Source organism: Mastigocoleus sp. MO_188.B34 (assembly GCF_030065675.1).
Taxonomy (GTDB): Bacteria; Cyanobacteriota; Cyanobacteriia; order Cyanobacteriales; family Nostocaceae; genus Mastigocoleus.
Window position 1 is genome coordinate 1 of record NZ_JASJDK010000001.1, and the last position, 115,343, is coordinate 115,343.

The 115,343-nt window shown below is 37.3% G+C and carries 88 protein-coding genes and 2 pseudogenes (1 of these 90 running past the window's edge); 48 read left to right on the plus strand and 42 right to left on the minus strand.

Annotated features, from left to right (window positions below):
* The 3 genes from QNJ50_RS00005 to QNJ50_RS00015 form a co-directional block, all read left to right on the plus strand.
* Positions 1 to 621: universal stress protein (locus tag QNJ50_RS00005; RefSeq protein WP_300630692.1), on the plus strand; the 621-nt coding region annotated here is incomplete at its 5' end.
* A 790-nt stretch (positions 622 to 1,411) separates the two neighbouring features.
* Entirely contained in the window at positions 1,412 to 2,368 is a 957-nt protein-coding gene (locus QNJ50_RS00010) for a UDP-glucuronic acid decarboxylase family protein (protein WP_300630696.1), read from the plus strand.
* 610 nt (positions 2,369 to 2,978) lie between these two features.
* Positions 2,979 to 4,379, plus strand: a complete 1,401-nt coding sequence (locus QNJ50_RS00015) for a UDP-glucose/GDP-mannose dehydrogenase family protein (RefSeq protein WP_300630699.1) — start codon at positions 2,979 to 2,981, stop codon at positions 4,377 to 4,379.
* Positions 4,380 to 4,523: 144 nt separating this feature from the next.
* Here the strand turns inward: QNJ50_RS00015 and chrA are convergent, their stop codons facing one another.
* From chrA to glyA, 4 genes are all read right to left on the minus strand, one after another.
* Positions 4,524 to 5,699, minus strand: a complete 1,176-nt coding sequence (gene chrA / locus QNJ50_RS00020; RefSeq protein ID WP_300630702.1) for a chromate efflux transporter — start codon at positions 5,697 to 5,699, stop codon at positions 4,524 to 4,526.
* 355 nt (positions 5,700 to 6,054) lie between these two features.
* Positions 6,055 to 6,849 carry a DUF2993 domain-containing protein gene (locus QNJ50_RS00025; RefSeq protein WP_300630705.1) on the minus strand — a complete coding sequence of 265 codons (795 nt, stop codon included), beginning with the start codon at positions 6,847 to 6,849 and terminating at the stop codon, positions 6,055 to 6,057.
* Between the two features lie 416 nt (positions 6,850 to 7,265).
* A complete protein-coding gene (locus tag QNJ50_RS00030) occupies positions 7,266 to 8,516 on the minus strand; it encodes a competence/damage-inducible protein A (protein WP_300630708.1) in 1,251 nt (416 codons plus the stop codon).
* Between the two features lie 193 nt (positions 8,517 to 8,709).
* Positions 8,710 to 9,993, minus strand: coding sequence for a serine hydroxymethyltransferase (glyA, locus tag QNJ50_RS00035; RefSeq protein WP_300630711.1), 1,284 nt, complete (start codon positions 9,991 to 9,993; stop codon positions 8,710 to 8,712).
* 243 nt (positions 9,994 to 10,236) lie between these two features.
* Between glyA and QNJ50_RS00040 the strand changes: the two genes are divergently transcribed.
* Complete coding sequence (locus QNJ50_RS00040) at positions 10,237 to 10,434, plus strand: hypothetical protein (protein ID WP_300630715.1); 198 nt, start codon at positions 10,237 to 10,239, stop codon at positions 10,432 to 10,434.
* 72 nt (positions 10,435 to 10,506) lie between these two features.
* Positions 10,507 to 11,019 carry a Tic20 family protein gene (locus QNJ50_RS00045; protein WP_300630718.1) on the plus strand — a complete coding sequence of 171 codons (513 nt, stop codon included), beginning with the start codon at positions 10,507 to 10,509 and terminating at the stop codon, positions 11,017 to 11,019.
* Positions 11,020 to 11,467: 448 nt separating this feature from the next.
* On the opposite strand, the gene QNJ50_RS00050 is transcribed toward QNJ50_RS00045, so the two are convergent.
* Positions 11,468 to 12,241: a fumarylacetoacetate hydrolase family protein gene (locus QNJ50_RS00050; protein ID WP_300630721.1), complete on the minus strand. Its 774-nt coding sequence runs from the start codon at positions 12,239 to 12,241 to the stop codon at positions 11,468 to 11,470.
* 346 nt (positions 12,242 to 12,587) lie between these two features.
* Between QNJ50_RS00050 and rpsF the strand changes: the two genes are divergently transcribed.
* Both rpsF and QNJ50_RS00060 read left to right on the plus strand, forming a co-directional pair.
* A complete protein-coding gene (gene rpsF, locus QNJ50_RS00055) occupies positions 12,588 to 12,917 on the plus strand; it encodes a 30S ribosomal protein S6 (RefSeq protein ID WP_300630724.1) in 330 nt (109 codons plus the stop codon).
* Between the two features lie 222 nt (positions 12,918 to 13,139).
* Positions 13,140 to 13,700 carry an Npun_F5560 family protein gene (locus tag QNJ50_RS00060; RefSeq protein ID WP_300630727.1) on the plus strand — a complete coding sequence of 187 codons (561 nt, stop codon included), beginning with the start codon at positions 13,140 to 13,142 and terminating at the stop codon, positions 13,698 to 13,700.
* Between the two features lie 1,148 nt (positions 13,701 to 14,848).
* On the opposite strand, the gene QNJ50_RS00065 is transcribed toward QNJ50_RS00060, so the two are convergent.
* The gene (locus tag QNJ50_RS00065; RefSeq protein WP_300630730.1) at positions 14,849 to 15,196 is read right to left on the minus strand and encodes an STAS domain-containing protein; all 348 of its coding nucleotides are present in this window, start codon (positions 15,194 to 15,196) and stop codon (positions 14,849 to 14,851) included.
* A 608-nt stretch (positions 15,197 to 15,804) separates the two neighbouring features.
* On the opposite strand from QNJ50_RS00065, the gene QNJ50_RS00070 reads away from it, so the two are divergent.
* Positions 15,805 to 16,431, plus strand: coding sequence for a DedA family protein (locus QNJ50_RS00070; RefSeq protein ID WP_300630733.1), 627 nt, complete (start codon positions 15,805 to 15,807; stop codon positions 16,429 to 16,431).
* Between the two features lie 125 nt (positions 16,432 to 16,556).
* On the opposite strand, the gene QNJ50_RS00075 is transcribed toward QNJ50_RS00070, so the two are convergent.
* A complete protein-coding gene (locus tag QNJ50_RS00075; RefSeq protein ID WP_300630736.1) occupies positions 16,557 to 17,756 on the minus strand; it encodes an argininosuccinate synthase in 1,200 nt (399 codons plus the stop codon).
* Positions 17,757 to 18,169: 413 nt separating this feature from the next.
* On the opposite strand from QNJ50_RS00075, the gene QNJ50_RS00080 reads away from it, so the two are divergent.
* The 6 genes from QNJ50_RS00080 (at position 18,170) to QNJ50_RS28515 (ending at position 26,584) form a co-directional block, all read left to right on the plus strand.
* Positions 18,170 to 19,147 (plus strand): glycosyltransferase, encoded by a 978-nt coding sequence (locus QNJ50_RS00080; protein ID WP_300630962.1) that lies wholly within the window; start codon positions 18,170 to 18,172, stop codon positions 19,145 to 19,147.
* A 493-nt stretch (positions 19,148 to 19,640) separates the two neighbouring features.
* The gene (gene rpsB, locus QNJ50_RS00085; protein ID WP_027843844.1) at positions 19,641 to 20,426 is read left to right on the plus strand and encodes a 30S ribosomal protein S2; all 786 of its coding nucleotides are present in this window, start codon (positions 19,641 to 19,643) and stop codon (positions 20,424 to 20,426) included.
* A gap of 305 nt (positions 20,427 to 20,731) precedes the next feature.
* The gene (gene tsf, locus QNJ50_RS00090; protein WP_300630742.1) at positions 20,732 to 21,673 is read left to right on the plus strand and encodes a translation elongation factor Ts; all 942 of its coding nucleotides are present in this window, start codon (positions 20,732 to 20,734) and stop codon (positions 21,671 to 21,673) included.
* 496 nt (positions 21,674 to 22,169) lie between these two features.
* Positions 22,170 to 23,309 carry a hypothetical protein gene (locus tag QNJ50_RS00095; protein WP_300630745.1) on the plus strand — a complete coding sequence of 380 codons (1,140 nt, stop codon included), beginning with the start codon at positions 22,170 to 22,172 and terminating at the stop codon, positions 23,307 to 23,309.
* A 90-nt stretch (positions 23,310 to 23,399) separates the two neighbouring features.
* Positions 23,400 to 25,922 (plus strand): ATP-dependent DNA helicase RecG, encoded by a 2,523-nt coding sequence (gene recG / locus QNJ50_RS00100; protein ID WP_300630748.1) that lies wholly within the window; start codon positions 23,400 to 23,402, stop codon positions 25,920 to 25,922.
* 548 nt (positions 25,923 to 26,470) lie between these two features.
* Positions 26,471 to 26,584, plus strand: a complete 114-nt coding sequence (locus QNJ50_RS28515; RefSeq protein ID WP_366914198.1) for a hypothetical protein — start codon at positions 26,471 to 26,473, stop codon at positions 26,582 to 26,584.
* A 343-nt stretch (positions 26,585 to 26,927) separates the two neighbouring features.
* On the opposite strand, the gene QNJ50_RS00110 is transcribed toward QNJ50_RS28515, so the two are convergent.
* Both QNJ50_RS00110 and QNJ50_RS00115 read right to left on the minus strand, forming a co-directional pair.
* A complete protein-coding gene (locus tag QNJ50_RS00110) occupies positions 26,928 to 27,476 on the minus strand; it encodes a hypothetical protein (RefSeq protein WP_300630754.1) in 549 nt (182 codons plus the stop codon).
* 276 nt (positions 27,477 to 27,752) lie between these two features.
* Complete coding sequence (locus QNJ50_RS00115) at positions 27,753 to 28,730, minus strand: hypothetical protein (protein WP_300630757.1); 978 nt, start codon at positions 28,728 to 28,730, stop codon at positions 27,753 to 27,755.
* 715 nt (positions 28,731 to 29,445) lie between these two features.
* Here QNJ50_RS00115 and QNJ50_RS00120 point away from each other — a divergent pair.
* The 7 genes and pseudogenes from QNJ50_RS00120 to QNJ50_RS00150 all read left to right on the plus strand — a co-directional run bounded on the left by QNJ50_RS00120 (position 29,446) and on the right by QNJ50_RS00150 (position 38,488).
* On the plus strand, positions 29,446 to 31,041 hold the full coding sequence (locus tag QNJ50_RS00120; protein WP_366914196.1) for an AAA-like domain-containing protein: 1,596 nt from the start codon (positions 29,446 to 29,448) through the stop codon (positions 31,039 to 31,041).
* A 17-nt stretch (positions 31,042 to 31,058) separates the two neighbouring features.
* Positions 31,059 to 32,261, plus strand: coding sequence for a WD40 repeat domain-containing protein (locus tag QNJ50_RS00125; RefSeq protein WP_300630760.1), 1,203 nt, complete (start codon positions 31,059 to 31,061; stop codon positions 32,259 to 32,261).
* 21 nt (positions 32,262 to 32,282) lie between these two features.
* Positions 32,283 to 32,372: pseudogene (locus tag QNJ50_RS28520) on the plus strand (WD40 repeat domain-containing protein); the annotation flags it as partial.
* A gap of 36 nt (positions 32,373 to 32,408) precedes the next feature.
* Positions 32,409 to 33,713 carry a hypothetical protein gene (locus QNJ50_RS00135; protein ID WP_366914199.1) on the plus strand — a complete coding sequence of 435 codons (1,305 nt, stop codon included), beginning with the start codon at positions 32,409 to 32,411 and terminating at the stop codon, positions 33,711 to 33,713.
* 238 nt (positions 33,714 to 33,951) lie between these two features.
* On the plus strand, positions 33,952 to 35,070 hold the full coding sequence (gene recF, locus QNJ50_RS00140; RefSeq protein WP_300630763.1) for a DNA replication/repair protein RecF: 1,119 nt from the start codon (positions 33,952 to 33,954) through the stop codon (positions 35,068 to 35,070).
* A 247-nt stretch (positions 35,071 to 35,317) separates the two neighbouring features.
* Complete coding sequence (locus QNJ50_RS00145) at positions 35,318 to 35,734, plus strand: hypothetical protein (RefSeq protein WP_300630766.1); 417 nt, start codon at positions 35,318 to 35,320, stop codon at positions 35,732 to 35,734.
* A 306-nt stretch (positions 35,735 to 36,040) separates the two neighbouring features.
* Positions 36,041 to 38,488 (plus strand): putative PEP-binding protein, encoded by a 2,448-nt coding sequence (locus QNJ50_RS00150; protein ID WP_300630769.1) that lies wholly within the window; start codon positions 36,041 to 36,043, stop codon positions 38,486 to 38,488.
* A gap of 84 nt (positions 38,489 to 38,572) precedes the next feature.
* Here QNJ50_RS00150 and QNJ50_RS00155 read toward each other — a convergent pair whose 3' ends face one another.
* A complete protein-coding gene (locus QNJ50_RS00155) occupies positions 38,573 to 39,409 on the minus strand; it encodes a DUF1361 domain-containing protein (RefSeq protein ID WP_300630772.1) in 837 nt (278 codons plus the stop codon).
* A 298-nt stretch (positions 39,410 to 39,707) separates the two neighbouring features.
* Here QNJ50_RS00155 and QNJ50_RS00160 point away from each other — a divergent pair, with 298 nt between their 5' ends.
* Entirely contained in the window at positions 39,708 to 41,231 is a 1,524-nt protein-coding gene (locus QNJ50_RS00160) for a hypothetical protein (RefSeq protein ID WP_300630775.1), read from the plus strand.
* A 151-nt stretch (positions 41,232 to 41,382) separates the two neighbouring features.
* Entirely contained in the window at positions 41,383 to 41,865 is a 483-nt protein-coding gene (locus QNJ50_RS00165; protein WP_300630778.1) for a hypothetical protein, read from the plus strand.
* Between the two features lie 39 nt (positions 41,866 to 41,904).
* Here QNJ50_RS00165 and QNJ50_RS00170 read toward each other — a convergent pair whose 3' ends face one another.
* From QNJ50_RS00170 to QNJ50_RS00195, 6 genes are all read right to left on the minus strand, one after another.
* Positions 41,905 to 43,176: a hypothetical protein gene (locus QNJ50_RS00170; RefSeq protein ID WP_300630781.1), complete on the minus strand. Its 1,272-nt coding sequence runs from the start codon at positions 43,174 to 43,176 to the stop codon at positions 41,905 to 41,907.
* Between the two features lie 168 nt (positions 43,177 to 43,344).
* Positions 43,345 to 45,360 (minus strand): iron uptake porin, encoded by a 2,016-nt coding sequence (locus QNJ50_RS00175; RefSeq protein ID WP_300630784.1) that lies wholly within the window; start codon positions 45,358 to 45,360, stop codon positions 43,345 to 43,347.
* A 163-nt stretch (positions 45,361 to 45,523) separates the two neighbouring features.
* Positions 45,524 to 46,000, minus strand: a complete 477-nt coding sequence (locus QNJ50_RS00180; RefSeq protein ID WP_300630788.1) for a hypothetical protein — start codon at positions 45,998 to 46,000, stop codon at positions 45,524 to 45,526.
* Between the two features lie 304 nt (positions 46,001 to 46,304).
* On the minus strand, positions 46,305 to 47,057 hold the full coding sequence (locus tag QNJ50_RS00185; protein ID WP_300630790.1) for an ABC transporter ATP-binding protein: 753 nt from the start codon (positions 47,055 to 47,057) through the stop codon (positions 46,305 to 46,307).
* 359 nt (positions 47,058 to 47,416) lie between these two features.
* Positions 47,417 to 48,076, minus strand: coding sequence for an energy-coupling factor transporter transmembrane protein EcfT (locus QNJ50_RS00190; RefSeq protein WP_300630792.1), 660 nt, complete (start codon positions 48,074 to 48,076; stop codon positions 47,417 to 47,419).
* The gene (locus QNJ50_RS00195; protein ID WP_300630795.1) at positions 48,069 to 48,992 is read right to left on the minus strand and encodes an energy-coupling factor ABC transporter permease; all 924 of its coding nucleotides are present in this window, start codon (positions 48,990 to 48,992) and stop codon (positions 48,069 to 48,071) included. Before QNJ50_RS00195 ends, QNJ50_RS00190 begins: the two co-directional genes overlap by 8 nt.
* Before the next feature lie 350 nt (positions 48,993 to 49,342).
* Between QNJ50_RS00195 and QNJ50_RS00200 the strand changes: the two genes are divergently transcribed.
* Positions 49,343 to 49,840 (plus strand): thioesterase family protein, encoded by a 498-nt coding sequence (locus QNJ50_RS00200; protein WP_300630798.1) that lies wholly within the window; start codon positions 49,343 to 49,345, stop codon positions 49,838 to 49,840.
* A 496-nt stretch (positions 49,841 to 50,336) separates the two neighbouring features.
* On the opposite strand, the gene QNJ50_RS00205 is transcribed toward QNJ50_RS00200, so the two are convergent.
* Both QNJ50_RS00205 and QNJ50_RS00210 read right to left on the minus strand, forming a co-directional pair.
* Positions 50,337 to 50,570: a hypothetical protein gene (locus tag QNJ50_RS00205; protein ID WP_366914197.1), complete on the minus strand. Its 234-nt coding sequence runs from the start codon at positions 50,568 to 50,570 to the stop codon at positions 50,337 to 50,339.
* Between the two features lie 899 nt (positions 50,571 to 51,469).
* On the minus strand, positions 51,470 to 52,666 hold the full coding sequence (locus tag QNJ50_RS00210) for a 1-deoxy-D-xylulose-5-phosphate reductoisomerase (RefSeq protein WP_300630801.1): 1,197 nt from the start codon (positions 52,664 to 52,666) through the stop codon (positions 51,470 to 51,472).
* Between the two features lie 1,233 nt (positions 52,667 to 53,899).
* Between QNJ50_RS00210 and QNJ50_RS00215 the strand changes: the two genes are divergently transcribed.
* Complete coding sequence (locus QNJ50_RS00215; protein ID WP_300630804.1) at positions 53,900 to 54,814, plus strand: polysaccharide deacetylase family protein; 915 nt, start codon at positions 53,900 to 53,902, stop codon at positions 54,812 to 54,814.
* 385 nt (positions 54,815 to 55,199) lie between these two features.
* Here the strand turns inward: QNJ50_RS00215 and gltB are convergent, their stop codons facing one another.
* On the minus strand, positions 55,200 to 59,900 hold the full coding sequence (gene gltB / locus QNJ50_RS00220; protein ID WP_300630807.1) for a glutamate synthase large subunit: 4,701 nt from the start codon (positions 59,898 to 59,900) through the stop codon (positions 55,200 to 55,202).
* A gap of 980 nt (positions 59,901 to 60,880) precedes the next feature.
* Between gltB and QNJ50_RS00225 the strand changes: the two genes are divergently transcribed.
* Complete coding sequence (locus tag QNJ50_RS00225; protein ID WP_300630810.1) at positions 60,881 to 63,022, plus strand: phosphodiester glycosidase family protein; 2,142 nt, start codon at positions 60,881 to 60,883, stop codon at positions 63,020 to 63,022.
* A 125-nt stretch (positions 63,023 to 63,147) separates the two neighbouring features.
* Here the strand turns inward: QNJ50_RS00225 and QNJ50_RS00230 are convergent, their stop codons facing one another.
* Positions 63,148 to 63,321 (minus strand): hypothetical protein, encoded by a 174-nt coding sequence (locus QNJ50_RS00230; RefSeq protein WP_300630813.1) that lies wholly within the window; start codon positions 63,319 to 63,321, stop codon positions 63,148 to 63,150.
* Between the two features lie 39 nt (positions 63,322 to 63,360).
* On the opposite strand from QNJ50_RS00230, the gene QNJ50_RS00235 reads away from it, so the two are divergent.
* The 8 genes from QNJ50_RS00235 (at position 63,361) to QNJ50_RS00270 (ending at position 71,734) form a co-directional block, all read left to right on the plus strand.
* A complete protein-coding gene (locus QNJ50_RS00235; protein ID WP_300630815.1) occupies positions 63,361 to 63,780 on the plus strand; it encodes a phosphomannose isomerase type II C-terminal cupin domain in 420 nt (139 codons plus the stop codon).
* 267 nt (positions 63,781 to 64,047) lie between these two features.
* Positions 64,048 to 64,374: an iron-sulfur cluster assembly accessory protein gene (locus QNJ50_RS00240; protein WP_300630817.1), complete on the plus strand. Its 327-nt coding sequence runs from the start codon at positions 64,048 to 64,050 to the stop codon at positions 64,372 to 64,374.
* 274 nt (positions 64,375 to 64,648) lie between these two features.
* Positions 64,649 to 65,023, plus strand: coding sequence for a 30S ribosomal protein S12 (rpsL, locus tag QNJ50_RS00245; protein WP_027840925.1), 375 nt, complete (start codon positions 64,649 to 64,651; stop codon positions 65,021 to 65,023).
* A 531-nt stretch (positions 65,024 to 65,554) separates the two neighbouring features.
* Positions 65,555 to 66,025 carry a 30S ribosomal protein S7 gene (rpsG, locus tag QNJ50_RS00250; protein ID WP_027840926.1) on the plus strand — a complete coding sequence of 157 codons (471 nt, stop codon included), beginning with the start codon at positions 65,555 to 65,557 and terminating at the stop codon, positions 66,023 to 66,025.
* Between the two features lie 161 nt (positions 66,026 to 66,186).
* Positions 66,187 to 68,265: an elongation factor G gene (gene fusA / locus QNJ50_RS00255; RefSeq protein ID WP_300630827.1), complete on the plus strand. Its 2,079-nt coding sequence runs from the start codon at positions 66,187 to 66,189 to the stop codon at positions 68,263 to 68,265.
* Positions 68,266 to 68,292: 27 nt separating this feature from the next.
* A complete protein-coding gene (gene tuf / locus QNJ50_RS00260; RefSeq protein WP_300630829.1) occupies positions 68,293 to 69,522 on the plus strand; it encodes an elongation factor Tu in 1,230 nt (409 codons plus the stop codon).
* Positions 69,523 to 69,813: 291 nt separating this feature from the next.
* On the plus strand, positions 69,814 to 70,134 hold the full coding sequence (gene rpsJ, locus QNJ50_RS00265) for a 30S ribosomal protein S10 (RefSeq protein ID WP_027840929.1): 321 nt from the start codon (positions 69,814 to 69,816) through the stop codon (positions 70,132 to 70,134).
* Between the two features lie 943 nt (positions 70,135 to 71,077).
* Positions 71,078 to 71,734, plus strand: coding sequence for an LON peptidase substrate-binding domain-containing protein (locus QNJ50_RS00270; RefSeq protein ID WP_300630831.1), 657 nt, complete (start codon positions 71,078 to 71,080; stop codon positions 71,732 to 71,734).
* A gap of 37 nt (positions 71,735 to 71,771) precedes the next feature.
* Here the strand turns inward: QNJ50_RS00270 and pheA are convergent, their stop codons facing one another.
* Both pheA and QNJ50_RS00280 read right to left on the minus strand, forming a co-directional pair.
* Complete coding sequence (gene pheA, locus QNJ50_RS00275; RefSeq protein WP_300630834.1) at positions 71,772 to 72,671, minus strand: prephenate dehydratase; 900 nt, start codon at positions 72,669 to 72,671, stop codon at positions 71,772 to 71,774.
* Positions 72,672 to 72,936: 265 nt separating this feature from the next.
* Positions 72,937 to 74,658, minus strand: a complete 1,722-nt coding sequence (locus QNJ50_RS00280) for a glycosyltransferase family 39 protein (protein WP_300630836.1) — start codon at positions 74,656 to 74,658, stop codon at positions 72,937 to 72,939.
* A gap of 633 nt (positions 74,659 to 75,291) precedes the next feature.
* Here QNJ50_RS00280 and QNJ50_RS00285 point away from each other — a divergent pair.
* Positions 75,292 to 75,879, plus strand: coding sequence for a DUF1997 domain-containing protein (locus tag QNJ50_RS00285; protein ID WP_300630838.1), 588 nt, complete (start codon positions 75,292 to 75,294; stop codon positions 75,877 to 75,879).
* Positions 75,880 to 75,916: 37 nt separating this feature from the next.
* On the opposite strand, the gene QNJ50_RS00290 is transcribed toward QNJ50_RS00285, so the two are convergent.
* The 4 genes from QNJ50_RS00290 to QNJ50_RS00305 all read right to left on the minus strand — a co-directional run bounded on the left by QNJ50_RS00290 (position 75,917) and on the right by QNJ50_RS00305 (position 82,369).
* The gene (locus tag QNJ50_RS00290; protein ID WP_300630840.1) at positions 75,917 to 76,606 is read right to left on the minus strand and encodes a ribonuclease HII; all 690 of its coding nucleotides are present in this window, start codon (positions 76,604 to 76,606) and stop codon (positions 75,917 to 75,919) included.
* A gap of 28 nt (positions 76,607 to 76,634) precedes the next feature.
* On the minus strand, positions 76,635 to 78,695 hold the full coding sequence (locus tag QNJ50_RS00295) for an Rne/Rng family ribonuclease (RefSeq protein ID WP_300630842.1): 2,061 nt from the start codon (positions 78,693 to 78,695) through the stop codon (positions 76,635 to 76,637).
* A 572-nt stretch (positions 78,696 to 79,267) separates the two neighbouring features.
* A complete protein-coding gene (locus QNJ50_RS00300) occupies positions 79,268 to 81,871 on the minus strand; it encodes a TIGR03960 family B12-binding radical SAM protein (RefSeq protein WP_300630845.1) in 2,604 nt (867 codons plus the stop codon).
* Between the two features lie 168 nt (positions 81,872 to 82,039).
* A complete protein-coding gene (locus QNJ50_RS00305; RefSeq protein ID WP_300630848.1) occupies positions 82,040 to 82,369 on the minus strand; it encodes an STAS domain-containing protein in 330 nt (109 codons plus the stop codon).
* A 427-nt stretch (positions 82,370 to 82,796) separates the two neighbouring features.
* On the opposite strand from QNJ50_RS00305, the gene QNJ50_RS00310 reads away from it, so the two are divergent.
* Positions 82,797 to 82,991, plus strand: a complete 195-nt coding sequence (locus QNJ50_RS00310; RefSeq protein ID WP_027840938.1) for a hypothetical protein — start codon at positions 82,797 to 82,799, stop codon at positions 82,989 to 82,991.
* A 393-nt stretch (positions 82,992 to 83,384) separates the two neighbouring features.
* Here the strand turns inward: QNJ50_RS00310 and QNJ50_RS00315 are convergent, their stop codons facing one another.
* Positions 83,385 to 83,759 carry a hypothetical protein gene (locus tag QNJ50_RS00315; protein WP_300630853.1) on the minus strand — a complete coding sequence of 125 codons (375 nt, stop codon included), beginning with the start codon at positions 83,757 to 83,759 and terminating at the stop codon, positions 83,385 to 83,387.
* A gap of 476 nt (positions 83,760 to 84,235) precedes the next feature.
* On the opposite strand from QNJ50_RS00315, the gene clpS reads away from it, so the two are divergent.
* Together clpS and QNJ50_RS00325 are read left to right on the plus strand one after the other, a co-directional pair.
* Positions 84,236 to 84,517, plus strand: a complete 282-nt coding sequence (clpS, locus tag QNJ50_RS00320) for an ATP-dependent Clp protease adapter ClpS (RefSeq protein WP_300630856.1) — start codon at positions 84,236 to 84,238, stop codon at positions 84,515 to 84,517.
* A gap of 141 nt (positions 84,518 to 84,658) precedes the next feature.
* Complete coding sequence (locus QNJ50_RS00325; protein ID WP_300630858.1) at positions 84,659 to 85,495, plus strand: type II CAAX endopeptidase family protein; 837 nt, start codon at positions 84,659 to 84,661, stop codon at positions 85,493 to 85,495.
* Positions 85,496 to 85,595: 100 nt separating this feature from the next.
* On the opposite strand, the gene QNJ50_RS00330 is transcribed toward QNJ50_RS00325, so the two are convergent.
* The 4 genes from QNJ50_RS00330 to QNJ50_RS00345 all read right to left on the minus strand — a co-directional run bounded on the left by QNJ50_RS00330 (position 85,596) and on the right by QNJ50_RS00345 (position 91,579).
* Positions 85,596 to 86,768 (minus strand): WG repeat-containing protein, encoded by a 1,173-nt coding sequence (locus QNJ50_RS00330; RefSeq protein ID WP_300630860.1) that lies wholly within the window; start codon positions 86,766 to 86,768, stop codon positions 85,596 to 85,598.
* Positions 86,769 to 87,126: 358 nt separating this feature from the next.
* On the minus strand, positions 87,127 to 87,768 hold the full coding sequence (locus tag QNJ50_RS00335) for a pentapeptide repeat-containing protein (protein WP_300630862.1): 642 nt from the start codon (positions 87,766 to 87,768) through the stop codon (positions 87,127 to 87,129).
* Between the two features lie 454 nt (positions 87,769 to 88,222).
* Positions 88,223 to 89,623 (minus strand): DICT sensory domain-containing protein, encoded by a 1,401-nt coding sequence (locus QNJ50_RS00340; RefSeq protein WP_300630864.1) that lies wholly within the window; start codon positions 89,621 to 89,623, stop codon positions 88,223 to 88,225.
* A gap of 357 nt (positions 89,624 to 89,980) precedes the next feature.
* Positions 89,981 to 91,579 (minus strand): photosystem II high light acclimation radical SAM protein, encoded by a 1,599-nt coding sequence (locus tag QNJ50_RS00345; RefSeq protein ID WP_300630866.1) that lies wholly within the window; start codon positions 91,577 to 91,579, stop codon positions 89,981 to 89,983.
* A 649-nt stretch (positions 91,580 to 92,228) separates the two neighbouring features.
* On the opposite strand from QNJ50_RS00345, the pseudogene QNJ50_RS00350 reads away from it, so the two are divergent.
* The 4 genes and pseudogenes from QNJ50_RS00350 to QNJ50_RS00365 all read left to right on the plus strand — a co-directional run bounded on the left by QNJ50_RS00350 (position 92,229) and on the right by QNJ50_RS00365 (position 95,264).
* A pseudogene (locus QNJ50_RS00350) lies at positions 92,229 to 92,620 on the plus strand (DUF1830 domain-containing protein).
* A 148-nt stretch (positions 92,621 to 92,768) separates the two neighbouring features.
* Positions 92,769 to 93,221, plus strand: a complete 453-nt coding sequence (locus QNJ50_RS00355) for a DUF4079 domain-containing protein (RefSeq protein ID WP_300630868.1) — start codon at positions 92,769 to 92,771, stop codon at positions 93,219 to 93,221.
* A 523-nt stretch (positions 93,222 to 93,744) separates the two neighbouring features.
* Positions 93,745 to 94,293 (plus strand): hypothetical protein, encoded by a 549-nt coding sequence (locus QNJ50_RS00360; RefSeq protein ID WP_300630966.1) that lies wholly within the window; start codon positions 93,745 to 93,747, stop codon positions 94,291 to 94,293.
* A gap of 197 nt (positions 94,294 to 94,490) precedes the next feature.
* A complete protein-coding gene (locus QNJ50_RS00365) occupies positions 94,491 to 95,264 on the plus strand; it encodes an ATP-binding cassette domain-containing protein (protein ID WP_300630967.1) in 774 nt (257 codons plus the stop codon).
* A gap of 65 nt (positions 95,265 to 95,329) precedes the next feature.
* Here the strand turns inward: QNJ50_RS00365 and QNJ50_RS00370 are convergent, their stop codons facing one another.
* A complete protein-coding gene (locus QNJ50_RS00370) occupies positions 95,330 to 96,109 on the minus strand; it encodes a response regulator transcription factor (protein WP_300630969.1) in 780 nt (259 codons plus the stop codon).
* Positions 96,110 to 96,681: 572 nt separating this feature from the next.
* Between QNJ50_RS00370 and QNJ50_RS00375 the strand changes: the two genes are divergently transcribed.
* The gene (locus QNJ50_RS00375) at positions 96,682 to 96,924 is read left to right on the plus strand and encodes a DUF6761 family protein (RefSeq protein WP_027846374.1); all 243 of its coding nucleotides are present in this window, start codon (positions 96,682 to 96,684) and stop codon (positions 96,922 to 96,924) included.
* 258 nt (positions 96,925 to 97,182) lie between these two features.
* On the opposite strand, the gene grxD is transcribed toward QNJ50_RS00375, so the two are convergent.
* The 3 genes from grxD to QNJ50_RS00390 all read right to left on the minus strand — a co-directional run bounded on the left by grxD (position 97,183) and on the right by QNJ50_RS00390 (position 98,964).
* Positions 97,183 to 97,506: a Grx4 family monothiol glutaredoxin gene (gene grxD, locus QNJ50_RS00380; protein WP_027846373.1), complete on the minus strand. Its 324-nt coding sequence runs from the start codon at positions 97,504 to 97,506 to the stop codon at positions 97,183 to 97,185.
* A 230-nt stretch (positions 97,507 to 97,736) separates the two neighbouring features.
* A complete protein-coding gene (locus QNJ50_RS00385; RefSeq protein WP_027846372.1) occupies positions 97,737 to 97,970 on the minus strand; it encodes a BolA family protein in 234 nt (77 codons plus the stop codon).
* Positions 97,971 to 98,361: 391 nt separating this feature from the next.
* Positions 98,362 to 98,964: a hypothetical protein gene (locus QNJ50_RS00390; RefSeq protein ID WP_300630871.1), complete on the minus strand. Its 603-nt coding sequence runs from the start codon at positions 98,962 to 98,964 to the stop codon at positions 98,362 to 98,364.
* Positions 98,965 to 99,136: 172 nt separating this feature from the next.
* Here QNJ50_RS00390 and QNJ50_RS00395 point away from each other — a divergent pair, with 172 nt between their 5' ends.
* The gene (locus QNJ50_RS00395; protein ID WP_300630872.1) at positions 99,137 to 101,239 is read left to right on the plus strand and encodes a S8 family serine peptidase; all 2,103 of its coding nucleotides are present in this window, start codon (positions 99,137 to 99,139) and stop codon (positions 101,237 to 101,239) included.
* Positions 101,240 to 101,370: 131 nt separating this feature from the next.
* Here the strand turns inward: QNJ50_RS00395 and QNJ50_RS00400 are convergent, their stop codons facing one another.
* From QNJ50_RS00400 to grxC, 3 genes are all read right to left on the minus strand, one after another.
* Positions 101,371 to 102,129 (minus strand): 1-acyl-sn-glycerol-3-phosphate acyltransferase, encoded by a 759-nt coding sequence (locus tag QNJ50_RS00400; protein ID WP_300630875.1) that lies wholly within the window; start codon positions 102,127 to 102,129, stop codon positions 101,371 to 101,373.
* 110 nt (positions 102,130 to 102,239) lie between these two features.
* On the minus strand, positions 102,240 to 102,728 hold the full coding sequence (gene tadA, locus QNJ50_RS00405) for a tRNA adenosine(34) deaminase TadA (protein WP_300630878.1): 489 nt from the start codon (positions 102,726 to 102,728) through the stop codon (positions 102,240 to 102,242).
* Between the two features lie 163 nt (positions 102,729 to 102,891).
* Positions 102,892 to 103,206 carry a glutaredoxin 3 gene (gene grxC / locus QNJ50_RS00410; protein ID WP_300630881.1) on the minus strand — a complete coding sequence of 105 codons (315 nt, stop codon included), beginning with the start codon at positions 103,204 to 103,206 and terminating at the stop codon, positions 102,892 to 102,894.
* A 398-nt stretch (positions 103,207 to 103,604) separates the two neighbouring features.
* Between grxC and glpX the strand changes: the two genes are divergently transcribed.
* Positions 103,605 to 104,642, plus strand: coding sequence for a class II fructose-bisphosphatase (gene glpX, locus QNJ50_RS00415; RefSeq protein ID WP_300630884.1), 1,038 nt, complete (start codon positions 103,605 to 103,607; stop codon positions 104,640 to 104,642).
* A 144-nt stretch (positions 104,643 to 104,786) separates the two neighbouring features.
* Positions 104,787 to 106,073 (plus strand): glutamyl-tRNA reductase, encoded by a 1,287-nt coding sequence (locus QNJ50_RS00420; protein WP_300630886.1) that lies wholly within the window; start codon positions 104,787 to 104,789, stop codon positions 106,071 to 106,073.
* Between the two features lie 248 nt (positions 106,074 to 106,321).
* Here QNJ50_RS00420 and QNJ50_RS00425 read toward each other — a convergent pair whose 3' ends face one another.
* The 3 genes from QNJ50_RS00425 to QNJ50_RS00435 all read right to left on the minus strand — a co-directional run bounded on the left by QNJ50_RS00425 (position 106,322) and on the right by QNJ50_RS00435 (position 108,692).
* A complete protein-coding gene (locus QNJ50_RS00425; protein WP_300630889.1) occupies positions 106,322 to 106,993 on the minus strand; it encodes a Fe2+-dependent dioxygenase in 672 nt (223 codons plus the stop codon).
* 328 nt (positions 106,994 to 107,321) lie between these two features.
* On the minus strand, positions 107,322 to 107,543 hold the full coding sequence (locus QNJ50_RS00430) for a hypothetical protein (RefSeq protein ID WP_300630892.1): 222 nt from the start codon (positions 107,541 to 107,543) through the stop codon (positions 107,322 to 107,324).
* An 876-nt stretch (positions 107,544 to 108,419) separates the two neighbouring features.
* Positions 108,420 to 108,692, minus strand: a complete 273-nt coding sequence (locus QNJ50_RS00435; protein WP_300630896.1) for a hypothetical protein — start codon at positions 108,690 to 108,692, stop codon at positions 108,420 to 108,422.
* A 610-nt stretch (positions 108,693 to 109,302) separates the two neighbouring features.
* Here QNJ50_RS00435 and QNJ50_RS00440 point away from each other — a divergent pair.
* Both QNJ50_RS00440 and QNJ50_RS00445 read left to right on the plus strand, forming a co-directional pair.
* Positions 109,303 to 112,296 (plus strand): UPF0182 family protein, encoded by a 2,994-nt coding sequence (locus QNJ50_RS00440; protein ID WP_300630899.1) that lies wholly within the window; start codon positions 109,303 to 109,305, stop codon positions 112,294 to 112,296.
* Positions 112,297 to 113,138: 842 nt separating this feature from the next.
* On the plus strand, positions 113,139 to 113,735 hold the full coding sequence (locus tag QNJ50_RS00445; protein WP_300630902.1) for a metalloregulator ArsR/SmtB family transcription factor: 597 nt from the start codon (positions 113,139 to 113,141) through the stop codon (positions 113,733 to 113,735).
* Positions 113,736 to 114,165: 430 nt separating this feature from the next.
* On the opposite strand, the gene QNJ50_RS00450 is transcribed toward QNJ50_RS00445, so the two are convergent.
* A protein-coding gene (locus tag QNJ50_RS00450; RefSeq protein ID WP_300630905.1) for an alanine/glycine:cation symporter family protein crosses the window boundary here: on the minus strand, positions 114,166 to 115,343 show its 3' portion. It continues 337 nt past the right edge of the window; 1,178 of the gene's 1,515 nt are visible here — the last part of the coding sequence; the start codon falls outside the window, past its right edge; the stop codon is at positions 114,166 to 114,168.

Consider the following 115,343-nt stretch of genomic DNA (forward strand, 5'->3'; position numbering starts at 1 on the left):
GCCCGAGGAATTAGTAGAGCTGCACGGGAAAAGAAAGCTAGTTTGATTGTTATGGGGTGGGGTAAGCGTACTGGTATTAGAGCACGTTTATTTGGCAACGTAATTGATAGTGTTGTTGGTTCATCCCATTGTCCAGTAGCAATTTCTCGTTTGATGGAATCTCCATCAAAAATTCAGCGTATTTTAGTACCTGTCGAAAACTTGATGGCAGCAACCCCATTACCTGTACAAATTGCCCAGATTTTTGCAGAAGCAAATAAAGCTCAAGTTACGGTATTGAATGTCTGCGAACGTCGCACTAGTTCTAGTAAAATCGCTTCTAGACGTTCCCAACTTAATTCTTTTGTATCCAAGGTTGGTCTAACAAATCCACCCGAAGTTCAAATTATTGCCCACGAAAACACTACCCAAGCGATTTTACAAGCTGCAAGGTTATACGATTTGGTAATTCTACCTTTTATCCGCAACCGTAATGTTCCTGGTGGTTTAGCAATTAGTGATGTTACCAACCAATTAGCCAGACAGTTAACTTGTTCGATCATTATGTTAGGGGAACCTCAACGTGCTTTTGCACCCGTCTTTTCACCTGAAGTTTCCAGTGAGAGAGTTATTGTTAGATAATTTTGATTTATACTGCGATTGGCCAACATATTTTTAATCTTTCCCATATGTTACGTACCTGGGATTTGAATGTGCGTGCCATAACTAAAATACAAAATCAATTTGTTGTGTTGTACTACCCAGTCGAGCTACGACATTAACAAAACCTCAAATCTAATAATCAGCAACGTAAAATTTCGATTGCCAGATTTTTAGTCACAGGCACAATATGTTTTAATTCGCGCCTATTGGCATAAGTAACTAGCACTTTTTTTTAGATCAGGACTTACGCAGTCATTACGAGAAATGAGGTATTTGGGATTGCTATTTCCTAACGGAAATTCTAGAGCCTGCGGCGACTACCTTACGGATCCGCTAACCTTGCGTCGCAATGACTATAATTACGTTGTTCGTGCGTAAGTCCTATAAATAATTGAAGAAACTTAGAAAATCTGTATTTTATAGATGGATTATTAAGTACAAATATTTTTGATTTTCGATTGTCGATTTTATGTAATTTAAGATATTTTTGCTGAAAAAGTATATGATTTTAGATCTATTGAATTAGAAAATCTCAAATACAATAATTGTATCATCCGAAACTATAAATCAAGTATAAACACTTGTATAGTATAAGATGAAAAAAAGTTACGAAAGACAATCCATTTCATTTATTTTCTAAAAATTTTAATGGTATTAGATATCCATTGTTTAGAGTTTCCTGTATTGGATTTTCCCTGTTTGGGTGGGTAACCTAAAATTAAGTGTGATTCTAATTAGTGTAAATATTGTGTAAGTAATTGGTAAATTTATGAGAATATTAGTAACTGGCGGAGCAGGATTTATTGGTTCCCACCTTGTCGATAGATTGATGGATGAAGGACACGAGGTCATCTGTCTAGATAATTTTTATACTGGGCACAAAAGAAATCTCCTCAAATGGCTGGGCAACCCTTATTTTGAACTCATTCGCCACGATATTACAGAACCAATACGTTTAGAAGTAGATCAAATCTATCATTTGGCTTGTCCTGCTTCTCCAGTTCATTATCAGTACAACCCAGTAAAGACAGTTAAAACAAATGTCATGGGAACACTGAATATGTTGGGATTGGCAAAGCGGGTGAAAGCTAGACTGTTGTTAGCTTCTACTAGTGAAGTTTACGGAGATCCAGAGGTACATCCTCAGAATGAGGAATATTGGGGAAATGTTAACCCAATTGGAATACGTTCTTGCTACGACGAAGGTAAGCGTATTGCTGAAACTTTAACTTTCGACTACTACAGACAAAATAACGTTGATGTTCGAGTTGCTCGTATTTTTAATACTTATGGTCCCCGAATGTTAGAAAATGATGGCAGAGTTGTAAGTAACTTTATTGTTCAGGCTTTGAAGGGAACGCCATTAACAGTTTATGGAAATGGTTCTCAAACTCGAAGCTTTTGTTACGTTTCTAACTTGGTCGAAGGGTTAATCCGACTGATGAATAACGAATACATTGGTCCAATAAATCTGGGTAATCCTGATGAATATACTATTTTGGAATTGGCGCAAACCATACAAAATATGATAAACCCAGAAGTAGAAATTAAGTTTGAGCCATTACCTTCCGACGATCCTCGTCGTCGTCGTCCTGACATTACCAAAGCAAAAACTTTGTTGAATTGGGAACCTACTGTTCCACTACAAGAGGGCTTAAAACTTACAATAGAGGATTTCCGACAACGAGTAAAAACTGAAAAAAAACTAGCTATTAGTGCTCAATAGTAAAAAAATGTAGACTCTTAACTAGTGACTTTTGGCTACGAACCATTCATGAGATTCTAAAAACCTCTGCTTTGTAAGCAGAAAAATATCTGATTTTTTGCGATATCTAAATTTTTCGGGACAAAAGCTTAACTAAAACTCCTGAATATCGATGCTTTCGGGTACTAGTAATTCTATTTCTTAATTCAGGTTGTCTAGCTTGGCGTTAAGCATAGAATTCGTTGGTTGCTAGAACCAGCTAAAAAGTTTGGATGATCAATTGTTCCAATTATATAGCTAACGCCATGGGACCCTCATAAAACTAATAAAATAGATTGCTGGCTACCAATTACTGTTTAGTTATTAATCAAAAATTGCATTTGTATTTTTGTTTAGCTATATATCTAAAAACCAAAGTAATTAAGGTTGCATGAACGAGTTAAAAACTGTAAGGCTAGAACAGTTGATACGGTTTTGCTTTTAGTAATACCTTGCAGTTACAACCCAATTAGCAGCATCTTTTGGGAACCTGTTGATCAAAATCAGGGGAATCGATGGATGCTAATACTTGACATACTTCAGCGAAAGTTTCTACAAAAAAACCTCAAATCTATAGAGAGGAGTAAATTAAATGCGTGTTTGCGTCATTGGTACAGGATACGTTGGTTTAGTTACAGGCGCTTGCTTATCTCATATTGGGCACGATGTAATATGTGTAGATAACAATGAAGAGAAAGTAAAGCTAATGAAAGCTGGACGTTCGCCGATTTTCGAGCCGGGACTCTCGGAAATTATGCAGTCCGCCATTGAAGCAGGAAGAATTCAGTTTACTACAGATATTGCTGCAGGAGTGGCCCACGGGGAAATTTTATTTATTGCGGTGGGAACACCTCCCCTACCGACAGGTGAGAGCGATACTCGTTATGTAGAAGCGGTTGCTCGCAGTATTGGAACTCATCTTAACGGTGGTTACAAAGTAATTGTTAATAAGTCTACAGTACCCATTGGTTCTGGTGATTGGGTAAGAATGATTGTCCTTGATGGAATTGCCGAACGTCAAAAAACTTTAGTTGCTCCTGGTGCTGCAGTTAGCGAGCAGAAATTATCTGTAAGTGATGCTGACTTTGATGTTGTGAGCAATCCAGAATTCCTACGGGAAGGTTCTGCTGTATACGATACATTCAATCCAGATAGAATTGTCCTTGGTGGTAATAGTACAAGGGCTACTGACCTCATGAAAAAATTGTACGCTCCTATTGTGGAACGTCAATTTGCTGAAGATAAGTCATTATCTCAAGTACCGGTTTTAGTTACCGACCTAAGTTCGGCGGAAATGATTAAATATGCTGCTAATGCTTTCCTAGCAACCAAAATTAGCTTTATTAATGAAGTTGCTAATATTTGTGATCGCGTTGGTGCTGATGTCACCCAGGTAGCAAAAGGTATTGGTTTAGATTCCCGTATTGGTAATAAGTTTTTGCAAGCTGGTATTGGTTGGGGTGGTTCTTGTTTCCCCAAAGATGTATCAGCATTGGTTCATACTGCTGATGATTATGGTTATGAAGCCCAATTACTCAAATCAGCTGTTAGTGTTAACCAACGTCAGCGTTTAATTGCTTTGGAAAAACTCCAGCAAGCATTAAAAATTCTCAAAGGTAAAACTGTTGGTTTGTTGGGTCTAACCTTCAAACCCGACACCGATGATATGCGTGATGCACCAGCATTAAATTTAATCGAACAACTAAATCGTTTGGGGGCTAAGGTTAAAGCTTACGACCCAATTGTTTCTCAGTCGGGAATGCGCGATGGTTTATCTGGTGTGTTAGTAGAAACTGACCCCGAGAGATTAGCTGATGGCTGTGATGCTTTGGTATTGGTTACAGACTGGAATCAGTTTTCCAGCTTAGATTACGGCAAAATGGCAAAATTAATGGTCAATCCAGTAATGATTGATGGTCGTAATTTCCTCGATCCTGAAACAATGGTTCGAGCTGGTTTTAAATACATTGGTGTAGGTCGTTCTTCTCGATAGTTAGCGCAAGCTTTATACACCCAATAGCTAATTATTAGTTTGTTGTATAAGTTTCATTCACAAGTCTTATTCACAAACTTTAAAAGTCTGTAGAGTTGCACAGTGGTCAGTCTCTACAGATTTTTATTTTCACTCAAATAAATATCAAAAATTCAAAATACCTTTCAGTACAAAACCAGCTATAGCCCCACCAAGAACAATCCAAATAGCATTTAATCGCGTGCGGACAACTAAGATCCCTGCGACTAAACTTATGAGTGCTGCAAACCAATCAATGCTAAGACCATCGATAAAAATTCCCCCAGCTAGTTTTATGGTTACAAATAGCATCAATGCTACAGAACTAATATTTACTGCGTCTAGAAACGCTCCCATCCAGCGCGAAGCCCGCAAATGGTGAATAATAGGGTTAAGGATGGCAACAAACACAAATGAAGGTAGAAATATTCCTAAAGTCGCTGCTAGTGCTCCAGGAATACCCGCTATTACATAGCCAATGAACGTTGCTGTAGATAAAACTGGACCGGGAGTAAACTGACCAATTGCGATCGCATCTAGTAACTGTTGTTGGGTTAACCAACCTAGACTATCAACTAGTTCCCCTTTCAAAAAAGCTACTAGAACGTATCCACTACCGTACAAAACACTACCAACTTTGAGGAAAAATAAAGCTATTTGCCACGGAGATATATTACTATTGACAGTTAAATTTGTAGTTGTTAAAACTGCAGAACTGGTCAGAGGAAAAAGTAAAATTGTAGCTCCCAGATTGCTAGTACATCTGAAGCGTAACCACAGCATTCCCAAAATTCCACCCAATAGCAGGGAAATTAGTTCATTTAGACCTAAAAATAATCCTAATAATACAATCGAACCAATAACTACTAATTGACGACTTTTTGCAGCTCTTTTTCCCAAACGCCACATTGCCCCAAAGATAATAGCTAAAATAGCTGGCTTGATTCCATATAAGAAGGGAGAAACTTCAGGTAATTGCCCAAATTGTACGTATATCCAAGCAAAACCAGCAGTGACCAATACTGCTGGAAAAATAAAACAAACTCCTGCAACAATTAGCCCTAACAATCCAGAATGAATGTAACCGATGTGTATTGCTATTTCCGTAGAGTTAGGTCCAGGAATTAAATTTGTTGCCCCAATTAAATCTAAGTAGTTTTCCCGAGTTAACCATCTCTTGCGGTTAACAACTTCATCCTCCATCATGGCAATGTGAGCCGCTGGACCTCCAAAACCTATCAATCCGAGCTTGAAGAATGATGTAGCCAGTTCTCGTAAGCGGGAAGTTGTGGGTTCGCTCATGACGAAGGATTGATTAAAATATAGATTTTAAAAATTTATGTTGTTGTCATCTTATCAAGTGATTGCTTCAAGCCTCAAAGACTTGATAATACATTTATTTGAACCTTGCCGTAGAATCTACGGAAAACAGTTGAATATACTTAAAAAGACAAAGTTTATAGATTTCGTGATGATTAAAATTCCAAATTAAACGATCCAGATGAAAATGTTTAGATAAAAACTTCTGGGTTACAAGTTTTAGCTGACAAAATTTGATTTACAGAGTTTTACTCGCAAAGTTTTACTCACAAAGTTTTATTTGCAAAGTTTTATTTGCAAAGTTTGACTCGCAAAACTTCAATTCAAAAAATCTAGCCTAACCGGTTTTAGGAATCCTTTCAATCTCAGCATATCCACTGAAAATAAGCTTTTTCCCTTCTGTCTGCAAACGATTAAGCCGCATCTTGACCCCATCAAGGTCAAACCGATCCAGGTCAACCATATTATCCAAAATTTTCGCTAGCGCCATACTCAAAGTTTGAGAAATTTCTTTTTGCTCTGCAGGTACTGCGTCCAGTTCAACTTGAGGATTTTGAAATGAAACTCGTCGCCGTTTTTCAATTCCTATAGTTACTACCATACTCAACGGGATTAGTTCGCCACTACTCAAATCCGCTTGAGCTAAAATCCTGAGTTGATTTTCTGATAACAGTTCTACCTTTACTTCAGGAAAAGAGACTGGTTTACCACCAGATAATTCAGTTAATTCTGGTACAGAAAGATTAATCAAGCGTTTTTTAACCAGTTCCGCTGTGAAAGCATGATTAATACCCTCTTGTGAGAGAATGACCTGAGCAATTGCTTGGGTAGGTTGCTTCAAGCGCAATTTTCCACTCAAAACCGAGGCAAAATCAATTGAAACAGCATCGGTTTCAAAGGACATTTCTTCAACAGCAAAATCTTTGCGAATGACCAAGCCACGACCATTCATTTTGAAGCTATCGATGCTACCCTGCAGTAACTTGCTGGAAGGATAACAACGGACGACCACTTCAACTAACTCGCTTTTGCTAAACAAGTGGCGAATAGTTTGACTCGCAACTGTGTTGAGCATTTGCTCGCCCCAGTCGGTACCTTTTTCATTGGTGAAACCAGTAAGTCCGCCAAACATGTAGTGTTAAGTATTTAGAACTTCTTTGTATTTTTGTAACAAATTGCGGCGGATGCAGCAAGCTTCTAGAGATTGATTGTACTAATATGTGAGCAAAAAGATTATGAACTATGGGTAAATAAAGTTTTATTTCTTATTCTAATTATTTTGTGGCACCTATGACTTGCGGAATATCAAAAAAGTATGATTTTGACTGTCAATTCTGGTTTGAGAAGATTGGACTCACTGCAATTACAGCAATACACGAGCAGGGCTTAAACTACTCGTTTTGTTGTTGATAGATAGAATTTTATTATTTCTTGACAATTTTATTACTGAGAAAAACTTTAAGATTTAATTAAATTGCTTTGTCAGGAAATAACTACCAAATTTATTTTTTATTTGCACTTTTTATTCTCAAGTTCTAACTTACGGAATTATTGATGTATTAATTTTTGCCGTAAGTTATTTAGGGCATTGCAAGTACTCAGATGACGAATTAAAGATCTGCCCCTTGTTGTACCAAATTGATACTCAAAGCTCTCCACCAGGCGGTCGGGTCCAGCTAAACCGATATACACCAAACCAACGGGTTTTGCTTCAGTACCACCATTTGGTCCCGCAACACCGGTAATACTAATTCCCCAGGTTGTCCCCAAGCGTTCTTTGACACCGATTGCCATTTGCTCGGCGACTGTTGCACTTACTGCCCCAAATTCTTTCAAGTCATTAGGATTGATCCCTAATGCTTTTTCTTTGACAGAGTTATCGTAAGCAACAATTCCACCCCAAAAGTAATCGGAACTACCAGATATTTCTGTTAACATTTGCCCTAAACCACCTCCAGTACAAGACTCAGCGACAGAGAGGGTTTGTTTGGCGTTACGTAATAAGTTTCCAACAACAGAGGCTAAACTGTCACTATCGCTACCGTAGTAACTCACGCCAGCGATCTCTTGTAATTGCTTTTCTACCGGTTGAATTAGTTTCTCGGCTTCTGCTTCTGATGTTGCTTTTGCAGAAACCCTTAGTTTAACTTCGCCTTTACTACTATATGGAGCAACTGTGGGATTGGACAGGTTGAGATAAGAAGCTACTTTTTCCGCAAGAGCAGATTCAGCAATTCCCCAAAACCTTAAAGTTCGGCTATGAATAATGTCTTTACCCCATCCTTGACTTTTGAGGTAGGGTACAGCAGTTTCTCTCCACATCCCGTGCATTTCGCTTGGGACTCCAGGAAAAGTAAAAATTGAGATTCCCTGACGAGGTTCCCAAATAATTCCCGGTGCTGTACCCATGGGATTGGGGAGAATTTCTGCACCTTGGGGAATTAAAGCCTGTTTGCGGTTGCTAGGAGTCATAGTGCGTCCGCTTTTGGCATATTTCCTGGTAATATCCTCAATAATTTCTGGACGTTCGATTAAAGGTGCGCCAAAAAAATTGGCGATTGTTTCACAAGTTAAATCATCTGGGGTGGGACCTAACCCACCAGTAAAAATTAGTATATTTGCTCGGTTAATTGCAGTTTCTATTACTTGGTGTAACCTTTGATGATTGTCACCAACTACTGTTTGGTAATAGTGAGGTATGCCTAGTTTTGCCAATTCAATTGCCAAAAATTGAGCATTACGATTAAGAATATCTCCTAGCAGTAATTCGGTACCAACACAAATTATTTCTGCACTCATGAAGTATTAAATAAATATTTTTTTTAGATCGCTTTGCTATATTACCGGACTTGCAGTAGAAAACCCACGGCTTTTAGTCGTGGGATTCGTTAAAAGTGAAAATATTTAGATACCTTATTGGAATGATCTGAAATTATGATGATTGCCACATTAGTATCTTCACATGCAATATCACTTTCCTATTATGAAAACCTTACGCCATTGCTGGAACAGGAATTGTGATGTGGGGGTACAAAGGAAAGCGATCACACAATGATGCAACTCGTTTTCTGCAATCAGCAGCAACTTCTTCAGAATCTGGAGATAACAAACGGTCAGCAATAATATTTGCAATTTCCATAAATTCCTCTGTACCAAGACCTCTAGTGGTCATTGCAGGAGAACCTAAACGCAATCCACTGGTAACAAAGGGTGACTCTGGGTCGAAAGGTACGGTATTTTTGTTTGCAGTGATATTGACCCCACTGACCAAAGCATCAGCTTGTTTGCCAGTCATGTTAATGCACCGCAGATCGAGTAATGCTAAATGATTATCAGTACCGTTTGAGACTAATTTGAATTTGCGATTTTGTAACTGGGTAGCAAGAGCGCCTGCATTATCAATCACCTGTTGTGAATAGGTCTTAAATTCTGGCTTCAGAGCTTCGCCAAAAGCTACCGCTTTACCTGCAATTACATGCTCTAACGGACCACCTTGAGTACCGGGGAACACAGCTTTGTTGAATTTTTTACCTAACTCAGGATCGTTAGTAAGAATTAAACCACCGCGAGGACCGCGTAAGGTTTTGTGAGTTGTGGTTGTGACAACATGACAATGGGGAATTGGGTCTGGATGCAAACCGCTAGCAACTAAGCCAGCAATATGAGCAATATCCGCTAACAAATAAGCACCAACTTCATCAGCAATGCTGCGGAATTTTTCAAAGTCAATTAGACGTGGATAAGCTGAATAACCGCAAATAATGAGCTTGGGACGCTCCCTAAGCGCCAGCTCTCGGACTTGTTCGTAATCGAGTTGTTCAGTTTCTTGGCTGACACCGTAATGAACGACCTCAAACCATTTACCCGATACATTTACAGGAGAACCATGGGTCAAGTGTCCTCCGTGGGACAAATCCATACCCATAATTTTGTCACCTGGCTGTAGCAGACTGAGAAAAACAGCAAAATTTGCCTGCGCGCCGGAATGAGGCTGAACATTAGCACTAGCAGCACCAAATAACTCCTTGGCGCGATCTATAGCTAACTGCTCAATTTTGTCAATAAATTCACAACCACCATAATAGCGTTTACCAGGTAAACCTTCGGCATACTTGTTTGTGAGTACTGAACCTTGAGCAGCTAAAACAGCAGCAGAGGTAAAATTTTCACTCGCAATTAACTCCAAGTGTTCGCGTTGACGCTGGAGTTCTTGATCAATAAAACCGGCAACTACCGGGTCGGAAGAAGCAAGAAAATCTGAGTTATTTAAAGTCACGCATTCAATCCTTTCACAAAATGAACTGTATTTTCCAAATTACAATTAATTTGACTACATCAAAATAACTTTTTTGTTTGTTTAGAAATTTTTAACTGTGATTTTTGTTTTGTGATTTTTGTTTTAATATTATCCGTTGTTAATGAAATGCAATGCAACGAAATAAAATGTAGAGTTTCCTGTCCTTGAGGGGTTTTACCAGTTAAATTATAGGTAAATATGAGGATTCACAGGAGTAATGGAATGCTCAGAGTTTTAATAAACGATCAGGTATTGAAACCACAAAAAGTTTGTCAAACCTGTTTGCTCGCAGATGCTAGTGGTCAACCTCGAACAAACAAAGGAAAATTATGCTGTGGTCAAGCAATTAGCAGGCTTTCCGAGCAACAGCCAGAACAGTATGAATGCATGATGGGCTTCAAAATAGTTAACATAGAATAAATCCAGCTTAAATACGCTGATTGTTATAAGTCAGAATAAGACAATATTTTTAATTGACAGGAGAATAAAAGCATGAATTGGCGCGGAAGCACTGACTGGCAGCAACGTATTTTATCAGTTCTACCTTATATTCTGCCACTGATACAAGTGCGCGGATTTGGTAGTTTTTTGTTTCAACGATTTTCATTTTTAAGATACCTTTACATTCCTTTGAAACCATTCATATCCTTGTTGAATGAGCTAGACCGTGCCATACCTTTCATAGGTTTTACTTTTATTCTTTTCTTAGCTTTATATTTAGGAGTTGTCAGAAATGAAAAGCTTGCACATTTCCTAAGATTTCATACAATGCAAGCACTTTTGTTATCAATTTTCACGTTTTTGTGTTTGTATGTATTCCAACTAGTGAATATACCAGTCAGCGCAGTATCTGTAACACCAGATTTATTCTTGTTTGGTGTCTTATTTAGCCTGCTGTTTATTGTAGTGACTGGTGCTTGCTTGTTTTCGATGGTACAAGCTGCAAGAGGCCTTTATGCTGAATACCCATTCATCTCAGAAGCAGCTTATGCACAAACTCGATGAGCGATAATGTTTATGTTTTAATTTTGTGTTTTGGGTTAAATTCTGCCTAGATTATATAGCTAATTTATGGGTAAGCAACTCATTTTTAGCTATATAAACCGATAGTAAAATTTTAATATTTTGGACTTAGAATAGGAAATAAATATCCAATAGTTTGACTTATTAAAGGTATATTTTTAAAAGTACAAAATACAAAATAAAAACATTTATCTTTGCCAAAAATGTAGTATTTTTTAATACTCCTGGACGCTTTATTTAACTTTTCCATAAATAACTAGTTCATAGAGAAAAAATAGATAAATCTCGGAATTTTAAGTAGATAAACCTTTAACTCTGACTTTTCTGTGGGTTTGAGATTCAAGTTTAAGATTCAAGTTTGAGATTTGAGTTTGAGATTTAAGTTTGAAATTAAAATTTTTATTGAGAACTCACAAAATCTCACGAAAAATTACCGAGATGTAACTGTATTTTCTAAGCGACCAATACCTTCAATCTCTACTCGTACCCGATCGCCGAGTTTTAAGGGACCAACTCCAACCGGCGTACCAGTGAGAATAACGTCTCCTGGTAGTAATGTCATAACTTGGCTGATGTAAGAAACAATGAAGTCTGGGGTAAAAACCATCTCATCAATACAAGCTGACTGAACTGGCTTAATATCGTCATTGAGAAATGTCTGTAATCTTGCTCCTGGATTTAATTCACGAACTATCCAAGGACCTAGAGGACAAAAAGTATCAAAACCTTTCGCACGAGTAAATTGAATATCTTTTTTCTGTAAATCCCGCGCAGTCACATCATTGGCTATAGTATATCCCCAAATTTTTTCTTGAGCAGACTCAGGGGTACAATCAACCGCGCGTTCGCCGATAATCAATGCTAATTCTCCTTCATAATCTACTTGTTGTGAATGAGGAGGATATTGAATTTCGGCGTCGCAAGCAATAATTGATGTGGGTGGCTTGAAAAAAATCAGAGGTTCTTTAGGAACCTGATTACCCATTTCTGCCGCATGGTCTGCATAATTTCTACCCACTGCCACAATTTTAGAAGGAGAGCAAGGAGCTAGTATCTGATAACTGTCCGGTTCTAAACTGAGATCTATTGGTTGTCCTTGTAACCAAGGTGGGGCATCTAAAATTTGAACATCAAGCGATAGTTGTAGCAAACCATAATAAACTTGTCCTTCCCGACTTTGAACTCGCACATAGCGTTGTGCCATAAGCTGAAAAATATCCTTTTGTCTGTAATTAATTAAAAAGTTAGTAGATACAACCAGAACAGTTTTGAGAAAATTATTTGAGAGAAATTGTTTGAGAAAAAATAAGTTTATCGTTTGCCTAGAACTCGTGGCATAGATTTGTACAATATCTTAGTAACACAATAAAACCCCATTCGATACAAAAAAGCTGAAGTTTAATAACTGTGTTAACAATTAAAATTAAAAGCTGGTAAGATTATAATTCCTTGTTGCTCAAGATGTTGAAAAAAGCAGATGTTCTATTTAACGAAACTGCGATTTGATTTATGTCAGCAGCAACCCTAATTGGTCCACGAGGTAATGAAATATGGCAACAGCTTACGAAACGATGTACATCCTGCGACCTGAACTTACAGAAGAGCAGGTAGAGCAAGCGGTTAGTAAATACGAAAATTTGATACGCGAACAAGGTGCAGAAGAAATCGAAATCCAAAATCGCGGAAAACGCCGTTTAGCTTACGAGATTAATAAGCACAGAGATGGTATTTACATACAAATGAATTATGCTTCCAGTGTCGGCAGCATCATCGCGAGTATGGAACGTGCGATGCGTTTAAGCGAAGAAGTAATTCGTTACCTCACAATTAAGCAAGAGTTACAGGAAACTGCAACTGAAGAAGCTTCGCCTACAGAATAGAATCGGTGAATCTGAGCACAAAAACTGTTACATAACAACATAAATTTTCCAGAAAAGGTAAAGTTATATAACCTTACCTTTTCTTTCATATCATTTTTATCAAATTTCGATAGAATTTCCGTATAAATGCTAAATTGGTATCTGTTTATCTTGCCAACTACACTACTAATACGGTTATACCTAAATAGTGGAAAAGATTCTTAATTGGAGCCCGAAGCCACTGTGACTCAAACCGACAACTCCACTATTCAATCTCTATCTACGGAAGTATCAAAACTGCGCCAAGAATTGCATTTGCGTGAGCAGTTAGTGCAACAACTTTCCCAAGAATTATTTCGCCTTGTAAAGGGTAATACAAACTTTAAATCCCAACCAGATTTTTCTCAGAGACATTTGAGTGAATTGACAGATTTGCGCGACCAACTACAAGCGGTAGAAGAACAGGTTACTTTTTATCAAGAACAAATAAATAGTCGCGATGACGAAATTTATCAGCTCCGTCAGTCTGTACAGGAACTAACAGATCGCAGCCGGATGTTAGAACAAGTGGTACAAGAGTTACCCCAAATTTATCGTCGTAAATTTGAGGAACGCATGGCTCCAGTACGGGAAAAAGTAGCCATGTTGCAAAAAGAGAATAGACAACTGCAGGCAGAATTACAGAGTGTTAGTTACCGTTTAGCTTTAAAAAATCGTAACAATACCCGTGGTGGGATCGATTTACCAAATTTCCCTCATGAAGATTTCTCCCAAGACAATATGTCCAGCATACCCAACACTTAAAACTTTAATGCTGAACATTTTTATGCTAAAGGGTCTTTGATTCTTTAGTCTTGTAATTAAAAAAGCCTAGACTTACAAAAAATAGGTTTTTTATAATGTGGAAACATTACGTACTAATAATTTAATTATGAAAAATTAGTGGTATAAAAATACTAGTAAATTATTAAGTATCAAATAAAGGTATCTATCAAAACATAAATAACCCCGTCATATTAAAACCTATGCATTAGTCACATCTTTCTTAACAATCTTAAAAAGATTATTTGACAGGGCTCTCAAACCACGAGGGGTGAGAGACACTTTACAAATTTAACTTTATTCTTATCGCTAAAAATATAGTTTTATTGAGAATTAATGACGAAGTAATAAGGGTTGGGAAAAATGTGAGCAATTACTCTCGCAAATGTTGAGAAAGATCTGCCTAATGGATAGCATATTAAAACGCGGGGTAAATTATTTATGTTCTTACTAGCTGTTGAAAATGTGTGTATTGAGGAAAGATCTAATATATCTTGTGACAGCAGTCGAAGATAATCTATCCAAAATTTTAATTTTTAGTAGTAAATAAATTTAATTATAATTGTGTAACACACATCATATTATCTAGCGAGAAATCAATAGATAAAAATTAATGACACAATCCAAAATGATTGCCATAATGTTTTAGTAGTAATGGCAATACTTGAAGAAATGTGTCATAATTTCATCCATTTTCCCAAGGGAAGGAAGAAAATAGAGGAAATAAGAAGATAGAGGCTTCTAAGAATATTAAGTCTAGATTCTAATTTTTCTATTCATAGACTATTTCCCCTAATACAAGTAAATGACGACTTACGATTACAGAAAACCAATGTAAGCTACAAAGTGATAATATAAGCTCCACAAATCATAAATCTGTAGAACGAAGATTTATACAAACAAGATAATATTGTTGAATTCAACAAATAATCTAACTTCCCAAACCACAGATTGATTTAATAACTACCAAATTACTCAATTACACCAGACTCAAATATCTTTGGTAAATTCTAACTAGAGATACACAAAATATGTTTTTATCTATGAATTAAACCACCGATTTTATTTAGTCTACATAATATTTTGATAAATTTGAGTGGAGCTTTGATTCACTAAAAAGAGTTAACAAACTAACCAGTGACAGTTTGATGGTTGAGCGTACTTAAGATATCTTCATAGGAATTAAAAATTTCAAAGACAGAATCGAGATCTGTCAATTCTAAAATTAACTTGACTGGGGCATGAACATTACACAAAACCAAACGACAACCACTTTGACGAGCAGCTTTAAGTCCCTTAACCAAAGCCACTAAACCAGAACTGTCCATAAAATCGACTTTCACTAAATCGATTACCCAAAGTTGGTGAGTCTGGGGAGCTATTTTAGCCATTTGCTCGCTCAGGACTCGACCGCCTTCCAAATCAACCCGTCCTTCCGGCTTAAACAAGACTAACTGAAATTCTGGTGTGAGAGTCATGAATTTTACTGGGTAGTTGAAACGGTTAACAAAAAAAGTAAAAAAGACACAAATACTATTCCTATCTCAACTGCATAAATGAGCATTACTACTCAGTTATCTGAGTAGCATTCGCAAGACAGTTGGGATAAACAAGATCAGTATTCATGCCGTACAGTTTGTACTATCTGTTACCAATATATGCATAAGAGGTTAAATATTTCGGTAGCATCTGTATCTTTTACTAAATTTTTATAATTTATGAGTCATTTTGTAAAACTGTTATGAACAATATTGCGCCCGGTTCGGTATTGGTACTCATAAAGGGACTTACGTATATTATCAAGCAGACATTAATTGTTACACATTGATGAATGATTTGGAATAGGGTACGAAAATTATCACTTACAACTTAGTTAAAAAACTTGAAATATCAAGACTTGAAATCTCAAGGTTAAAGGATTAACTAAGTATTTATTTGTAAATATTAAGTCTCTTAATTTCTTATATTATCCATAGATTCATAACTAAAGACTCATAGCTAAATATTGACAGGTTGCTAGAAAAAGATTCAATATATAAGAAAAATAACAAATTGTAAATTAAGTTGTAAGTTATGGTGTAATTGAATGTCTCTCGATTTTATTTCACTGGAAAACATCCAGGAATTATCTCATAACTACGGTTATTGGGCTGTTTTTGTGGGAATCTTATTAGAAAATTTGGGAATTCCCATTCCTGGAGAAACAGTGACCTTAGTCGGTGGGTTTTTAGCCGGTAGTGATGAATTAAATTACTGGTTAGTTTTAGGTGATGCAGCAGCCGGCGCAGCTATTGGTGGTACTATAGGCTACTGGATTGGTAAAGTTGGTGGTTGGGTATTGTTGGTGCGAGTTAGCCGTATATTTAGAATTACGGAAGATAAAATTTTAAGTATTAAAGATAAATTTAGTGAAAATGCTGGTAAAGCAGTTTTTTTTGGAAGATTCTTTGCTTTATTGCGAATATTTGCGGCTCCACTAGCTGGGATCGCAGAAATGCCATTTTGGAAATTTTTTATTTACAATCTCGCTGGGGCTGCTACTTGGTCTTTGACTATGGTAACTTTGGCTTTTTTCGCGGGTAAACTTATTCCTTTAGAACAATTAGTTCAATGGGTTAGTGAATTCGCATTTTTAGCTTTGTTTGTATTAGCTGCAGTTGTATTTATCCCAATGTGGTTAGAGTCTCGCCACACCCAAAAAATTAATAATTAATTAGAATTGGTAATTGGTAATTGGTAGTTGGTAATTGGTAATTGGTAATTAGTAATTGGTAATTGGGTTTGGATAATGGGTATTTTTATCCCATATCCTCACCCTGTTTAGGTTTTCCTTTCCTTTTATCTATCTTGCTGTGACCAAATACGTGTAGGTAATCCCCAAACGTAGATGAAACCTTCAGCAGCTTTATGATCGAATTTATCTTCGGAACCGTAAGTTGCTAAATCTGGACTATAAAGAGAAACGTCAGATTTTCTTCCAACAATAATCGCATTACCTTTAAATAGTTTTAACTTGATAGTGCCGCTAACATTTTCTTGAGTTTTGTCAATAAATGCATCTAATGCAGCTTTTAAAGGGCTGTACCACAAACCGTTATAAATAATTTGGCTGTAGGTTTCTTCAATACCGCGTTTATATTGAGTAACATCTTTGGTCAGAGTTAAACTTTCTAAATCCCGGTGTGCTTGAATTAAAACTACCATCGCCGGAGATTCATAAATTTCCCGCGACTTAATTCCAACCAAGCGGTTCTCAATCATATCGATTCTGCCGACACCATGTTTACCAACCACTTGGTTTAGTGTTTCTATTAATTGGATTGGGTGTTTAACTTCTCCATTCACAGAATGAGGAATACCCCGTCTAAACGTAATTTCCAAATACTCAGGTTCGTCAGGAGTATCTGCGATCGCTTTGGTCATATCATAGACTTCTTCCGGTGGTTCGACAGCTGGATCTTCCAAAATTCCAGCTTCTATACTCCGACCAAGTAGATTTTTGTCAATACTGTAGGGAGAAGATTTCTTCACAGGTGAAGGAATCCCAAATTTTTCTCCATAAGCAATAGTTTCTTCGCGACTCATTCCCCATTCCCTTGCAGGCGCAAGAATTTTCAGGTTAGGATTTAAAGCTGCGATCGCAACATCAAAACGTACTTGATCGTTACCTTTACCAGTACAGCCATGTGCTATTGCATCTGCACCATGTTTTTCAGCTGCTTCTACTAATGCTTGAGCAATCAACGGACGTGCTAAAGCTGTTGCTAGAGGATAGCTATTTTCATAAAGCGCATTTGCTTTAATTGCTCCAAAAGCATAATCCTTAACAAAGCTTTCCTTAACATCTGCGATTAAAGACTCACTCGCTCCAGATTTAAGAGCTTTTTCTCGAATTGGCTCTAATTCATCTCCTTGACCTAAATCTGCGGCTAGGGTGATTACTTCTTCTACACCCCACTCATTTTTGAGGTAGGGAATGCAAACGGATGTATCTACTCCCCCAGAATATGCCAAGACAACCTTTTTGGCGCGACCCATTAGTAATTTCTCGATGCTGCAATACTACGAGCTACTATTATCTAATTAATCTAAGTATTTTCTCTTCAGTACTTCTACTTATTCCTTGACAACAATAGTTAACCTGTATACTTTTTGATAGGGATTGGGGATTGGGGATTGGGGATTAGGGACTGGGGACTGGGGATTAGCCATTATTTTTATCGACTAGAGTCTAGTGCCGTATAACTTACTCACAGCGTAAATAATGTATAAAAAAGTAATTCTGTATACATATATTTTGGTGACTCAAGAAATTCAAAATTTATCTTCCCATATTAATGCTGTGCACTATATGCCGCTTGCGGCGGCACGCTGTACTTATGGCTAACGCCAATCCCTTCATTTGTATTCCAAAGGAACAGTCCAAAAACCACTACTGTCCTATTCTGAATATTGGCAAAACTGTTGTGGGTGAGATAGTGTTTTTTAGTATTGTTATTCCAACTTATAATCGTCAGCCAATATTGGCAAAATGTCTGAAGGCTTTAGAGGCACAGAATTTAATAAGTGAAGAAGTCTCCAATCCAAATTGCATAGAAGGTTACGAAATTGTCTTGGTAGATGATGGTTCTACTGATGGAACATTAGAGTGGCTAGAAACTCAAAAAGTAGAATTTCCACACGTACGAGTTTTCCAACAAGACCATCAAGGTCCAGCAATAGCAAGGAATTTGGGTGTCAAAGAGGCAAAGGGTGACATAATTATTTTTATTGATAGCGATTTAGTTGTTACAGAAAAATTTTTAACAGCCCATACTAAGGCTCTGTTGAAAGGTAAAGAAAAGCTCGGAAGTGACTGCTTTTTTACCTATGGTGCTGTAGTTAATACTTGTAATTTTGACAATCCCACATCAGAGCCATACAAGCTCACAGATTACTCTGCAGCTTTTTTTGCGACGGGAAATGTTGCGATTCCCAAACATTGGTTAGAAAAAGCAGGACTGTTTGATACTGAATTTCAGTTATATGGGTGGGAAGATTTAGAACTCGGTGTAAGACTGAAAAACTTAGGTTTAAAACTAATTAAATGTCCGGAAGCGGTTGGTTATCATTGGCATCCACCATTTAATTTAGAACAAATTCCAAGCTTAATTGATAAAGAAATTCAAAGGGGACGGATGGGTGTTTTATTTTATCAGAAACATCCTACTTGGAATGTGCGAATGATGATCCAGATGACCTGGTTGCACCGCATTCTCTGGGGTCTTCTCTCCCTCAACGGTACTCTTAATGAAAAAACTATGGCTCCATTGCTCAAGTGGCTGATAAAGTCCGGAAAACCTCAACTAGCTTTGGAAGTAGCTCGTGTTTTTCTCAATTGGTATAACGTCCAAGGGGTTTATGAAGCTTATGCGGAAGCTCAGAAATGATGGGGAGATTGGGGACTGGGGATTGGGGATTGTGGATTGGCGACTGGGAAGATAATTTTTAATCTTCTTTTTCAATCTATTGATAACTTAAGTTGCTAGTTAAAAGTCTGTCATATTCAGAACCGCTTAAACCCCTTAACAACGAGTAAATAATTCAAATCAAATCCCTATTTTATCCAGAACTTACGCAAGTTGTCACAATTGGTGGTCGGTGCGTGACGCTATAAGTCTGATTCTTACGTTCAGATATTTTCACAGCGTCACACACCCTACAGGAAAAATATGCCAGTTGCGTAAGTCCTATTATCTAACAAGATGGCTAATCCCTAATCCCTAATACCCAATCCCCAGTCCCCAGTCCCCAACTTCAACAAAATGTGCTAATTTAGTATCGTTTTCATATCTCGCACATCCAGAATTTCGGGTGTTTCTCGAAAGGAACTGAGAAATGCTTCTGGGTGGAGGTTAAACCCGAAAAGGAGTAAAAAGGAATATGCCAGTAGTATCTTTGGCTCAAATGATGGAGTCGGGCGTTCACTTTGGGCATCAAACCCGTAGATGGAACCCGAAAATGTCTCGTTACATTTACACTGCTCGTAATGGTGTACATATCATCGATTTAGTGCAAACAGCACAATTGATGGAAGAGGCTTACAGCTTTATGCGATCGCAATCAGAATCAGGAAAGAAAGTTCTGTTTGTTGGTACTAAGCGTCAAGCAGCAGGAATTATTGCTCAGGAAGCTACTCGCTGTGGTTCTTACTACATCAACCAACGTTGGTTGGGGGGAATGCTAACCAATTGGTCAACAATTAAGACTAGAGTAGAACGCCTGAAAGATTTAGAACGCCGCGAAGAAAGTGGTGCTTTGGATCTACTACCCAAGAAAGAAGCTTCTATGTTGCGGCGAGAAATGGCAAAGCTGCAAAAATATTTGGGTGGTATTAAAACAATGCGCAAAATTCCGGATTTGGTTGTACTCGTAGACCAAAGACGCGAATATAATGCCGTTCAGGAATGTCAAAAACTAAATATTCCAATTGTTTCCATGTTGGATACAAATTGCGATCCTGATGTGGTCGACATTCCCATTCCAGCAAATGATGATGCTATCCGCTCAATTAAGTTAATTGTTGGTAAGTTAGCGGATGCGATTTATGAAGGTCGTCACGGACAGTTGGAAGTGGATGACTATGAAGGCGCAATGGATGATTATTACGAAGATGAAGAAGGCGATTTTTCTGAAAATGGAGAAGCCTCTGAAGAAGGAGGAGAATAAATTCACCTTTTGAATAGGGTCTTTTAAGTAATCATTGTCAAGCCTGTTCAGCTTCCTGCGTCCAATTTTGGATTTCTGCTAAATCCCCCGTTTAAAAAACGGGGGTATGATTAATTTGTTTATTAATTTCATTCGATCTATTAATTTCCATCTGACTTCATAAAATAAAATCTCAAATCGATCCAGGACATATATCGAAAATCCCAGATCCGAGAAAGATAAATTGTCCCGCTCCTGAGTAATATATAGATACTCAGGATTCGTAAGCCATTACAACTATTAATAACACGAGGAATCGAGGCAACATGGCGGAAATATCTGCAAAACAAGTTCAAGAACTGCGCCGAAAAACAGGTGCAGGTATGATGGACTGCAAAAAAGCACTAAAGCAAAATGATGGTGACATCGAAAAATCTATAGAATGGCTGCGACAAAAAGGTATTGCATCAGCAGGTAAGAAAAGCGATCGTGTTGCAGCAGAAGGTTTAGTAGATACTTATATTGAACCATCAGGTCGAGTTGGCAATTTGTTAGAAGTTAATTGTCAAACTGATTTTGTGGCGCGTAACGAAGCTTTCAAATCTTTAGTGCAAAGTTTAGCAAAACAAGCTTCTAAGAGTGACAGCGTTGATTCTTTGCTATCCAGTGCTTACGTTGAAGATGAAAGTATCAAAGTTGAAGAATATATTCAGCAAATGATTGCCCAGTTGGGTGAAAATATGCGCGTTCGTCGCTTTGTTAGCTTTGCTCTTGAAGAAGGTAAGCAAGGTATTGTTGATAGCTATATTCATACCGGTGGTCGTGTAGGTGTACTGGTTGAGTTAGCTTGTGATAGCGATTCAGCAGCTACTAATGAAGATTTTAAAACCCTAGCACGCAACATCGCGATGCAGATTGCTGCTTGTCCAAATGTTGAGTACGTAAGTACAGATCAAATTCCCACCGAGATTGTCCAAAAAGAGAAGGAAATTGAAATGGGAAGAGATGATTTGGCTAAGAAGCCAGACAACATTAAAGAAAAAATCGTTCAGGGACGTATTGATAAGCGTCTCAAAGAAATGACTTTGGTCGATCAGCCTTTCATTCGTGATCAAAGTATTGCAGTTGAAGACTTAATTAAACAAACCAGCAAAGCATTAGGAACCAAGATTCAAGTTAATCGCTTTGTTCGTTACATCTTGGGTGAAGGGATTGAAAAGCAAGAAGATAATTTTGCAGATGAAGTTGCCGCTCTTGGTGGTAAATAATACTTTTATGGGGTAATAAAATAGCTCTCCATAACGGTTTTATTTATTGGCAGGGTATTTAGCGGTAAATTCAAAATTGTAAATTTTTGATGCTATTTCCCAAATTAATTTAAAGACAGGTCAAGCTAAATTTGCTGGCCTGTATTTTATCTTTAAGGGTTTCAGGCAATATGGGAATAAGCAAAACAAGAATTTCTGACTTTGATTAAAATTTGTTCGATGTGCTATTTATAAATATTTTCGATTTTAAAATATACTGACAAACCTAATACTGACAAACCTATCGAATTACTTATCCCTAAAGGTTCTAATTTCACAGCTTTAACAATCTCGAATTTCGCTTACGCATATTATAAAAATTAATCAGCAGTCGTTTAAAAGTATCTCAAATTAACATCCTCTGAAGATGTAAGTACAAAATTATAGATAGAATTGCAATTTTGCTATAAATTACCTACCAATTTTTCAGTGTCCTGTCGTTAACAGCATAAAAAGTATGGCAAGAGGAATTGAGCGAATTGAACAAGATATTACAAGTTTAGAAGAAGTTATTGAAGGAATTGGGGAAGAGCTTCAAGAAGTATATGGTGGCTATGTAGAAAATTTGGGAAAATCTGTTAGTAAACAATTGATTCTGGCAATTTATCACTTGTGTACCCAAGGTTATCCAGATAATTTCTTGAAACTATCTTTGAACCAAAAACAAAAACTACAACAAAATATCCGTAAGCTAGGTCAACGTAGCGATTCAGAATTAAAGGAACTTCTCAAAGTTGATGACGAAGAAGATGAAGAAGATGGAGAATATGAAAAAGAAAATGCAGATGAAGAAAAAATTCAAATAGAAGAAATTAGTGACGAACAAATTCTAGAAATTACAACAGATGGGAACATCAAAATAACTGCTGACTTACCATTGACGGAAGCAGAATTAGCCGCAGCGATGGATTTGATCGCTAAAGCTGCACGAGATAAAACAGACGAAGAAAAAAATAAAGCAGAAAACAACGACAAAGAACAAGATAAGTCTGAGTCGGTCAAAGAATCGGGCGAATTATCAGAAGTTCGTTTGGATGAAGTTGTGCTGGTGAATGCATCAATTGCAGATAAAGCAATGGATTTATTTGCAGCGGCGAGAAATGCGGCTTCTAAGTATCCTTCTAAACCAAAAACATTAGATACATCCAACCCTGTAGAACTAGCAAAATGGCAGCAATATTTGGAATTATCCCTCCAACAGCTTCTTAGGGTAGTTTCCCGCGATGCTAATCGCATACTTCAAAAATCTAGGATACTGCCTAAAAAATTACCACCATCTCTACTTGAAGCTGCTGCTGCGTCTTCAGAAGCATCGGCAGAAATAATGCCAGGGCCACCAAATTTGTTAAACTTAGCAATTGAAATTGAACCAGAACAAAAGTCAGATTCTGTTCGCGGTTTGATGAAAATTATGGCAGTCAACCTGCGTTTGGGAGAAATAGAATTTGCCGATACTGAGCTATCAGCAAAGAGAAAAAAAATTCGTAATATTTCTAGTAGACTGGCTAAGGTTGGTCGAGAATACCAGAAAATCCAGCGAGAACTATCAGTAGCTAAAGCTGAGGCTGCATGGAGATCTAGCTGGTATGAGGATTAGGATTTGTAACTAAGATGTGTGACAACAAGCAGTCAGGATTACTTTAAGTTAATAAATAAAAAAGTAACCAGTGAAAGTGACCAGTGAAAAATGACTAGCGAGCGACCAGATTGGGTAAGATTGCATAAAGCTTTGGCTATTGAAGCTGAAAAAGGTTTTGTAGACTTGATGGGAAGACAATACCGTTTCAGTGAGTTTCTCAGTTTAACCTTTGGAAAATTTCCAATTGGTTTACCAAGTTCAGAGCGGATTCAATGGCAGAATAAAGCTACTCTATTTGCAAATTATCCAAATTTGGCGCAGGGGGATAGACAGCACTTAGTTGCTCAAACCCGCAGATATTTACAGCAATTGCAACAAACTGTTGAGAAAAAACAAAATCAACGGCTGCAAGTTAAAACTCACAAAGCTGCTGAGAACGGGAATTCTTACTCTTCTCCTTCTAATCCTGGAGTTTCCATTCCCAAAACTAAATCAACTATTCCCTCTGAAGTTTCTCGACATTTAGCGCCTAAGTTAGAACAACAACTTAAAGATTTGGCAGAAATTGGTTATCGACGGGCGAAGAAACTTGAGAGTTTGGGTTTGTATACTGTCCGCGATCTACTGTATTACTATCCTCGCGATCACATTGATTATGCGCGACAGGTAAATATTATTGAATTACAGGCTGGGGAAACAGTTACCTTGGTTGCAACGGTTAAACGTTGTAACTGTTTTACTAGTCCCCGTAATCAAAATTTGAGTATCCTGGAACTGCAATTAAAAGATAAAACTGGCATACTCAAAATTAACCGCTTTTTTGCTGGTAGACGTTTCAGTAGTAGAGCTTGGCAAGAAAGTGTGAAGCGTCGCTATCCAGTTGGTTCAACTTTAGCAGCTTGTGGGTTAGTCAAAGAAGGGAAGTATGGATTAACTTTGGATGACCCAGAGTTAGAAGTATTGGCTAGTCCTGGAGATGCTATTGAATCTTTGACTATTGGCAGGGTAGTTCCAATTTATACTTTAACTGAGGGCATTGTAGCAAATATGGTGCGTCAGGCTGTGATTGCTGCTTTACCCGCTACAGCTTTTCTTAAAGACCCCCTACCCAGTGGTTTGCGCAAAAAGTATCAGTTACTCGAACTTAAAGATGCGATCGCAAATATTCACTTCCCCAGCGATAGCATGACTTTGCAAGCAGCGCGAAGAAGGTTGGTATTTGATGAATTTTTCTACTTACAACTAGGTTTACTGCAACGTCAGCAACAGGCGAAGAAAATTCAGACTAGCGCCCAATTTAGTCCTAGGGGTAAATTAATCGAAAAATTCTACGAAATTTTACCTTTTCAACTCACCGGCGCTCAACACAGAGTTGTTAATGATATTCTTAGTGATTTGCAAAAATCTGCGCCAATGAATCGTTTAGTGCAGGGCGATGTTGGTTCGGGAAAAACTGTAGTGGCGACGATCGCCATCATAGCTGCAATTCAATCTGGGTATCAAGCTGCATTAATGGCTCCTACGGAGGTTTTAGCAGAACAGCATTATCGTAAGCTAGTTGGTTGGTTTAATTTATTGCATTTACCAGTTGAGTTGCTGACTGGTTCGACGAAAACAGCAAAACGGCGAGAAATTCATGCTCAATTGGAAACTGGGGAATTACCTTTATTAGTAGGTACCCATGCTTTGATTCAAGATCCAGTTAATTTTCAAAGGTTGGGTTTAATTGCGATCGATGAACAGCATCGTTTCGGCGTGAAACAACGGGCTTTATTACAACAAAAGGGCGAGCAACCCCATGTCTTAACAATGACAGCGACACCAATTCCCCGTACTTTAGCCCTGACCTTACATGGGGATTTAGATGTTAGTCAAATTGATGAGTTACCACCAGGAAGACAAAAAATTCAAACCACTGCTCTTGCAGGTAATCAACGTTCCCATGCTTACGATTTGATTCGTCGCGAAATCGTCCAAGGGAGACAGGTTTATATAGTATTACCCTTGGTAGAAGAATCGGAAAAACTTGACTTGCGTTCAGCAGTGGAAGAATATAAAAAGCTGCAAGAAACTATATTTCCCGAATTTCAGGTAGGTTTACTCCACGGACGGATGACCTCCGCAGATAAGGATGGAGCTATAACCCAATTTCGCGATCGCCAAACCCAAATTTTAGTATCTACAACAGTAGTAGAGGTAGGTGTTGATGTCCCTAATGCGACTGTGATGCTAATTGAAAATGCTGAAAGATTTGGTTTGTCACAGTTGCATCAGTTACGGGGACGGGTTGGTCGGGGTGCGGCAAAATCCTATTGTTTGTTAATGAGTAGTTCCCGCAGCGCGGATGCTCAACAAAGATTGAAAGTCTTGGAACAGTCCCAGGATGGTTTTTTTATCTCAGAAATGGATATGCGGTTTCGCGGACCTGGAGAAGTTTTAGGAACCCGTCAGTCGGGATTACCAGATTTTACCTTGGCTAGTTTAGTAGAAGATGAAGAGGTATTAATTTTAGCTCGACAAGCTGCAGAAAAGGTAATAGAAATAGACGTTACCTTAGAACGTTGGTATTTGATGCGGGAAGAACTCAAGTATCGATATAACCGTTTAATGGGTGGAGCGATATTGACCTAAAAATATTCTTTTAGTTGAATATCATGTTTGTTTTAAAACTTATATTATCTCTAAATTTTTTGAATCTGTTCCCTGTTTCCTGTTCCCTTTCATAAACCAAATTTAGCAACCTAAAGGGAAATTGGAATTAATTAAATAATAGCTACTGGTAAAGTATCCTTGTACCAATTCTTGGGTAAACCTGCATCTCTACCAGCTTTTTTGATAATCGTCATAATTCGCTTCATGTCTCCTACGCTATGACGATGACAACCATTAGAACCATTTCCAGCCATTAAATTTCCCTTCCGTCCATGAAACCCAAGTTTCACAGGATAACCATTTTTATCTGTTTGGTTTGGTGGAGAGTAAAAATTTGCATAAGCAGGTTTAAAACTAGGGCTACTATCCGGCACAATATAATCGATTGTGTACATTCCTTCCGGAGCGTACCATTGACTGTAACGAGCTCCCACTGCTCGAAATTTTTCCCGATTAATTTTACCGTTCTGACTTTTGTAAATGATGGTGGTTGTGAGTTGTGGTGAAGTTTTACCAATCTTAGTTCTATTAATCTCAGTTCCACCAATCTCGGTTCCGCCAATCTCAGTTCCACCAATTTCAAAAATAATCATTACAGGGGATGTGATATTTGTATCAGGGTTGTAACCAAAGGTATTTAGACATGCTTGGGTACTTTCAATATCTCCTTTTTGAGGTAATTGATTAATTAATCCGTTCAGACATTTATTATTTTCTTCAGTAATACTTGGATTGGAGTAAATATTTGCATCGCCATTAAAATTATTTATGTCATAAGTATATATTTGCGCTGCATGTGATTTCTGATTTTCCCCAAAAACACTATTTAATATGAGAATAATTAAGGTCAATCCAATATTCAAGGAAAATTTTGGTACTTTATTCCAATTAGAAAACATTTTTATAATAGCCAAATAAATATAATGTTTGAGAGAAAATACATGTGAAAAAATAATTAAAAACTACTTATTAGTAAGAGAAACCTTAGCGGGAGAAGTGTCTTTCCCAACCTTCACTAAAAGACAAAGAAAAATCACTTTTTTGTGGTTCTGATATTGGTTTAATTAACCTTAGATTACTGCGATAAACCTTATAAATAGCCGCATTACATGAGGTTTGTGAATCTATCAGTTTTTCTTCACTTTCTTCATTTTTAAGCAAAGTTGAAGGATGTTTTCCGATTTTGAGAATCATAATTTTATATTCTCCTCCCTCATAATCAGTTAGTTTAGATTGCCAAGGTTGTTTATATTCATTTCGCCACAGGGAAAGACTATTTCCTACAACAGTTATTCCTGCAGGAGTTTGTAGGGTTGTTCCATCATCTAAAAATGTTGTCAATATAGGGTTTCGAACAATACAGCCATTTTGACGAGTCAAGTTAAAAGTTCCAGGAATAACTTCTCGTTTAATTACTTTTGCAGAGGAATCATCTCTATTGAGCAATACTGAGACACTCTGAGATGAAGTTAATGATGTTTCTGCAAAGGCTTGAGGAGCCAGGACATTTACAAAGCCAAGGGCTAAAAGCATAGTGATCGCGACCCTATTGCACATGGTGCAAAACCTAAAATCTAAAATAAATTTCATTGCTAATGTTTGGGAAAGATTAAATTTACAGGAGTAATCAAGAACAAAGCATGAAGGATGAAGTGTAATATCGGAAATTAATATCGGAAATTAATATTGAGAATTTTTCATCCTTCATGAGGAGAATCGAGAAGTACGACTCTCTTCATCGGAACTATAGACGAGCATAATTTTATCTTTTGTTCGATCCAATCCACTCGTATTAGTTCTTTGTTGAAGTTAGTTACAACCCCTTGCTGTACAAACGCGAGAACGGCGAGGTTGTTTAATAACGTAACGTCTAATTTGTACTTTTGAAGGAGTGCTTGTTTTGCGAACAATAGGATAATGGGGAGCGCAATTTGCGATCGCATAAGCTTGAGCCTCTTGATAAGATACTACACCCCTGTTCAGACGTTGTTGGAAGATTTCTTGATTATCAACAACTTTCATCGCTGTGATAAATGCAGTATCCATCTTCTTTTGAACACCTTCGCGACTTTCGATAGTGTCCATACTAGTGCTGGAAACATCTAAAGCAAAACCTAAACCTCCAGCAGCAATACGTCTTGGTTTGAGAGCAAAACCTTGACGATAATTAACACTAGCTCCACAAGCTGAACGATATTGGAAGGAAAAAGCTTCAGAACCCGTTCCTGGGGCTTGGTCGCCGAAATGTACACTATTGTACTTGTCTCCATCTACTTTCACTCTTGTAGAAGGTGAAACAGAGGTTGAACCAGTTGTTACAGATTGTTGGCTTTGTTGACCTCCAACTGTAGCACTACCACCTTGGCTAATGTTGGAATTGGTGTTGGTGTTGCTACTATTTCCACTGTTATTAACTCTTGCACTGGAGTTACTTGAACTGCGGGAATTAGAACTGCTACGAGATTTAGAAATACTGTTGGAGTTAGAACTGCTATGAGAGTTAGAACTAGATTTCACAGGAGTAACAACAGTCGTTTTATTGATATTCTGGTGAGGTTGATGGGGCTTGTGATGAGGTTTTGGATGATGAGGCTTCTTATGATGAGGTTTCTTATGATGAGGTTTAGGATGTTTCCAATTTTTATTTGCATATAGAACACCCTCTGAAGCAATTTCCTGAGCATTGATTTCTTGGTTTAGAGTTCTTGCAAAAGCGGGAAATACAGGAAGGATGATACCGGTAGAAATGGTAATTAAACTTATCAATGCAACTTTCTTACAAAGCATAATATTCTCCTAATTATTAAGAAATTAAAAATAGTTAAACGTTCAAAAAATTCATTTTTATTGACGCAAGTAAAAATAACATCAACTTTTATTGATACGAATGCTTGCAGGAATTTTAATACAACAGCATTTGATGTCTTATAGGATTAAACCTAATGATTTAAGCAATAAAGCTAAAGGATAAAACTAAAGCTTGTTTGCTGATTTTTACTGATGAGATTTCTGGAGAGAAGTAATATTCTTTCTTCAAAGCTCTCTAACTATATATCCAAGTGAAATTTTACCTATTCCGGAAATGAATAATCACATACATTTTTATTTGTCAACCGTAAACATGTATATTTACATTTAATATATGGTAGAAAATTTTTAACCTATGCATTTGGTTTTGTGGTTGTGGGTCCGGCAGACAACATGTCTTTATAGAACAATACAGTTCAGTTAAGACTTTTTTAAACAATTAACCCTGTAGAGACGCGACAGAGCCTGCGGCGTCGGCGTTAGCCTCTGTCGCATCTCTACGAATAAATTTAGGCTTATCTGAACCGTATTGCTTTATAGAAAAGTAAAGGAGTTATTGGAATAAATCTAATACAGCTTCCTATAGGTTTGTGTAGTGAGAAATTAATATGTGTAGATAAATACCAGTTTTTGCAAAGAACGACTTTACAATACCTATAAGAGAATTAGTTACACTTTTTCTTTCTTTGAACGCATGGTTAAAAAAATCCTGCTTTTATCAGCAAATCCTACAGATACATCCAAGCTACGCTTGGATCTAGAAGTGCGCGAAATCCAAGCAGGTTTAGAGCGTTCTAAGCGTCGAGAGGAATTTGAAATTATCTCCAAATGGGCGGTACGAGTCGATGATTTGCGTCGTGCGTTGTTGGATCACGATCCAGAAATTGTACATTTCTCAGGACATGGTGACGGTAGTCAGGGTTTAGTTCTAGAGAATAATTCTGGACAAATGCAATCGGTAAGTGCAGAAGCTTTGGCGAGATTGTTTAAATTGTTTCCTAAGGTTGAGTGTGTAGTACTCAATGCATGTTATTCAGAGATGCAAGCCGAAGCAATTTACCAACACATTAATTATGTGATTGGGATGAATACAGCAATTGGCGATAATGCTGCAATTAAGTTTGCCGTGGGATTTTATGATGCTTTAGGAGCAGGTAGAAGTATTGAAGATGGATTTGAGTTTGGTTGTGCGTCACTTGATTTAGAAAAGATTCCCGAATCTTCTACTCCAGTCTTAAAAAGTAAAAATATAAAAAATAAAAACGTAACTTTTAAAGAGAGTACAGGTAAACGTATTTTCATTAGCTACAAACGGGATGTAAACCCAGATGAGCCTGTTGCGCTACAAATATTACAAGCACTGTCATCACAACATCAAGTTTTCATTGACCAGAATATCTCTGTAGGTACACCCTGGGCTGAAATGATTGAAGCAGAAATTCGCCAAGCTGATTTCCTGATTGTCTTGCTTAGCGAACATTCAGTCCACAGTGAGATGGTGGAAACGGAAATCCGCATGGCGCAGCGATTTGCTCAAGAGCAGTCAAGGAAACCTGCTATCCTCCCAGTGCGGTTAGCATACCGTCAGCCATTTCAATATCCTCTAAGTGCTTATTTGAATCGTATTAACTGGGCGTATTGGAATGATGAGCAGGATACAGCAGATTTAATAGCACAGTTAAAGCAAGCTATTTATAGTAATGATTTAAGTCTTCCCAGAAAAAATCAAGTCGATTTATTGACATTAGATAAATCATCTGATTTACCACGTCCTTTTCCTTCTGCACAGCCAGGAGCATTGGAGATTCCAGAAGGAACAATGAAACTCAAGTCTGCTTTTTATATAGAACGACGGGCTGACAATATTGCCCTGAGTACTATTGCTCAGGAGGGTGTAACAATCTCGATAAAGGGACCACGTCAAGTAGGTAAAAGTTCTTTATTAAATCGGATCTTAAAAGCAGCAAGAGAAAATAGTAAACGGGTACTATTTTTGGATTTTCAACTTTTAGGTAAAGCCGACCTCGCTTCAGATGAAATTTTTCTACGTCGGTTTTGTTCTTGGATAAGTGAAGAACTAGATATAGAAGACCGAGTAGATGAATATTGGCGCAAAAAGATTAGTCATATCCAGCGTTGTACCCGCTACATCAGTCGTTACATATTAAAGGAATTGAATAGCCCATTGGTGTTAGCAATGGATGAAGTGGATAAGGTATTTGATACACCTTTTCGAAATGACTTTTTTGGTATGCTGCGCAATTGGCACAATTTGACACTTACCAAATAGACGGATTGATCTCAGCAATGGAGGCTGGGCAAGGTTTACAACAGCTTGTCGGCAAAGGTCGTTCTGTAGAAAATTATCCAGTTTCCAGTCCTTTTAAAGCTTTAAAGGAAATTTTATACGATATCAAGGAGCGCAATCGACTCAAAGGCCATACATCTGCTGTCGTAAGCGCCAGATTTAGCTCAGATGGGAAACGCATTCTCACTGCTTCAAGAGACAATACAGCCCAGATTTGGGATAGTGAGGGCAACCAATTAGCTGTTCTCAAAGGCCACACAGAACGTGTCAATAGCGCTAGATTTAGCTCAGATGGTAAACTAATTATCACTGCTTCACAAGACAATACAGCCCGTATTTGGGATAGTTCGGGCAATCAATTAGCTGTTCTCAAAGGCCATACAGACAGTGCCAATAGCGCTATATTTAGCTCAGGTGGTAAACTAATTATCACTGCTTCACAGGACAAAACAGCACGGATTTGGGATAGTTCGGGTAATCAATTAGCTGTTCTTAAAGGCCATACAGACAGTGTCAATAGGGCTAGATTTAGCTCAGATGGCAAACTAATTCTCACCGCTTCACAGGACAAAACAGCACGGATTTGGGATAGTTCGGGCAATCAATTAGCTGTTCTCAAAGGCCATACAGAACGTGTGGTAAGCGCCAGATTTAGCACTGATGGTAAACGAATTCTTACTGCTTCATATGATGGTACTGCCAGGGTTTGGGATATCTCTGGTCGGGAATTAGCTGTTTTCAAAGGACACACATCCGGTGTTATTAGTGCCATATTTAGTGCTAATGGTAAACGTATTATAACTGCTTCTGACGACGGGAGTAGTAGAATTTGGAACATCTCTGGTGAAGAATTAGCTATTCTCAAAGGTCATACAGAGCGTATTATCAGTGCTACATTTAGCCCCGACGGCAAACGTATTCTCACTGCTTCCTGGAACAAAACTGCCCGAATTTGGGATAACTCTGGCAAGGAATTAGCTGTTCTCAAAGGTCATACAGAACGTTTGGTAAGCGCCATATTTAGCACTGATGGCAAACGTATTCTCACTGCATCCTGGGACAATACCGCCAGTGTTTGGGATAACTCTGGCAAGGAATTAGCTGTTCTCAAAGGCCATACAGAACGTGTGGTAAGCGCCAGATTTAGCTCAGATGGCAAACGCATTCTCACTGCATCCTGGGACAATACCGCCCGTGTTTGAGATAAATCTGGCAAGGAATTAGCTGTTCTCAAAGGTCATGCAGACCATGTGGTAAGCGCCAGATTTAGCTCAGATGGCAAAAGCATTCTCACTGCATCAGAGGATAATACAGCCCGAATTTGGCGTATCTCTGGTCAGGAATTAGCTATTCTCAAAGGTCATACAGAACGTGTCAAAAGTGCCAGATTTAGCACCGATGGGAAACGCATTCTAACCGCATCCTCGGACAATACCGCCCGGTTATGGAATAGCTCTGGTACAGAATTAGCTGTTTTTAAAGGACATAAAAAGAGTGTCATTAGTGCCAGTTTTAGCCCTGACGGTAAACGTATTCTCAGCGCTTCCTGGGATAATACAGTCCGGTTATGGGATATTTCTGGCAAGGAATTAGCTGTTCTTAAAGGACATACAAAGGGTGTCTACAATGCCAGATTTAGCCCTAACAGCAAATATATTCTTACTAATTCTGAAGATGGAACTTCTATGATTTGGGATAGTTCTGGCAAGAAATTAGCTGTTCTCGAAGGGCATACATCCCGTGTCTACAGTGCCAGATTTAGCCCCGACAGCAAACGTATTCTTACTGCTTCCTGGGATAATACTGTCCGGGTTTGGGATATCTCTGGCAAGGAGTTAGTTGTTCTTAAAGGGCATCCATCCCGTGTCTACAGTGCCAGATTTAGCTCAGATGGAAAACGCATTCTCACCGCTTCACATGACAATACCGCCCGGATTTGGCGGATGGAAGAGTTAGATGATTTACTGGCGAGGGGTTGTGAGTGGTTGAATGATTATTTGGTAATTAATCCTAAGGATCTGCAAAAACTAGAGGTATGTCAAAATAAATATAATCGCAAAGCAGCAGCACCATTTTTGGTAAAAGCCGGAGAAAAGGAAGCCAAAGCTGGTAATTTTAAAGAAGCAATTGTTACTTTTAAGACGGCTTTAAAATGGAATCAAGACTTAAAGTTTGACCCCCAGAAGAAAGCACAATTGTTTGAGAATAAAGGTAAAGCAGAACAGTTGGTTAGTGAAGGCGGTAGTCTTGTTAGAGAAAAGAAGATAAAAGAAGCGAACGGCACGCGCATCAAAGATGCGATCACAGCTTACAAGCAAGCGCAAAAGCTCGATACCAAAGTAGAAATTGATGCTGATACTTGGAATCAACTTTGTAGACAAGGTAGTTTAAATGGATCTGCCAAAGAGGTGATGTTTGCCTGTGAAAATGCCGTTAAACTTGCCCAAAATCATGGTTATATTCGCGATAGTAGGGGTTTAGCTCGAGCGTTAACGGGGGATTATAAAGGAGCTATCCCCGATTTTAAGATATTAATCGCTCAGACTAATAACAAAGAAAATAAAGCACAACGTCAGGGGTGGGTAAAAGCCTTGCGAGAAGGTAAGAATCCATTTACTAGGGAAGTATTGGAGAAGTTGCGGAATGAAGGATGAAAATTTACAGCATTTGTACTTGTATTGACAATTATATGAACAATAATTCTGATTTGAGCGCTCCACAATGGGAAGTCAAAAATAAATCGGGGATTTATGAGATAACTTTCAATTACGCCATAACGCACCGTCGCCATTAAGAGTAATATACGAACGAGCATTAAGATATAAGATTTAAGGAATTAATTAATCTTTTAACCAAAATACGTAGTGCTATCGTTTCCCGGTCGATCGCTTTATGTTTCTCAAAACTCTTCACCTCAAACAGTTTCGTAATTATCAAGAGCAACGAGTAGATTTTGTTGCTCCCAAAACCATACTCTTGGGTAATAACGCTCAGGGAAAATCCAATTTACTCGAAGCTGTAGAGCTATTAGCAACTTTGAGAACTCACAGGATCGCCCGCGATCGCGATTTAGTTCGTGATGGGGAAAATATTTCTTTGATTTTGGCTACACTACAAAGAGAAGCGGGTATCAGCGACTTAAAATTAACTTTGCGGCGTAACGGACGGCGAACCGTTAATCTCAACAGTGAAAACCTTCGCCGTCAGATGGATTTCCTTGGGGTTCTCAATGCAGTTGAATTTTCCAGTTTAGACTTAGAATTAGTTAGGGGAGGACCCGACGGACGACGTAACTGGTTAAATACCCTTCTAATTCAGCTAGAACCAGTTTATGCCCACATTTTGCAGCAATACAATAAAGTTTTGCGACAGCGCAATGCACTTTTAAAGAGTTATCAGCAATCCGAATTAAAGGTTCCCCCCAAAGAACTAGCTGTATGGGATGCGCAACTTGTTAGTGCTGGAACAAAAGTAATCCGAAGGCGCGATCGCGCCCTGCAACGACTAACTCCCATTGCTAGTAATTGGCACGCTAGCATCAGTAATTCTACAGAAGTATTACAAATTAAATATTTGCCGAGTATTCCCTTAGAAGAAAACGAACCAGAACAGGTACAGCAAGCATTTTTCGCCAAAATTGAACAACGGAGTGTAGCTGAGTTACATCAGGGTACAACCTTAGTTGGACCCCATAGAGACGAAGTAGAATTGACAATCAATCAAACAGCAGCCCGTCAGTATGGTTCTCAGGGTCAGCAACGAACTTTGGTATTAGCCCTAAAATTAGCTGAATTACAGTTAATTGAAGAAGTTGTTGGAGAACCACCATTATTACTGTTAGATGATGTTTTAGCAGAGTTGGATCCTTCTCGGCAAAATCAATTATTAGATGCAATTCAAGATCGGTTTCAAACTTTAATCACTACTACCCATTTGGGTTCATTTGATTCTCAATGGCTCAAGTCATCCCAAATTTTACATGTCAAAGCTGGCGAAATCTTTCCTGGATAGGGTTAGCTTTGTCAAAAATTCTACTTGTAGCTAAGATTGGCTAAGTAGAAGTTTGGAGAGGAATAATTTAAAAAATTAGTAACTATCAAAGTAAATTGCTAGTTAAAAAGCCGTTGAATTTTGTTCGCGGACTATACCTGTCTGACCTGGTTATTGTTTAACCTGTGATTATTTCACTTGTAATACCAATTTAAAGATTACACATTTTTCGTTCGGTCAACAAATAAGAATTTATATAAATTGTGCAATGTCTCACAATAATGATTTAGTAGAAAAAGAAGAGATCTCATATCTGGGTGCATCTTTGCAAGAAATTGAGCCAGGAATTCTCAAAAAAGGCTATAAAAAAGGAGCCACAAGGGTTTGGTATCAAGGAGAAGAGCCATACTTTGATGTTTTTTGCGAACTCATTAATGATGAAATTGTCTGGTTTCAATTTACGTTGCGTGGTAAATCTGTATCTTGGGATAAAGATAGATCTGGATGGCAAACTGGTAATACTGACGAATTAAAAATCAACGATGTCAGTTTTTATGCAGCTAGTAAGACGATTGATAATGACAGTGCAATTGATTGGGAATTGATCAATTTAGTAAAATTAATTCTGACAACTAGAACTGACCAAGCTGTTTTTGTTAAAGTACTAGCACTTTTTAATTCTTGAAAAGTAGAAAATAGGGGAGATTAAAGGTTAAAATTCATAGGCGATCACTTAAAATTTTATAGCTATGGTCAGGTTATAGTTATTCAATTGAAACTTTAAACTACAGCACGATACAACCATAGTTTTATTAGATATTTATCGGTCTAAAGCAAAGTTGTAAATATGCTCATAAATATTATTTTTATGGGTATTTTTGCTGGTAATTAGGTTTCACTAATTGTCAAGATACTCCCTCCTGGGCGCTAACAAAACTAAAATAATTGATAACTTACAAGTAATAAATCAAGTAATAAATCAACGACCCAAGTGGACAAACTCTACTGGCTTGACCGAATTCAACTGCAAGATCGCACCAAGGTTGGTGAAAAAGCATTTAAGTTAAGCACTATCAAACAGCTTGGCTATCCCGTAGTTCCGGGTTTTGTGCTTGGGGCTGAAGTAATGCAAGAATTTCTCGAATCTCTCAACGCTTCAGGAGCTTTGATTGCTGATTTACCCCATTCTTCTTTACACTTGGATGCTGACAATTGGCGTCAGCTACAACAGGTTGCAAAGAACTTGCGCCAAGAAATTATCAATGCCACAGTTTCACCAGAATGGGTTAAAAATATTATCAGTGCTACTCAAGAATGGGAAAGCAAATATTTAGTATTTCGTCCTTCTATTGCGTTACCCTACGCAAGCAACCTGGGACTTGAAAATATATCAAGCGTGTTAGAAACTCAGTTTTGCTGCAATGAGTTTGAAGGAATTTCCTCAGCACTAAAACGGGTTTGGAGTCAGTTATTTCGTGCTAAAAGCTTATTTTACTGGCAACGAATTGGAATTGATCTACAACAAGTAAATTTTGCAGTATTAGTACAACCGATCAAAAGTGCGATCGCCAGTGGTATACTTAATTCCTACCATTGGGGATGGGAAATTGAAGCAACTTATGGGTTAGGAATTGGTATTACTCTTGGTGACATCCTGCCAGACTTTTATTCCATCGAAGGAGAAACGCTCAACATTCAAAGGCAACAGCTTGGGAATAAAATTTTAGCTTACCGCATTGGGGACAACCAATCTACAGAAAACTCTCCAGCAATAGCAACTTCTTCGACCGTATTAAATAATAACTGTCTTCTCCCCTACATTTTAGAAGAAATCAAACAACAACAATATGCTTTATCACCACAATATTTACATCAATTGAATCAAATTGCTGGTCAACTAATTGATGAATTTGGCAGTAATTTTAGTTTTAACTGGACTATATTCCCAGAAACTCCCATCGGTAGAATTTACCTTACAAAAGTAAATAACCCCTTATCTAGCATTAATAGATTGAATAAGATTAGGGGATTAGCAGCATCCACAGGTAAGGTTAAAGCCACTACATTTATCATAAATAATTCAGATCCGCGACCAGAATTATTACCCCAAGGGGTAATTTTAATTGCTCCCAATATTACTCCCGACTGGTTACCTATTTTACGGAATGTTGCTGGTATCGTTGCAGAAAGGGGAGGTTTAACTAGCCATGCAGCGATTTTAGCTAGAGAGTTAGGGATTCCAGCAGTTGTTAATGTTCCAGAAGTTACAAGTATTTTTGAACAAGGCGAAACAATATTAATTGATGGGGATAATGGAGAAATTTATCGTTTGAGTGCAGATACGGAACAAACACTGGATAATGGCAAAAACCATCAATTCTCGCTGAATACAAAATTAGCAAGCAACCAAAATCAGCCAGGAAATTTATCGACTGCGGTAGCTGTATCTATGCAGCATAATTCTGTAACAAATGACCGAAACCTATTACTCCCACAAGATTTACCCAGATCTAGTTCTCCTAATTTAGAAGAATCTATTGTTGCGACTCAACTATTAGTTAATCTCAGTCAATCCCATCTCATCGAAGAGGTAAAAAATCTTGCTATTGACGGTGTTGGATTGATCCGTTCAGAATTAATGGTGTTAAAAATATTAGAAGGACAACACCCCCGTAATTGGTTGCGTTCTGGTCGTAGAGAGCAGTTATTGGAGTCTTGGTGTCAGGAAATTCTACAATTTGTGGGTAATTTTAATCCCAGACCAGTTTTTTATCGTTCTTTAGATTGGCGATCGCACGAATTACCATCTCTTCATCATCACTCTCAATCTTCTTCACAATCAATTTTGGGAGAAAGAGGAACCTTAAGTTACTTACAAAATCCAGAATTATTTGAATTAGAACTAGAAGCTTTAGCTAATATTCAAAAATCCGGTTATAGCAATGTCAATCTAATATTACCTTTTGTTCGTACAGTTGAGGAGTTTTCTTTTTGTCTTCACAAAGTAGAAGAAGCAGGTTTAACTCAAACGCAAAAGTTTCAATTATGGATTATGGCAGAAGTTCCTAGTGTATTATTCCTATTACCCGAGTACATTAAAGCAGGAGTCCAGGGAATTTCAATTGGTACAAATGACCTGACACAATTACTCTTAGGGGTAGACAGAGAACAAGGACAGCTAGCAGCAATATTTGACGAACGACATCCTGTGGTGATGACTGCTATTTCTCAATTAATTCAAATGGCGAAAGAAGGGGGAATTCCTTGTTCTATTTGCGGTCAAGCACCAGCACTTTATCCCGAAGTAATTGACAAATTAGTAGAATGGGGAATTACTTCAATTTCTGTAGAGCCAGAAGCATTAAAGCGTACTCATAGCGCAATCGCTCGCGCTGAAAAGCGCCTAATTTTAGAAGCTGCTCGAACCAGAAAAAATTGAAAATATTTGATGAACAACAAACGAGCAATTACCAATTACCAATTACCCATTACCAATTACCAATTACCAATTACCAATTACCAATTACCCATTAGAATTCATACGTTGTGACGGAACAGATACTTGATTTTTCCCTTGGTTTGTAATCCCTAAAGTAACTCGCTTCATTATCCAGTACAAACCCCAAAGAACTATAAAGGTAATACCCATAATTACTATTGGTTGTTTACCTAGAGTATCTGCGATTGTTTGAGTTAATAATTCATCTGGTTTGGTAATTAAATCCCAAGTATTAAAACGTAAAAATCTTCCGAGATAAATACCAACTGCACATAGGAGATGAGTAGTGATTTCCATTGCGAAAATCCATTTACTCTTACCAATTTGATGTAAGTAGTAACCAAGATTTATTAGGGATAAAACATAAGCTTCAAATCCACCTAGAATTACGACAATATAAGTGGGAATCAGAACTAAAGTTATCATCCAAACAGATTGGATTGTCCGGATGTCATCAATTAAGTGAATAATATCAGTTAATAAATAAGGTGCGTTAGGTAAAAAAGCATAGAAAACTAAAAATCCTGACCACCACTTCAAGCGGGAACCCAATCGACCGGGAAACAATGCTAACCCAATAGCAATTAACATTGCACTTGAAAGCCATACCAGTTGAATTAGCTCTACATTACTTTGAAAACCAAGTACCTTTTGGAAAATTTTTGGGATACTCGGTAAAAAACCCAAAACCATTAAACCACTCAACCACCACAACCAAGTGTATACTTGGCGCTTGCGAAACAATATCACACTTAAAGCCAATGGAATAAAAGCCAAAAATAAATTCCAAGTCATCCAACTCATATTGATTCGCAAAACTTGGACAACTCTGTCTGTGAGGTCAACTAGTTCTGGTTTCATAGGTGCTTCAACTGAAGACGTGTAAACTAATACGATTTGCTTTCTTCTAAACTAGCTAATTAATCAAAAAAATGCACACTCTTGTTTTGCTTTATACAAATAGCTTGTTTGTATCGGTTAAGAACAAAAAATTGCCTATTAAATTATCTTATCTTTTCCCTACCTTTTTAAAATATGATGAACGCAAGCATTTTTTATACAGCAATAAACAACATAGTTAGGTAATAATTAATCTACTCACTTGTAGATGTGATAGATGCGTTGTTTTGTGGAGAAATAAATATCGGTTAAAAATTATATGAGTCAATATATGAATTTTAAATTTAATGCCCATAATATTTATTTGTTTGCTTATTATCTGAGTAATAGAAATGATGCTTTGGGTGAATATGAACCAGATTGGTTATGGAATAAATGTGATGAGATAACTGCTAAAATAGTAAAAACTGAATTTCATTTCAATATTAAGCAATATCTTGACTTAGAAAACCAAGCAGAAGAACAATGGGCTAATTTAAATAAACATTTCCCTGAAACTGATGATTATCACCCAATGTACGTACAGCCAAATAAATTTCTGATCGATAAAACTGGCGAAAAAATTGATTGTAATAATAAAACTTCTATTATTTATCCAGTAAGACTTTACGATAGTTATGGGTTAGGAATAAAACTAATTATACCTAAAAAAGAGAATAGTAATTATCTGAGTGGCAAAGATATTGGATTACTCAACCCAGATAACTGTCTGATGCTAGACGTAAATAAAGAGAACAAATATTTTCTCGGTCAAACTTTATTGATTACAATTAATTTAGAAAGTATATATAAATTAAAGTATAAATATAATCCAGAAAAGCTTCGAAGAATTGCTGATAGATATATTGATTCATTATTACCTGAAGATTTTAGAAGACCTCCATTTAATCGTTCTGGATTTCTATTTGGTTCTCCCATATTTCAGTACGGTATTATTAGGGCACCAAAAAGTTATAATCACATCATAGTTTGGTTTATTTTTAATGATGTAGCTGAAATTAAAATAGAAAAAAATTACCAACAGTTATTAGACTTATTTTTCTTTCGTTCTAAAGTGGTTAACGCTTATAAACAAATCAAAAGATTTGAGCAGGAATCAAAAAATATCTCCAAGACTATACACTCTCAAATTAAAATCACCCAAAATTATGATAATAAGCCTGAAGTTTTAGAGAAGGAAGAAAATATCGAATTGGATTTAGATAAATTACAAGATTTATTGATTTTACTACCACGTTTCTCTGTTGAGTATGCAAAAAATTTACGCTTGGTAAAAGAATTTCAAAATGTAATTGTTGAAAATACTAGAAACTATGAGGATAAAATTTATGAGATGAGAAGTAATTTCCTAAACGAAGATTTTTCATTCTTAGACCTGTTTATCTATAGAACTTGTTATCCTTGTCAGGAAAGAATTAAAGGTACTGTTAATTTTTTTCAGCTTGATATTAATCTAATAAATAATGCGATAGACTCAATCAGAGGTCAAGTTGAAGTTGAACAAGCACATAGAGAACGCCAGTTACAAAATACAGTCACAAGTGTAGGTCTTGGTATTGCTGTTGCAGGAAATTTTGCATCTAGTTATGAAGCTGGTTCTATTGCAGAAAATAAAGATGGCAAGAATCCTGAATTTCTTAATTTATCTTTTAACATACATCACTTCTTACTTTCATTTTGCATAAGTATTCTTTTTGGTTTAATTATTTGGCAAGGATTTTCAAGATTTTTTAGTTGGCGTTACAAGAAAAAACAGCTGATCAGAAACAAAGATTTAAATTAAATTTGTCGAAGTCAATAGAGAACTGGAAAAAGTAAATTCTATGGCTTCTCCACAAGCACGAGGTTTAAACAGGTTTAATAATCCCTCAAGTAATAGTCTTGAAGAAATTAAAACTCAAGTTAATAACCTTAAAGCAAATGTTAATAATTAATTGCTTGCTATTAATAAGCAAGAACAAGATAATGAATTAATCAATAATTCGGAAGTAGATAATACAGCGACAGATATAAAAGAAAGTAGCTTGACAAGATTTACTAACTGGTTCTTTAAATCTCCTGTTTTCTTTATATCCTTTGCTGTTTCAATGGGTGCTTTAGGGAGTCCTGTCAGTGTAATTGTACGTGCTAATAAATTTATCGATCAGTCAAAGGAAAAGCATACAGACTTATTTCTAACGGGATTTTTCCGTCCTATTGTCGGTATGTCATTTGCTATTTTCACAGTAGCATTGATTGAATCTGGGATATTTTCTGGTATTTTTAGGGCTAGTAAAACTGAAAACCGTGCTGTTTATCTTTATATGGCTATAGCTTTTGTCACCGGATTTAGTGAAAGATTAGTGGAAGATGTAGTTTTACGTACAGAAGATACTTTAACAGGTTTTTCTTCACGTTCAAATAAATCAGATCGGTAATTATTAATCAAACAAAATTCAATTACTAAAATTCAATTACTAACGTAATAAAACACGACTACGTGGACCAATAAGTTTTTTTCTTATAGTTACTTCTCTTTCCTTTGACAAACTTTCAACTTTCGGATTGAGTTTCCCAGGATTACCACTGCTAAATTCAATGTCGGGTATGGTCGAAGGTAATAAGCTATCAAAAGAATTAATATTATTGTTAGCAGTATTAATAGGAGAAGGTGGAATTATTTGATTTTCAATTCCAGTAGGATTTGAATTGTTGTTTGTCAAATTTCCATTAGTTAACGAATTTCCGCTAGCACCAGGACTAGCACTAGTATTTGAACTTCCATTAGTTGTAGAACTTCCACTAGTATTGGAATTGGAACTGGAACCACCACTAGTTGTAGAACCTCCACCAGTATTGGAATTAGAACTGGAACCACTACTAGTCGTAGAACTTCCACCATTTGTAGAATTCCCACTAGTTGTAGAACTTCCACCAGTATTGGAGTTGGAACTGGAACCACCACCAGTCGTAGAACTTCCACTAGTATTGGAACTGGAACTGGAACTGGAACTGGAACCACCACTAGTCGTAGAACTTCCACCACTTGTAGAATTCCCACCAGTTGTTGTTATGGGAATAGCATCAGCAGGTACCTCCACATACAACTTCACCAGAGGAGAGTTATTCATTTCCAATGAAGTTACGGTTGGTTTTCCAGGAATATCGGATTTGAAATCAAATACTGTTGGACTCTCACCACCATTGGGGTCGCTGTATCTTGGTCCTTGTCCTGTGACTTTAAAAGTTCCTTCGTACTGCTTTCCAGTTTTTGGGTCGGTGACAATACCTTTATAAAAACCTGCTTTTATTCCAAACTCATCTTGAACAACTGCTTGAAATTTAGTTCCATCTATTTTTCCTTGATATTTATAATCTTGTAATTCACCACCGGAAAGTACAGGTGAAGCGATCACACCATTTTTAGAAATAACCGGAATACCTTTAAAGTCAACATAATATTGAAGACTTCCATCGTTACCAGTTCTCATTTTCACGTAATCAGAACTGTAAACTGCTTTCCCATGACGGAAGTAAGTACCGTTAGAATCGGTATCTATCTCAGTAATAGCTCTGTTAAAGTTTGGATTAAATGCAGGAAGCTCGAGAGTTCCAGATAATGTACCAGTGCTTTGGATAGTAAATGGGGTTACTTGCGCTGACACAATTGATGAATTTAGCCCTAAAAATAAGCTAGTTAGACCAGTACCGAATAAAATGGTGCGAGTAAGCGCTGATGTTTTTTGCATTTTTGGTAATGGGTAATGGGTAATAAATACAGTTAGATAAGCCTAAATTTCTTTGTAGAGACGCGACATGTCGCGTCTTTACAGTGTTATTTGTTTAAAAAAATTCTTAACTGAAATGTAATGAGTAATAAGTGATAAGTAATGAGTGGTTTTTAACTGATAACTGTTCTAGAACTGATATGTCGCTCTGAGTGCACCAACCACTAGAGGGTCGTTACTTTTGTTATGGTCGGGATTAAAAACTACAAAAAATCCGGGAGTTAAAGAAAGATTTTGGTTAACTTGGGCGCGATAAAAAAGCTCTACGTGAAGTGATGTATCTTTGCGTCCACCAACCGTACCACCATCAGAAAAATTCGGAAAATTAAAACCATCGGGTAAAGAACTGGAAGTGATTTTTGGTGGTTGTCCAACGATCGCACCACCTAAATTACCAGTTTTCCCCAAGTTAGGTAAAGCTGCAAAAATAGCCCAATTGCTTGTTTGTACATTACCAGAAATATTTTGCGGATCTGAATAAGTCCAACCACCCCAACCTCCCACCTCCAAGTTTGGATTTATTCGCCATGCTACCGTCGCACCTACTGCTTGAGTATCAAACTCTGTTACAGGTGCAAAAGGGGAAACTAACTGAGCGTCTCCAATTCCCGTACCTAACAGAGAATCGGGGGAATGGGAGTAAAGATAATGTATTCCAACATTTAAATGGTCCGTAGGAGCCAAACTTAATTGAGCTCCAGCACTATGTCTACCATTAAATAAACCACCACCATTAGCGCTGGGGAAAGATGCAACTTCAGTATTGTAAATACCTTGCAAACTCACGCGATCGCTAATTTGTAAATCAAAACCAACTCCACTTCTACCATTACCAATGGTCAAAATTGGGTTGCGTTGACCAAATAAAGAAATAGCTCCTTCTCCAGAACCTTCCAAAGGATTAATTCCCCTAAATGTAGAAATAGAATTAACTCCTGCAGTTCCAATAACAAACCCTAGATTTTCTGATACCGCAAAGCGATAAGATAATTCGTTTAAGACTACATCATTATCAGTATCAGATTCATAACCCAAACGTCCCATATTATTAAATACGATAGGCGCTGAGGAACCTAAATTACCTGTAGATAAACCAGTCAGCAGTAAATCCTTACCAGTAAATGAAGTGGCTAAAGTTAGTTGTACGCTATTGTTAAAACTCAGACTGCTTTTTGCTTGACGCTCTGTTTCTCCATCCCGAGGAAATAAATCTACTTCTGGATTATTGTTACCCTGTAAACTAAGAATTGCCTGTCCAAATAGCTTTGTGGTGGGAGAAAAATTCTTTTCTTCTGAGCGTGTAACTTTTTCTTCAAGATATTCTATTCGTTTTTTTAGGTTTTGTAATTCTTGTTGAAAATCTGTTTTTAGTCTTTGTAGCGAACGTAAATCTTCTTCTGTAACAGCTTCACTGGTATTGTCAGCTATTAACTCATTAATTTTTTCCGTACAACTTGCTAAGTCAGCAGCAAATTCATAGCGATTTATCGCACGATTTCCAGCATACGTCCCATCTTTATACCCTGAGATACAACCATAACGCTCTATTAAAGACTTCAAAGCACCAAAAGCCCAATCATGAGGTTGTACATCATCTAGCTGTGATACTGATGTAAGTTTGGAAATTAGGAATTTTGGGTTTTCTGTTTTAAGTGCTGAATGTTCGTTTTTAGTTCTTATGTTTTGACTTTTGACTTCTGATATCCGTTCAAAATCTGATATTTCTGGAATTTTCTTTTGAATTTCAACTTTTCTTGAAGAGAAAGAGTTAGAAACAGAGAACTCATCACTATTAGTTCTTAATTTCGACTCTTGAACCCCACTTACTGGAGGTGTGCTATGTAGTAAATTTTGTTCTGGAGTAATGATTTGAGGAAAATTTAGAAAATTTACCTCCTCTTCAATTTTCAAGGTGACATTGGAACCACTCATATCTGGCTCGAGTGTTTCCGGAGGAGCTATTTGAGAAGATTGAATCTCTGGTTTTTCTTGCTCTTGTTTTACTTCTTTATGTTCTAATTGTTGATTTTGCTGTTCTGATACTTCCTCAAAAGAAGCTTCTACTTGTGGTGAATATGATAATTCCTTAGCTGATGAGATCCCTGTTGTTAACACGCTCGCCATCAACAAACCAATATTACTCATTAATTGTATTTCAATTTACTAACATCCACTATTTCCTGTGACAGATAAAATTAGTATTCATCAGGAAAATATTCGACAAAAATGTTGCAAATGATACTATTGATTCTATTAACCTATGACGAGAGTATTAATACTGAAAAAACTTAAAGAATTATCCAAGAAACTATTTTTCTTGCTTACAATAGTTTCCAATCTCTATTTCCAGCTTATCTGATTGCTTACCATATTTTAATGCAGTATTTAATGCTAGTTTAATATCTGTACGTGCCTTACGTATTTTCCCCCTACCAGATTTTGAAGCCTCTGCTACTTTTGAAGCACCTAATGCTTTACCAGCTTTATCCACTTCTTGACTCATATTTTTAAAAATCTGAGCAAAACTATTTTTATATTCTTGGAGCTTGGGGTCTTCTAGATTAAGCTTTTCCAACTTTTCAGCGGCTTTATCTAAATCCTGAGCTAATTGTAAGCTAGTAACAACTTGGTATCCTTTATTGCTTTGCACTAAGGATGTTCCTTCTGCGATCGTTTTAATTAAGCGCTGACATTGTGCTTTTTTTGTCTCTTCACATCCGCCAACCAATAAAGCCAGACTTAAACTCAGGGGAGTGATAATTTTAAATAAAATCCGAATGGACATTAATTTTCTATATTAAATAATACTGAAATTATCATAACCAAGAGTCGAGTAATTTTACATACTCATGTTTATATCTTTCATCTCAATCCAGTGCCAAATACTGAATTCATAAAATGTATATTTTAGAATAAATTCTTTATTATTATGGGCAGACAAAAGGAAGCTTGGGAGCAGGAAGAGGCTTGAGAGACAAATTAGGGAATAAGTATTTATTCCCCATATTATCCCCTACTCATTGCCACCTTATTAAATCAGTATTTTTACTGTCTATTATAAAAAAAAGTAATTTTACATGCTGGTAATTCTACCAGTCTAAAGGTAAACCTACAGCCTCCAAGCTTTCACCATCTTGTAAAAGCAATTTTATGTCTTTGTCCATAACAACTTTTCCTCTTGATAGGACTAAAGCTCGCTGTGTAATTTTGCCAAGCCAATGCAGATCGTGGGATGCAATTAACATTACTTCTACTGGTAAATTTATCAGCACCTCAGCCAAATTTCGTCGCCATTTAGGATCTAAACCGTTAGTTGGTTCGTCTAATATGAGAATTTTTGGTTCTAAAGCTAAAATAGTTGCTAGAGCAGCTAATCTCTTTTGTCCCCCAGAAAGTTCATGTACTGAACGATTAGCATAGGCTTCTAGATTAAAATCTGCTAATAACTTTCTGGCTTTATCCACAGCAATAGGCGCTGGTACCCCATAATTCCGGGGTCCAAATGCCACATCCTCTAAAATTGTTGGCATAAATAATTGGTCATTAGCATCTTGAAAAGAAAAGCCAATATAACTACGTATTTCTGGTAAAGTTTTTGTTTCTACAGGAGTACCACGAATCCAGATTTTTCCAGAAGTTGGTTCTTTTAACCCAATAAGGTTTTCTAACAAAGTACTTTTACCAGAGCCAGTAGCACCCATTAACGCCACTTTTTCCCCTGCATGTAAGTTGAAAGAAATTTCCCTTAAGATAGGCTCTTGTTTGGAATAAGCATAAACTAATTTTTCTACTATCAGTTCTGGTTTTGAGGTGATTGATTTTGAGGTGGTTAATTGTGACATTTTGAGTTTTCTTTAGATCTAATGAGGTGAAGTTAATCAGGACAAAACGCCCTCGAAAGGGCGCTCCTGTAATGCGAAGAAAAATAACAATGAAGATTAATAACTCGAGAGCAACAGTCTGAAGACCAGTTAATCCTGAAATTCGAAAATAGAAAAACAAGAAATTAGAAAATAAACCACTAATTGAGAAAAAATAACAGTTTTTGTGGTTGGAATATCTGTAAAAGTGATGTGTGATCGCCAAAACTGACAGACAATTTCTAATAAATTCTAAATTCTTGGGAAGAGCAAAGTAAGTCCTCAGAAGTAGTGACCCTAAATCCCAAGCTTTAATTGCTGTTCGAGTCTAGAGTTCGTAATCAATTGAGGAGATAGGAACCTACAGTTAAACTAATGGCAATTGTACTACTGACAAACAGAGTAAAACGTTCTTTTGTTCTTAGTCCAGAATTTACTGGAAGTTGACCGTTGTAACCACGAGCTACCATCGCAGCATGAACTCTTTCAGCACGGTCTAAGCTGCGAAGAAAAAAGGCTCCAACCATCGCCGCACTCGTGTAACGAACCCAGCCAGCAGTACCTCCCAAACCACGTAATTTAGCACTACGCTGCATTCGGGTTACTTCCAACAACAATATTTCTAAGTACTGTCCAGCTAAAAGTAAACTTTCTTTGAAAGCTTTGGGAAATGGCAAATCTTTAAGGGCGATACCAAAGCTATGGGGAGGTAAAGTTAGCAAAAAACTATTCATAGTCACCAGACAAACTAAAGAACGAACCAGTAAAAAACTTGCTCGTTCCCACCCTAAAGGTAAAGCCATTACAGATAGAAAGACTAATTCTAAACTTAACAATCCTGTCAATTTACGGATATTAGCCTGTAAGAAAATAGCCCATAAAATTGCTATTACTCCATAACACAAGAGCCAGTACCAAGTTCCTAATTTTAGTAAAGCCGTTCCAATAACAATAATCAGTGACAAATTTAATTTTAATGATAGAGAAACTCGATCAAGCATTCTTTGGTTTAACAATTTTGGCAATTCCAAAAGCAACAGCAAAACAAACAACCGACCCTAAAACTCCAGCAACACTTGTACCTACTCCCTCATTACCATTAAATGCATAGTCTGCAAGTGGTGTGGGTAAAGATACTCGAACGTTATCCGCCAAACCTATAAATCCATTGTCCTCAGCCACCTTTTCTAAACCATCTGGCCAAGCCGAAGCAAATAAGGATAAAACTCCTGCAATCAATAGAATACTGACAATTGGAACTACCCAACCGCGAATTTGTTTCTCTTCTCCTGGTAATAGATCTGGTCTAGCTTGAGAAAGATAGGCTAATACTCCACCGGTGATTAATCCTTCTCCAACACCAATCAAAATATGAACGCCAGTCATTGCTGGTAAAACAATATTTAGCTTTCCAGTACCAGATATGCTAAGTTCAATTGCTGCAAAAATTGCCGCCGCGACTACGCTTAATCCTGCCGCAATTCCACCTGCAAGGGGTAAACGACCTTTAGACCCACCTAACAATCGTTGCAAAGTTTGAGTCAATATCCAACCTACCCAAACTCCAATTACAGCCATATTAAAAATATTGGCTCCTAAAGCTGTAATGCCGCCATCAGCAAATAATACCGCCTGAATAATTAAAACAGTAGCAATACACAATGCACCAGCCCAAGGACTACCCAAAACAATTGCTGCTAATGCCCCACCTAGCAAATGACCGCTAGTGCCGCCAGCTACAGGAAAATTTATCATCTGCGCTGCAAAGATAAAGGCTGTAGTTAAACCTAATACAGGGGCACGACGAATACCAAAAGCCTCTTTGGAGCGTCCTAATGCCAAACCTAATGCTGCTACACTTGCCAAACTTGTAGCTGCTGCTACAGATGGAGAAACAAAACCATCTGGTATATGCATAATTTTTAGACTAATTAATGATAGAAACTAACAAAAACTACCGTAGTTAATACGCAATCTTCTATGTATTAAATATTGTTTGAGTTATTTTTTCAATGCCCCTATAGGGCATTTTATAAGTTTTTTCATCAATACTAATGCTTTATTGTATGTTACTAAATATACTTGTATTGCGTAATGTAAACTTTGTGTAACTTACTTTAATTTGTTGTCTAAAAATCCTTGTTAGGTGTAGTGAATTTCTGTAAATATCAAGTTCACTTTAGATATGAAATTTGTTAGTCTTAACTCTCTTGTTGTTTAATATTTTAGTTGTCAAATACATATAGCACTTATCAATCAACTTAACTATGTTGGAAGAAAAAACAGAGCAACCAAAATTACCTACTAGCGCCATAGATCGTATTTCACATCAAGCATTTGATGACTGGTTTGAATATCCCATTAGAGTACAACCTCACCACACAGATTACCTTGGTGTTGTTTGGCATGGTACTTACGTTGCTTGGCTAGAGGAAGCAAGGGTAGAGTGCTTGCGCTCGATAGGCGTTAATTATGAAGATTTAGTTGCTTTAGGCTGCGATCTACCGGTTGTTGAACTTTCTATCCGCTATCACCAGTCTCTAAAGCTAGGGACTGCAGCTGTGGTTAAAACTCGTATGGCTGAAGTAACTGGTGTAAGAATTAATTGGGATTATGCTATTACTTCTGCCGATATACAAGAACTATATTTAACTGCTCGGGTAACCTTGGTAGCTTTAGATCGCGAAAAGGGTAAAATTATGCGTCAGTTACCTGCAAGTGTGAAAGATGCCCTTGCAAGAATTTCAGGAACTACCAAAAAATAATTTATTTACGAAATTTCATGTGCTAAATATTTCATGTGTTAAATGTTTAACCTTTAACCTTTAACCTTTAACCTTTAACCTTTAACTCCTGAAAAATTTACTTTAAGGGATTTCCCTAAAACTATGTGATGTGGGCTGTGCCCACTTTACGAAAAATATTAGTTTGGATGTGTTTTTTGGTATTCAAACACAATCTTGTATTCTTTCATAATTATCTAAGCACAAAATGCAAGTTATGGAAAATTGATTATTTATTAACTACAATCTCAAATAAATGTATTTAACTATATCTTGGAATTTTATTAGTCTCATTTTTTAATTTAATTTTGATATTGTTATTTCGCTACCTAAGTTAAATTAATTAACAATTTTAAATTCAAAACATTGAATTAAGGGCACTGAATTAAGAATAATAAATATTAAATAGGGAACTTTAATCTCATTTTATACTAAGTATATAGATAATTTTGCGTTACTACTTGTACGGTGGAGTAATTCAATTTTTAGCATCTATTAAGTCTTTAATTACGTCGTTACCTTCAACCACTGCGGATAACTTTTGCAAGGATTCAAATACGTAACCCACGACATCAAAAGGACTAATATCAAATCCAAACTTTAATAAAACAATAATTGCAGCAACAGTAAATGCTAGTTTTACTGTAGTCTTAACTACTTTAACTAATATTGTAAAGACAATCCAAGCGACTACAAAAGTCAGAATAATCATAGAGTTATATTCCTGTATAATAGCCCCGATAATCGCCCTGCTTACTAAGCTATACATTGTCGCTCTTAGGCTAGGAGATATTAATCTAAGATAATGTGGCTGGAATACAGCTCGCCATCACTAGAATTAGGAGTTTAAATTCAAGTACTAATATATACGATAAAATAGCAATTTTTGGGATATTTTATGTGCAATGAATAATATTTCAGAGAAATAAGAAATATGATGTAAAAAACACCTATATTATGTCAAATGATTTTCAACGCATAGATATACTTTGCAATAAACGATTAGTGCCTAAGTAAGTAGGCGATAAAATAAGCTATGTAAAAAATATTAAACACCCTTACCCTTATTTTGCTTGTAGTACCGTTATGTCCCAAGAAATATGCTAGAGCTGCGGTACCTACTAATCCGCTAATAGCACTAAAACATTATTAAAAACAATTTATGATTATTTCTTACTAGCCTACTTATTATTATTTTGGGTTATTTGGTGTGTAATTTATTTTATGCTTTCGGCTTAGCCTAGTTGCCCCATAAATTAGGAATAGCAACTGAAATGTTTAACAGAAAACAAGTAATTTCCTCACTTTAAAGCGTAAAGCCATATTACTTCTAAAGTACCTTGTCTGTCTTGTGTGTTCTGATACCAACTTTATAATTTTTGTAAAGACGTAAAACTATGACCTTGCGATCAACCTCAACGCCTTACGTCTCTACATAAAAAATTGATGTTTTGATATTATGTATGTTTGGTTGACATAACCGGCAGTAAACTGCCACGCACTACATTACTCCCTTATAAGGAGTCGTATGTAGTGCTACACCATAAACCAAATAACAAGTTGGATATTAAATTTCCTCAAAATTCTCAACAATTATCAGCAATCGAGAATTCACCGTAAAGAAATTACATCAGTGGAAGATTGTAACTCTTGGGTAGCCTGTAAAACTTCTTCCCTTGCCCATCGATCTGCAGCCAAAATATCATCTAAGGTTGGATTTAAATGATTGTGATCGCGGTGACGATCACAAACTAATTCAATACTGCGGGGAATGTCTAGAAACTTAATTTTTTCGTCGAGGAATAGGGCTACTGCTTGTTCATTGGCAGCATTTAATACTGCGGGCATTGAACCACCTGCTTGACCTGCAGCATAAGCTAAATTCATGCAGGGATACTTTTGATGGTCGGGCTCACGGAAAGTTAAATTTCCAGCTTTTACTAAATCTAACCTTTCCCATTCAGTATAAATACGTTCGGGGAAAGATAAAGCATATAGTAGAGGTAAGCGCATGTCTGGCCAACCTAATTGGGCCAAAACAGAGGTATCTTGTAATTCAATGAGGGAATGGATAATACTTTGAGGATGAATAACAATTTGAATGTCAGAATAATCCAACCCAAATAAAAAGTGTGCCTCAATTACTTCTAAACCCTTATTCATCAAAGTGGCAGAGTCCACAGTAATTTTTCGCCCCATCGACCAATTGGGATGCTTAAGGGCATCTGCAACTGTAACCTGTGCTAATTTTTCAGTTGCCCAGTCGCGAAAAGCACCACCAGAAGCAGTTAACAAAATTTTCCGCAAACCACCTTTCGGTACACCTTGCAAACATTGAAAAATTGCTGAATGTTCTGAGTCAGCAGGTAATAATTTAACACCATGTTTCGCAACTAAAGGTAGAACAACTGGACCTCCAGCGATTAAAGTTTCTTTGTTCGCCAAAGCTATATTTTTACCAGCTTCAATTGCAGCAATTGTCGGTAGTAAACCTGCGCAACCAACAATTCCCGTAACTACAGTTTCCGCATCACCATGACGGGCAACTTCTATTACTCCTTCATTTCCCGCAAGTAAAATAGGTTTCGGATCGACATCTTTAATAGCTTCCTTTAGCTCGGGTAACTTTTCTTCAGCAAAAATTGCTGCAATACTAGGCTTAAACTGTCTAATTTGAGCAGCCAATATTTCCACATTTCGTCCGGCTGCTATTCCCACAATCCGGAACTTTTCTGGATTTTGAGCTACAATTTCTAATGTCTGGGTACCAATAGAACCTGTTGAACCAAGAAGAGTAATAGCTTTCACAATTGCTTATCAGATGAAAAGACAACTCCACTATAGATTGCTTGGGACACTCAAGGAAGAATCAGGTGATTGAGGACTAAAATTTGGGGATCGGGGACTTAGAATATTACTGGCAATGTTCGCTATATATAAAAATTAAAGAACAGTTACCTTCCAAACCAATTACAAACTGCATCATATTAGCTATTTCAATACTTTACAGTTCTTCTGCTCGAATGTTAGCACTGTTACCAAATTTATTAGCTTTCCTAGAATTTACAAATACCTAGGGTGAAAGATGGATCCCATTAAACCCGAATAAAAAATCTTTAAGATTAATGTTTTTTAGCGAAATATTGTCTAGGAAAAACTGCTTTAATTTATTATTTATTTTTTATTACTTATTTTTACTATTGCCAGTCTCTATTATATTGATCACACATAGTAATTAGTTAAAAATAACATACAAAATTTATACTAACTTGATGTTAGATGAATACTTAATTAAATGTTAGATTAAATACATTATATTATGGATTCGATTATATAAGAATGACATTATTTGTTATAATGATTATGTGAGAAGCCAGGGTTGTCAGCCAAGATAAACTTCAGTATTTATACTGTCAACATAAATGTATAGAGTGTAATATCAATGATGTAGGGTTATAAAGAACTAACCTTGGAAATATAAACGAATATTTAATATTTTCTTAAAAATTGTTCTTGTCACGTTCAAATATTGAATTTTTTGAACTATTCATCAATCATAAAACGAGTACTAATAGTGCATTATTTAGTAATAATTAATTTTGTATTTATGAAGTAAAAATAACAGTATTTCGAGAGTATTAATACTAAGAAGAATAAAGCTAATAGTTAACTTTTGCTTAGTTTAAATTAAGAAAAATCAAATTATTTTTAGGTATAAATTTAACTTTATCCTTCACGGTAATATTCTGAGGTAATACTAAAATATACATTGTCAATGATGAAAGTAATATTTCCATTCAAGAATATTTAATATCCTATTAAAAAATATTAGTTATCTGTTGCTTTAATTTCACTTCTTGTGATGTTTAGACATAAACAAAGCCCGTAAAACCAACTAACCTCCTTTTGTGCTCTCTGTTGATGAAGTCTGTTAATTTCAGGATTATCAGAAAATCAATGGGTATTTATCTATATGGATCTGTAATTATCACTAACCACCAGTCAAACTTCTGACGTTTACACCCTTGAAGGAGTTATGAAGTGGAGAAGAATAAGTTCTTTGCTTGGCCCCAAAGTATACTAATTGGGCTGGCAGCATTAGGTGGTACTCTTAGTTTAAGTTGGATTATGCCAATTAAACCAAATCTGTTTGAACTGGGGAGTACTAATGCCGTAGACGCAAGCCCAGAAATACTATTAGCTAAGCCACAAACTCAGAAACAAATTGAATATTTCAAGTTAGCAATGCTAGCAACTTGGCAAAAAGAAGCACGAGGAAAAGGTTTATATCACACCGTACCAAAAAGTTTTTTTGGCAAAACTATTAATTCAGTAAAACTTTCTAACGAAAATAAAGTAATTGCTCTAACTTTTGATGATGGACCTTGGCCGGGATATACTGCACAAATATTGGATATTCTCAAAAAAAATCAGGTTAAGGGTACATTTTTTGTCGTTGGGCAAATGTTGCAAAACTACCCTGATTTGGGTAAGAGAATTGTAGACGAAGGTCATACAATCGCAAACCACACATGGAACCACTGGTATCACTATTTCAATAAACAAGCTGCTGCATTTGAAATAGATCGCACTAGTAATTTGATTTATGAAACCACTGGTGTAAAAACAACCTTATTTCGACCACCAGGAGGTAAATTACATAATGGTTTAGCTGCCTATGCTCGAAGTAAAAACTATACCGTAGTTATGTGGTCGGCTGATTCAATAGATTATACACGTCCATCACCATCAACTCTAGTAAATCGAGTGATGGGACAATCTGCGCCTGGTGGGATAGTGTTAATGCACGATGGAGGTGGAAATCGCTCTAATACTGTAGCGGCTTTACCAATGATGATACAAAAATATCAGGAGCAAGGCTACCGTTTTGTGACTATTCCAGAATTGTTGGAACTCAAGGAAAAACATCAAAAAGTAGTATCCGTAAAAAAATAAAGATTACTTTGATTGATTAATATTTTGTGATTTTGTTTTGTGATTTTTAATTACAAGAAAGCGAAATTTAATATAAACAATTTATTCCCTATTGGTACATCAAACCACTGATTTTGATTGATTCTTCCCAATCCAAAATACTTAGGAATGAGAATTTAATAACCTGTAATTCTAAAATTTGGAATGGTGCGTTACGCGATGCTAACAGCACCCTAATTTCGTACTTTATTTAATCCACATTCTTTACAACATTTTTGGAAAAATGGAACAAGCAATAATACTTTGATTGAATCATCATTGTAACTTTTTCTTCAAGGATAGATCCCCAAATTAAAACTTCCTAGAGACGTAGTAATTCTACGTCTCTCTTAGTTTTTTAGTGATTTTAAACAGAACTTAGCTGTTTAACTTCTTGAGGATTTACTTCTGGTCTTTCAGCTTCAGAAGGCGGAACCAAAAGCCAGAACTTGGGTAAGTACTCTTGCCAATTTTGCAAAATTTTCTTGGCTTTGGCGGAGTTTGTCCGATCGCAATGGGCTTGGATTAAATCTTTGAGTTGCTTTTCACCTGCGGCGGTAATTACCTTTTGAACTTTGACATTATCTTGATTCACTAATTCAGGGAAATTACCATCCTCATCTAGGAAATATGCTAAACCACCGGTCATTCCCGCAGCAACGTTACGTCCAACTTTACCGAGAACTACAACTACACCACCAGTCATATATTCACAGCAATGATCCCCGGCTCCTTCAATTACCGCTGTTCCTTTAGAATTTCGTACTGCGAACCTTTCTCCTGCTAGACCTTGGGCAAACAACATACCACCGGTCGCCCCGTAAATACAGGTATTGCCGATAATTACATTCTGTGAGGGATCGTAAGTGATATCCGCTGGAGGATTAATAATGATTTCACCACCATTCATACCTTTACCAACATAATCGTTGGCTTCACCCTCAAGAGTAAGAATCATTCCCGGAAGATTAAAAGCACCAAAGCTCTGACCCGCACTACCTTTGAAGTTCAAATTAACTTCTCCTTCAAAGCCATCGTTACCATACTTTGCTGCGATCGCTCCTGCTAAACGAGTACCGACAGTTCGATCGGTATTAACTACAACAAATGATTTGGTAACACTAGATTGATTTTGAATGGCAGCTTGAATATCTGCGTCTTTCAGTAGTTCATCATCTAGCACATCACCGTTACCATGTACTTCTTCGTGTTTTAACCAGCTACGATCGGCTTTAGTGTTAGGTAACTGTAATAAACAGTTAAGGTTAAGGGATTGAGTCTTAGTTAACTCAACTTCTGAGCGAGGTATGAGTAAATCTGCACGTCCGACAATTTCTGTCAAAGAACGGTAACCAAATTTTGCAAGTAAAGAACGAACTTCTTCAGCAATGAAATAGAAGAAGTTAACTACTTGTTCAGGAAGTCCAGGGAAACGCTTGCGTAATTCTTCTTTTTGGGAAGCTACACCTACAGGACAATTATTGGTATGGCAAATCCGCGCCATAATACATCCTTCAGCAATCATGGCGATGGAACCAAAGCCGAATTCTTCTGCACCCATTAAAGCACCCATCAACACGTCCCAACCGCTCTTAAGACCGCCATCAACCCGCAAAATTACTTGATCGCGCAAGTTGTTTTCCATGAGAACGCGATGTACTTCTGTTAGTCCCAATTCCCAAGGAGAACCAGCGTGTTTAATTGAACTTAAGGGCGAAGCACCTGTTCCACCATCGTGACCGGAAATTTGGATAATATCGGCATTTCCTTTCGCAACCCCAGCAGCAATTGTCCCAATACCAATTTCTGCTACCAACTTGACAGAGACTTTGGCTTGGGGATTAATTTGATGCAAATCGAAAATTAACTGTGCTAAATCCTCAATAGAATAAATATCATGGTGCGGGGGTGGCGAAATCAGCGTTACACCTGGCTTAGAACGTCGCAACATGGCAATATAAGGGCTGACTTTTCTACCTGGTAACTGTCCTCCCTCTCCTGGTTTAGCACCTTGAGCAATTTTGATTTCAATTTGCTGAGCGCTCATTAAGTACTCTGGGGTAACACCAAAACGTCCCGAAGCAACTTGTTTAATTGCACTGCAAGCCCGATCTCCATTGCGCAGACCATTTAAATGGGGTAATGTGGGCGAATTTCCAGAATCATCCACATCATCTAAAACTTTAAAACGTACCGGGTCTTCACCACCTTCCCCAGAATTAGACTTACCACCAATTCGATTCATCGCGATCGCCAAAGTCTCATGGGCTTCCCTTGAAAGGGCTCCTAAAGACATCCCACCCGTACAGAAGCGGCGTAGAATTTCACTAACTGGTTCAACTTCTTCCAAAGGAATTGAATCTCGATCGCTTTGGAAATCCAGTAAATCCCGCAAAGCGGTAATTTTTCTATTCTGTAAAGATTGTTTATAAACGCTGTAGTGGTCGTAATCTTTTGTGGCGACAGCTTTATGTAGTATTTTTGCCATTTCTGGATTGTTCATGTGGTATTCACCACCACGACGATATTGAACAAAACCCAGATTTTCTAATTTTTTCAGACTCAATTCGGGGAAAGCTTTACGATGAAAACTTAATACTTCTTGGGCTAAGTCACTAATACTTAAACCTCCGATCCGTGAAGTCGTACCCCGGAAGCCCATCGCTAGTAAATCTTCTCCAATACCAATAGCTTCAAATATTTGTGCACCTTGATAGCTGGAAAGTAGTGATATCCCCATTTTTGAGAGAATTTTGAGTAATCCAGCCTCAACAGCATGACGATAATTACTCAAAGATTCTTCTAGGCTTAAAGCTGGTAATTTACCGCGTTCCATAAATTGCTGGGTTTTTGGATCTTCCCACCAATTTCGAACAGTATCTAATACCATGTAGGGACAAATTGCTGCAGCACCATAGCCAATCAAGCAAGCGAAATGATGGGTACTCCAACATTGGGCTGTATCAACAAGTAAAGATACCTGCATTCGCAGTCTTTCCTTAATGAGGTGATGGTGTACAGCACCAACTGCTAATAGGGGTGGAATATAAGTGCGATCTGCATCAATAGCACATTTTTGCTCGACACGCTCTGTAAGGATCAGTATTTTACTTCCGGAGCGTACTGCTGCAGCTGCTTTTGCTTGCAAAGATTCAACTGCTGCTTGTAAGCCTTGGGGACCGTCAGCAATATCAAATAATGTTGAAAGTTCTACTGTTGTAAAGTCTGAATTCTTAATTGCTTCTAATTCAACTTCAGAAATGACTGGTGATTCTAATTTAATTCTGCGGGCGTATTCTGGTTGTGGATTCAGTAAATTACCCCTTTCGCCAATTTCTACTTTTAATGACATCACCAGCTTTTCCCGTAACGGGTCGATAGCAGGATTCGTTACCTGAGCAAATCTTTGCTTGAAATAGTTATACAGTAAGTGAGGTTTTTCTGATAAAACCGCTAGAGGAATATCATCACCCATGCAGAAAGTAGGCTCCTTACCGTTTGTAGCCATGTCTTGGATCGTCATTTCCACATCTTCTGTGGTATATCCAAAGGCAAATTGATTTCTCAGTAAGGTTTTTCGGTCGATATTAGGACGTAATGCTCCTACACTACCGTTACCATTACTATTGCCATTATTGCTGTGCTTACTTTCAACCAAGGAATTAAGATTTTGGCGGTACTGACTCAACCATTCCCCATAGGGGTATTGCTGAGCTATGCGCTGCTTGATTTGCCAATTTTTTAAAATTTCCTGGGTTTCTAAATCCACCGCGATTGTGCGTCCCGGACCTAGTCTTCCTTTCTCAACGATTTCGGACTCTGGGAAATTTGCAACGCCGGCTTCTGAGGCGACAACAACATAATCATCTTTGGTGATGCAGTAGCGTGCTGGTCTCAAACCATTACGATCTAGGGCTGCTCCAACTTTACGTCCATCACTAAAGACCAATAAAGCTGGTCCGTCCCAGGCTTCTTGCATACCACTATAGTATTCGTAAAAATCAACAATTTCTGGATAATCCTTTAACTCTGGCTGATTTTGGTAAGCTTCTGGCACCATAATCATCAAAGCTTCCAAAGGACTACGTCCGGAACGTACTAAAACTTCAAATACATTATCTAAAGTTGCGGAATCACTGTTTTCCATCCGCACAAAAGGTCTCAATTCATTTAAACGCCCTTCCCAAACAGGATGATTGAGTGTTGTATCTCTTGCCATCATCCAGTTTACGTTACCCACCAAAGTATTTATTTCACCATTATGTCCCAATAAACGCATTGGTTGGGCAAGGGGCCATTTCGGTAAAGTATTAGTACTAAAACGACGGTGGTAAACTGCAAAAGCAGTAATATATTGTGGATCTTTTAGATCGGTATAGAATTCTGCTAGTACAGCAGAACGAACCATACCTTTGTAAATAATTGTTCGACTTGACAGCGAACAAACATAAAAGTCTGTTAAAGGTTCTTGATTTAAACTGCGAATTTCTTTGACAACACGACGACGAGTAATGTATAGGTGCCTTTCTAAGTCATCACCACTTTTGTCATTACTTAATAAAAAAACTTGCTCTATTTGGGGTTGATTTTCTTTAGCTTGTACTCCCAAAACTTCAGGATTAACAGGTACAGAACGCCATCCCAAAACAGTTAATTTTTCTTTCGATGCAACTGCTTCAAAAGTTGTTTTTGCTATTTTTGCTGCTTCCTTGTCAGTTGGAAGAAATATCATTCCTACCCCAACTTTGCTCAGATCTTCTGGAAGCTTTATGTTATCTGCGGTTAAATTTGTTTGGAACAAGTCCCAAGGGATGGCAGTCAATATGCCTGCACCATCACCAGAATCCCGATCTGCACTACAACCTCCACGGTGTTCCAAGCAGGTTAATCCAGCCAAAGCTTTTACCAATACTCCATGGCTGGCTTGGTTTCGGCGATGGGCAATAAAACCCACACCACAGGCATCCCTTTCCTCCACTAACCACCTTTGTCCCTGGCTGGTACTTTCTTCGGAGGAATTATTGATAAATGCCATATTTTGTTCTTGATTGTTTTGTTGGTTTTTCATAAACTATACCCTGAGATTTTGAGTCGTTATTTTTAACACTCCGCAGTAAATTTGTTAATTATGATTTAGGAGATACATTGCAATGACTGCATGAGCGCAATTAAAAAAGAAAAAAAATTACCTCGGGTATCATCATTTTGTTCTACCCGCGTTAATATCTATAATTGAAAAAATTATACTGAGTTAAATGAATTACAGTTTATCCTGATGAGCTTATACAAACAGATTTATATTTTGAAGGTTTCTATTATCTCAATTCATCGCTTTAGATAAATTTAGACAAAAAAGTTAGCTCGGCTCCAACCTTTAATTCTATCTCCATTAAGATTCTCAATCTCAGTGAGAGCAATTAGAATTAAAGACTTTACCGACCTTCAATTTGTATACATTTTGTTTAAGTGTTTCAGCGCTAAAATCAGCGCATTATAAATCAGCGTATTACACTATATACCCATTTGACAATTCCAAAAATTCACTTGTTTGCACATAAGCCATTTCAATTAATGCTGCTACCATTTTCACCTCACTCAAGTAGCGAATAATCCTAAGACTCAGCTATCAATTATTGATTTCTATTTTTTCTGCAATTATTTGCAGCAAGTTGACTGTTAGTTAGTAAGAAGTTTCACATAAATTTTCAGTATTTATGTCAAAAAAAAACTTGTTTAAATGTTTGCAAAAGGATGTTTAACTATATATACCTTATCATGCCGGACTTTAAAACCTATCTTACATTTTATCCCACCAACAAAAAAATTTAATTTTATACCTTCATGATGCCAAAGGAAGTTGTAAGTAAAACCTTCATAATTTCATGACTTTTAAGTTTTGACTAGCAAAAAAGAATCTGAGTTGCACGTTTCCTGGGGAAGAGGGATAAAAAATAAGTCTCGACGATCGATCGTTTTGCTGAAAATGACACTGTTAAACCAGAACTTTGCAGACACCTAAGAAATAGTTTTTAAGAGTGAGTAGAAATCATGGGAAAAAAAGTCAATAGCTGCTTGAGTTTATCAATCTGCAACATCATGAATAGTTGTAACTATAGGTGTTTTAAGGATTCTTTGTCTTTACTGCTTTTGTTCGGACTATTCTTCTTCAGTAAGCAGTCTGTTGTATCGGCAAATTCAACCCCTGAACTCAAATTATCTTCTGAAAGCAATTCTCATTCCGTATTAAATCGCGGCGGTGTAGTTGCTTCAGGTTATCAAATTATTCTTAATGGAAAGAAATTTTCTGGAGCTTGGTTACAACGTCAGGGAAATAAAAAATCAACACTTACCTATCTTAGTGATGGAGCGCTCAGGCAAATTTTCGGCATAGATTTACTAAGCAGTCGAAAGCCAGCAATACAACCAGTTCAGTGGTTTTCTTCATTTAAACAGCCTCTTATTCTATCTGGTTGGTTAACAACAGGATATAGATATTTAGATATTACAAATTTAGCTACAAGTAAAGGGTGGAAAATTCAAAACAAAGGTAATAATTTAAGCATATATACTCAATCAGCTAACATTGAAAATATTATTCAAGGGAAGCAAGGAAACATTGAACAGGTAATAGTAGATTTGGATCACCCCACACCTTGGCAAATTAGACAAGAAGCACCGAGAAAAAGAAAGCCACTTCCTCAGCTTCCTAAACTTAAGAATCCTGAACTTAAAAATCCTAAACTTAAAAACCCTGAACTCAAAAATCCCAAACTTACAACTCCTAAAATCACAAATCCTACGCCTAAAACTCAAAAAGATAAACCGAAACTCCCCCCATTAAATCGAGATTGGACAATTACTCTACACGGAAATCCTAATCCTAGCTTGCTAAAACGCTACGCGCCTCGTCCAGTATTACCATCATTTTTACAGTTAAATTCTTCTCAAGAAAATCTCAACCCTATTTCTCCAAGTTCTGATGACATCAACATCAATGTTCCCGAACCATTAATTAAACAAATAGAAGTTGTTGAGAACCAAACTTTAATTCGTTTGAGCGTACCGTTTGGTTATGAACCCCGGGTTAGTAGTGTGGGTAATCCTAATCGTTTAATTATTGATATCAGACCGGATGCAATGGTCGCGCGAGATATAACTTGGGCTCCAGGATTACGTTGGCGACAACAATTTGTTAACTTAGCGACAGAAAGCTTTGCTGTTAAATGGTTAGAAGTAAATCCACGCTCTTTTAACATTCAGCTTAGACCAATTTGGTCAAATCCTAGTACCCTTGTAGGAACAGCACCATTAATTAAAACCGCACAGAACTATGTTGCAGCAGCTGCAATTAATGGAGGTTTCTTTAATCGTAAAAATCGCCTACCTCTCGGTGCGATTCGACGAAATGGACAATGGTTATCGAGCCCAATTCTTAATAGAGGTGCGATCGCGTGGAATGATTCCGGACAATTTCATATGGGTCGCTTGAGTTTAAAGGAAACTTTAATCGCTCCAAATCAACAAAAATTAACTATTTCTACCCTTAATAGTGGCTATGTGCAAACAGGAATTGCCCGCTATACGCCAGTTTGGGGATTGGCATATATACCTTTAACAGACAACGAAGTGGTTTTAGTTGTCCGTAAAAACCGAATCTTTAGCAAGTTACAAACAAACAAAGCAGGGGAGCAATCTATTCCCATTCCTAGAGATGGTTATTTAATTACTTCTCGTGGTGCAGGTAACAATCAACTCCAGAATTTGACTGTCGGTTCTGTTTTGCGTATTGCTAGTTCAAGTTTTCCTGTTGAATTTAACCGTTATCCGCATATTCTCGGAGCTGGACCACTATTACTGCAAAATCGCCGCATTGTGCTAGATGCGACTTTGGAAAACTTCAGTAAAGCTTTTGCCAGACAAAAAGCGATTCGTAGTGCTATTTGTACTACCGCATCTGGTCAATTAGTAATTGCTGCAGTACATAATCGTGTAGGTGGGAAAGGTCCAACATTAGCGGAACATGCTCAGTTAATGCAGCGGATGGGATGTATCAATGCTTTAAATTTGGATGGAGGTAGTTCAACTAGTCTTTATCTTGGAGGTCAATTAGTTGACCGTTCTCCCAACACAGCAGCAAGAGTACATAACGGAATTGGTATTTTTCTTCAACCAAGACGTGAAAATAAGTAAAGAAGCCAGTTTAGGAAGTTATATCCGGAGTTATTTGTAGTGAAGATAGAATAGACTTCCTAAGCAAAGAAAAGAAAACAAATATCCAGTATAATTATTTACCTGTATTTTTACATTTAATGAAGTTAAGATTGGTTTTGACTTTTGCTTAATAAAGAGTTGATGTAGATTTTCAGATGGGTAAAGTTATTTAATACACCGCCCTGCAAGTTTTTGTTATGTTTGGCAAGGGTGCTACGAATTGCTGATTTCCACGGTTGCAAAATTACGGCATATTTTCCATCAATGGTTAAGGTCACTAACCAATTTATCCTGTTTACCAACAAAAAGAGGTAATTATGTCTCAATTCCAAGAAGCAACAGAAGTAGAATCCTTGACATTTCCTCCTGCTGTTACTCCTAGAGGTATTGCTGCTACCGAACTGCGTCCCTGGGGCTCTTTCACAGTTCTCGAAGAAGGTCGCGGGTACAAGATCAAGCGTATCGAAGTCAAGCCTGGACATCGTTTGAGTCTACAGATGCATCATCATCGTAGCGAACATTGGATCGTTGTATCCGGTACAGCGAAAGTAGTTTGTGGCTCGGAAGAAATTCTGTTAAGCAACAATCAATCAACCTATGTTCCACAGTGTACAGAGCATCGCTTGGAGAATCCTGGGGTGATTCCTTTAGTACTTATTGAAGTTCAAAATGGCGAGTATTTAGGAGAAGACGATATTATTCGCTTCCAAGATGATTACTCTCGCACTGATAGCTAAGATTTTCCCCGTATTCGGTTTTTACACCGAAGTTTAATTAGGTAAGCATTTCGTGTCGCGTCTCCCTTTGGGAGAACTCCCATTACTTAACACAAGGGAAGGCGCGAGTATTCACCCCAATATCTAGTAATTTTGTACTTTAAGTTTGGCTATATTTTTATTTAATATATAGATTGCAAACAAAGGATTGCAAACAAAAATTATTATGTTTACCCCATCTCTAATATCTTTATAGGTGGGGTTTTAGATATTAATATAACGTAATCAATGATTCATATTTCTCTATCTGCAGCGAATGAAATCGAACGGTTAAAGTCAAAACGTTCTCAATCTGAACTTTTATTTAGACTATCTGTTAAACAAGGTGGCTGCTCTGGTTTATTCTACGATCTATCTTTTACTCAAAACCATAATCTAGGAGATGTGATTTATGAATCACAAGGGATTAAAGTAGCTGTAGATGCAGACAGCTTGAAATATGTTGAGGGATTAAAACTAGATTATGCTGAAGATTTAATGGGTGGAGGGTTCCGGTTTCAAAATCCTCAAGCAGTTTCTAGCTGTGGTTGTGGTAATTCTTTCTCTCAAGAATAAATAACGTCTTATGTAAATTAGAAGCTGAAATAATGTCAATTCGTGGGAATAATCACAAACGTGATTTAAGCTGGTTCTTGAAACCTTTGATAGATTTCTTGTCTTAAACCTTCTGATGTATTGATTCTCTGAACAAAATTTTCAGCCATTTAAGCAAGTTTCAAACTCTTGTTCTAAATTCCATCTAAAAGATGTTTGACAGCCACTAATGGCAAACTGTATAATATCGATTTGTTAAAACTAAGATTAAACGCAGCTTCATGGGCTGTAACTCATGCCAACCATACAGCAGCTAATTAGAAACGAACGCGAACTGGCGCGCCAAAAGACTAAATCGCCAGCTCTGAAAAGATGTCCCCAACGCCGGGGAGTGTGCACCAGGGTATATACAACAACCCCGAAGAAACCTAACTCAGCGTTACGTAAAGTAGCAAGGGTAAGGTTAACTTCTGGATTTGAAGTAACAGCCTATATCCCAGGTATTGGGCACAACTTACAAGAACACTCGGTTGTCATGATTCGTGGCGGAAGGGTAAAAGATTTGCCTGGTGTGCGATATCACATCATTCGTGGCACTTTAGATACGGCGGGAGTTAAAGATCGCAAACAAGGTCGTTCCAAGTATGGGACAAAACGTCCTAAGGGATAAATACAATTTCCCTTTGTACTTATCCCATCAATCGCCAAAAGTGTCAGATGAATCTAAAACAAATTGACCTGAATAAGGCTGTCTGAGCGGCAATAGTCCACCTAAGGACTTACGCCGCTCTAATTTGCTAATAATTTCCATTTGGGCAATTTCCTAGAGATAGACAATTTCCTACAGAAAAAAGCTTTTTCAAGTCTGTTATGAGAACTGTGTGTTTTGAGGGGAAATCCTTAATCGAACAGTTAACAACTATTGCTGATGATAAGCGTTAAGTTTGAGAGTTATTTACAATTCTCTACTTACTCAGAAGGCGAAGATATCACAAATAAGGTATATAATGTTGTCGCCTTCTATGTCCAGTCAAAGACAACAGTAGGAAGTAGCACTGCTTTCGGAAAAGCCAAAACCAAGAAAAGAGTGAAAAGCCTGACTCGTCGAATAGTAAGCTTATTTCGATGGTTCAAGCTAACAAATTCTCAATTCTTAGATATCATATAATCTCGTTGCCAAACATAAATTTAAGAGTTAATTATGTCTCGTCGTGGTGTTATTCAAAGACGTCCAGTTCCTCCTGACTCAGTATATAACAGTCGTTTAGTCAGCATGATGATTCGACGGATTATGCGTCATGGGAAAAAATCACTGGCTGCAAGACTTGTTTATGATGCGATGAAAACAATTGAGCAGAGAACAGGAAACGACCCATTGGAAACATTTGAAAGAGCAGTTCAAAATGTTACTCCTCTGGTAGAAGTTAAAGCTCGACGGGTTGGTGGTGCAACTTACCAAGTACCAATGGAAGTTCGTTCCGACAGAGGTACAACATTGGCACTCCGTTGGCTTGTAAGATTCTCTCGGGAACGTCCCGGTAAAACAATGGCGAATAGGTTAGCCAATGAATTAATGGACGCAGCTAACGAAACTGGTAATGCTATTCGTAAACGGGAAGAAACACATCGAATGGCAGAAGCGAATAAGGCTTTTGCCCACTATCGTTACTAATTATGAACAGTTAACTGTTAACTAATTGACAGTTAACTGATAATTGCCGCGAATGAATATATCAAATCTTTATAAAAGAAAGCGGATTTCCGTAAGAGTATATATTCTTAACAAAGTGTAATATACAAGATATCATGAGGCGAAAGGTATAGGAGGCAGCTGTGGCACGTACTAACCCGCTGGAAAAGGTGCGTAATATTGGCATCGCAGCACATATAGACGCGGGCAAAACAACTACGACTGAGAGAATACTGTTTTACTCCGGAATTATTCACAAAATTGGTGAGGTTCACGAGGGAACAGCGGTAACCGACTGGATGGCTCAAGAACGGGAGCGAGGAATTACAATTACTGCTGCTGCTATCAGCACTAGTTGGAAAGATCATCAAATCAATATAATTGATACTCCCGGTCACGTAGACTTCACCATAGAAGTTGAGCGCTCCATGCGGGTATTAGATGGTGTTATCACAGTTCTATGCTCAGTAGGTGGCGTACAACCCCAAACCGAAACTGTATGGCGGCAAGCAGATCGCTACAAAGTACCACGGATAATTTTTGTTAACAAAATGGATCGTGTTGGTGCAGAATTCTTCAAGGTTCACGAGCAAGTATGCGATCGCATGCGAACCAACGCTGTTCCAATTCAATTACCAATCGGTAGTGAGAGTGAGTTTCGGGGAATAGTAGATTTGGTCAAGATGCGTGCATACATCTATAACAACGACCAAGGAACTGATATTGAAGAAACAGGTATTCCTGCCGAAGTACAAGAAATAGTTGAAGAATATCGTACAAAATTAATTGAAGCGGTAGCTGAAACTTCTGATGATTTGATGACAAAGTACTTTGAGGGGGAAGAAATCACAGAAGAAGAAATCCAGCTAGCTTTAAGAAAAGGAACTATAGACGGTACCATTGTACCGATGCTGTGCGGTTCAGCATTTAAAAACAAGGGCGTGCAGTTGCTCTTGGATGCTGTGGTAAATTATCTGCCAGCACCTATAGATGTACCCCCAATTCAAGGTACATTACCAAGTGGCGAAACAGTCGAAAGATTTGCCGACGACGAAGCCCCCTTAGCTGCACTTGCTTTCAAAGTGATGGCCGATCCCTACGGTCGTTTAACCTTTATTCGAGTTTATTCTGGCATCTTCAAAAAAGGTAGCTATGTTTATAATGCGACAAAAGGTAAGAAAGAACGAATTTCCCGCTTAGTGTTAATGAAGGCAGATGATCGGCAGGATGTTGATGAACTGCGAGCAGGGGATTTAGGAGCAGCGGTAGGATTGAAAGAGACCTTGACAGGTGATACTCTTTGTGATGAAGATTCGCCAGTAATTTTGGAATCCCTATTTATTCCAGAACCTGTGATCTCGGTTGCGGTTGAGCCCAAAACCAAGAACGATATGGAAAAGCTTTCAAAAGCTTTACAAGCACTTTCGGAAGAAGATCCCACTTTTCGTGTCAGCGTCAACCCTGAAACTAACCAAACCGTGATTGCGGGAATGGGAGAGTTACACTTAGAGATTCTCGTAGATAGAATGTTACGAGAATTTAAAGTCGAAGCAAATGTTGGCGCACCACAGGTAGCTTATCGCGAAACTATCCGCAAAGCTGTTACTAAAGTAGAAGGTAAATTCATTCGCCAAAGTGGTGGTAAAGGTCAGTACGGTCATGTCGTAATCGACTTAGAGCCAGGAGAAGCGGGAAGCGGTTTTGAATTTGTCTCTAAAATAGTCGGTGGTGCAGTACCCAAAGAATATGTTGCGCCGGTAGAGCAGGGAATGAAAGAAACCTGTGAATCGGGTATCCTAGCAGGGTATCCCTTAATTGACGTCAAGGCAACATTGATAGATGGGTCTTACCACGACGTAGATTCTTCAGAGATGGCGTTCAAAATTGCTGGTTCTATGGCGATGAAAGCTGCCACAATGAAGGCTTCACCAGTCCTATTAGAACCCATGATGAAAGTTGAGGTAGAAGTACCAGAAAACTTCCTTGGGGATGTGATGGGCGATTTGAACTCTCGTCGGGGTCAAATTGAAGGGATGGAATCCGAACAGGGTCTTTCAAAAGTGACTGCTAAAGTTCCATTGGCGGAAATGTTTGGCTATGCTACAGACATCCGCTCCAAGACCCAAGGTCGGGGCGTCTTCTCCATGGAGTTTAGTAGTTACGAGGAAGTGCCTCGCAACGTCAGTGAGGCAATCATCGCTAAAAGTAAAGGGAACGCATAACTAGAAAAGGAAAAAAAACGAGTACTCATGGCACGCGCAAAGTTTGAAAGAAATAAACCCCACGTTAATATTGGTACTATTGGTCACGTTGACCACGGTAAAACTACTTTAACAGCAGCTATCACCATGACTTTATCGGCTCTGGGTCAAGCTGCGGCTAAAAAGTATGATGAAATCGATAACGCCCCAGAAGAAAAAGCCCGGGGTATTACTATTAACACTGCTCACGTAGAGTATGAGACTGAGAATCGTCACTATGCTCACGTAGATTGTCCTGGACACGCAGACTATGTGAAAAACATGATCACAGGTGCTGCTCAGATGGATGGTGCTATTTTGGTTGTATCCGCAGCTGATGGTCCTATGCCCCAAACCCGGGAGCACATCCTCTTAGCGAAACAAGTGGGCGTGCCTAACATCGTTGTCTTTTTAAATAAGAAAGACATGGTGGATGATGATGAACTGCTGGAATTGGTGGAATTAGAAGTCCAAGAATTACTGAGCAGTTATGACTTCCCTGGTGATGAAATTCCTGTGATAGCAGGTTCTGGTTTGCAAGCACTGGAGCATATGATTGCTAACCCCTCAACACAACGGGGCGATAACGAGTGGGTAGATAAAATCTATGACTTGATGGATAAGGTAGATTCCTATATTCCTACCCCCGAGCGGGCTGTAGATAAGCCTTTCTTGATGGCAGTTGAAGACGTATTTTCTATCACAGGTCGTGGTACCGTAGCGACTGGTAGAATTGAGCGTGGTGTTGTTAAAGTTGGCGATCAGGTAGAGCTTGTGGGAATTAGAGATACCCGCAGCACCACCGTAACTGGAATCGAGATGTTCAAGAAGAGTCTTGATGAAGGTATGGCTGGGGATAATGCTGGAGTATTATTGCGCGGTCTGCAAAAAACTGACGTAGAACGCGGTATGGTTCTTGCTAAGCCAGGTAGCATTACACCACATACTGAATTTGAAGGTGAAGTGTACGTTTTAACTGATAAAGAAGGTGGTCGTAAGACTCCATTCTTTTCTGGGTATCGCCCTCAATTCTATGTGCGAACCACTGATGTAACCGGTACCATCAAATCTTTTACTGCTGATGATGGTAGTGCGGCAGAAATGGTAATGCCTGGAGACCGCATTAAAATGAATGTGGAATTAATTAACCCAATTGCGATTGAAACAGGAATGCGCTTTGCTATTCGTGAAGGTGGTCGTACAATTGGTGCGGGCGTTGTTTCCAAAATCGTAAAGTAACACCTGTTTACTTTAAATGAAGGAGGAGCAGAGATCCTGAAATTAGTCTCTGCTCTTTTCCCTTCATTTGCCTTATACTTTTAGCAATCACAACAATAAACAGTCTTAGAGTTTAATTTCCTGAAGAAAGTAATCTCTCAGATCGTTAATATTTATTAGTTTTTGCTAGCTAATAATTTTGATTGATTTTTGTTGAATCAAGGTATCAAAGCTTTAATTAGCTAATTACAACCCTAATTATCTCAATCAGCTTCACTAGCTTCTTTCATCTGAACCAGGAAAACTAAAGAAATGGCTACTTTACAACAACAGCAAAAAATCAGAATTCGCCTACAAGCTTTTGACCGTCGTTTACTAGATACATCTTGCGAGAAGATTGTTGATACAGCAAACCGCACCAACGCTACAGCTATTGGTCCCATTCCCCTACCCACTAAACGCCGAATTTACTGTGTTTTGCGCTCGCCTCACGTTGATAAGGACTCTCGAGAACATTTTGAAACACGTACCCATCGCCGTATAATTGATATCTATCAGCCATCTTCTAAAACTATTGATGCTCTGATGAAACTGGATTTACCATCCGGCGTAGATATTGAAGTCAAATTGTAACCAGTTATATATTTACTAGTTATTAGTTTTCTTTGTTGTTTTATTTGTGGCTGAGTAAGATTTTAAATACTGAAAACTAACATAATAATAACAACTAATACTCGATCGCATAAAAGTGAGACAAGTAAATAAACTGTATAGCAGCTAAGATAACACTGTTACATCATGTCTGCGGGAAATTATCTCCCGCAGAATTTTCATTAAAATAAAAATTTTGTCAATAAATTCTTGTTTAGCAGGAATCATGTTTGTGATTGTCGATATGAATTGGTTGCATAAAAATTTCTATAATCAATTTACAATGCTACGCAAAAGTCAAAATAGACTGCAATCATTTAAATAAAATATGTAGTTTATAAATTAAAGCTATCGAGAAAAGAATTTTATCTAAAATTAATTAATTTATCTTGGTATACAAATAGTGAGTTCGTGACATCTAATAATTTTGATAATTCCTGATACGTAATTCTTAACCAGGGAGAAAATATCAAGCTAATATAGCGGTTTTCACTTGAATAAAATACATTTGTCTTTCCAAACTTAGAGACGCGTTCATCTTTAGCAAAGCTTGCCCATAGTACATAAATGATTCTCTATTGTAACCCAGCGTAACCGCTAGGTTAGGCGTCTCTCGTCTCTACAAAGCATACTGGAATCAGCAGAGAACCGCTATAACTTCATACAAGCTAATTGACAGCAGTAGCAAAAAATACACGCATTTTAAATATTGAAATTTGTAGACATGAAGATACAGGCATGAATATTTTGAATTAGCTTATAGTAAATATAGAAGATAGTCTAATTTTTGATGTCTCAATCTTTACTAGTATTTGGTATGGATTTCCTCAAGGTTTTTTATAGCCGAATCATAAAATGGTAGAATAACAAAATACGGGGAATCTAAAAATAACTTTATAAAGATTAAATTTATACCAAGGTTACAATGTCATCTTCTTCTAATATTGCGGTTCGCGAATTACCTCTATTCCCCATAAAGGAGTTAGTGTTATTTCCTTCTAGACCTTTACCTCTACACATATTTGAATTTCGCTACCGAATGATGATGAATACGATCTTGCAAAGCGATCGAAGATTCGGTGTACTGATGGTAGATCCAGTAAAAGGTTCAATTGCCAATGTTGGTTGCTGCGCTGAAATTGTTCACTACCAACGTTATCCAGATGATAGGATGAAAATGGTAACTTTAGGGCAGCAAAGATTTCGCGTCTTAGAGTACATTCGAGAAAAACCTTATTATGTGGGGTTAGTAGAATGGATAGAAGACGAGCCACCCAGTCAAGATTTGCGAACAGCTGCAACAGAAGTGGAACAATTGCTGCAAGATGTAGTTCGTTTATCAGCTAAACTTACAGAACAACCCATAGAGCTACCAGACGATCTACCAGAGTTACCTTTGGAGCTTTCATATTGGGTTGCGTATAACCTCAGAAGTGTTCCTTTGGAGCAGCAAGCACTTTTAGAGATACAAGACACTGCTGCTCGTTTAGAACGAGAAGCAGAAATTTTAACTTCTACTCGTAATCACTTGGCTGCTCGTACAGTTCTTAAAGACACATTAAATCAAAATTATCGGGGGTAGTTAGTACTAAATATCAGTTATTTATTTCAGCTAGCAGTTAGTTGTTTGATTTACTAATTTGTAAAACATTGTAACTGCCAAAAACCTTTAATACTTCTGTATGCTTACTAAGTTCAGAAAGTGCTAATTGTATTCCTGATTGAGTAGCATCAGCTTCTAAATCTATAAAAAATAAGTATTCCCCTAGGGAGCGTTTGGTGGGTCGAGACTCGATACGACTGAGATTTATACCGAGTTGGGAAAACACTTGTAGGGGTTTAACTAAAGCGCCAGGAGTGTTTGCAGGTAAACTAAATGCTAATGAGGTGTGAGTAGTATTAACACCAGAAGAGTGGGAATAGATACCAGGTATGTCAACTTTACTAATTACCCAAAACCGAGTGTAGTTTTCTGGGCTATCATTAATGCTGCTGGCTAGAATGGGTAAATCATATATTTGCGCCGCACGCTCGGAGGAAATTGTTGCTGCGGTTAATTCTTCATCTAATATTCCTAATGCTTCAGTTGTAGATTTTGTAGGAATTAGCTGTGCATCAGGTAAGAATTTATTTAGCCATTTTTGACATTGAGCAAGAGCTTGGGGATGGGAGTAAACTTTTTCAATTATCTCCAAGCTTTTGGCACTTGAGACAAGTGCGTGACAGATTGGCATAATTAAAGCTAGATTGATTTGTAAGTCACTTAACTGCCACAATGTATCCATAGTTACTCTTACGCTTCCCTCAATAGAGTTTTCTACTGGAACTATGGCTAAATCTGTTTCTTTGGATTCTACAGCGTATAATGTTTTATCAATACTGGAGTAGGGACACAACTGAGTTTTTACTTCGGTTTTTTCTTTCAATAATTTAGTGTAATTAACAGCTACAGCTTCAGCATATGTACCTGATGGTCCCAAGTGGGCAATATGTAAAGTTTTAGGTTCATCACTTATCATGGGTAATTAGTAGCTAGTAATTAATGGTTACAATTAGTTAGTAGTTGTAAGCAAAAACAAATTTTCTGAATAAGTTTTCACAAAAATAAGTTTTCAGAATTCATCTGACTTTATGATTCTCGGCTATATTCAAAGTTTAATAGTATACCAGTTCTGTCAACATATTCGACCGCTCAATTTGTATTACAGATTAGCCAAAAATCGATAGAAAAAGTAGCCAACTCTGATGTTACAAAGAATTACTGGATATCACAATATAAAATAATTAATTATTGGCAACACAACGGTAGAGCTTATATCTGTATTCACCAGCATATGAATTATATTTGGGCTCAATAAAACAATTCTGAGACTCTAAATCCATTTTTGTGCGAAAGTTAACTAACCATAAATCTAAAGGTCGGGGTACTTGAGTAAGTTGTTTATTAAGTATTTCCATTCCCTCACTGTAAGAATCTGTTTGAAAATTTTTGTGTAATAAGAAAAACTGCCAATCATTACTAGAAAATTGATTGCCAGATAAGCGTTTAAATTCCAGTGCTAAACCCATCATTCTTCCAGTTTGTCCGTGATGTTTGTGACTGGTAGCAATGATTGCTGGGGATTGAGAAGCTTTGTAGATGATTGGAGCAAGGATATCGGGACGATGATGCTGCAAGTAGCCAATATTTCCAACAACTGTTACTCCTCCCAAAAGGGACATAAAAGAAATAATTCCCACCAACACTCTTTTGTTAATAGCCGAGAAGAATTGATTATTTTGGGAATGAAAGTTTTTCCCTTGCTGCCAGCAAATAGCTAAAGCTGCAGCAAATACAAGTATAATTGCGGGTATGTAAATAAATTGGAAGCGTGGTGCTAAAGTTAAATCTATACCTAGAAAGTAACTGAAACTCAAAAATAAAAATATTGCCCCGAATATGTATTCTTTTAAGGTATTACTAATAACGGCAGATGGTGAATTTAATTGTTGAGCTTGTAAAGTACATCTGATGTTATAAATTACCCAACCTAAAAACAGCAGTGTAAATGTACCAGAAATTATTACAATCCAAATGGGTACAATAGAAATTGCTGACGGAGGTAATACGAGTATACTTATTATCCACAAAAAAAGTCGCCAAATCGGTTCTATGAAATTAGGGCTTCCGTCAGATACCCAAGTAGTAAGTTCATTACCACGAATCTTTGCTAAAATCGGTAACCATACTACCGAAGCACTAAAGGTTCCAAAAGCAACTCCCAAAATACGTAACCAGTTTAAACCTATTGGTACCCATTTATTATTTTTGACTTGTTTTGCAATGTGTAAGAGCAATACACAAGCTTGAACGAACAGTGCCAAACTAAAAAAGAAATGGGTTGCAATTCCCAAAGCATTGATTATAACCCAAGTTAATCCCACCCAAATTGGTAGGCGTTGATGATTACGAATTACTTCAATTGCTTTCATGAAACAAGACAAAGAAGCAATTAGCAACAAAATAACTAGGGTATAATGGCGTGCTTCCCTAGCTAAAAATATATTGTAGGGAGAAACAGCCATTAATGCAGCCGCTATATGTCCTACTAAAGCCGAACGAAAAACTAAATATCCAAAACCAAACATTGCTGGAATAGATATAATTCCTAATATGGCACTCAGCGATCGCGCCGCAAAAACAGACGCTAATTCTCCAGTTGGGGAAAAAGCTTTCATCCATAAGTGATTAATAATGAAGTACACAGGTGGGTGCGTACTTTCATTAAATAAACTTTCGGTAACATTACTAATTTCTGTATTGGATATTACTTGCAATGGTTGCAACAAAACATCCACATTAATAATTTGATTGAGGGGTACGTGACGAAATGTGTTACCCAAGCTAAAAACTATGGTGGCACATTCATCAGTCCAAGGTGGTAATTTTTCTAAGCCGATAAAGCGCAGACAACTACCAATAATTATCCATGCCAACAATAACAACAGATGAATGCGCTTGTTCATTATTATAGTTATGAAATATTCAGTAATTTTTGATTGCTTACCTTTGAGTGGAACTGATGCAAACCTCAGATTTTGAAATATCTTCATTGAGTTTTCAATTACAAAATCTCCACTTTTTTCCCAAATTCAAGATGAATATTACAACAATCATATTTAGTTTGTGAACAGGTTATAGAATAATTGTTAGCTATTTATATGAAAATAACTATATAAAAGTAGTTCCAGTATGATGAACAATTATCGTCCTGCTCACTATTACTTATTTTTTCATTCGTATTTGTTGCTTATATATATCTCGAAAATTGTAAATATAATCAAGGTTGCGAACATGCATTATTCTAATAGTATATGTAAACTTTTTTCCGAGCATGTAACTCTATCCAGACATTACATAAATCACTTATTACTACTTGTGACAAAATCTCTAGATATTTATTAGTATTTTAATTTTGAGGTATTAGTTTTAAAGATAAAGATATTTGCAGCTTGTTAGATTAATACTATGTCAGCATCTACTTGATGACAAAGTATAGTAAAATATTATATTTCGACAGCAAAAAATACATTAAATATTTTTTATTAATCATGTTTTAAAAAATATTAGAATAATTAAATGGTTATGGTTATTAAATTATGGCTACCAAGTTTTTTGCTTCCGAGTCAGTAGAAATTACTGTTCCCTCGCAAGCTATTCCCGTTGAATATTACTTGCGTCAGCCACAAAGATTAGTTAATGCTTTAGTAGAGCAAAAGCGGGTTGAACAAATAAGTAGAGAAGTTTTTCGCTTAAAAATGCGTCCTTTAAACTTTATGTCTGTTAAAATTCAACCTACTGTAGACATGAAGGTATGGGCACAATCGAATGGCACAATCAACCTTGAATCCATCGCTTGTAAAATTCTTGGTTTAGATTACATTAACCAGCGTTTTAACCTAAATTTAAAAGGATATTTATTACCTATACAGCGCAGTGATATTACTTATCTTAAAGGCAATGCCGGGCTAGAAGTTAGATTAGAACTGCCACCGCCATTTTCTTTCACTCCCCAATTGATTATGGAAAAAACTGGAAATGGTTTGCTCAAAAGCGTTTTAATGACAATTAAGCAAAGATTACTCAATCAGCTTTTGAATGATTATCAGTCCTGGGTTAAGTCTCAAACACAGGGAAAAAGAATTGACAGTGACAGTACTGAATTTTCTAGCCTGAAATTGGAATAATTATGACTTTATTTTTGATTTGAAGCATCGCAATTAGCTATATCTCTAGATTTATCTTCATTTGTTTTTGACAAGGGCTGAAGGAATGACGGTGCCAAGGTGAAGGTCCATGTTGCTCTAACGCTATCAGGTGACTTTTACTACCATATCCCTTATTCTTCTCTAAGCCATACATGGGGTATTCCAACGCCATTTTTATCATTATCTGATCGCGCCAAACTTTCGCCACAATACTAGCAGCAGCAATTTGGAGTGATTTAGAATCTCCCTTAATAATTGTTTGTTGCTGTTGTTGGGGTAAATCTTTTACGATTTGATTGCCATCAATCAAACAAATTTCTGGCTGAATTTCTAGCTGGATTATAGCTCGCTTCATAGCTAATAAAGATGCCTGCAGAATATTTATTTTGTCAATTTCTGCGGAAGAAGCACAGCCAATTTTCCAATCCAATGCCAACTCACAAATTTGCTCGGCTAACTTACTTCGACGAGTAGCACTCAGCTTTTTACTGTCATTAATTTTTGCACTAATCAAATCCGGAAAAGCAGTTTGCGGAAGTACGACAGCAGCAGCAACTACAGGTCCAAATAATGCACCTCTTCCGACCTCATCAACACCTGCAACAATTTCAGGTAATTTAGATGAAGGGGATAACTCTAGCCATTGGAAATCGCTTGTGGATGTTTGGGAGCCCATGCCAAAAACAGATTTTTGCCTATCAGCCATAAAAATTATTTATGCTTCAAGCCGATTTTTATTCACTTTCTGTGGCAGATGAACGACGGCGACGGCGACGTTTGATACCGGTACTGCTAGATGCACTAATAACCTCAGGTTCTTGTTCTGGTTCTGGTTCTGCTTTTGGTTTTGAAGCAATTACTGGAGTTACCTCTGCTGTACTACTTTCTTCCAATTCAACTTTTGCAGGTGCTGGGGTTTCTACTTCATCGGAATTTATTACAGGTTTTGGCGCAATGATAGGTTCTGGGCTTTCTGATGTTGCTGTAGAACCTTGTCCGGGCTGGGTTACATTGATAATTACAGACTTGGGATTTTTTACTTCACGATTTAAAAGTACTAAAGGCGATACTCCCATCAGCGCATAAACATCTTGTTCTTCTGATGACATTTCCACAGAAACAATTTCTGGTGGTTCGACGACTGATTTAACAGATTCTATTTTGCTTACTCTGTTACGTTCGATGCGATCGCCCCAACCGGCTTTACCAAAACTAGCTTCTGAAGCTAATTCTGCATCCATATCCATATCTTGGTCATTAGCCAAAATCAGGGAGTTATTATTAAGACGCGGTTCTTCTTTACCATTAGTGCCATTAACACCATTGCGACGGCGACGGACGCGACGTTTACTACTATCACCAAGTTCGTGATAGCTCGGGTGATTTACTAAATTCAGTGCTGCTAACTCAGATTCGTTATCAAATCCGTCATTGAAACCTTCATAAGATTCCCGTGGTTCGTTAATGCGAGCAGCAGGTAATCGGGGTTCTTTATGGGGTAAGGAAACAAAACGCTCTGGTGGTGCTTCTGTTGGAGTTACAATCTCTGGAGCTTCAGTTTCTCCGGGAAGCCTGACAATGTGCCCTAAACCACCGCATGTAGAACAGGTTTTACCAAATAATTCATAAATATTTTGCCCTTGACGCTTACGGGTAAGTTCTACTAAACCCAGTTCTGTAAGCTGAGCAATTTGGGGACGGGCTTTGTCTGCTTTGAGTGCTTTGTTAAAATGCTCTAAAACATGCAACTGGTCGCGCCGCGATTCCATATCAATAAAATCAACAACAATTACACCAGCAATATTGCGCAAGCGTAATTGACGAGCAATTTCCGTCGCAGCTTCACAATTAGTCCATAAAACTGTTTCCCTTGCCGTTGCGGAACGGGTAAAGGAACCAGAGTTGACATCTATTACTGTTAATGCTTCTGTTGGCTCAATAATTACATAACCGCCAGAAGGTAAATCTACTCTTGGTCTCAGAGCTTCTTTAACTGCAGCATTAATACGGAAATATTCTAATATATCGCTGCGATCACGGTGGTGATCGATTAACAAACCCTGTGGTGTTTGTCCCCCACTCCAATTTTGTAAGTATTGTTTGACTCGTTTTAACCCAGTACTTGAGTCAACCACAATTCGGTTCACATCGGCACCGTACATATCCCGCAGTACTCTTTGGATAAAATCATCATCTCGGTTGAGTAATGCTGGAGCGCGGGTAGATTGAGCTTCTTGCTGAATGGTTTCCCATTGTCTTTGCAAAGATTCCAAATCTTCAATAATCGCTTCTTCTGGTTTACCTTCTGCTTCAGTTCGTACTAGCAAACCCATTCCAGCAGGTTTAATCAAAATTGCTAGCGCTCGCAAACGGTTGCGTTCATTTTCATTTTTAATTCGACGAGATAAATTTACACCACGTCCATAGGGCATGAGAACAACATAACGTCCGGGTAAGGTGATATTTCCCGTCAACCTTGGACCTTTGGTTCCAGTTGGTTCTTTCATTACCTGCACTGGAACTTTTTGCTGTGGTGCCAACAATTCCGTAATTGCAGCCGAACTGCGCTTCAGTCTTAATGGTCCAAGGTCGGTTACGTGAATAAAACCGTTACGTTCTGGGTCGCCTATATTTACAAAGGCTGCATCTATCCCAGGTAATACATTTTCTACTACGCCTAAGTAAATATCACCAATTTGGTGATGACCTGTAGCAACAACCAATTCTTGTATTTGGTCTTCAGAAAATACAGCAGCAATCTGATGCTGTTCGGCGATAATAATTTGTTTTGTCATTCAATTCCCTCAAAAATTGGCAGCACAAATAGACATGGGGGTTGATTGTTCGAGTTCGCCCTTACAAGCCTGGTTCTGCTGGTAGTAAAAATTACACTTTTTTGCTTTCGATTTTGGCAAGCGGTTGACGTCGTCTTGACGCTTACACGCTTGATTATTCCACAACGGCTGCATAAAATTTTCTAAGCAATTAAATACCCGTCCGTGGTTAATTTTTGATTAAATGCTCTTTCCAATCCTTGGCTAGAGCTTTCCACTGTTGTTTGAAAAAGCATATACTCGGAGAAATAATTAGAGAAGCCGACCCAGTCGCTTGTTTGGTTGCTGATTCACTCGTAGCTATTTTTAAAGAGTGTTTGTCAATCTGCTTCAAGTTTCCTGGGGTCAAATCCGGGAATTTGCACTCTAATATTTTGCTTCCGTATCCTGAATATCAGGTTAGTGAATCAGCTTACTCAATGCAGCGCCAGAAAATTTCTCTTCATATCATTCTAACGCAACCTTGTCAAAAATCAATTATCTGCTTATGCACTGCTTGAGGGCAACCTAGTTCCAATTGCCCTCAGTAAGCTTTAAACCGCTAAAACTAGCCGATTGCGGTGAATATGTAGCAGTTGAAATTCTTCGGAAGCTACTTGCTCTAGCATAAACAAGATTTGGTTGGGACGCAACATTGTGCCATCGTTACGCCATTTTCCTAAATAGCGTAAAACTGCTGTTGAATCACCGAAGTTACTATTCTCTGGGATTAATTCTAATTCCAATAAGCGTTCGCACAGATTTACCAAGTAAGTTTTGCCTGATTTAGTTGTTTGTTCCCATAATATTTCGTCCTTATTGTTAATAATGTCAACCCAATTTTGCCATTGTGTAACATTTGGCTGTGTATTGAGAGCAGCTATTGTTATGTGATACTCAGCAGATTCTAAAACTTGGGCTGCTTTCTCGGATTTTACATCCAGTTCGATAATTTTATATACCGGAATGTTTGCAGGTAATATTTGAGTTAGTTTTTGACGAAATACTTCTACATCAATTGCTTCAGTTAACTCAAAATCAACAATTTCGCCGCTACTTGTGACACCCAAAGGTAAAGCATTAGCGGGAGAAATTCTAGGTTGTGGGTTATACCCGCCAGTAAAAGATATGGGTAATTTGGCACGTCTCACGGTTCGGTCAAGTAATCGCATTAAATCTAGGTGACCAATCAACGCCATATCATCTTTCTTACCAAACCAAACTCGTAATTTTTGAGCTTTGGTTGTATTTGGTACAAAATCACCGGAAAATTTTGGAATTGGTGGTGCCTCAATCGCAATATTATGACCAAATTCGGGACTGCAAACACCGCAATGGGAACAACCATCAAAGGAACAATCTGGTACTGTAATAGCTTCTAAGGCACGTTGTAAGTCCTCCTTAAGCCATCTTTTATCAATTCCCGTATCCATGTGGTCCCAAGGTAAAGGTGCGTCAAGCCGACTGTCAGCATCTTTACCTTCCCCTTCCATTACATTCCATTCACCATTTTCGACTTGGCGATACTTCCAATCCAATCCGGATTCAGCAATGGCTTTTCCCCAAGCGGCAAAAGCTTTATCAAGACTCTCATACCAAGAGTCCATACCTGCTCCTAACTCCCAAGCGCGCCTCACAACAGGAGCTAAGGAGCGATCGCCTCGACCAATGAAATCTTCCATGGCTGAAATTCGCACGTCGGTAAAGTTGACCTTTACTCCTTTCATGCGGCGAAATTCTTGCCTCAGGATTTCTTGTTTGCGTTTAAACTCAGAAGTAGAAACCGAATGCCATTGAAATGGCGTATGGGGTTTAGGAGTAAAATTAGAGACAGTCAAATTAAACGAAAGTGTTTTTCTACCCTTAGCCCAGCATTCTCTCCTGAGCCATCTTACTGTTTCAGCTATACCCAGGACATCAACATCTGTTTCTCCAGGCAAACCAATCATAAAATAAAGCTTAATTTTATCCCAACCTTGTTCCCAGGCTGTTTTAATACCCCTGAGCAATTCTTCGTTGGTTAAGCCTTTATTAACAATGTCACGCATCCTTTGGGTTCCTGCTTCCGGAGCAAAAGTTAGTCCCCCTTGTCGGGTACCGCCAAGAATGCGAGCAATATTTTCGTCAAATCTATCAACCCTTTGAGATGGAAGAGAAAGAGAAATATTTTCATCTTTAAGACGATTTCTAATTTCCGTCCCTACCGCAGGTAAGGACAAATAATCAGAACAACTCAGGGACAACAGAGAAAATTCTCTGTGACCTGTTTGGTGCATTCCCTTTTCAATCGCATCAACTACTTTATCTGGTTCTACATCCCTTGCAGGTCGAGTAAGCATTCCAGGCTGACAAAAGCGACAACCACGGGTACAACCACGACGAATTTCAATAATCAAGCGTTCGTGGACTGTTTCTACATAAGGAACCAGTCCAATTGAGTAAGCCGGTATTGGAGTTGCAACACGGCGGATAATTCGCTTTGGTACGTCCGGGCGTTTAGGAGCAACTGACCCGTCAGCATTCATTTCGTAGAACTGCGGAACGTAGACGCCAGGAACTTGTACTAAATCTAACAGTAATTCTTCGCGGCTAATTTTAGCTCTTTTACCTTCTTCTAAAATCAAGCCGATTTCTGGTAATAATTCTTCACCATCTCCCAAGGCAAAGAAATCAAAAAAGTCGGCGTAGGGCTCGGGGTTAGATGTTGCGGTTTGTCCACCTGCAAATATCAAGGGGAAACCACTTTCATGATTTCTTTCTTCCCATGTTAACGGGATTCCCGCCAAATCTAACATTTCTAAAATATTTGTCGCTCCCAGTTCATAACTGAGACTAAAGCCGAGAATATCAAATTCCTTTAAATCCCGTTTTGATTCGACAGCAAACAAAGGTGTATTCGTGCTTCGCAATTTACCCGCCAGGTCTTTCCCTGGTAGGTAAGAGCGATCGCACAACTGCCGAGGCTGGGAATTTATGATGTTATACAGGATGATGTGACCCAAATTGGATGCACCGACTTCATAAACTTCTGGGTAGGTTAAAACCCAGCGAATTTTAGCTTCATCCCAAGGTTTGTGTACTGACCCAAGCTCGTTACCTAAATAGCGAGCTGGCTTCGCAATATCCGGTGTAATTAATTTTTCTACTGCAACAGACACTGTGCTAATCTGCGTGCTAACTTACAGCTAATCACTACCAACCTTAGCATTTATTAAGTGTCTGAAGATATGAAATCAGTTAAATTCCAGAGTTTTTTTTATTTTGGGTGTTGATATTTACACAACTTTTTTGCACAACGGCGCAAATATCATTGTGATATCTGTGAATTATGCACTGAATAATATTTTTTGGTTTTCAAAAATTTCGAATACTCGATCTAATTGAGTAAGTTCAAAAATAATTTTGATAGATGGAGATACACAGCATAAACCCAAACGCTTTCCCAAATTTTGAGCTAACTTAAGTGCAGATACCAATGACATTAATCCAGAACTATCTAGTAGTTCCACTTTTTCTAGATTTACCAGCAAGATTTGATTTTTATCTTGCCTTAAAGCTGTTGTCAAGTCACGCTCAAATTCCAAAGCGTTAACAGCATTTAAATTATCTTGAGGCTTAATAATTGCAACTGTGGTATGGCTAAGTACTGCTTGCATTGTAATTCCTATCAGAGGCGTCAAAAAAACAGGTTAGATGTATTTGACCATAATCTTTTTATGTTCACATCGACCATTCGTCTTACACCTCTTTGCGGAATCTTTATTAGTCTAATGGCTCTGTTTAAAGATTGTTATAATTCTCGCACCAAAAGTATTGTCGTATACTTTTTATTAGATTTTTGTTAAAAGAATTTAAATGATTAGGTGTAACATATTATCCTAGTTAAGCAAAAGGCTAAGCAAAGGTTAAATAAGCTTAAAATCTTTTACTGTCAAGGATAAATCATAATTGCAAGAATCTAAGTATTACAAGTATATTCTTCTTGTTTGTGATTCATGTCACTACTTTATCGAGATCTCGATCGCGCTTTGTACTGAGGTAATACTTGGATAATTAGTATTAAATACACTTTACTTATTTTTTATGGAAACTAAATACGCCATTCGTCAGCTAGTTGCTAGAGCCTTAGATATCAAAAAATTAACCCTAGAAATTGAAAATGAAATTAACTTGGAACTGACTACTCGCGGTTATATTTCTGACGTAGACTACGAAGCCTTAGAGCTATTAATGGCAGAGATGGATGCTGGTAGAATAGCTCTATGTAGAAGTATTTAAGGAAGATTTAGATGAATTTAAATCATCCAAATCTAATTGCAGTCCTGGAAAAATTATTAAAGTATATTTTGGGATAACATATATACCAAAGATGCAATGGTTATGATGCAATGTGAATTATTTTCTCAGTAAATATATTTATGAGAGTATTCTATAAAAATAGTTAAATGCTTACAGTCTAAAGAATTTATAATGTTGATTATACTAGTTTAATTTTTATTTCATCAATTTGATTTTTTATTTAAAAATATAAAACCTAATAAATTTTTAAAATATTATTTTGTTTTAAATTGACAAAAAATAATAATTTGATTTTAGATTTATACGTAATATATATTTTCGTTATATTTACAGCTAGGGGTCTGTAACTGTAGTGAAAGGTCAATTAGATAATCATTTTTCCGCAGACAGATTTGTATTTTTCTGACTTTGCCAAACACGATGAATGAATTCGTTGAGTTTTTGTTTACCAATACTAGCAGCTATTTCACTCTTTGATCCTTCTTGGGAAACTTGACAGATCGAACTGATGACTTCCACATCCAAGGCGGGATGAAATAGGCTGATAGACCACAGTAGGTCAAAAGCTTCTTGGAGATTAGTTATCTGTGGCTCCTCATCACCAGATTTTCCTTCTAAAAACAAGGGACGTACCCAACATAGCTGACGGGAAACAACAACTTGAATGACCTCTGCATACAGACGAGTATCACCTTCCTGTAAATATACAATTTGTCCCGCTTGAAATTTTTGGGTCATATTACTCATAAATATCGCTTTTAAATATCGCTTTCTTAAATATCACTCGAAAATACTAATAATTTTAGATAAGTTAAGTAAGGTGTTTGAGTAAAAATAAAAAAGATTATATTTGCCATAGCACAAAAATCTGTTAGCGTTTTAGTGTTAGTAACCGCCTTATACTTTTTGTTTTAGAAATTTTTGTTTGCGTGTGTGTGTTTAGAAGCAAATTTCAAGGTGATAATATTCTGGTCTTCAGGCTAGGGTATACGGGGAAAATACAATTACATCAATTATGTTCTGATTGGTGAAGATAGTGTGTCTGAATAATCCTTACTTTAGGTCAGGGAATATGAAAATACAAACAATTTTCAAGACAGTGAGTAGGTATTGTTAAAACAAACTTCATAGTTAATATGTTATAAGATAAGTTGAGAAGTGTTAAGTAACCATAAAGCATTAGCCTTTTTGTCGTATATCTACCGAAAAAAAAGTAAAGAGCCGTGTCAGTCGAAACTATAGAAAAGCGTTCTACGTCGAGAAAGATAGCACCTCGGTATCGCGTTCTGCTTCACAATGATCCATTTAATACAATGGAATATGTGGTTCAAGTGCTGTTAACAACGGTACCAAGTCTTACTCAACCACAAGCAGTGAGCATAATGATGGAAGCTCATACAAGTGGTGTAGCCTTGGTAATCACTTGTGCCCTAGAGCATGCAGAATTTTACAGTGAGACTTTAAAAGAACGTGGTTTAACTAGTACGATCGAGCCGGAAGATTAACACTTGGTTACTCGGGATTGCGAAACTGTAATAACTTAGTTGGCGTCAAGCTAAAACGTGCCAGAAAATAATCATCAATAACTAATCGTTAATATTTATTGATTTCGTTATTATTAGTTTTTGCGATCGCTGTAACTTGTCATGAAAAAATACTTTGCAATTTTAGCCCAGCGTTCTTTCGGAATCCGACTGGGTGCGTTTATTTTATTTCTATGTTTGCCGTGGTTGCCATATGCAGCATTAATTTATTTTTTTGTTGATGATACTAACCTGCAAACGATTTTAACAATGGTGCCCTTGGCAATTTGGTTTTTTCTGTTTTTGCCTATTTGGGGTAAATACGTTCGGCAACAAAAACATATATTTAAGTATTATGGTTTAGAGTTTAGTCGCCGTAATGGTGTTGAGTTATTACGGGGTTTGGCTATTGGACTAATAAATATTTTAGTTTTATTTTCTTTGCAAGGGATAATGGGTTGGTTGGTATGGCAACAACCCTCTGTTTTTTCGCTAAAACTTATTTTAGAAGGATCGCTTACTGGTTTGGGGGTAGCGTTTGCAGAAGAACTATTTTTTCGCGGGTTTATATATGATGAACTCCAGAGAGACTATAAACCTTCAGTAGTGCTTTGGAGTAGTTCTTTTATATTTGCTGTTGCTCATTTTATTAAACCTCTTGCGGAAGTAATCCAAAGTTCGCCACAATTTTTAGGTTTACTTTTGTTAAGTTTGGCTTCTGCTTTTGCAAAACAAAGTTCTCGGGGACGCCTCGGTTTATCAATAGGGATTCATGGAGGTTTAGTTTGGGGCTATTACATTGTTGATGTTGGCAAACTAATTGAATACTCTGGTTCAGTACCAATATGGGTTACAGGTGTTAATAATAATCCTTTGGCAGGAATTATGGGTTTAATAGGTTTGACGATTTTGACTTTTTGGATGAGGATGGGCGATCGCTCAAAGCTCTCAAATTTTTAAGTTTTTAGCTTGAGCTTGATAAGAAACTGACTGCAGGTCATCTTTTGGTCGCCATAGGCGCGGTCTGTTTTGTTAGCATAGCGTGCTATCTTTTGACTTTTTAATTTACAGAAGTACTAATATAACCCCATTGGGAACCTATTTTGACCCACGCAAGTTTTACTTTTTGGTCAATACCCAATCTATCAACTGTAAAATCAGTGGCATGATCAAATTGGGGTTTTATAACTACTTGACCGGTAGTATCAATGTATCCCCATTTATCATTTATGTTCACCCGTGCTAACCCTTGAGAGAAAATGCCAACATCGTCAAATTGAGGTGGAATGACCATTTGACCTGTTTTAGTAATATAGCCATATTTGCTTTCTTTCCATATGTAGGCTAAACCTTCAGAAAATATTCCCGCATCCTGAAAAACTGGCTCGATCGCAAACTTACCAGTTTTATCAATATAACCCCAATGACGGTTGATACTGGCTAAGGCTAAGCCCTCAGAAAACTTCCATGCTTGAGTAAATTTAGGTTGAACAATTAACTTACCACTGCGATCTATATAACCCCATTTATTACCTAATTTAACTTCTGCCATGCCTTCGGAGAAGTAAGAAGCTTGATTAAATTTGGGAAGAATAATAAATTTACCACTCTTATCGATATAACCCCATTTCCGATCTAGTTTGACTGGGGCTAATGCTTGTCTGTTTGCAGCTTTTGCCTGATTATCTACAGCAAAAGACATTGCAGCTTTAAACTTGGGCTTAATAACTATTTTACCAAATCTATTGATATAGCCCCATTTATCACCATTACTAATTTTTGCTAAACCCTGAGAAAATTCTCCAGCAGAGTCAAATTGTGGTTTGATTACGACCTGACCATTTTTATTGATGTAACCCCACTTATCACCAATACTTACCCGAGCTAATCCTTCAGAAAATTCTTCTGCAGCTTCAAATAGTGGTTTGATCGCTACCCGACCGTTTTTGTCAATATACCCTTTTCGGTAACCAATGTATACTGATGCCAAACCTTCAGAAAAACTACCAACATACTTAAACTTAGGTTGAATTCTATAAGTAAAATTACTAGTGTTTTCAATAACTCTATTTTTTAGTTTGAGAATACGTAAGTTCTCAGGTGATAAAGTTTCAGATTGGACTAATTTAACTGGCAATAAAGTTAACCAGCTAAGGGTTACAGTGCTAGTAGCGATAAACAACTTTAGCTGTTTACATATAGTCTGGGATTTCACACGGGGTAGGACAGCCATAAACCTATTTGTATCAAATTTTCTCGATTCTTTTTAAACCTGTCTTCAGCAAGGATAGCAGCTTTAACAGAAACCTTTGGACTTTAACTACTTGCATCTGCTCATCATATCTATGCCACTTTTCTTCCAGGTATAATTACGCTTTTTCTTCCATATATGTTCCCTGAAATTCTTCATGAAAGAAAATTAAGCTTTTATCAAGTCAGATATCAAGTTTGATAAATAATATGTCTGTTACTGTAGTTTTGAATTTAAACATTAAAAACCCTCAAAAATGGAAAAATATTACATAATTTACCGTTTTTGAAGGTTTTTAAAATTATTTAATAACTATAATCAATGATTTTGAAGAGAGAACTTAAGAAATATGTTTTGTTGCAATAGTTCCAGCCAAACAAGCTCCATTGAAATTAACTCCCTTAAGGTTTGTACCTTCCAATTCTGCACAGAGTAAATTTGCCCCTGTAAGGTTTGCGCCTGCAAGGTTAGCTTTACGTAAATCAGTTTCTTCCAAATTTGCTTCTCCCAGTAGAGCTCCTTGTAAATCTGCACCACTTAAATCTGCACCTTTAAGGTTAGCTGCTGTCAGATTAGCTCCTCGCAGGTCTGCACCTCGCAAATCAACACCTTGTAGATTGACGTTCATTAAGTTTGTACCGCTTAAAAAAGCTCCGGTTAAAGAAACATCATTGAGCCTCGCTCCCATAAAATTGGCCCCCCGCAAATTACTACCGCGCAAGTCCGCACTAGTTAAATCCGCTTGCATCAAATTAGCTCCCATAAAATTAGCTCGCAAATTTGCTTGGTGTAAATTTGCGCCCATTAAATTTGCACCTTCTAGATGTCCACCTTCAAGATTAGAATTGGTTAAATTTACACCAACAAGGTTTGCACCAGCTAAATTGATTCGGTTTAAGTCTAATTGCGATAAATCTTCATCTTCTAAATTTACTCCGGGGAGTTGCTTTAATTGACCAGATTTAATTGCTTCTATATTCATTTTTTATTAATTGACTTTGATTGAGTGCTTAATTGGGTTTTACCACAAGCTACTAGATTTGAAAGTTGAAAGTTTTTGATAAGTTATATTACCTGCACTCGAAATGATAGCAAGGTTAACCTTGGATCAAAAATTAAGTCAGATCAGAATGTGAAAATTCCTGCAACACAACACTCCCTTTACTGAGTGCAAGGTAAATATCCAACATAAGATACTAACTCCCAAGAAGGAGAAGTCAAAATATGATTTGCGGTCACACTAGAGCCTGCGGCGTTGGCAGTAACCTCTAGCTAGAGCCTACGGCGATGGCAGATCCGTTAACAACAATATTAAACTGTTAATTAACCCCTCGCGACGAACTAAGCTAACACATTTTCTGGGTTTGTCAGTTGAAGAACTAAATCAAAGCCTAAATTAAATTAAATTAAATTAAATTAAATACAAAGCACTTCAATCAAATTTTGTTGATTCTAATTTGTTGTTCGCTAACTTGATCGTCGCTACCAGTTTTAGAATCGGTTAACCACATTCCCGAACTAAACTTCGGTGTATTGACAGGTAATTCTAGTCCTTGCTGTAAACCCATTACCAAGAGACTTAAAGCATCAACCAATTTGGGGTCGAAGCGGTAAGATTGTTGCTCCCTACATTCCTCCAAGGCTTGTGTAAAAACTTGTTCTCTGTTTTGTCCAGAATTTTTTTTCTGATTCACTCGGTATTGGAAATCTGAAACTAGAGCTAAAATTCTGGATTCTAAAGGAATTTCATCCCCTGTTAATCTTGCAGGTTCTCCAGAACCATCCCACCATTCTGTTTGATGAGTAATTATTTGGGCGATCGCACGCAATCTCGGCATTTTACGTAAGGCTTGTGCTCCCGGTATCAACGGACAAGTTAAAGGAGTGCTAGGTGCATCTTCCTGGTAACGAATGTTACCTCCAGGAGTCAGAATGCTTTGACTTCTTTGTAATGGGTCTATACGGTGCAACCAAGCTGCAAGTCTTAATCGCTTAATTTGCCATGCTGGTAGTTCTAGAATTTGAGCCAAGGTTTCTGCAAGGGAAACGACCTCTGTTGCAGCCATTGGATTATTAATATCAGCCCGATCCATTAATTGCGCCATGCGCAAAAATGCCTGAATTTCGTTGGAAATTAAATTACTGTCCAAGGCTTCATGACGTAAAGCCGTGGGTATATCAAGTTTTTCTTGCCCAGTTTGCAAATAGTCTACAACGCGAGAAACCACCGTTGCATATTCTTCTGGGGTCGCTACTGCTGTTTTAATTTGCTTCTGAGCTTGTAGAAGTTTTTGCTCAAGTTGGGGATTGTAATTGCCGATATGCTTAATGGCTAAATCTGCTGTTTGCTTAACCAATGTTGGTTCAAATGTCCACAAACCATAGAATTTCCGTTCTACATCTGATTCCGGTCGTCCTCCCGCTCCATAATCTTCTAGCGATAATTCTTGACACAGAACCATTGCTGTGTAGTTCGGCGATAGGATAATTAAGTGCCATTCTTGGGCAACAGGATCGGATGAATTTAAAGGAACAAGATCCACATTGGGTAATTTACTGGTTGGATGTTCTGTCCAAACTGCATCTGGCGCTGCCATAATCGCAATATGACTGGAACACTTTGCCATCTCTGCATATCTTTCGGCTTCTTCGAGATACCATTTACCTTGTTGAAAGGCTGTAATAACTATTGGCGAACTCTCATCGGATAAAATATGATCTTCAAGGGCATGACACAAAGAAACAAGAGTATTTTTGTAATATACTCCCAGCTTTAATGATGTTTTTTGATGGCGATGAGCCGTTTCTAGTTGGTCGAGAATTGAGCCTTTTAACATAGGGTATGGTAAATCAACTTGAAGTAAAGAAACTTTTTAGAAATTTAAATATTTTAGAAATCTAAATATTTTAGAAATCTAAATATTTTAGAAATTTAAATAAAAGTAACTATATTAGAAAAAAAAATTAAAAGTCTTCTCATAATAATTTAGTTTACTGCCATACCAATGATTTTTGTTACATACTACAATAATGTTTTTATATTCACTCGGGACTTAAATACCTAATTCTGTGTCGGCGCTCTGTATCTTTATGATTTTATTTTCTAATTTCCATCATAGATAAACCAACCATAAAGACACAGGAGCACTTTGAAGGTTTTCACCTAACTTATGGGATAGTTACGCAAGGAAGAATTAAGATATTTTTGCTAGTTGTTTGGGTTTTGATTGTTGCTCGATTGGTGCTGTTAATGCTTCTTCCAATGGCGCACAACCCAGTTTAGCTTCCAAAATATTCATAACTTCCCGCCCAAAATCATTGGGGTTTTCCCGCATAGCTTGCAAGCAGACTTTGCCGAAGAATGAGCCGAGTGGTTCGGGGTTCCATAATAATTTTCTCGCAGTCCACGGTAATAGCAGCATAGGATTATAACCTGGTTTGAGAATATCTTCCTTAAAGGCGTATTCTTCCAAGTGGGTATGGGGTTGTAGTCCAATGAAGAAAATTGCGGGTTCGACTTTATCCGCACCAAAAATTCGTTCGAGTTCCCGATGATAAGCTATGGTTTGGCGAATTGTTTCGATGCGTTCGTCAATGACGTTAAAGGAGTAGTTAACAGAAACTAAATCATTGAAACCAGCAGCTTTCAGATCCCGACAGTTTTGTAAAACAGTTCTTAGGTTATAACCCATACGCATTTTCCTGACTAACTCTTGGGAACCACTGGTAATACCGATTTCAAAATAGTTCATTCCGGTTTTTACCATCAATTCGCACAATTTAGGGGTCAAGTTATCAGCACGAATATATGCTGCCCAATGAATGTCCGTCATTCCCGAATCGACAATTTTTTGTAACAGTTCTACTGCGTCGTCGATAAATCTTTTTGCTGGGATAAATTGAGCGTCGGTAAACCAGAAATTGCGAATCCCCCGATCGTATAGTTGACGCATTTCTGCAACAACTTCATCTGCAGGATTAATACGTACTTGTTTCCCTTCCACCACTGTATAAACGCAGTAGCAACAGTTATGGGGACAACCACGCTTAGTTTGTACGCCAATGTAGAAGTCGCTTTCTTGCAGATAATAATTAAAGTCTGGCCAAATACTTTCGATATATTCGTAATTACAAGCTGTTTTTTCTAGAGCAGTTGGTGCTTCATGAATTAATCGTTGACGTGGTTGATTTTCTCCTACTACATAGCAGCGTTCGTCACTAAAGTCTTGACCGCTAAGGAGTTTTTCGAGCAGTGCTTCCCCTTCACCAACGGAAACTATCGAACCTTTGGGCAGGCTTTTATTCAATTGCTCATAATATATGCTTACCGCACCACCACCAACGATAACGCGGACATCTTTGTTATATTGCTGAGCGCGCTTTAAACCGCGTTTAATCAAACTCTGGTTTTGCCAAAGTTCCGTGTAAAAACTTTTGAGCATTTGTAAACCCCCCAATGCACCGTGCAATTTCACTAAGGGATTTTTGGCATAGAAAATCTCAAAAGAATACTGTAATGGATTGCCACCTCGTCCGCCTACAGGAGCAAAAATGTGAATATCTCGCCAAGAATAGATTAGTAAAGATGGCTTAAACTCATCAATACAATTTTCCAAAGCAGAAGCATAATCTAAAGGTGGTATTGTTCCCAAATCGAAGATTCGCTGTTCGATTCCGGGAAATAATTTGTGTACGTGGTCTGCAAGGTAGACGACCCCAATTGGGAAAATGGGATTACATGGGAGACGGACGTAGAGAATTCGACAATCCATAGCGAGTTCTTTGATTTTCATCTTGCCTTGATTTAACAGTTTTTGGAATAAAGATTTAGAAAAAAGTTAATCAGCTTTGATTATCGGTAGTCTTTTAATCGATAGCTGTAGATGATTAGAAAATTAGTAAGTTTTATTAAAATTGTTTAAGTCATGAAAATCAGTCATCAACCTTAAAAACACGAGAAGAAATTTGTTTTCTTATTTTGCTTTTGTGATAAGCAGCTAGATATCAAACCAAGTCTCAAATAAGTAAATATGCTTATCAAGATTTTCTCATAGAAGACAAAAGTCCTCAGTTTGTTAAATTAATCCTGTGTATAGGTAAAGTTTTGTGAATTTATCTGAGCCATAGCTTTACGATAACACTCTTGAAGCGAAGATTTAACCGTTGGAGAGCTAAAAAATTTTAAACGTAAGTTCCTTACACGGGTAGGTAAGCAAAGAAGTATTTTGCTCAACATTAAAAAGACAAAAATTGTTCGCCAGTAGTATAGGTTCGTAAAAAAAGCATCTTTTTTCATGAAAATTTAATAAACACAGCCCTATCTTAAGACATAAATAAGATACAAAATTTCATACGGTATTAGGAGTTACAGTAACTGGGGATCGGGCAGTGCTAGCTTGACTGGTGTAAGTTAAAATTGTGGCGTAAAACTCCTCAGCACTTATGGCTCAAATATTAGATCCCATCCCACCGGAGCAATCAGAGAAAATTCTCTGTTGCTATGTTAACGCTACGAGTAAAATACAAATTGCTCGCATTTCTAACATTGCTAACTGGTATTTTGAAAGGGTTGTTTTTCCCGGACAAAGGCTAGTGTTTGAAGCTCCGTTAGAGGGACAACTAGAAATTCATACAGGTATGATGGCAAGTGCAATCTTGTCAGATACAATTAACTGCGAACGCTTAGCAATTGATGAAGAAAATAATGAATTAAAAACAGACCCTAAAATAAATTCAAGTTCTATAAATAAAATAGAAAAATTGCAAACGATTAATACAAAACCCATAGAATCAAAAAGACCTTTAAATTCCTTGGCTTAGCATCAATTGATTAAGAAAAAATTAAGTATCTGGGTTGCTAACTTCAGCAACCCCTTTTTATTAGGTAAATTTATAAAAAATATTTACCTGATGGTGTATAAAAGGTAGTGATTTAGCAGTAAAGTAGACAGTGAAATTTGCCTTTTGTATTGGTTCACTAATTTGGATTTACCATCATTTCTTTGGTTATGGAGAATCGCTGCTTGGTCAATGGGTCTGTCCATACTGGCTTATCTGATTTTAGCTGTAACTGGTTTTTGGATATTTCGCACTAGAACTTTCCAGCAACAACAACCAATAAATCAATTTCCTCTCTCCTTACGTTCTCTACACTTTATATTTGGGATCTGTATGGTAAGTTTGGTGTTATTATTGCTGGCAATTGGAATTGTTGGTACTTACGGTCACTATGGTTCTTTAGGACACTCTCCACACTTACTCGCAGGATTGATTACAGTACTTTTGGTTATGTTCTCTGCCGTGAGTGCATTGCAAATCAGACCAGAAAAACCCTGGTTTAGAAGAATACACGTTACCACCAATGTGATGTTATTTTTTATGTTGGTTTGGGTGTCACTTACGGGATGGAGTGTGGTGCAAAAATATTTACCTTGATTTTCTAAACTTGGTTACTGGCGATTCAAAATTTATCATTGCGATTAATTCTCATTCACCTAAATACTTACTCGTTTTTGAGTCAGGTTTAGTCGCTATTTCACTAAATTCAAACACAAAATTACATAAAATTTGATTTATGTTGGGAAATTGATTGAGTCCCAGAAAATCACAAAAATATTACAAGTTTAAGTGTGAGACCTAATTTTAGAAGATATAAATCTCGAACATCGATTATGATCTCAAAATAATCGTTATTTCGAGCATATTTGCTATTTTTTATATATTTGTCAATAATTACAGATTTTTAGAATTACAGATTTTGTTCTTCAAATTTTCATAACCTCAAGGCTAATAGCTCAAATATTAGATTTGAATCTTAATTATCTGTCCGCAAAAGTTATAAATAAATCCTAATTTTTTTTCGTGTTAAATTCTAATGATATAAAAATTTTTTAGCGTGCAGGAGTACCATGTAATTGAAGCAGGATTTTTGTTTTGTGCTCAAACCCATTTACCTGGTATGGAATCACCCGTTATTTTTCGTCTTTCTCCTTTAATTCGAATCGTACTTTTATCTTTGTATGTAGCTCTCACGTTACCTTTACCTTTTCTTGCTGAGGTTACAAATGCACCAGTATCACCTGTCATGCTTTGGTTAGGTATTAGTGTAGGTTTAATAATCCTTTATGGTGTTTTAACCGAGCGTGTAATTTTAGATGCCCAAGGGATTAAAGTAGCTTATGCTGCGTGGGTACCACGTTTATTACGCAATGGTTGGTCTTTGCCTTGGTCACAAATAAAACAATTAAAGCCCCGCACTACAGGTCAGGGAGGACTCGTTTACTACTTCCTTAGTAAGGAAGAAAAAGCTTATTTATTACCAATGCGAGTTGCTGGATTTGCTCGTATGGTCAAACTAGTAGAAGAAAAAACAGGAATTGATACTACAGATGTTTATCCTTTAGCACAGCCTTGGATGTACTTTATTTTGTTAGGCTTTACATTGCTATTGCTTTTGGTTGATGCTTGGACAATTATGATAGCAATATCTTCTGGACAATTAGCTTAATTTCTTGATCGCTTCAATTCTCGATCGCTACATTACATTTATGGGTGAGGCTAGTTTGTACTAGCTTACTCTCCCATACTTTCAATTATTGTATTAAAAATTATAGACACAAGAAATATCTAACTAATTTCAAGCCCTCAAAATCTAGAAATTTAAAGACTTAGCTGAAAAACTTAAATCAATCAAGGTTAAAATTGCTGAATAATTCTCCAATAATACTCAAACTTGAAAAAGTAAATTTGTATAGCAGTTTACTTGCTAAAGGAAAAAGGAATCAGTTAGGATATCCAATCTTACAGGATATTTCATTCCAAGCAATTTTAGGGGAAAGACTTGCTATTGTGGGATCCACAGGTGCAGGCAAAACTTCTTTATTGCGTTTACTCAATAGACTTGATGAACCAACAAATGGCAAAATTTATTTCGATAATTTAGAGTATCACCAAATACCAATTATCGAGCTTCGCAAATCTGTTACTTTTCTACCCCAAGAAGCAAAATTATTGGGGATGAAAGTTAAACAAGTCTTGGCTTATCCGTTAGTATTACGTGGATTCAACAAACAAAAAATTCGCCCTATTTTGGATGAATGGACAGAGAAACTGCAAATTCCCAACGATTGGTTGGAAAAAACAGAATTACAGTTGTCTGCAGGACAACGACAAATTGTTGCGATCGCACGTGCTTTACTTATCCAACCCAAATTACTGCTGTTGGATGAACCAACTTCAGCCTTGGATGCAGGTCATGCTAATAAGCTCATGGAAATCTTAGTGACCATGAGTCAGGACAGCAAGACAACTATTTTGATGGTAAATCATCAACTAACCTTGGCTAAGAAGTTTTGTACTAAACTAATACACTTACAACAAGGAAAAATATTAGCCGATTTAGCAGCCTCTGAAGTTAATTGGGAAAACTTGCAAGAAAGTTTGTTAAAAGCGGCAGAGGAAGACGATTTTGGATTTTAAGTGAGCTAGATTGATTTATTTCATCGATCTCCCACTTCTCACCCAGTTGTCTCAGGATTAATATCTTAACTGTCAACTGTCAGTTGTTTGGCATTTAATGCAGGACGCTGATTATTAAACTTCTCTTTTGATAACTTTGTTGTTTCAGGTGAATTGGAGTTAAGAAGCTCCATATTAAATCTGTATCCCACATTTCTAATTGTTTGAATTAAATTAGGTTGGCGGGGATCTAATTCAACTTTCTTACGCAAAGATAAAACATGAGTATCAATAGTGCGTGGATTATCAATAGCATCAGGCCAAGCCCGACGCAATAACTCCGACCGACTCAGAGGTATTCCCCCTGCTTGCGCAAGAACATAAAGTAAACTAAACTCTTGAGGCGTTAAATCAATAAATTCTCCTTGAAAACGGACGCGACGCTGTACTAGATCGATTTGCAAAGAGCCATAATCTAAATAAGCCGGAGCAGCAGGAGTACGTTTGCGACGAACTAATGCTTCTATCCTTGCTAGAAACTCTTGCATTCCAAATGGTTTTGTTAAATAGTCATCTGCCCCAGCTTTCAATCCAGCAACTATATCTGCTTCATGAGAGCGAGCAGATAGCATTAATATTAAAGGTTGTTGCTGGCGATGTAACCAACGGCAAAACTCAACGCCATCCCCATCCGGTAAGTCAGCATCAAGAATAACCAATGTTGGTTGATAGTTCATGAAAACTTCCCTCGCTTGATATATGCTGGCAGCTTGATGAACTCTATATTCTAATTGTTGCAAGTGCCAACCAAGTAACGATCTCAAGTGGGGATTCCCCTCTATGATTTCAATACAAACCGAACCCACGGTGGCAAGACCCCTCATTCGTGTGTGATTTTCAAAGTATCAAAGTCTTTACATTCGGTTTTGTAACCGTTGTTACTCATATTGTGTTCAAATGCGTTTTCAATTTATATATAGCAACGTAATCTGTTTGCTTAATAGTCTATTTGCTCTTTAGTACTTTCCATCCTTAAGTTTTTGTTATAATTATCATATAATGCCTGTTCCCTAATTTTCATTTATCAAAAGAGTTTTATTTCCCTGAACTAATTTTATTTCAACAGATTAAAATGTAATACTGTTTGATAGGGATGTAAAATTTATTTAACTTTTGCGCGGGGACACATAAAGTATCCGAATTCAGTACTGCGATGAGTTAATTTTCAGTATGTTAGCAAATGTAAACGTATATCTTTGTTAGGAGGTAATTGCATTTTTAGTTTTCTGGAATAATGAGACGTGATTTTGTAGATAATAGCAACGACGCCTAAAAATAAAAAATAATACTTGCTGTTGGATGTCGTTCCTAGCACCTACTTCACTTTTGAACTGGAATAATTTACAATTTTCATTCCAAAGAGATTTCTATAGCAGTTATGCTCCAAGATGCACAAACCATCCGTTATTACCAAAGATTGACTGACGCCTTCGTCGAACTTTGGAATCGCGGTTATCGTACAGATGATATTCGGATGTATTTGGATGGATATTTAGCCGCACTGCGACATGGGAACACTATTGAACCCTTTTTAATCCACCGTTTAGAAGAAGAAGCCACACGATACCTACATGATGCGTCTAATTTTGCTATGACGCAGCCCCAGCCAGATTACTATTAATCCGATTGCTATTAATATTTTTTCGCCCAAATGTTATCAGTAATCCTCAAGTGACGGGATAGATTATATCACATAATCTCCCTGATTCAAGATAATTCAGTGGTGTGAAATTTTGGGGATACATTAAAGCTCATAAATTCCCTCATTTATTTGGTGGTAGCAGATAAATGAGGGAATTTGTGTTAAGTAATTTTTTGTGCCAGGAATTAAGCAATAGTAAATCTAGTGCTTATATAAATCCCTCTCGAAAAACAAGTTTTATGAAGCTAATGCAACTTCTACAACTTCCTGTAACTCGCCTTTTTGGTACAATTCGTACATAATGTCAGCACCACCGATGAATTCGCCATTAATATATGTCTGGGGAATTGTGGGCCAGTTAGAATACTCTTTAATACCTTGGCGGATATCGTAGTCTTCTAAAACATCAAAAGTTTCAAAGGGAACTCCCAAAGAGTTGAGAATTTGTACGACATTGTTAGAAAAACCGCACATGGGCATTAGTTTGGAACCCTTCATAAAAACCATTATCTTGTTTTGTTTGATGAGGTTCTCAATACGTTCTTTTATCTCTGGCGTCATGGTTATGTACCTATAATTTCTGAGTTAATGAGCGTTTGTTTGAACTGTTAAGATTACAAGCAACGTAGATGTATTCCAAACCAATCGCCACCGGAAATGTAAGGATAGCAGAATTGGTGAGTATAAACAATTAGTACGCTTAAGCCTCTGACTTTAGTCGGGGGTTGCTGACTGATACACTCGCTCAATATTTGTAAGTTTAACCTTGGCGAACAGCATATGCTGTCCCTCTATTGGGGGGTTAATGTTTTCAGTGCCAAAGCATGAATAGCTTCACTTGACATTGCTTCATTTAGCGCACCGTAAACCAATTGGTGTTGTTGCACCAGTCTTTTACCTTCAAACTGCGATGATACTACAGTAACTTGGTAATGGTCTCCACCACCAGTTAAGTCTTGTACTTCTACTTGAGCATCAGGAAGCTCCGCCTTAATCATTGCTTCAACTTGCTGCGGACTAATCATCACCATCTCTAAAAAACTTCTTTTCTATTATGGAACAGATGGAGAATTCGGGAGTCAGAAGTCGGGAGTCAAAAGTCAGGAGTTAGAAGTCAGGAGTTAGAAGTCAGGAGTTAGAAGTCAGGATATGACCTGCGGTCACGCTGCGCTAACAGGAGTCAGGAGTCAGGAGTCAGGAGTAATTAATGTAATTTGACCGATTACCAATTACCAATTACCAATCACTAATAAGCAGAAACCACTGCCTAAAATTCAAGCAGTGGTTTGGATCGTTGGGATGCAAGGATTTTAACTGAAATCAAAATATCCAAGCCCTATCGGGTTATGAGTATTCTGTGAGACAGCTTTGCCGTCATGCTTTTTATATCGCGGTTGAAAAAGAAAAAAATCGCTATTATTTTTGAGATGAAGAAGTGTTGCTAGCACCACTACCAAAAGGAGAATCAACAAAACCCAATTCTAATAATTGTTGATAAGCTTTTTTACCTAAATCCCGCGTTGGCATTTGACTTTTAATAATTTGTACCAACAAAGGTACAGCAAGAGATGGTTTGTTTTGTGCTCGATGTACTAAAGCTAGTTGATAAGTAGCTTCATCACGCATTTGGGCTGTGTCTCGTGCTTTTTTCCTTAAAGTATCGGCAACTCTATTATCTATTCCAGAAAAACTAGAATTTAGTTGCTGGTAGAAATTTGATAGTTGATTAAAAACGGATCTAGCATCTTGAAGCTTTTTTGCCGCTTCTGAATAATTTTGGGATGAAACAGCATTACTCGCATCGCTCATTAAGCGCTTGCCATTTTCAATGCTGAGTAAAGCACCACTTTGACCTGTTGGACGGAGAGTATTCGGGTCGTTAGGGTCAATAGGCTGTACATTATTACCCGTATCTGGTAGGTTCTGTACCTGAGCTTGGGCTGGTGATAGCGAGCTTAAAGTAGCTATCATTACCAATGAAACGAAGCGAATCAAAGAAGCAGTTGCAGCAATTTTCATGTGGTTAATCCGCGCGACAACTAAATACAAGAGGGATAGAAACTTGAGGTATCTTAACTCTGTTTTGTTGTTTGACAAAGCAAACCCACATACTAAGTTTCTCAGATTTAGACCGGTATTTGCTTGAATTAAGTTCCCAGTCCTTTTCTAGACACCAATTGACACCACTGCCATGAAAAATTCAACTGACCCTTATGCTTTTTCTTCGTCTGGTATTTCACCCAATAATTTAGGAGTTGTTTTACAACGAGGTGGGGAAGAATTAATTTTAGAAAAAGCTTTAGATAGATTTACTATTCGCCCACAAAATAATATCGCGTCACAAAAACTTTCTCCAAATTTTTTGAGTACTTGGATTTGCTCTATCCCTAAAATGGATTTGGAATTATTTAGTGTTACACCTACAAGGCTCGAAGCTGCGATGGTGCAAGCACGTTCTAGCCAAAATATTATTTTTGCTTCCCATGTATATAAGTTGAGGGACTATCCGGGAACTTTTGTTTATTTAAGCGACCAAATTACTATTGAATTTGCTGCAGAGGTAAATGACAAAAAAATTCTTGCGATCACTGCTGAATTTGGTTTAGTCAAGGAGCGACCAGTTCTTGGTTTAGTAAACACTTGGGTTTTTTTAGTTAGCAAACAAGCTACGGAAAATCCGATCAAAATAGCTAACCGTCTCACAGGCTTTTCTGAAATATTGGCAGCAGAGGCAAATATCATTATTCAAGCCGAGCCCCACTACAAACCACGAGAACCACTTTATCCACAACAATGGTATCTCAATCATAATGGTGGTAATTTGTTGGCTCCTGGCGCTCATATTGACGTAGAAAAAGCCTGGGATGTAACTCGCGGGGTTCGTTCTGTAGTTGTGGCTGTAGTAGATGATTCCTTCGACCTGGATCATCCAGACTTTCAAGGGGTTGGTAAAATAGTTGCTCCTAGAGATTTAAAAGAAAACGATTTTTTGCCTTTACCTAATGAGAAAGAAACAAGTCATGGTACCGCTTGTGCAGGAATAGTTTTAGCCGAAGAAAATAGTATTGGAATTACGGGAGTCGCACCTGGTTGTACGTTAATGCCGATTCGTACCACCGGATACCTTGACGACCGATCCGTCGAAGAAATTTTTGAATGGGCTATTGACAAGGGCGCATCTATAATCTCCTGTAGCTGGGGTGCATCTGCTGTTTATTTCCCCTTGTCCTTACGCCAACGGGCTGTAATTACTCGCGCTGCAACACAAGGGCGTAATGGTAAGGGTTGCGTTATTTTATTTGCTGCCGGTAATGCTAATCGTCCAATTGACGGAACTGTTTACGAACAGGGATGGATTAAAAATATTTTACGGGGTAATACAAAATGGCTAAATGGTTTTGGAGTGCATCCTGATGTAATTACAGTATCTGCCGCTACAAGTATGAATAAAAAAGCAGCCTATAGTAATTGGGGAAGGAATATTTCTGTATGCGCTCCTAGTAATAATGCATTACCGGGAATGTGGTTTCAAGAAACTGGTTTTGTTTATACACAGCCATCAATTAGACAACCAGTTTATGGAAGAGGAATGTTAACTACTGACCAATTGGGTGCTGCTGGTTATGGGAAAGGTAACTTCACCAGCAATTTTGGCGGTACTTCCAGCGCAACTCCAGTTGTAGCCGGTGTTGCAGCATTAATTTTGTCGGTAAACCCAAACCTAACTGCAAAGCAGGTAAAACATATTTTGCAAGAAACCACCGACAAAATTGTAGACTCCGAACCTGACCCCCAATTAGGATTACGTTTGGGAAGTTACGACGAAAATGGACATTCACAATGGTTTGGTTACGGTAAAGTTAATGCCGCAAAAGCAGTACAAGTAGCGCGGGCTTCTACCATTGCTTCACCTCTTGCAACTAAACAAGTCGGTGGGAGCAATCGTACCCGTTTAGTTATTCCAGACAATGACAGCCGTGGGGTCAAAAGTAGAATTTCAATAACTGATTCTAGCCCAATCAAAGATATTCAGGTCACGGTGGACGTGAATCACGAGTTTTTAGGTGATTTGGAAATTTATTTATTTGCCCCAAACAATCAAAAAGTATTACTGCAAAATCGAACTTTGGGGCGTCAAACTTATTTAAATAAAACTTATACGACGCGATCAAATCCTGCGCTTAAGCAATTTTTATCAATTTCAGCCAAAGGAAATTGGCAAATATTGATAATTGACTTAGCTCTTCAGGATATAGGAAGTCTGAATAGTTGGGAATTAGTCCTAGGGATTTAATAATTCAAGCAATTGAAACTAAAAATCACAGTTAAAGTAACAGAATTCAGAATAATATGTCGCCGATCTGTAACAGTCTATATAAAGCAAGCAATACTTAAGAAGTAAACAATTATTTAAGAGTTGGGTACTTAAGAGTTGGGAATTTCTGCAAAAGGAGAGGAATTGATTTCGGATTGGCGTTCATCCAATTGCTGAAGTTTACTTAGTAATTTAGCAGTGAGAAGTTTGGCATCTTTCTTGATGCAATTGCCGATAAAATCCTTCACTTGTATGGGCTTTCCAATGTTAATACTCGCATCATCACCCCAACTGGGATAAGGTTGGCTATAATTAATCGCAATTGGTACGATTTTGATTCCTAAGCTGGGATTACTTGATTCAGCAGTTAAAGCTAAACGCGAAATACCTGGTTTTAAAGGATGAATTAAACCATCGCGAAATATGTCGCCCTCTGGATAAATAACTAATATTTCCCCTTCTACCAATAACTCAATGCTATAACGCAAAGAAGCAATAGAAGGACGACGAGTATCTACGGGGAATCCTCCCATTTTGCGTACAAACCAACCTTGGAGTCCTTGGCATTCATTCATCGTGACCATAAAACGCAAGTCTCTTCCTGTGACACAGCGACCTGCTGCAAAGGGTAGAAGTAATGAATCCCAACGCGCTCTGTGGGTTGGGGCAAGAATAATAGGGCCTGTGCGAGGTAGATTTTCTTTACCGGTAATTCGAACTTGCCGAAAAAATAAAGGCAAAAGAAGATTACGCCCTAGGATGTAGGCAATGGTGCTCAGCCAAGGAGAAACATTGTAATTTATTCTGGAAAGATTATTCCGTAATGGCTTTTGTTCGGGGACATGGGATAAAGAGTAAAAATCTATCATCTTGGTAGCTGCTGATTGGAAATTCGTATGTGATTAAATCTTCATTAGTAACACCGTAGATTTTCTTTACTCACTTGTGTGATACTAGCGGGACAGTTTTGTCTCTGTCCTTACAGTTTTTTTTTCGTTCTTCGAGCAGCAAACCAAGTTTGTAATTGTTGCCGGCAATCAGCCTCTAAAACTCCTCCAATAACCTGCAAATTGTGATTAGAGGCCGCACTATCGGGAATATTCATTGTGGTTCGAATCGCCCCAGTTTTTGGATCGTCGACTCCGTATACCAAAAGTTTTAAACGTGATTGTACTATAGCGCCAGCACACATCGGACAAGGTTCCAAGGTCACATAAAGAGTGCAGTCCTGCAAACGCCAATTTTGCAAACTTTGGGTTGCTGTTTTGATGGCGATAATTTCCGCATGACCCGTAGGGTCGTGGTCTCTTTGTTTTCTATTACCTGCTTCTGCAATTACATTTTCAAATGAATCAATAATCACAGCGCCAACAGGAACTTCACCGCAATTACCTGCAGCCTCAGCTACTTCTAATGCACGGCTCATCCATTTCCGATGTATAAGATATTCTGAATAATCGAATAACATATTTAAAGTGGGAGAACAGTGATTCGAATGTCGGAATAATGTAGCAAGACAATTTAAGGTTTACCCTAGAAAATTTACGCTTAGAGAAAAAATATATGGGATAGCCTAGTTTGCCATCCCACAAAAAGAAGATTTTATCCAGAATATATTTTTTTAAAGCGATCTACATTGGTGATTTTGCTAATATTGTGTCAAGTTGGCTTTGACTATCCAGTTGATACAAATCGTCGCAACCACCTATATGCTGATTATTAATAAAAATCTGCGGTACCGTGCGACGCCCATTAGCGCGCTCCGACATTTTATTCCTTGCCTCAGTATTACCGTCAATTTTATATTCAGTAAACTTTACGCCTTTCCACCACAACAGCATTTTTGCACGGATGCAATAAGGACAAGTTTGCCAAGTGTAGATTTCAACATTTGCTTTAATACGTTTGGGATCTCTTCCTAGCAATGGATTCAGAAATTCAAGCATCTTAAAAAATATAATATTGGAACCATATTTTCTTTAGCCTAGCAGTAGAAAGCTCGGTGTATCTTAAGTTTCTGGTAGCCTAGGTGGAATTAATAAATTCCAAGAAAGCATAATTCTTCAAAGGAGAAGTTTAGATGTGATTCTGGTGACTAGGTTTAGATGTGATTCTGGTGACTAGAATTACTAAAATAAATATCTCCTGTACTCCTTTCTACATTCCCGCAAAATATACACAGTTATTGTCGAAAAATGTAGTTAATTGCCAGTATTTAGCAGCAAAACTTAACACGACACGAGTGTTAACTATTTTCCATAGGTATACTTGCTTTGGTAGACTTGAAAACTGAAAAGGTTATTCGCAAACAACGCAGAATCAAGCTATCGAGAGGGCAGACTTCGTGGAAAATACTCTGGGATTAGAGATCATTGAGGTAGTAGAACAAGCAGCGATTGCATCTTCGCGCTGGATGGGTAAAGGTGAAAAAAATACCGCCGATCAAGTTGCTGTAGAAGCAATGCGGGAGCGAATGAATAAAATTCATATGCGCGGACGTATTGTAATTGGTGAAGGAGAACGGGACGATGCACCCATGCTCTATATTGGCGAAGAAGTCGGTATTTGCGCCAGACCTGATGCCAAAGATTTCTGTAACCCAGAAGAATTAGTTGAAATTGATATTGCAGTCGATCCATGTGAAGGCACCAACTTGGTAGCCTATGGTCAAAATGGTTCTATGGCTGTTTTAGCAATTTCAGAAAAAGGTGGTTTATTTGCTGCACCTGACTTTTACATGAAAAAATTAGCGGCTCCAGCGCCGGCAAAAAATCATGTAGATATTAATAAGTCTGCCACCGAAAATTTAAAAATTCTTTCCGAGTGCTTAAATCGTTCGGTTGAGGAATTGGTAGTAGTGGTAATGGATCGTCCCCGCCACAAAGAACTGATTCAAGAAATTCGTAGCTGTGGAGCAAGGGTACGCTTGATCAGTGATGGAGATGTTTCCGCTGCAATTTCTTGTGCTTTTGAAGGTACCAATATCCATGCACTTATGGGAATTGGTGCAGCACCTGAAGGCGTGATTTCCGCTGCTGCAATGCGTTGTTTGGGCGGACATTTCCAAGGACAATTAATATACGATCCTGAAATAGTAAAAACAGGTTTAATTGGGGAGAGCAAAGAAAGTAATCTTGCTCGCCTCAAAGAAATGGGTATTAATGACCCCGATAAGACTTATAATGCCGAAGAACTAGCTTGTGGAGAAACCGTATTGTTTGCAGCTTGCGGTATTACTCCCGGTACCTTGATGGAAGGGGTTCGCTTTTTCCATGGTGGTGCAAGAACTCAAAGCTTAGTAATTTCCAGTCAATCCAAAACTGCCCGTTTTGTTGATACTGTTCATATGTTCGGTGAGCCTCAACGCTTACAACTTAAATAATATTAGGGCATAGGGGATGGGGCATAGATCTGTAGATCGTGGGGATTGGGAAATAAGATAAATCAATACTCTTAGTTCCCAACCCCCATCCCCAATCCCGAGACCCAATACCCAATCCCCAATTAGTTATTAAAAGTTTAAAAGATGAATATAGTAGTTATTGGGTTGAGCCATAAAACAGCACCTGTGGAAGTTAGGGAAAAATTGAGCATCCCAGAGCCACAAGTAGAAAGTGCAATTGCAAATTTATTAAGTTATGCAAATATTGATGAAGTTGCAATCCTTAGTACTTGTAACCGTTTAGAGATTTACATTGTTTCTTCTGAAACTGAGCAGGGGCTGCGAGAAGTTACTCAATTTCTTTCCGAACACAGTAAATTACCCATTCCTTCTCTGAGACCTCATTTATTTGTCTTATTGCACCAAGATGCGGTTATGCATCTAATGCGAGTATCTGCAGGGTTGGATAGCTTGGTACTAGGAGAGGGACAAATCTTAGCCCAAGTCAAGAATACTCATAAACTGGGACAACAGTACCAAGGTATTAAAACTATTTTGAATCGATTGTTCAAACAAGCTATCACTGCTGGTAAGCGGGTACGTACTGAAACCAGTATTGGTACGGGTGCAGTTTCCATTAGTTCTGCAGCAGTGGAATTAGCACAGATGAAATTGAACAGTTTGAATGGTTGTAGAGTAGCAATTCTCGGTGCTGGTAAAATGTCGAGGCTGCTAGTGCAACATTTAGTATCAAAAGGTGCTACAGAAATTTCTATTATAAATCGTTCTTTAGGAAGAGCTGAAAAACTGGCAAAACAATTTGCTGAGTACGAAATCAGGACTCATCTTCTAGCGGATATGATGTCAGTTATTAGTGAGAGTAATTTAGTATTTACCAGTACTTCGGCGACTGAACCAATTCTGGATCGCGTTGGATTAGAACCAGTAGTAAAATCCGATAGTTCGTTAATGTTAATTGATATTTCCGTTCCGCGAAATATTCATGCAAATGTTAATGAGATAGAGAAGGTACAGGCTTTTAATGTTGATGACTTAAAAGCAGTGGTAGCCCAAAATCAAGAAAGTCGTCGCCAAATAGCTCAAGAAGCTGAAGGACTTTTGGAAGATGAGTCAATGACCTTTGATATTTGGTTGCGTAGCTTGGAAACTGTTTCTACTATTAGCAGTTTGCGAAATAAAATAGAAACAATCCGCAAACAAGAATTAGAGAAAGCTTTATCAAGGTTGGGTTCAGAGTTTGCTGATAAGCACCAAGAAGTTATAGAAGCTTTAACTCGAGGTATTGTTAATAAAATTTTGCATGACCCAATGGTACAGTTGAGGGCACAGCAAGATGTAGAAGCAAGAGAAAATTGCATGCAAACTCTACAAACGCTATTTAATCTCGATGCGGAGAAAATATTTAATTAGAAAATAGCTTCATTGAAAATAGCTAATTGTCATCAGTTTACCTTATATTATTCCAGGGTAAGTATCAAAAATACTTAAATACTGTACAGCGATCGATAATACAGTCTTAGCAAATCCTTGATCGCTGACAACTGATAACTGTATTCCGTAAGAGCATGGCGTCAGCCGCCGCCATAAACTGTTAGTAAAGCGTGCGCGGTCTAGCGTAAGCGTACTGTAAGTATTGCGCATTAACTGTCAACTGATAACTAAACTTCAATCCACTTACGTAGCAAGTTCGCATGAGTTTTGGCTGCTATGTCAAACTCTGCTGTCTTACCATATTTGTGATACATGGCTTGCTTAAGGGTATCCAAATCAAATAAAATTTCTCTCTCGTGAACATCGCGAACGTAACTTTGCACCCAACTCACTGCAGCTAATCTTTTCCCTTCTGTGACTGTTGCTACTCTATGTAAAGTTGTGGAAGGGTAAACAACCATTCCTCCTGCTTCTAGTTTAAAGTTTTGCTCTCCCAAACTAGTATCGATTACTAGTGCTCCACCACAATAATCATTGGGAGAATTCAGAAATAAAGTAAAAGATATATCGGAACGCATGGGATTTTCACCTCCCATTAATGCATTATCAGTATGAGCACCATAATACATTCCCGTCTCATAGCAACTAATAATCATCGGGCGAATGATTTTTGGTTGTACTGCAGCTTGAAACAGCCTATTATTTTTTAGCGCTTGGGCTATGATACTTCTTACTTCTTTTGTTGTTGTAGCCTTTGATGACAGCTGAGTATTATTTTTTACTTTCTTGGCGAACCATCCAGCTGTTATTTTACCATCTACGAATTCAGCATCTTTAAGATAAGAGTTAATAAAATTTAACTCATCAGAACTTAGAACATTTTCAATACAAAGAATCATTGGATTTCAATCAAGCAATTCAAATATCTTATGATTTATATTTCCGTTAAATATGTGTAGCGCCATGAAATATTGGAGATCATTCCACAGAAAGTGAATATCCAAAATTAAGGTATTTTTGTAATCTTTCCAATGAAATAGATTTATATCAATTAAATCTCTGTAAGCAGGGCAATAATATCAATTCGGCAAAGGATAATAATCAAAGAAAAGGATAATAAAAATAATAGCTTGTAAAAGCCCTCCAATATTTAGGAGGGTTTAGGAGGGGAGAAAATTTTGAATAGACTTTGATTATCTCATATAAAAAGGTTTAAGCCCGAAAAGATTAGCCTTCGCCACCTTCTCCTCCACCTTCGCCACCTTCTCCTCCACCTTCGCCACCTTCTCCGCCTTCAGCAGGTGATGCAGGTTCAGCTTGTTCCGTTTTAGGGGCTTTGTCACCTTCTTTTGCTCCTTCTTCACTACCACCTTCAGTTGCTGGACCACATGCAGCTACAGATGCAGCTAGACCCATAGCTAAAAATAACGCAATAGTTTTTGAACCCATATTAATACTCTTCTCTAAATACACTCACAGTTAATATCAGTTAATAGATTTCGCAATTCAAATGAATACGTACTACCTACTATCTGTTATTTATTGCAAATGATTCTACATTGCTTCAGAGACTTTTTGCAAGTAAAAGTTATCACTACAACCACAAGCTTGAAAAATACTTTTATGTTACAACCCTAGAAGTATTAACAACTAAATAAACAAGCATATTTTTTACAAAAATAACCACTTCATCGAAACAGCAAAAATACATCTAACTCAAGTTAAATTTACCCTTGTAATCTCAAGAGTTTCAATGATATTTGCAAATCGTTTTGATGTTTTTTCTGCCAATTTCGGCAATTCTAACTTCTAATTCATAAAACTCACACAATATAAAATAAAATATAAAATATTTGTGTAAAAATATTTTTTTGATTCATCTAGTATCAAGACAAGAGATACATTTGTAACACATAATCTTTTTAAGATAATACTTAGTAAATGTAAAAATAAACACTTGTAATCAGCAGTACTGAAAATATTACAATTAGCAACTAGTCAAATAATCTTGTTAATCCTGTAATGTATTACGTCTGGGCGCTCGTTTTTATGCGATCGCATTGGTGAAAATTGTAAACGTAACAACACTTGCAAACAGTGCATAGTATTTAATACAAAATTAAAGCCTGAAGAAGATTTCCTGCAACTTTATGTGAAGTTTCTATAAATAGGTAAATAGCAGATATTTATAATATTTTCAAGTATAGGTAAGGAAAAGATAGAGATAACTCTACCTTCTCCAAATTATCAACGGATCCGCTTTCGTTCCGTAAGTCCCGTAGGTTTCAAATCTCAAGTGAGATTGGTAGATAATCTTAGCTAATTTTAGCCTTCACCACCTTCGCCACCTTCTTCGCCTTCAACTTCTGTAAATTCTTCGCCACCTTCAGCTTCTGTAGCTTCTTCATCACCTTCAGCTTCTGTAGCTTCTTCGCCACCTTCACCACCTTCACCACCTTCAGCTTCGAGTGTTTCTGTTTGTTCAGTTGTTGTTTCGTTGTTTTCGGTTCCTTGCTCTCCTTCTCCAGTGGTACCACAAGCAGCAGCAGTAACGGTCAAACCTAACGCCAAAAATGTAGCAATAATTTTGGAACTCATTGATATACTCCTCACTGAATGTAATTAAAGTTTGTTGTTTATTTTTTGCCTCAGTTAAAATTCACTCAATCTAAAATTTGCACAAACTCAGTAATTACCTCTTCAAATATGGGGTTTTAAATAATAGAAATCTCGACACTTTAATTTCCCTATTCGAAGAAGATAATATTTCTAATAGTTTGTGGTAATTCTTTTAGATTTCAGCCTAATTTACGAACTGAATTTTACTAGTCAGGCAAAACTAATATACTTTTACCTTTTTAAATTGATTTTCATCAAGAAATACAGAACACATTTATGATTTATTAATCAGGAAATTCACATTAAGTAAATACTTTTAATACATAAAAATTACATATAAATATATTAATTAATATGCCGACAATGAAGATTATAATTTATGAATTAATTGCTCTATTGAAAAAGTATTATTATTCATCTTCATAAATATAAAAGTTGTATAGATGCTTAGGTATTATTAATAATCTTAAATGTAATTTACTTTTACTTATATGCTATTCCATAACTAAAATAGGTTTATAATAACTTCAAAGAGAATTAAATAAAAAATAATTCTCATTAAAGATCTAGTTGTCGCTGCAAAATGTCAATGCCTCGTGCGTTAAGTAGAAAACTGTATCGAATAGTTTTACAGTTATTGGGAGTGTGGCTGGCTTTTGATTTAATTTCCCGCCTAGCTGCAGAAATTTTCTGGTTTGATGAAATAGGATATTTATCTACATGGGCAACACGCTTAGCGACTCAAATCGGATTATGGATATTTAGCTTTCTTATCACATTAATTTTTCTACTCTTTAACTTGAGAGTAGCCAAAAATGCTAAAAGTTTATCCCGCAATCCTTATTTTGTCTCCAAACGTTTTCTCCCTCGGCGTTGGAAAAAAGCTAAACCAGAAATTTTCACGACATCAAAGTATGGTTTTACTTTACGCTTGTTGTTACCTGTTGTAATTGTATTAAGTCTATTAGGAGGAATAATAGTAGTCTATTATGGTCAAGAAGCGTTAAAAATTTGGTATCCTCAAATCCAATTACCTTCTTTTACATTACAATTACCTACAACCTGGACATTATTTCTACAGTTATTTAATTTGCAGAATGTTTTGATCCCAATTCTACAATTAATTTTACTTTTGGGATTAACCATTGCAATCTTGGGTTATCCACACTATTACTTAAAAATTACATCTTTCCTCATCAGTTCATTTATAGGTTTTTTAGTATCAGCAAACTGGAATAAAATTTTAGAGTATTTTAATTCTACTAATTTCGAACGTACAGATAATTTATTCGGTAGAGATATTAGCTTTTATGTTTTCTCATTACCAGTTTGGGAATTATTAGATTTTTGTTTTATTGGAGTATTAAGCTACAGTCTAGTAGCAGTTACTTTAACATATCTGCGATCAACAGACACCATATCTGAAGGGAGATTTGCGGGCTTTTCCTTATTACAGCGCCTCCACATTAATGCGTTAGTTAGTTTATTCATGTTAGGGATTGCTCTGCGCTATTGGCTCTTACGTTACAAGTTACTTTATTCAACCCGTGGTATTAATTATGGTGCTAGCTATACTGATATTACAGTTGAGTTACCTATATATACTGGTTTAAGTCTTTTTGCTATAGTCATGTCCATTTATTTGGTATGGCGAATTATTTTATTGTTTCGAGTATCACAAATTAATCCTGAGTCAGTACCCCATGCTCGTCAGTTGGTATATGCAATCGGAATATTTCTCATAGTAGCAACTATATCAAGCAAAATGTTGCCTGCTGTTGTGCAGCAGTTTATCGTCAAACCAAATGAATTAGCACGAGAACGTCCTTTTATCAGGCGTACTATTGAACTGACCCGTAGAGCATTTAATTTAGATTCCATAGAAGTTAAAACTTTCGATCCTCAAGGAAAGTTGACTTTGGAAGACTTACAAGAAAATGATTTAACGATTAGTAACATTAGGTTATGGGACACCCGTCCACTGCTACAAACTAACCGTCAACTACAACAAATACGACCTTACTACAAGTTCCCCGATGCTGATATAGATCGTTATACCTTAAGAAAAGAAGAAGGAACGGGTAGCGAGAAACAACAGACTATCATCGCAGCACGGGAACTAGATTATTCCGGAGTTCCACAACAAGCGAAAACTTGGGTTAACGAACATTTATTTTATACCCATGGCTATGGCTTTACCCTTTCCCCTGTGAATGAAGTCATTCCTGGAGGGTTACCAAAATATTACGTTAAAGATATTGGCGTTGAGAATAAAGGTACTCCAAGTTCTTTACAGATTGCCAAGAGAATTCGTGCCAGTGTTCCCATCGGTCAACCACGAATTTATTATGGTGAAATTGCTAATACGTATGTAATGACTGGTACAAAAACTGAAGAGTTTGACTACCCAAAAGGTAATGAAAACGCCTATAACGTTTATGATGGGCGTGGCGGTATCCCTATTGGTTCGATGTGGCGGCGTTTGTTATTTGCCCAATATCTCAAAGATTGGCAAATGTTATTTACACGCAGCTTTAAATCGGAAACAAAACTTCTATTTCGCCGTAACATCAAAGAGCGGGTAAGAGCAATTGCGCCTTTTCTACGCTATGACAAGAATCCGTATTTAGTCGTTGCTAATGGAAATGCAACTAATAAGAAAGGAGAAGGAACTTATCTTTACTGGGTGCTTGATGCTTATACAGTTAGCGATCGCTACCCCTATTCCGATCCAGGTCAAAATGATTTCAATTACGTTCGCAATTCAGTCAAAGTAATTATTGATGCCTATAACGGTACAGTAGATTTCTACGTTGCAGACGATACAGATCCAATTATTAATACATTTAAAGCTATTTTCCCCAATCTTTTAAAACCTTTAGATAGTATGCCTGTTCCTCTGAGAGCTCACTTACGTTATCCAGTAGACTTATTTTCTATTCAGTCGGAACGCTTACTGGAATATCATATGACACAGGAACAAGTTTTTTATAATCGTGAAGACCTGTGGAAAATACCTAAAGAAGTATATGGCAGAGAGGCACGTCCAGTAAAGCCATATTATCTAATCATGAAATTGCCCACTGCTAAGAATGAAGAATTTATTTTGATGCAACCTTTTACTCCTACTCAACGGGAAAATTTAATTGCTTGGTTAGCAGCCCGTTCGGATGGTCAACAGTACGGTAAATTGTTGCTTTACGAATTTCCCAAACAGAGACTTGTTTATGGACAAAAACAAATCGAAGCTTTAATTAATCAAAATCCAGAAATATCCCGACAAATTACTCTTTGGAATCGCGAGGGTTCCCGAGCAATTCAAGGAAATCTACTAGTTATACCTATTGAGCAGTCATTACTATATGTTGAACCACTTTATTTGGAAGCAGAAAGAAATAGTTTGCCAACTTTGATACGAGTAATTATTTTTTATGAAAATAAGATTGTCATGGAAGAAAGTTTAGAAAAGGCAATCAAAAAAATATTCGATCCAAAATACAATACGACAGGTCTAAAAGAAAATCTCATTCCTCCGATAAATATTGCAGTACCGACAATTGATACTACTAATCCTGAAGAGTAAATCCCTAATTAAAAATAAAGAATACAACCATTACTGTTATCTGGATTTAAATTACAATCTTAGGTCTAGACGTAATATGTTGGCTTAAAATCAAAGTCTTAGGATTGCTAATAATGTGATTAAGCATAACTTATCGGTTCAAATAAAATTGATTTTTCATCATTTTTGTTATTTGATGAATCGCCCCAGGTGGGCGTGAGATAATATCTATATCTTCCACTCCGGACGTTTAAAAAATGCGAGTCGTGAAAATTCCACGTACAACGACAGCTGCATAATTAATATTTCTATTGCAAATCAATTCATTCAGAGCAAGTTTCCATAGCCGTTAACTACAGTTTTATTCAATTCCTGATTAATCTTTCAACTAATTAGAGGTTTTCTGTCGCACAAGAGGAGCAAAATATGAAAAATAACTTAAGAAAAAGTAGTTTAGTTAGCTAAACCTTACAAAATTAATATAAATTAATAATTTGTAATTTGTAATAATTTGTAATTTGAACTCCGATTTGATTCGCTTACGAAAACTAGCTGCAAACACAGTACATAATGTTATCGCAGAATTGTGCCCTAGGTACACTCTATTTACTCCTACACAAATTTACTCCGCTCAAACCACAAGGGAAAAACCTGTAAAAGCTCGTGTGGAGTAATCTCTTCTGTCTTCCTAAAAGTCAAGAAGTAAAAAAATTTTATGCCTAAGTTCTTAGGCTGTTGAACTGTACATTGTTAACTTACATTCGCTGTACCAATCAAGAAGGGTATGCTGCACCAAAAATGAGCAGCACACCTATTTGATTCAGCTCTAATTAGATTCAAATCTAATCCGATTATAACAAGTTATGACGAAAGAGCAATTTCAAACCTTGTTACGTTTTTTCAAAGTTATGGGGGACGAAAGTCGATTGAAAATTGTAGGTATTTTGGCAAATCAAGAGTGCAGTGTTGAAGAACTTGCAGCATTATTGCAACTCAAAGAGCCGACAGTATCTCATCATCTATCAAAACTCAAACAACTCAATTTAGTGACTATGCGTCCTGAGGGAAACACTCATCTGTATCAGCTAGACAACCAAACTTTGTCAACTATCAGTAGAGATGTATTTGTCCCGGAAAAAATAGCATCTTTAGTAGTGGATATAGATAAAAAAGCTTGGGAAAGTAAAGTACTTAGAAGTTATTTAGTGGAAGAAGAAAAAAGTGTAAGCAATCAAAATAATAAACAACAACTAAAAGATATTCCTGCTAGTCGTAAGAAACGTCTAGTGATTCTTAAGTGGTTGGTAAATAAGTTTGAAGTGGGTGTCAAATATCCAGAAAGTACAGTTGATGAGATTCTTAAACATTATTATCCTGATAGCACAATTATTAAAGAAGAGTTAATTGCTAACAATCTGATGCAAAGAGAAAGAGAAAGTATGATTTATTGGCGTGCTTGATTAATTGGTAAAACTAATAAATAAAACTAGTTACTAAAACAAAATATATAATTTATTTATACTGAATTATTAGTGAGTTTTCCATAGTAGCTTTCCCTGTGATTTGAGATTGGATACCACCAATTTTAATTACTCAAAAGAGAATAGTTCTAGTTTTGCAGCTGCACAATTGTACAACAAAATTTCAAGTTCACATTATTAGAGTCATATGGTACTAAAATACTCTTATTAATTACGTCTAATCAAACATTATGATCGATTAGCAATAAAACAAAATCAAAATATTTAGGGATTGGTCGGATACCAATATCTTTTACATATGTACCCCCCAATCCCTTATCTTATAGTAACTAAGCTGCGCTATAGTTGGGTAATAAAGGTAATTTAAAACCCTAAACCCAGGTGTTTTGCACTTTCATAGTGGTTTCAATCAAGCCCTGGCTTCATTTAAACGAGTTGTATATATTGCCAGATCTGTTGCTACCTTATTCGATAAGAAATACCCCCCTAATAAATTAGGAAATGCCATAGCTAGAAAAGTAACATCACTGAAATCAAGTACTGATTGGGGCTTGGTAACTGAACCAACAAACACAGCTGCTAAAAATAATATTTTATAAATAATCAAACTACGTTCGCCAAAAAGGTATTCCCAAGCTCTTTCCCCGTAATAACTCCAGGAAATCATTGTGGAAAAAGCAAATAAAAATACTGACAAAGAAAGTAGTATCGGGAACCAACTAATTGCTGTCCCAAAAGCTACAGATGTAAGGGCTGCTCCTTCAGAACCTTTTACAAGTTCCGCATATCGAGGATCGTTGTAGACACCAGTGATTATAATAACTAAAGCTGTCATATTGCATATCACTACTGTATCGATAAATGGTTCTAGCAATGCAACCAAGCCTTCTTTGATTGGTTTGTCTGTTTTTGCTGCTGAATGAGCGATCGCAGCGGAACCAATTCCTGCTTCGTTAGAAAATGCTGAACGTCTTAAGCCCTGTACAATTACACCAATAATTCCTCCTTCCACTGCAGTTGGAGTAAAAGCTTCTCGGAAAATTGTTCCAACGGCTGTGGGAACTTGAGAAAAATTAGTTACAAGAATCCAGAGAGCAGCAACCACATAAATAATGGACATTACTGGTACTACCGTACCTGCAACCTGACCGATACGACGGATACCGCCGATGATTACTAAAGCAACTAAAAAAGCCAGAACTAAGCCATAAATCCAAGCATAATTGGCGAAGAAAGGAAATACTTCTTTGACAGCACCATAGGATTGATTTGCTTGAAACATGTTTGCACCACCGAAGGCTCCAAGTATGCAAAATACAGCAAAAAAGATTGCTAATACTCTACCCAATGATCTAAACCCTATTTCAGTAAGCCCCTTGGATAGATAGTACATCGGTCCACCAGCAACTCTACCATCAGGCTTGATAATACGATACTTTTGACCGAGTGTTGCTTCAACAAATTTACTTGTCATTCCCAACAAACCAGCAATAGTCATCCATAAAGAAGCACCAGGTCCACCGACACTAACAGCAATTGCAACACCAGCAATATTTCCCAGACCGATGGTTGCACTTAAAGCTGCAG

Bases quoted from the DNA above. Each gene is read 5' to 3' on its own strand.
- QNJ50_RS00010 (WP_300630696.1), top strand. From the start codon at position 1,412: ATGAGAATATTAGTAACTGGCGGAGCAGGATTTATTGGTTCCCACCTT.
- QNJ50_RS00015 (WP_300630699.1), top strand. From the start codon at position 2,979: ATGCGTGTTTGCGTCATTGGTACAGGATACGTTGGTTTAGTTACAGGC.
- chrA (WP_300630702.1), bottom strand. From the start codon at position 5,699: ATGAGCGAACCCACAACTTCCCGCTTACGAGAACTGGCTACATCATTC.
- QNJ50_RS00025 (WP_300630705.1), bottom strand. From the start codon at position 6,849: ATGTTTGGCGGACTTACTGGTTTCACCAATGAAAAAGGTACCGACTGG.
- QNJ50_RS00030 (WP_300630708.1), bottom strand. From the start codon at position 8,516: ATGAGTGCAGAAATAATTTGTGTTGGTACCGAATTACTGCTAGGAGAT.
- QNJ50_RS00040 (WP_300630715.1), top strand. From the start codon at position 10,237: ATGCTCAGAGTTTTAATAAACGATCAGGTATTGAAACCACAAAAAGTT.
- QNJ50_RS00045 (WP_300630718.1), top strand. From the start codon at position 10,507: ATGAATTGGCGCGGAAGCACTGACTGGCAGCAACGTATTTTATCAGTT.
- QNJ50_RS00050 (WP_300630721.1), bottom strand. From the start codon at position 12,241: ATGGCACAACGCTATGTGCGAGTTCAAAGTCGGGAAGGACAAGTTTAT.
- rpsF (WP_300630724.1), top strand. From the start codon at position 12,588: ATGGCAACAGCTTACGAAACGATGTACATCCTGCGACCTGAACTTACA.
- QNJ50_RS00065 (WP_300630730.1), bottom strand. From the start codon at position 15,196: ATGACTCTCACACCAGAATTTCAGTTAGTCTTGTTTAAGCCGGAAGGA.
- QNJ50_RS00070 (WP_300630733.1), top strand. From the start codon at position 15,805: ATGTCTCTCGATTTTATTTCACTGGAAAACATCCAGGAATTATCTCAT.
- QNJ50_RS00075 (WP_300630736.1), bottom strand. From the start codon at position 17,756: ATGGGTCGCGCCAAAAAGGTTGTCTTGGCATATTCTGGGGGAGTAGAT.
- rpsB (WP_027843844.1), top strand. From the start codon at position 19,641: ATGCCAGTAGTATCTTTGGCTCAAATGATGGAGTCGGGCGTTCACTTT.
- tsf (WP_300630742.1), top strand. From the start codon at position 20,732: ATGGCGGAAATATCTGCAAAACAAGTTCAAGAACTGCGCCGAAAAACA.
- QNJ50_RS00095 (WP_300630745.1), top strand. From the start codon at position 22,170: ATGGCAAGAGGAATTGAGCGAATTGAACAAGATATTACAAGTTTAGAA.
- recG (WP_300630748.1), top strand. From the start codon at position 23,400: ATGACTAGCGAGCGACCAGATTGGGTAAGATTGCATAAAGCTTTGGCT.
- QNJ50_RS00110 (WP_300630754.1), bottom strand. From the start codon at position 27,476: ATGCTTTTAGCCCTTGGCTTTGTAAATGTCCTGGCTCCTCAAGCCTTT.
- QNJ50_RS00115 (WP_300630757.1), bottom strand. From the start codon at position 28,730: ATGCTTTGTAAGAAAGTTGCATTGATAAGTTTAATTACCATTTCTACC.
- QNJ50_RS00120 (WP_366914196.1), top strand. From the start codon at position 29,446: ATGGTTAAAAAAATCCTGCTTTTATCAGCAAATCCTACAGATACATCC.
- QNJ50_RS00125 (WP_300630760.1), top strand. From the start codon at position 31,059: ATGGAGGCTGGGCAAGGTTTACAACAGCTTGTCGGCAAAGGTCGTTCT.
- recF (WP_300630763.1), top strand. From the start codon at position 33,952: ATGTTTCTCAAAACTCTTCACCTCAAACAGTTTCGTAATTATCAAGAG.
- QNJ50_RS00145 (WP_300630766.1), top strand. From the start codon at position 35,318: ATGTCTCACAATAATGATTTAGTAGAAAAAGAAGAGATCTCATATCTG.
- QNJ50_RS00155 (WP_300630772.1), bottom strand. From the start codon at position 39,409: ATGAAACCAGAACTAGTTGACCTCACAGACAGAGTTGTCCAAGTTTTG.
- QNJ50_RS00160 (WP_300630775.1), top strand. From the start codon at position 39,708: ATGAGTCAATATATGAATTTTAAATTTAATGCCCATAATATTTATTTG.
- QNJ50_RS00170 (WP_300630781.1), bottom strand. From the start codon at position 43,176: ATGCAAAAAACATCAGCGCTTACTCGCACCATTTTATTCGGTACTGGT.
- QNJ50_RS00175 (WP_300630784.1), bottom strand. From the start codon at position 45,360: ATGAGTAATATTGGTTTGTTGATGGCGAGCGTGTTAACAACAGGGATC.
- QNJ50_RS00180 (WP_300630788.1), bottom strand. From the start codon at position 46,000: ATGTCCATTCGGATTTTATTTAAAATTATCACTCCCCTGAGTTTAAGT.
- QNJ50_RS00185 (WP_300630790.1), bottom strand. From the start codon at position 47,057: ATGTCACAATTAACCACCTCAAAATCAATCACCTCAAAACCAGAACTG.
- QNJ50_RS00190 (WP_300630792.1), bottom strand. From the start codon at position 48,076: ATGCTTGATCGAGTTTCTCTATCATTAAAATTAAATTTGTCACTGATT.
- QNJ50_RS00195 (WP_300630795.1), bottom strand. From the start codon at position 48,992: ATGCATATACCAGATGGTTTTGTTTCTCCATCTGTAGCAGCAGCTACA.
- QNJ50_RS00200 (WP_300630798.1), top strand. From the start codon at position 49,343: ATGTTGGAAGAAAAAACAGAGCAACCAAAATTACCTACTAGCGCCATA.
- QNJ50_RS00205 (WP_366914197.1), bottom strand. From the start codon at position 50,570: ATGATTATTCTGACTTTTGTAGTCGCTTGGATTGTCTTTACAATATTA.
- gltB (WP_300630807.1), bottom strand. From the start codon at position 59,900: ATGAAAAACCAACAAAACAATCAAGAACAAAATATGGCATTTATCAAT.
- QNJ50_RS00225 (WP_300630810.1), top strand. From the start codon at position 60,881: ATGGGAAAAAAAGTCAATAGCTGCTTGAGTTTATCAATCTGCAACATC.
- QNJ50_RS00235 (WP_300630815.1), top strand. From the start codon at position 63,361: ATGTCTCAATTCCAAGAAGCAACAGAAGTAGAATCCTTGACATTTCCT.
- QNJ50_RS00240 (WP_300630817.1), top strand. From the start codon at position 64,048: ATGATTCATATTTCTCTATCTGCAGCGAATGAAATCGAACGGTTAAAG.
- rpsL (WP_027840925.1), top strand. From the start codon at position 64,649: ATGCCAACCATACAGCAGCTAATTAGAAACGAACGCGAACTGGCGCGC.
- rpsG (WP_027840926.1), top strand. From the start codon at position 65,555: ATGTCTCGTCGTGGTGTTATTCAAAGACGTCCAGTTCCTCCTGACTCA.
- tuf (WP_300630829.1), top strand. From the start codon at position 68,293: ATGGCACGCGCAAAGTTTGAAAGAAATAAACCCCACGTTAATATTGGT.
- rpsJ (WP_027840929.1), top strand. From the start codon at position 69,814: ATGGCTACTTTACAACAACAGCAAAAAATCAGAATTCGCCTACAAGCT.
- QNJ50_RS00270 (WP_300630831.1), top strand. From the start codon at position 71,078: ATGTCATCTTCTTCTAATATTGCGGTTCGCGAATTACCTCTATTCCCC.
- pheA (WP_300630834.1), bottom strand. From the start codon at position 72,671: ATGATAAGTGATGAACCTAAAACTTTACATATTGCCCACTTGGGACCA.
- QNJ50_RS00280 (WP_300630836.1), bottom strand. From the start codon at position 74,658: ATGAACAAGCGCATTCATCTGTTGTTATTGTTGGCATGGATAATTATT.
- QNJ50_RS00285 (WP_300630838.1), top strand. From the start codon at position 75,292: ATGGCTACCAAGTTTTTTGCTTCCGAGTCAGTAGAAATTACTGTTCCC.
- QNJ50_RS00290 (WP_300630840.1), bottom strand. From the start codon at position 76,606: ATGGCTGATAGGCAAAAATCTGTTTTTGGCATGGGCTCCCAAACATCC.
- QNJ50_RS00295 (WP_300630842.1), bottom strand. From the start codon at position 78,695: ATGACAAAACAAATTATTATCGCCGAACAGCATCAGATTGCTGCTGTA.
- QNJ50_RS00305 (WP_300630848.1), bottom strand. From the start codon at position 82,369: ATGCAAGCAGTACTTAGCCATACCACAGTTGCAATTATTAAGCCTCAA.
- QNJ50_RS00310 (WP_027840938.1), top strand. From the start codon at position 82,797: ATGGAAACTAAATACGCCATTCGTCAGCTAGTTGCTAGAGCCTTAGAT.
- QNJ50_RS00315 (WP_300630853.1), bottom strand. From the start codon at position 83,759: ATGAGTAATATGACCCAAAAATTTCAAGCGGGACAAATTGTATATTTA.
- QNJ50_RS00325 (WP_300630858.1), top strand. From the start codon at position 84,659: ATGAAAAAATACTTTGCAATTTTAGCCCAGCGTTCTTTCGGAATCCGA.
- QNJ50_RS00330 (WP_300630860.1), bottom strand. From the start codon at position 86,768: ATGGCTGTCCTACCCCGTGTGAAATCCCAGACTATATGTAAACAGCTA.
- QNJ50_RS00335 (WP_300630862.1), bottom strand. From the start codon at position 87,768: ATGAATATAGAAGCAATTAAATCTGGTCAATTAAAGCAACTCCCCGGA.
- QNJ50_RS00340 (WP_300630864.1), bottom strand. From the start codon at position 89,623: ATGTTAAAAGGCTCAATTCTCGACCAACTAGAAACGGCTCATCGCCAT.
- QNJ50_RS00345 (WP_300630866.1), bottom strand. From the start codon at position 91,579: ATGAAAATCAAAGAACTCGCTATGGATTGTCGAATTCTCTACGTCCGT.
- QNJ50_RS00360 (WP_300630966.1), top strand. From the start codon at position 93,745: ATGGAATCACCCGTTATTTTTCGTCTTTCTCCTTTAATTCGAATCGTA.
- QNJ50_RS00375 (WP_027846374.1), top strand. From the start codon at position 96,682: ATGCTCCAAGATGCACAAACCATCCGTTATTACCAAAGATTGACTGAC.
- grxD (WP_027846373.1), bottom strand. From the start codon at position 97,506: ATGACGCCAGAGATAAAAGAACGTATTGAGAACCTCATCAAACAAAAC.
- QNJ50_RS00385 (WP_027846372.1), bottom strand. From the start codon at position 97,970: ATGATTAGTCCGCAGCAAGTTGAAGCAATGATTAAGGCGGAGCTTCCT.
- QNJ50_RS00390 (WP_300630871.1), bottom strand. From the start codon at position 98,964: ATGAAAATTGCTGCAACTGCTTCTTTGATTCGCTTCGTTTCATTGGTA.
- QNJ50_RS00395 (WP_300630872.1), top strand. From the start codon at position 99,137: ATGAAAAATTCAACTGACCCTTATGCTTTTTCTTCGTCTGGTATTTCA.
- QNJ50_RS00400 (WP_300630875.1), bottom strand. From the start codon at position 102,129: ATGATAGATTTTTACTCTTTATCCCATGTCCCCGAACAAAAGCCATTA.
- tadA (WP_300630878.1), bottom strand. From the start codon at position 102,728: ATGTTATTCGATTATTCAGAATATCTTATACATCGGAAATGGATGAGC.
- grxC (WP_300630881.1), bottom strand. From the start codon at position 103,206: ATGCTTGAATTTCTGAATCCATTGCTAGGAAGAGATCCCAAACGTATT.
- QNJ50_RS00420 (WP_300630886.1), top strand. From the start codon at position 104,787: ATGAATATAGTAGTTATTGGGTTGAGCCATAAAACAGCACCTGTGGAA.
- QNJ50_RS00425 (WP_300630889.1), bottom strand. From the start codon at position 106,993: ATGATTCTTTGTATTGAAAATGTTCTAAGTTCTGATGAGTTAAATTTT.
- QNJ50_RS00430 (WP_300630892.1), bottom strand. From the start codon at position 107,543: ATGGGTTCAAAAACTATTGCGTTATTTTTAGCTATGGGTCTAGCTGCA.
- QNJ50_RS00435 (WP_300630896.1), bottom strand. From the start codon at position 108,692: ATGAGTTCCAAAATTATTGCTACATTTTTGGCGTTAGGTTTGACCGTT.
- QNJ50_RS00440 (WP_300630899.1), top strand. From the start codon at position 109,303: ATGCCTCGTGCGTTAAGTAGAAAACTGTATCGAATAGTTTTACAGTTA.
- QNJ50_RS00445 (WP_300630902.1), top strand. From the start codon at position 113,139: ATGACGAAAGAGCAATTTCAAACCTTGTTACGTTTTTTCAAAGTTATG.